This window comes from Myceligenerans pegani, from assembly GCF_014892515.1.
Classification (GTDB): Bacteria; Actinomycetota; Actinomycetes; order Actinomycetales; family Cellulomonadaceae; genus Myceligenerans; species Myceligenerans pegani.
Window position 1 is genome coordinate 113,964 of record NZ_JADBGR010000105.1, and the last position, 93,901, is coordinate 207,864.

General features: G+C 72.4%; 81 protein-coding genes (1 of these 81 running past the window's edge). 43 read left to right on the forward strand and 38 right to left on the reverse strand.

The window, feature by feature from the left end; genetic code table 11:
- The 5 genes from IIE03_RS19755 to rplI form a co-directional block, all read left to right on the forward strand.
- Positions 1-192, forward strand: the final stretch of a protein-coding gene (locus IIE03_RS19755) for a transglycosylase domain-containing protein (RefSeq protein WP_192864478.1). It extends 2,448 nt beyond the left edge of the window; only the last 192 of its 2,640 coding nucleotides appear in the window; the start codon falls outside the window, past its left edge; the stop codon is at positions 190-192.
- A gap of 185 nt (positions 193-377) precedes the next feature.
- Positions 378-668 carry a 30S ribosomal protein S6 gene (rpsF, locus tag IIE03_RS19760; RefSeq protein ID WP_192864479.1) on the forward strand — a complete coding sequence of 97 codons (291 nt, stop codon included), beginning with the start codon at positions 378-380 and terminating at the stop codon, positions 666-668.
- Between the two features lie 115 nt (positions 669-783).
- On the forward strand, positions 784-1,332 hold the full coding sequence (locus tag IIE03_RS19765; RefSeq protein ID WP_192864480.1) for a single-stranded DNA-binding protein: 549 nt from the start codon (positions 784-786) through the stop codon (positions 1,330-1,332).
- A gap of 107 nt (positions 1,333-1,439) precedes the next feature.
- Positions 1,440-1,676: a 30S ribosomal protein S18 gene (rpsR, locus tag IIE03_RS19770; protein WP_123816122.1), complete on the forward strand. Its 237-nt coding sequence runs from the start codon at positions 1,440-1,442 to the stop codon at positions 1,674-1,676.
- A 17-nt stretch (positions 1,677-1,693) separates the two neighbouring features.
- Positions 1,694-2,143 (forward strand): 50S ribosomal protein L9, encoded by a 450-nt coding sequence (gene rplI, locus IIE03_RS19775; protein ID WP_192864481.1) that lies wholly within the window; start codon positions 1,694-1,696, stop codon positions 2,141-2,143.
- A 161-nt stretch (positions 2,144-2,304) separates the two neighbouring features.
- Here the strand turns inward: rplI and IIE03_RS19780 are convergent, their stop codons facing one another.
- The 5 genes from IIE03_RS19780 to IIE03_RS19800 form a co-directional block, all read right to left on the reverse strand.
- On the reverse strand, positions 2,305-3,111 hold the full coding sequence (locus IIE03_RS19780; RefSeq protein ID WP_192864482.1) for a response regulator transcription factor: 807 nt from the start codon (positions 3,109-3,111) through the stop codon (positions 2,305-2,307).
- On the reverse strand, positions 3,108-4,640 hold the full coding sequence (locus tag IIE03_RS19785) for a sensor histidine kinase (RefSeq protein WP_318843084.1): 1,533 nt from the start codon (positions 4,638-4,640) through the stop codon (positions 3,108-3,110). Before IIE03_RS19785 ends, IIE03_RS19780 begins: the two co-directional genes overlap by 4 nt.
- A 141-nt stretch (positions 4,641-4,781) precedes the next feature.
- Positions 4,782-5,945, reverse strand: coding sequence for an ArsA family ATPase (locus tag IIE03_RS19790; protein ID WP_192864484.1), 1,164 nt, complete (start codon positions 5,943-5,945; stop codon positions 4,782-4,784).
- Positions 5,946-5,958: 13 nt separating this feature from the next.
- Entirely contained in the window at positions 5,959-6,225 is a 267-nt protein-coding gene (locus IIE03_RS19795; protein WP_192864485.1) for a cory-CC-star protein, read from the reverse strand.
- A gap of 4 nt (positions 6,226-6,229) precedes the next feature.
- Positions 6,230-7,936, reverse strand: a complete 1,707-nt coding sequence (locus IIE03_RS19800; protein ID WP_192864486.1) for a carbon starvation CstA family protein — start codon at positions 7,934-7,936, stop codon at positions 6,230-6,232.
- A 184-nt stretch (positions 7,937-8,120) separates the two neighbouring features.
- On the opposite strand from IIE03_RS19800, the gene IIE03_RS19805 reads away from it, so the two are divergent.
- Positions 8,121-8,948, forward strand: coding sequence for a CPBP family intramembrane glutamic endopeptidase (locus IIE03_RS19805; RefSeq protein WP_318843085.1), 828 nt, complete (start codon positions 8,121-8,123; stop codon positions 8,946-8,948).
- A gap of 81 nt (positions 8,949-9,029) precedes the next feature.
- The gene (locus IIE03_RS19810; protein ID WP_192864488.1) at positions 9,030-9,779 is read left to right on the forward strand and encodes a hypothetical protein; all 750 of its coding nucleotides are present in this window, start codon (positions 9,030-9,032) and stop codon (positions 9,777-9,779) included.
- A 145-nt stretch (positions 9,780-9,924) separates the two neighbouring features.
- Here the strand turns inward: IIE03_RS19810 and IIE03_RS19815 are convergent, their stop codons facing one another.
- Together IIE03_RS19815 and IIE03_RS26890 are read right to left on the reverse strand one after the other, a co-directional pair.
- Positions 9,925-10,602, reverse strand: coding sequence for an RDD family protein (locus IIE03_RS19815; protein ID WP_192864489.1), 678 nt, complete (start codon positions 10,600-10,602; stop codon positions 9,925-9,927).
- Entirely contained in the window at positions 10,599-11,369 is a 771-nt protein-coding gene (locus tag IIE03_RS26890; RefSeq protein ID WP_192864490.1) for a DUF305 domain-containing protein, read from the reverse strand. Before IIE03_RS26890 ends, IIE03_RS19815 begins: the two co-directional genes overlap by 4 nt.
- Before the next feature lie 116 nt (positions 11,370-11,485).
- On the opposite strand from IIE03_RS26890, the gene IIE03_RS19825 reads away from it, so the two are divergent.
- Positions 11,486-12,967, forward strand: coding sequence for an LVIVD repeat-containing protein (locus IIE03_RS19825; RefSeq protein ID WP_318843086.1), 1,482 nt, complete (start codon positions 11,486-11,488; stop codon positions 12,965-12,967).
- A 76-nt stretch (positions 12,968-13,043) separates the two neighbouring features.
- Positions 13,044-13,805 carry a DUF305 domain-containing protein gene (locus tag IIE03_RS19830; protein WP_192864491.1) on the forward strand — a complete coding sequence of 254 codons (762 nt, stop codon included), beginning with the start codon at positions 13,044-13,046 and terminating at the stop codon, positions 13,803-13,805.
- A 156-nt stretch (positions 13,806-13,961) separates the two neighbouring features.
- Here IIE03_RS19830 and IIE03_RS19835 read toward each other — a convergent pair whose 3' ends face one another.
- Positions 13,962-14,777, reverse strand: coding sequence for an MBL fold metallo-hydrolase (locus IIE03_RS19835; protein WP_192864492.1), 816 nt, complete (start codon positions 14,775-14,777; stop codon positions 13,962-13,964).
- 164 nt (positions 14,778-14,941) lie between these two features.
- On the opposite strand from IIE03_RS19835, the gene IIE03_RS19840 reads away from it, so the two are divergent.
- From IIE03_RS19840 to IIE03_RS19865, 6 genes are all read left to right on the forward strand, one after another.
- Positions 14,942-15,859 (forward strand): ABC transporter ATP-binding protein, encoded by a 918-nt coding sequence (locus tag IIE03_RS19840; RefSeq protein WP_192864493.1) that lies wholly within the window; start codon positions 14,942-14,944, stop codon positions 15,857-15,859.
- Positions 15,859-17,037 carry an ABC transporter permease gene (locus IIE03_RS19845; protein ID WP_193107593.1) on the forward strand — a complete coding sequence of 393 codons (1,179 nt, stop codon included), beginning with the start codon at positions 15,859-15,861 and terminating at the stop codon, positions 17,035-17,037. The genes IIE03_RS19840 and IIE03_RS19845 overlap by 1 nt, the downstream gene beginning before the upstream one ends.
- Positions 17,038-17,159: 122 nt before the next feature.
- On the forward strand, positions 17,160-17,366 hold the full coding sequence (locus IIE03_RS19850) for a hypothetical protein (RefSeq protein WP_192864495.1): 207 nt from the start codon (positions 17,160-17,162) through the stop codon (positions 17,364-17,366).
- Between the two features lie 144 nt (positions 17,367-17,510).
- Positions 17,511-19,112: a PQQ-binding-like beta-propeller repeat protein gene (locus IIE03_RS19855; RefSeq protein WP_192864496.1), complete on the forward strand. Its 1,602-nt coding sequence runs from the start codon at positions 17,511-17,513 to the stop codon at positions 19,110-19,112.
- Positions 19,113-19,240: 128 nt separating this feature from the next.
- The gene (locus IIE03_RS19860) at positions 19,241-19,837 is read left to right on the forward strand and encodes a sigma-70 family RNA polymerase sigma factor (protein ID WP_192864497.1); all 597 of its coding nucleotides are present in this window, start codon (positions 19,241-19,243) and stop codon (positions 19,835-19,837) included.
- Entirely contained in the window at positions 19,834-21,144 is a 1,311-nt protein-coding gene (locus tag IIE03_RS19865) for a hypothetical protein (protein WP_192864498.1), read from the forward strand. Before IIE03_RS19860 ends, IIE03_RS19865 begins: the two co-directional genes overlap by 4 nt.
- 133 nt (positions 21,145-21,277) lie before the next feature.
- Here the strand turns inward: IIE03_RS19865 and IIE03_RS26895 are convergent, their stop codons facing one another.
- The 3 genes from IIE03_RS26895 to IIE03_RS19880 all read right to left on the reverse strand — a co-directional run bounded on the left by IIE03_RS26895 (position 21,278) and on the right by IIE03_RS19880 (position 25,411).
- Positions 21,278-22,987, reverse strand: a complete 1,710-nt coding sequence (locus IIE03_RS26895) for a PQQ-binding-like beta-propeller repeat protein (protein ID WP_192864499.1) — start codon at positions 22,985-22,987, stop codon at positions 21,278-21,280.
- Positions 22,988-23,116: 129 nt separating this feature from the next.
- Positions 23,117-24,580, reverse strand: coding sequence for a hypothetical protein (locus IIE03_RS19875; RefSeq protein ID WP_192864500.1), 1,464 nt, complete (start codon positions 24,578-24,580; stop codon positions 23,117-23,119).
- A gap of 42 nt (positions 24,581-24,622) precedes the next feature.
- Positions 24,623-25,411: a deoxyribonuclease IV gene (locus IIE03_RS19880; RefSeq protein WP_192864501.1), complete on the reverse strand. Its 789-nt coding sequence runs from the start codon at positions 25,409-25,411 to the stop codon at positions 24,623-24,625.
- Positions 25,412-25,492: 81 nt separating this feature from the next.
- Here IIE03_RS19880 and IIE03_RS19885 point away from each other — a divergent pair, with 81 nt between their 5' ends.
- From IIE03_RS19885 to IIE03_RS19895, 3 genes are read left to right on the forward strand one after another with little or no spacing between them, the layout of a single operon-like run.
- Positions 25,493-26,401, forward strand: a complete 909-nt coding sequence (locus IIE03_RS19885; protein ID WP_192864502.1) for a DNA/RNA non-specific endonuclease — start codon at positions 25,493-25,495, stop codon at positions 26,399-26,401.
- A 59-nt stretch (positions 26,402-26,460) separates the two neighbouring features.
- Entirely contained in the window at positions 26,461-29,157 is a 2,697-nt protein-coding gene (locus IIE03_RS19890; protein ID WP_192864503.1) for a phosphoenolpyruvate carboxylase, read from the forward strand.
- Between the two features lie 60 nt (positions 29,158-29,217).
- A complete protein-coding gene (locus IIE03_RS19895) occupies positions 29,218-30,024 on the forward strand; it encodes a sirohydrochlorin chelatase (protein WP_192864562.1) in 807 nt (268 codons plus the stop codon).
- A gap of 169 nt (positions 30,025-30,193) precedes the next feature.
- On the opposite strand, the gene IIE03_RS19900 is transcribed toward IIE03_RS19895, so the two are convergent.
- Positions 30,194-31,171, reverse strand: coding sequence for a 5'-3' exonuclease (locus tag IIE03_RS19900; protein WP_192864504.1), 978 nt, complete (start codon positions 31,169-31,171; stop codon positions 30,194-30,196).
- A 210-nt stretch (positions 31,172-31,381) separates the two neighbouring features.
- Here IIE03_RS19900 and IIE03_RS27155 point away from each other — a divergent pair, with 210 nt between their 5' ends.
- Complete coding sequence (locus IIE03_RS27155) at positions 31,382-32,494, forward strand: glycoside hydrolase family 11 protein (protein ID WP_192864505.1); 1,113 nt, start codon at positions 31,382-31,384, stop codon at positions 32,492-32,494.
- Positions 32,495-32,574: 80 nt separating this feature from the next.
- On the opposite strand, the gene IIE03_RS19910 is transcribed toward IIE03_RS27155, so the two are convergent.
- From IIE03_RS19910 to IIE03_RS19930, 5 genes are read right to left on the reverse strand one after another with little or no spacing between them, the layout of a single operon-like run.
- Positions 32,575-32,961: a fluoride efflux transporter FluC gene (locus IIE03_RS19910; protein ID WP_192864506.1), complete on the reverse strand. Its 387-nt coding sequence runs from the start codon at positions 32,959-32,961 to the stop codon at positions 32,575-32,577.
- Positions 32,958-33,521: a fluoride efflux transporter FluC gene (locus IIE03_RS19915; RefSeq protein WP_318843088.1), complete on the reverse strand. Its 564-nt coding sequence runs from the start codon at positions 33,519-33,521 to the stop codon at positions 32,958-32,960. Before IIE03_RS19915 ends, IIE03_RS19910 begins: the two co-directional genes overlap by 4 nt.
- Positions 33,518-33,985, reverse strand: a complete 468-nt coding sequence (locus IIE03_RS19920) for a universal stress protein (RefSeq protein WP_225998078.1) — start codon at positions 33,983-33,985, stop codon at positions 33,518-33,520. Before IIE03_RS19920 ends, IIE03_RS19915 begins: the two co-directional genes overlap by 4 nt.
- 48 nt (positions 33,986-34,033) lie before the next feature.
- Positions 34,034-35,050 (reverse strand): sigma-70 family RNA polymerase sigma factor, encoded by a 1,017-nt coding sequence (locus tag IIE03_RS19925; protein ID WP_192864508.1) that lies wholly within the window; start codon positions 35,048-35,050, stop codon positions 34,034-34,036.
- 51 nt (positions 35,051-35,101) lie between these two features.
- Positions 35,102-37,360, reverse strand: coding sequence for a SpoIIE family protein phosphatase (locus tag IIE03_RS19930; RefSeq protein ID WP_192864509.1), 2,259 nt, complete (start codon positions 37,358-37,360; stop codon positions 35,102-35,104).
- A 208-nt stretch (positions 37,361-37,568) separates the two neighbouring features.
- On the opposite strand from IIE03_RS19930, the gene IIE03_RS19935 reads away from it, so the two are divergent.
- Positions 37,569-38,237: a hypothetical protein gene (locus IIE03_RS19935; RefSeq protein ID WP_225998046.1), complete on the forward strand. Its 669-nt coding sequence runs from the start codon at positions 37,569-37,571 to the stop codon at positions 38,235-38,237.
- 75 nt (positions 38,238-38,312) lie between these two features.
- Complete coding sequence (locus IIE03_RS19940; RefSeq protein ID WP_192864510.1) at positions 38,313-40,352, forward strand: penicillin-binding transpeptidase domain-containing protein; 2,040 nt, start codon at positions 38,313-38,315, stop codon at positions 40,350-40,352.
- Between the two features lie 96 nt (positions 40,353-40,448).
- Here the strand turns inward: IIE03_RS19940 and IIE03_RS19945 are convergent, their stop codons facing one another.
- From IIE03_RS19945 to IIE03_RS19965, 5 genes are all read right to left on the reverse strand, one after another.
- Complete coding sequence (locus IIE03_RS19945) at positions 40,449-40,934, reverse strand: hypothetical protein (RefSeq protein WP_192864511.1); 486 nt, start codon at positions 40,932-40,934, stop codon at positions 40,449-40,451.
- Positions 40,935-41,032: 98 nt separating this feature from the next.
- A complete protein-coding gene (locus IIE03_RS19950) occupies positions 41,033-41,332 on the reverse strand; it encodes an SHOCT domain-containing protein (RefSeq protein WP_192864512.1) in 300 nt (99 codons plus the stop codon).
- A 168-nt stretch (positions 41,333-41,500) separates the two neighbouring features.
- Positions 41,501-42,172: a response regulator gene (locus IIE03_RS19955; RefSeq protein WP_192864513.1), complete on the reverse strand. Its 672-nt coding sequence runs from the start codon at positions 42,170-42,172 to the stop codon at positions 41,501-41,503.
- Complete coding sequence (locus tag IIE03_RS19960; protein ID WP_192864514.1) at positions 42,169-43,695, reverse strand: sensor histidine kinase; 1,527 nt, start codon at positions 43,693-43,695, stop codon at positions 42,169-42,171. Before IIE03_RS19960 ends, IIE03_RS19955 begins: the two co-directional genes overlap by 4 nt.
- Before the next feature lie 199 nt (positions 43,696-43,894).
- Positions 43,895-45,130 carry an amidohydrolase gene (locus IIE03_RS19965; protein WP_192864515.1) on the reverse strand — a complete coding sequence of 412 codons (1,236 nt, stop codon included), beginning with the start codon at positions 45,128-45,130 and terminating at the stop codon, positions 43,895-43,897.
- A 134-nt stretch (positions 45,131-45,264) separates the two neighbouring features.
- On the opposite strand from IIE03_RS19965, the gene IIE03_RS19970 reads away from it, so the two are divergent.
- Positions 45,265-45,831 carry a hypothetical protein gene (locus IIE03_RS19970; RefSeq protein ID WP_192864516.1) on the forward strand — a complete coding sequence of 189 codons (567 nt, stop codon included), beginning with the start codon at positions 45,265-45,267 and terminating at the stop codon, positions 45,829-45,831.
- A 3-nt stretch (positions 45,832-45,834) separates the two neighbouring features.
- Here IIE03_RS19970 and IIE03_RS19975 read toward each other — a convergent pair whose 3' ends face one another.
- Both IIE03_RS19975 and IIE03_RS19980 read right to left on the reverse strand, forming a co-directional pair.
- Positions 45,835-47,961 (reverse strand): NAD(+) synthase, encoded by a 2,127-nt coding sequence (locus tag IIE03_RS19975; protein ID WP_192864517.1) that lies wholly within the window; start codon positions 47,959-47,961, stop codon positions 45,835-45,837.
- 31 nt (positions 47,962-47,992) lie between these two features.
- Complete coding sequence (locus IIE03_RS19980) at positions 47,993-49,486, reverse strand: MFS transporter (RefSeq protein WP_192864518.1); 1,494 nt, start codon at positions 49,484-49,486, stop codon at positions 47,993-47,995.
- A gap of 229 nt (positions 49,487-49,715) precedes the next feature.
- Between IIE03_RS19980 and IIE03_RS19985 the strand changes: the two genes are divergently transcribed.
- Together IIE03_RS19985 and IIE03_RS19990 are read left to right on the forward strand one after the other, a co-directional pair.
- A complete protein-coding gene (locus tag IIE03_RS19985) occupies positions 49,716-50,534 on the forward strand; it encodes a copper resistance CopC family protein (protein ID WP_192864519.1) in 819 nt (272 codons plus the stop codon).
- A 227-nt stretch (positions 50,535-50,761) separates the two neighbouring features.
- Positions 50,762-51,043 (forward strand): HU family DNA-binding protein, encoded by a 282-nt coding sequence (locus tag IIE03_RS19990; protein WP_123816084.1) that lies wholly within the window; start codon positions 50,762-50,764, stop codon positions 51,041-51,043.
- Between the two features lie 104 nt (positions 51,044-51,147).
- On the opposite strand, the gene IIE03_RS19995 is transcribed toward IIE03_RS19990, so the two are convergent.
- From IIE03_RS19995 to IIE03_RS20005, 3 genes are read right to left on the reverse strand one after another with little or no spacing between them, the layout of a single operon-like run.
- Positions 51,148-53,781 (reverse strand): lysylphosphatidylglycerol synthase transmembrane domain-containing protein, encoded by a 2,634-nt coding sequence (locus IIE03_RS19995; protein ID WP_192864520.1) that lies wholly within the window; start codon positions 53,779-53,781, stop codon positions 51,148-51,150.
- Between the two features lie 46 nt (positions 53,782-53,827).
- Positions 53,828-54,616 (reverse strand): CPBP family intramembrane glutamic endopeptidase, encoded by a 789-nt coding sequence (locus IIE03_RS20000; RefSeq protein WP_318843089.1) that lies wholly within the window; start codon positions 54,614-54,616, stop codon positions 53,828-53,830.
- A 48-nt stretch (positions 54,617-54,664) separates the two neighbouring features.
- A complete protein-coding gene (locus IIE03_RS20005) occupies positions 54,665-56,188 on the reverse strand; it encodes a S10 family peptidase (protein ID WP_192864521.1) in 1,524 nt (507 codons plus the stop codon).
- A gap of 142 nt (positions 56,189-56,330) precedes the next feature.
- On the opposite strand from IIE03_RS20005, the gene IIE03_RS20010 reads away from it, so the two are divergent.
- The 4 genes from IIE03_RS20010 to IIE03_RS20025 are packed head-to-tail and all read left to right on the forward strand — an operon-like array spanning position 56,331 to position 58,987.
- On the forward strand, positions 56,331-57,005 hold the full coding sequence (locus IIE03_RS20010; protein ID WP_192864522.1) for a hypothetical protein: 675 nt from the start codon (positions 56,331-56,333) through the stop codon (positions 57,003-57,005).
- Positions 56,998-57,303, forward strand: a complete 306-nt coding sequence (locus tag IIE03_RS20015) for a transcriptional regulator (protein ID WP_192864523.1) — start codon at positions 56,998-57,000, stop codon at positions 57,301-57,303. The genes IIE03_RS20010 and IIE03_RS20015 overlap by 8 nt, the downstream gene beginning before the upstream one ends.
- Positions 57,300-58,187, forward strand: coding sequence for an ABC transporter ATP-binding protein (locus IIE03_RS20020; RefSeq protein ID WP_192864524.1), 888 nt, complete (start codon positions 57,300-57,302; stop codon positions 58,185-58,187). The genes IIE03_RS20015 and IIE03_RS20020 overlap by 4 nt, the downstream gene beginning before the upstream one ends.
- Positions 58,184-58,987, forward strand: coding sequence for an ABC transporter permease (locus tag IIE03_RS20025; RefSeq protein ID WP_192864525.1), 804 nt, complete (start codon positions 58,184-58,186; stop codon positions 58,985-58,987). The genes IIE03_RS20020 and IIE03_RS20025 overlap by 4 nt, the downstream gene beginning before the upstream one ends.
- 147 nt (positions 58,988-59,134) lie before the next feature.
- On the opposite strand, the gene IIE03_RS20030 is transcribed toward IIE03_RS20025, so the two are convergent.
- On the reverse strand, positions 59,135-59,923 hold the full coding sequence (locus IIE03_RS20030; protein ID WP_192864526.1) for a TetR/AcrR family transcriptional regulator: 789 nt from the start codon (positions 59,921-59,923) through the stop codon (positions 59,135-59,137).
- Between the two features lie 84 nt (positions 59,924-60,007).
- Here IIE03_RS20030 and IIE03_RS20035 point away from each other — a divergent pair, with 84 nt between their 5' ends.
- On the forward strand, positions 60,008-61,132 hold the full coding sequence (locus IIE03_RS20035) for a PQQ-dependent sugar dehydrogenase (RefSeq protein ID WP_192864527.1): 1,125 nt from the start codon (positions 60,008-60,010) through the stop codon (positions 61,130-61,132).
- A 145-nt stretch (positions 61,133-61,277) separates the two neighbouring features.
- Positions 61,278-62,024, forward strand: a complete 747-nt coding sequence (locus IIE03_RS20040; protein ID WP_192864528.1) for an SDR family oxidoreductase — start codon at positions 61,278-61,280, stop codon at positions 62,022-62,024.
- Between the two features lie 125 nt (positions 62,025-62,149).
- Here the strand turns inward: IIE03_RS20040 and IIE03_RS20045 are convergent, their stop codons facing one another.
- The 3 genes from IIE03_RS20045 to IIE03_RS20055 all read right to left on the reverse strand — a co-directional run bounded on the left by IIE03_RS20045 (position 62,150) and on the right by IIE03_RS20055 (position 65,850).
- Positions 62,150-64,915 carry a heavy metal translocating P-type ATPase gene (locus IIE03_RS20045; protein WP_318843090.1) on the reverse strand — a complete coding sequence of 922 codons (2,766 nt, stop codon included), beginning with the start codon at positions 64,913-64,915 and terminating at the stop codon, positions 62,150-62,152.
- A gap of 114 nt (positions 64,916-65,029) precedes the next feature.
- On the reverse strand, positions 65,030-65,338 hold the full coding sequence (locus IIE03_RS20050) for a heavy-metal-associated domain-containing protein (RefSeq protein WP_192864529.1): 309 nt from the start codon (positions 65,336-65,338) through the stop codon (positions 65,030-65,032).
- Positions 65,339-65,475: 137 nt separating this feature from the next.
- Positions 65,476-65,850 (reverse strand): metal-sensitive transcriptional regulator, encoded by a 375-nt coding sequence (locus IIE03_RS20055; protein WP_192864530.1) that lies wholly within the window; start codon positions 65,848-65,850, stop codon positions 65,476-65,478.
- A 210-nt stretch (positions 65,851-66,060) separates the two neighbouring features.
- Between IIE03_RS20055 and IIE03_RS20060 the strand changes: the two genes are divergently transcribed.
- Positions 66,061-69,144 (forward strand): pectate lyase family protein, encoded by a 3,084-nt coding sequence (locus IIE03_RS20060; protein ID WP_192864531.1) that lies wholly within the window; start codon positions 66,061-66,063, stop codon positions 69,142-69,144.
- A 66-nt stretch (positions 69,145-69,210) separates the two neighbouring features.
- On the opposite strand, the gene hemL is transcribed toward IIE03_RS20060, so the two are convergent.
- From hemL to IIE03_RS20085, 5 genes are all read right to left on the reverse strand, one after another.
- Positions 69,211-70,572, reverse strand: coding sequence for a glutamate-1-semialdehyde 2,1-aminomutase (hemL, locus tag IIE03_RS20065; RefSeq protein WP_318843091.1), 1,362 nt, complete (start codon positions 70,570-70,572; stop codon positions 69,211-69,213).
- 39 nt (positions 70,573-70,611) lie between these two features.
- A complete protein-coding gene (hemB, locus tag IIE03_RS20070) occupies positions 70,612-71,616 on the reverse strand; it encodes a porphobilinogen synthase (RefSeq protein WP_318843092.1) in 1,005 nt (334 codons plus the stop codon).
- 49 nt (positions 71,617-71,665) lie between these two features.
- Positions 71,666-72,667, reverse strand: coding sequence for a uroporphyrinogen-III synthase (locus IIE03_RS20075; protein ID WP_192864533.1), 1,002 nt, complete (start codon positions 72,665-72,667; stop codon positions 71,666-71,668).
- Positions 72,664-73,809, reverse strand: a complete 1,146-nt coding sequence (gene hemC / locus IIE03_RS20080; protein WP_192864534.1) for a hydroxymethylbilane synthase — start codon at positions 73,807-73,809, stop codon at positions 72,664-72,666. The genes IIE03_RS20075 and hemC overlap by 4 nt, the downstream gene beginning before the upstream one ends.
- A 194-nt stretch (positions 73,810-74,003) precedes the next feature.
- Complete coding sequence (locus tag IIE03_RS20085; RefSeq protein WP_192864535.1) at positions 74,004-75,542, reverse strand: glutamyl-tRNA reductase; 1,539 nt, start codon at positions 75,540-75,542, stop codon at positions 74,004-74,006.
- A gap of 49 nt (positions 75,543-75,591) precedes the next feature.
- On the opposite strand from IIE03_RS20085, the gene hemE reads away from it, so the two are divergent.
- The 7 genes from hemE to IIE03_RS20120 all read left to right on the forward strand — a co-directional run bounded on the left by hemE (position 75,592) and on the right by IIE03_RS20120 (position 84,720).
- Positions 75,592-76,701: a uroporphyrinogen decarboxylase gene (gene hemE, locus IIE03_RS20090; RefSeq protein ID WP_318843093.1), complete on the forward strand. Its 1,110-nt coding sequence runs from the start codon at positions 75,592-75,594 to the stop codon at positions 76,699-76,701.
- Positions 76,702-76,764: 63 nt separating this feature from the next.
- The gene (locus IIE03_RS20095) at positions 76,765-78,246 is read left to right on the forward strand and encodes a protoporphyrinogen/coproporphyrinogen oxidase (RefSeq protein ID WP_318843094.1); all 1,482 of its coding nucleotides are present in this window, start codon (positions 76,765-76,767) and stop codon (positions 78,244-78,246) included.
- Positions 78,247-78,428: 182 nt separating this feature from the next.
- Complete coding sequence (locus IIE03_RS20100) at positions 78,429-79,334, forward strand: hypothetical protein (RefSeq protein ID WP_192864537.1); 906 nt, start codon at positions 78,429-78,431, stop codon at positions 79,332-79,334.
- 345 nt (positions 79,335-79,679) lie between these two features.
- Positions 79,680-80,990, forward strand: a complete 1,311-nt coding sequence (locus IIE03_RS20105; protein ID WP_192864538.1) for a hypothetical protein — start codon at positions 79,680-79,682, stop codon at positions 80,988-80,990.
- A 242-nt stretch (positions 80,991-81,232) separates the two neighbouring features.
- Entirely contained in the window at positions 81,233-82,861 is a 1,629-nt protein-coding gene (locus IIE03_RS20110; protein ID WP_192864539.1) for a hypothetical protein, read from the forward strand.
- A gap of 102 nt (positions 82,862-82,963) precedes the next feature.
- A complete protein-coding gene (locus tag IIE03_RS20115) occupies positions 82,964-83,782 on the forward strand; it encodes a DUF5926 family protein (protein WP_192864540.1) in 819 nt (272 codons plus the stop codon).
- Positions 83,783-83,922: 140 nt separating this feature from the next.
- Positions 83,923-84,720, forward strand: a complete 798-nt coding sequence (locus IIE03_RS20120; protein ID WP_192864541.1) for a glycosyltransferase family 2 protein — start codon at positions 83,923-83,925, stop codon at positions 84,718-84,720.
- A 54-nt stretch (positions 84,721-84,774) separates the two neighbouring features.
- Here the strand turns inward: IIE03_RS20120 and serS are convergent, their stop codons facing one another.
- Positions 84,775-86,049: a serine--tRNA ligase gene (gene serS / locus IIE03_RS20125; protein WP_192864542.1), complete on the reverse strand. Its 1,275-nt coding sequence runs from the start codon at positions 86,047-86,049 to the stop codon at positions 84,775-84,777.
- Positions 86,050-86,100: 51 nt separating this feature from the next.
- Here serS and IIE03_RS20130 point away from each other — a divergent pair, with 51 nt between their 5' ends.
- The 4 genes from IIE03_RS20130 to IIE03_RS20145 all read left to right on the forward strand — a co-directional run bounded on the left by IIE03_RS20130 (position 86,101) and on the right by IIE03_RS20145 (position 91,378).
- Positions 86,101-87,213: a diacylglycerol/lipid kinase family protein gene (locus IIE03_RS20130; protein ID WP_192864543.1), complete on the forward strand. Its 1,113-nt coding sequence runs from the start codon at positions 86,101-86,103 to the stop codon at positions 87,211-87,213.
- A gap of 74 nt (positions 87,214-87,287) precedes the next feature.
- On the forward strand, positions 87,288-89,525 hold the full coding sequence (locus tag IIE03_RS20135) for a hypothetical protein (protein WP_192864544.1): 2,238 nt from the start codon (positions 87,288-87,290) through the stop codon (positions 89,523-89,525).
- The gene (locus IIE03_RS20140) at positions 89,522-90,370 is read left to right on the forward strand and encodes an HAD family hydrolase (protein WP_318843095.1); all 849 of its coding nucleotides are present in this window, start codon (positions 89,522-89,524) and stop codon (positions 90,368-90,370) included. The genes IIE03_RS20135 and IIE03_RS20140 overlap by 4 nt, the downstream gene beginning before the upstream one ends.
- A 168-nt stretch (positions 90,371-90,538) precedes the next feature.
- On the forward strand, positions 90,539-91,378 hold the full coding sequence (locus IIE03_RS20145) for an HAD family hydrolase (protein WP_318843096.1): 840 nt from the start codon (positions 90,539-90,541) through the stop codon (positions 91,376-91,378).
- Positions 91,379-91,403: 25 nt separating this feature from the next.
- Here IIE03_RS20145 and map read toward each other — a convergent pair whose 3' ends face one another.
- Positions 91,404-92,183 carry a type I methionyl aminopeptidase gene (map, locus tag IIE03_RS20150; RefSeq protein WP_192864546.1) on the reverse strand — a complete coding sequence of 260 codons (780 nt, stop codon included), beginning with the start codon at positions 92,181-92,183 and terminating at the stop codon, positions 91,404-91,406.
- Between the two features lie 308 nt (positions 92,184-92,491).
- Here map and IIE03_RS20155 point away from each other — a divergent pair, with 308 nt between their 5' ends.
- Positions 92,492-93,883 (forward strand): ABC transporter substrate-binding protein, encoded by a 1,392-nt coding sequence (locus IIE03_RS20155; RefSeq protein ID WP_192864547.1) that lies wholly within the window; start codon positions 92,492-92,494, stop codon positions 93,881-93,883.
- Positions 93,884-93,901: the final 18 nt, after the last annotated feature.

The window sequence follows — 93,901 nt, forward strand, 5'->3', positions numbered from 1 at the left end:
CAGGCGCAACGGGGATCGACGGTGACGATCTGGGTCTCCGACGGCTCGCTGTCCGATCCGTCCGACGGTGCGACATGCGGCGTCTTCCAGAACCAGCCGTGTGACGACCCCACCGGCGAGCCCACCGGCGGAGCGACCGAGGAACCAGGACCGGGCGGCGGCAACAGGAACGGGAACGGATCCGAAGGCTGAGGGCGCGCCGGACTCGGCCGGCCGCTGCCGGTGATCCGCGCCACCCCGTCCCGGCTTCGGCCGAGGCGGGGTGGCGCGGTAGACTCGGCCCTTGCTGTGCTCGGTGTTGCCGGGCACGGCGACGTGAGAACCCTCCTGTCACGGAACGACCGTGACCGCTGAGACCAGAGGAGGTGGGTATCGACATGCGTCAGTACGAACTGATGGTGATCCTGGACCCGGAGGTCGAGGAGCGCACCGTTCAGCCGTCGCTCGAGAAGCTGCTCACGGTCGTGAAGACCGATGGCGGCACCGTCGACAAGATGGACATCTGGGGTCGTCGCCGCCTGGCGTTCGACATCTCGAAGAAGTCCGAGGGCATCTACGCCGTCATCGATTTCACGTCGACGCCGGACACCGCGAAGGAGCTGGACCGCCAGCTCGGTCTGAACGAGGCCGTGCTGCGCACCAAGATCCTGCGCACGGACGCCCGCTGAACCAACTGCTGAGCTGAGGTCCCCTCGTGGCACTGTCGCCGGATGCGCGAATGTCAGTGTCTCGTGATGGGATGCGGCATGAGAACGGCGTCGAGACGAATCGAGGAACTTGGTAATGGCTGGCGAGACCGTCATCACAGTGGTGGGGAACCTGACCGGTGACCCGGAGCTGCGCTTCACCCCGTCGGGTGCGGCAGTGGCCAACTTCACGATCGCTTCCACGCCGCGCATCTTCGACCGCCAGAGCAACGAGTGGAAGGACGGGGAGACCCTGTTCATGCGCTGCTCGCTGTGGCGGGAAGCCGCGGAGAACGTCGCCGAGTCGCTGACCAAGGGCGTGCGCGTCATCGCGCAGGGCCGGCTGGTGCAGCGCTCGTACGAGACCCGCGAGGGGGAGAAGCGCACCGTCGTCGAGCTGCAGGTGGACGAGATCGGTCCGTCCCTGCGGCGCGCCACGGCCAAGGTCACCCGGGCCCAGCGGTCCGGTGGCGGCGGCTTCGGAGGCGGCGGGGACTTCGGCGGGGGCGGCCAGAACTCTGGCGGCTTCGGCGGAGGTTCCGGCGGAGGCTTCAGCTCGTCCGGTGGTGGTCAGCAGTCGGACCCGTGGGCCACGGCAGGCCCCGCGTCGTCCGGCGGCGGGTTCTCGGAGGACCCGCCCTTCTGACCGGCACCCAACCCAGACAACATCTTGTCGTGCCCGGTGGCACGGCCAGTGCGCGGCGCGCACCGGTCGGCCGGGGCGCGGCCCGCACCTGAAGAAGGAGCAACACCATGGCGAAGCCTGTGGTGCGCAAGCCCAAGAAGAAGGCCAATCCGCTCAAGTCCGCGAAGATCGACAACATCGACTACAAGGACACCGCTCTGCTGCGTAAGTTCATCTCGGACCGCGGCAAGATCCGTGCCCGTCGCGTCACCGGCGTGACCGTGCAGGAGCAGCGTCAGATCGCGAAGGCCGTGAAGAACGCCCGCGAGATGGCCCTGCTGCCGTACACGTCGACGGCTCGCTGAGGAAGGGATCGAGAATCATGGCAAAGCTGATCCTGACCCACGAGGTGACCGGCCTGGGTGAGCCCGGCGACGTGGTCGAGGTGAAGGACGGGTACGCCCGGAACTTCCTCATCCCGCGTTCGCTGGCCACGCCGTGGACCAAGGGCGCCGAGAAGGACGTGACCGCGATCCGCCGCGCCCGCAAGGCGCGCGAGATCGCCACGCTCGACGAGGCGAAGGCCCTGGCCGACTCGATCGCCGCGAAGCCGGTGACGGTTTCGGCGAAGGCCGGCCCGGGTGGTCGCCTGTTCGGCGCCGTCACGACCGCGGAGATCGCGTCCGCCGTGGCCGCCGAGGGCGGCAAGGCCGTGGACAAGCGCAAGATCGAGATCGGTCAGCCGATCAAGTCCACGGGCGACTACACCGTGTCGATCCGCCTGCACCCTGAGGTGTCCGCCAAGATCAACGTCAAGGTCGTCGCGGGCTGACCTAGCCCACAACAACGCCGAAGGGCTCCGGATCCGCAGAGGATCCGGGGCCCTTTCGCGTGTGCGACACCGCCGGTCGGCTACCGCACCCGTCGCCAGACCCCCGATGTCAGCGATCATTGACATCCTGGACCGTGTCAACGATCGGTGACACCTGGCTCTCAGACCAGCCCGTGCCGATGTGCCAGCACCACCGCCTGGACACGGTCCCGCAGGTGGAGCTTGGACAGCAGGTTGGAGACGTGGGTCTTCACCGTCGCCTCGCCCAGCCAGAGGTGCTCGGCGATCTCGCTGTTCGACAGGCCCGTGCCGACCAGCTCGAGGACCTCCCGCTCGCGCGGGGTGAGCGTGGCCAGCGCCCCGTCCGCGGCGGCGTCCGACGGGGGCGTCCCCTCCGACGCCACCGGTCCGTCCGGGATCGCCGCCCCGCCGGGCGTCGTCCCGGGAGCGGACGTGCCACCCGGCGCGGACGTCCCGCTCCTCGCCGATGCCCCGGTCCGCGTCGCCACCCCGTTCGACGACGGCAGCGCGCCGGCACCCGTACCACCTCCGCCGTCGACCATCTGCCGGATCACCCGCCGGGTGATCTCCGGCGCGAGGAGCGCGTGACCCGCCGCGACGGTGCGGACGGCCTCGACCATGCGCTCCGCGTCGGAGTTCTTCAGGAGGAACCCGCTCGCGCCGGCCGACAGGGCCTGGAAGACGTACTCGTCGTTGTCGAAGGTGGTCAGGACGAGCACCTTCGCGAGGTCGTCCGCCACGAAGCGGCGTGTGGCCTCGATCCCGTCCATGACGGGCATCTGCACGTCCATGAGGGCGACGTCGGGCCGCAGTTCCCGGGCGAGGCGCACGGCCTCGGCGCCGTCGGCGGCCTCGCCGACCACCTCGATGTCGTCCTCCACCGAGAGGATGAGTGCGAAGCCGGACCGGACGAGTTGCTGATCGTCCACGAGCAGGACGCGGATCATGGACGGCCTCCTTCGGCCTCGACGGTGGGGCCTTCCTCGGCCTGGACGGCGGAGGGCACGGCGCGTCCGGCGCGCCGGGTGCGTCCGGCCGAAACGGCGCCGGACCGGCCGGCGTCGGCGTGCTCGGGCTGTCCCGCTCGTCCGAGGTCCTCCGAGTGCTCGCCCAGCGGTCCGCCGTCGGGCAGCGGGAGCCGGACCCGGACGCGGAATCCCACGGTCGCGCGCGGGCCCGCTTCGACCTTGCCGTCGTGCGCCGCGGCACGTTCGCGGATTCCTACGAGCCCGAGGCCGCTCCCCGACGTGCCGGGGAGCGGGTGGCCGTCGTCGAGCACCTCGACCTCGGCCCAGCCGTGTGCCATCGCGGAGTCCCCGCGCCCGTCGACGCGGAGCGTGACCGACGCGCCGCGCGCGGTGGAGTGCTTCCGTACGTTGTTCAGCGCCTCCTGAGTGGTGCGGTACAGCGCCGCGCCGATCGGTCCGGGGACGCTCGCGGATGCCCCGGGCGGCTCCTCGACCAGCCAGTAGCTGCAGGTCAGGCCGTCGGTGGCGTCCTCGGCGAGACCGGCGATGCCCGCAAGGTTCGCGGTGCTGGCGGAATCCACCGGCGCCGTGTCGCCGGGCCGCGTCCCGTCCACCTGCCGCAGCGTCCCGACGAGCCCGCGCATCTGCTCGACGCCCTCCCGGGACGATCTCTCGATCACGCTCAGGGCCTCGGTGGCCTTCGCCGGATTCTTGGTGAGCACCCGCCGGGCCGCGGCGGCCTGGACGCCGATCACGGAGACGTGGTGCGCGACGACGTCGTGCAGCTCGCGCGCGATCCGCAGCCGCTCCTCCAGGACCGCGTGATCCCGGAGCTCCTGTGCCTGTCGTTCGATCGTGGCAGTCTGCTCGGCGACCTGGCGGCGCCGCGCGGCGCCGTGCCACGACAGCTGGCCCAGGACGATCGCGCCGCCGAAGTACGCGACGTTCACGAGGAGCTGGTAGAGCGTGAGCGCGACCCACGGGGGCATCAGGCCGGGACTCTCGCCCCCCAGCTCCGCCAGGAACTCGTCGCGCACGGCCGCGTCGGAGAGCTGTACCGCGATCCAGCCGAACATCGTCAGCAGCACGACACCGACCGCGATCAGCATCCCCCGGCGGTCCCGGGCCCACGCCACGCCCGAGTACAGCGCCATGAAGTAGGTGACCTGAAGCGTTGCGACCTGGGTCACCGCGCCGTTGAACAGCCCCGTGCCGAGGAACAGCGCGTAGACGGCGAGCATCGTGGCGATCGGGAACCGGCGCCGCCACGCCAGCGGGACCGCCGTCACCCCGGCGAGGAGGTGGGGGAGCCACTCGGGGGTGTCGGGTTTGTCGCCCATCGCGAACATCCCGGCGCTGCGCCCCAGCTCGGTCGCCGCGACGGTGAGCACGACGATGCACGCGCCGACGACGAGGTCGTTCCGGTAGGCGCGCCGCGGGTCCTCGGGTACGTGCTCCCAGTCGGCGTCGACGCCGAACCATCGTGCGAGTCGGGCGAGGGTGTTCACGGATCCCACCCTAGATGTCCGACGACGGCCGCGGCCTCCCCCTGCCGACGGAGCGTGGCCGCGTGGTCGGTCGGTTGTGGGATGGTCGGCCGCCCGAGGGGCCGACCATCCCCCTGCCGACCGACCACGCACTCCGCCCGCCTACCCGAGCCCGGCGAAGCGCGCCAGGGCCGCCTCGCCGACGACGTCGTCCGGGAGGAGGTCTGCCTCCGTGCGAGGGACGCCCGGGAGGGCGTCGTCCAGCGTCCGCAGGTGCTCCCCCTCCCGCGTGCGCCGGGCGTCCAGCAGGCCGCCCGCGCCCGCCGGCGAGCGCTTGTTCACCACCAGCGCGCCGACGTCGACCCCGAGCTTCACCAGCTGCTCGTGCAGCTCGATCGTCTCCAGCACGGGAAGCCGCTCGGCCGCCAGGACCAGGACGAACGACGTCGTCGCCGGGTCGGTCAGCACCTCGCGCAACCGTTCGAACCGGGTCCGGCGGCGCAGCAGCACCCGCCGGATCTCGCCGTCCCGCTCGGCGCGTGGGTCCCGCCGGCCGACGAGCTCGCCCGCTCCGTCGTCGTCCCGCGTCAGGCCGCGGAGCGCGGCCCCGAACCGCGCGGATCGCTCCTGCCTGCGCAGCAGGCCCTCGGTCCAGGCGGACATCGTCTCGGGCAGCGCCATGAGGCGGGCCGTGTGGCCGGAGGGCGCGGTGTCGAAGACGACGAGGTCGTACTCGGCGAGACCGGTCTCGACGGCGTCGGCGATGCGCTCCAGGACGGCGGCCTCGTGCGTGCCGGGCGCATCGCGGGCCAGCTCCAGGTGCCGCGCGACCTCCCCGGACAGCCGCTCCGGCATCAGGCGCCGGAGCGTGTCCCCGACCTGTCGCAGGTGCTCGTCGATCGTCCGCGCAGGATCGATCTCGACCCCGTCGACACACCCGGCCCCGCCACCGTGGCCGCCCCGGGCATCGTTGCCCGCGCCACCAGCGGCGGCATGGCCGGGGGCGGTGGCCGTCAGGCGGGTGGGGTTGTCCGACATGGGACGGCCCCACAGGTGGCCCAGGTTGTGGGCCGGGTCGGTCGACACCAGCAGCACCCGCCTCCCCGCGCGGGCCTGGGCAAGCGCAAGTGCCGACGCCACCGTCGTCTTCCCGACACCGCCCTTGCCGCCCGCGAACAGCACGCGCACCCGCGAGGCGACCTCCCGCAGGGCGTCCCCGCCCGGCCCGCTGAGCAGACCGCCAGCACTGCCGCCATCTGGCCACCGATCCCTGCTCGTGCCACGGCCGACGGGCGACCCGTGACCGTCGTCGGCCCGTCCCGTCATGCCCGGTCTCCCCTCAGCAGCACGACACGTTCTCCAGCGGCGAGCGGTCCATCCCCATGCGCGTGTGCCACTCGTGGACCCGCTCGTGGACGAGCGGCAGCAGCTCGATCGTGTAGTACGACGCCGGGTTGGGCACCCCGAGTGCCTCCGACAGCACGATGAGGGTGAACAGGTCGTCCTCCTCGCGCCGGGCCCGCGCGAAGGTGCGGCGGTAGGGCGCGACGTAGAACTCCCGGAGGCCGTCCGAGACGCCGCGCCACCACCGCCGCACCGCGCTCATCGCGTCAGTCCTCCACGCCGCTTGCGGACGACGACGGCGCTGCCGCGGTCTCGGCCTCCTCGGTGATCTCGGGCCCGCGCCAGGCCTTCACCATGGCGATCGCGGCCTCGAAGGCGACCCACAGGGATGCGACGAGGATGATCACGTCGAGCACGAGCTGCAGCCACTGACCGTTCGTGGCGAACGTGCCGAGCTGCACGATCAGCGCGTACACGGACATGATCAGCACGAACACCAGCGGCACCAGTGCCGGGAGCGCGTTCCGCTTGCGCCGCAGCAGGATCACGGCCACCACCGCGAGGGTGAGCGACGCGAGCAGCTGGTTCGTCGTGCCGAACAGCGGCCAGATGACCTGCAGGCCGCCCTCGCCTCCGGCGCCCATGCTGAACGTGATGCCCATCGCGACGCCGACGGCGACGAGCGTGCCGACGATCTTGTTGACGCGCAGGCCCATGAGGTCGCCCGCCTCCTGCACCACGAAGCGGGAGAGGCGCACGCCGGTGTCCATGGTGGTCGCGGCGAACAGGATCGCGGTGGTCGCGAGGATCGTGGCCGAGAGGCCGTCGGGGATGCCGAGACCCGCGTTGACAATGGTGGCGCCGCCCGAGACGAAGGCGCCCACGCCGCCGTTGCCGAACGCCGAGTACACCTCCTCCCAGTTGGCGATGGTCGCGAAGCCCGCGGTGGCGGCGATGATCGAGCCGAGCGCGAGCAGGCCCTCGCCGACGGCGCCGAAGTAGCCGACGAAGCGCGCGTCCGTCTCCTTGTCCAGCTGCTTGGCGGACGTGCCGGACGACACCATGCCGTGGAAGCCGGAGATCGCGCCGCAGGCGATGGTGACGAACAGCAGCGGGACGAGGCTCGGGGTGCCCTCGGGCAGGTTCTGGTTGAACGCCGGCGCGACGACGGCGGGGCTCGCGAGGAGGACCGCGCCGTACAGGATGCCGAGGGCGATGAAGAGCTGGACGCCGTTGATGTAGTCCCGCGGCTGCAGCAGCACGTGCACCGGCAGGAGCGAGGCCACTCCGGCGTACAGGAACAGCAGCGTCAGCCAGAACGGCGCCGCGGAGTCCTCCGGCAGCACGACCGGGACGGCGTCGCCCAGCAGGATCAGCGCGTACAGCGCGACGACGCCGAGCACGGTGGTCAGCGCGAGGTTCATGCGCCAGCGGTAGATCATCTGGCCCACCACGATCGCGACCAGAATCGCGCCCCAGGTCGGGATGACCGCTGTGGGGGTGGCGATGAGGAGGTTCTTGATGACGGTCGCGAACGCGGCGTTCACCATGAGCAGCAGCAGGAAGATGACCACCAGGAACAGCGATCGACCGCGGGCGCCGATGTAGCGGCCCGACAGCATGCCCATCGACTGGCCGCGGTTGCGGGCCGAGGCCCACAGGGCCCCCATGTCGTGCATGCCGGCGAAGAAGACGGTCCCGATCGTGACCCACAGGAACGCCGGCAGCCAGCCCCAGATCACCGCCACGGCGGGGCCGACGATCGGCGCGGCGCCGGCGACGGATGTGAAGTGGTGGCCCCACAGCACGAACTTGTTGGTCGGGACGTAGTCCACGCCGTCGTTCATCGTGTGGGCGGGAGTGGCGTACTCGGGGTCCAGCCGGTAGACGCGGCTCGCGAGGTACTTCGAGTAGAGGAAGTAGCCTCCGAGCACCATGGCGATCCCGATCACCGCCAGGAGGAGGGAGTTCACTGTTGCTCCGATCTGTCGTCGTTGACATCCGACGCCCGGCCGCGACGCTGCACCCGAGCTTGGATCAAACGTTACCGATCACGAACTGTACGACGGCACGGCATGTTCCGGGTTCATGGTTTTCCACACAGTGGATTCCGGCTGGTCGTCGGACATCGCCGAGTCACGCGGTAGTTTGCTCACCGTGACGACCGACGCCGCTCCCACCCGGACCGTGACCCCTACCGTGCTGCGTTATGCCGCGGCGTTGCTGGTCTGTTCGTCCGCGATCCTGCTCTTCGCCGTGCACATCCGGCCAATCGCGTACGTACCGCTCGTGCTGGGCGTCGCCCTGGGCCTGTGGATCGACCGGGCGCTCGGGAAAGACCTGGCTCTGATCGCCGTCGGGCTCGGGATCATCTCGACGATCTCTCTGGCCGCGGAGCTGTCGAACTACAGGATGCTGCAGTTCACCCTGGCGCTGGGCGGCGCGGTGCTCGTGCCGTGGCTGCTCGCCCGGTACGTGGTGGGCCACGACGCCGTGAAATTCCCCGTGGCGACCGGGCAGCGCTGGAGCCGCGGGCAGTGGGCATACCTCGCGATCGTCGTCGTGGTGGGGTACCTGATCCTGCCGCCCTACTTCCTGGGGTCGGGGGCCTACCTCAACTGGCCGGACCTCGAGGGAGACCAGGACATCTGGCGCCTGTTCATCGGGGTGAACGCCGTCGGGATCTGGGACGAGCTGTTCTTCATCTGCATCTGCTTCGCCCTGCTGTGCCGGCACTTCCCCGTGTGGCACGCGAACGTGCTGCAGTCGATGATCTTCGTGTCGTTCCTGTGGGAACTCGGCTACCGGGAGTGGGGTCCGCTGCTGACCATCCCGTTCGCGCTGGTCCAGGGCTGGATCTTCGCGAAGTTCAAGTCGCTGCCGTACGTCGTGACGGTCCATCTGCTGTTCGACGCCGTCGTCTTCGCGGTCCTGGTCCACGGCCACCACCCGGAGCTGTTCGACATCTTTGTCACGGCGCCGTAGAACCGGCCCGCAGCCGACGCCGTCCGCCCCGAGCACACGAAGCCGCCGAGCCCCGTCCATCGATCCCGTCAAGGAGCGCCCGTGGGCCCACGCCCCCTCGCCGTTGCCGCTGCCGTCGCCCTGGCCGTTGCCGTCGTCGGCGGGTGCACCGTCCACGGCCTGTCCGAGCGGGCCGAGCCCATGCCGCGGGTGACGCCGTCGCCCTCTCCGCCGGATCCGTGCTGGGTGATGGCCGAAGCTCCCGGCCTCGCCGCATGGGAGGTGAACGAGGCGCTGCCGATCGATGGGGTCGATGTCACGCACCGGCAGCTCGAGGTTCTCATCGAGGCCGGGAGCGGGAGCTGCGATGCGGAGCCGGCAGAAGCGGTCGTCGAACCGTGCCGGCCGGTGTCCGGCCCCTATGACGACGTCGAGGGGATCCATCTCTGGCGCGACTCCGAGGCGTTCTTCGAGCAGGAGATCGCCTCGGGCGCACGGCGCATTCTCTCGGAGAGCTTCGACGGTTACACCGAGGGCGGTGCGACCTTCCACTGGCGAGCGATCGCGGTCGAGTACGAGTACCCGTCGGAATCCTGGGCCTCACCTGCTTGGGCGGCGATCGTGGGCTGCGCCGACATGAGGCGGGACGAGCTCGGGACGGGGATCGTCTCCCTCGGCCAGGGCGACGAGCCGTTCCTTGCCGCGACCACCGAGGGGTCGACGGTGTACATCGTCGAGACCTGGCTCGCGTCGGACGCCGACTCCCTGCCTGACACCGAGACCGGCCTCCCGTCGGCCGACGCGGTGCGCATGCTCTTGGCGTGGCTGCAGGACCAGATGCGCCATGTCTGATCGCGGCGTGATCGCCAAAATGATGTGGTCGTGGCCGGCATCACGCCGCGCTCTGTCGCCCGGCTCCATGAGGCCGCCGCGACTCGTCACCCGCGGCCGTAGCTCACTGAGGTTTCGCACTCCGCGACGGGCTCTCCGTCGGCGATCAGCCGCACGTGGACCAGAAGGCGAGTCCCCAGTCCGGCGACCGCGGCGTCGGGCTCCGTGACCTCGACCACGGCGTCGTGGACGTCGCCGGCCGGCGAGATCTGCCGGGTGTGGTACGCCTCGGGGGCCGACGAACCCTCTGCCCCGCCCGTGCCGATGTCCCACGACCGGGACACCGCGTCCCCGTCCGCCGCGGCAGGTCGGGAATCGCCGGAACCACCACCGTGCGCACGATGCTGTCCGCGAACGTCTGCCGCATCGGGTGCCACACCGGCCGCAGGTATCCGATGAGCAGGACGGCGTCGAGCAGGTGCAGGGCACAGCGCGCGAACACGGTCCAGACGCCGGCCGGACGTGAGGACCGCTCGCTCACCAGCCGGATGCCGACCACCAGTTTGCCGGGTGTCCACCCGGTCGCGCCCTGCATCACCAGGAGGAGCACGAGGACGCCGATCGGCACCAGGACCAGCGGACTCCCCGGCCAGCCGTCGCCGTCCGGCATGAAAGACGGCGTGAGGGTGGGCTGGACGAATCCCGTACCGAGCGCCAGCCACGTGGCCCCGGCCAGGATCGCGTCGTCGAGAACCGCGGCGATGACGCGCTGCGGCCATACCGCATAGCCGGACCCGGCGACGTCGGACCGCGCGAGGTCACCGTCCGGGTAGGGCCCGCTCACAGTTCCGCCAGCATGTCCTCCATGCGGTCGATCTCCGCCGCCTGGTCGACGCCGATGTTGGCCGCCAGTTGCTGGATCGACTGGTCGATGCCCGCTCCGGCGACGTCCGAGCACATCGAGATCGCGCCCTTGTGGTGCTTGATCATGCCCTCGAGGAAGAGGCGGTCGAACTCTTCGCCGGACGCGGCCTCCAGCTCGGCCATCTCGGCGTCGGTCAGCATGCCGGGCTGGAGCACCGTCTCGTGATCGTGCGAGCCCTCCGGGGCGCGCGGACCCGTGCCGTCCTCGTTCTCCGCGACCACCGGCACGGGCTGCTTGCGCTCGGTCAGCCAGTCCGTCATCAGCCCGATCTCGGCCCTCTGGGTGTGGTACATCCGGTCGGCGAACTTCTTGAGCTGCTCCGACGCCGCCTGCTCCGGGACCCACGAGGTCATCACGACCGCCTGGTCGTGGTGGTAGATCATCCCGGTCATGAACTCGGCGTCCGCCTCGTTCCACTGGTCCTCGGTCGGGACGCCGTCGAAGTCCTCGGGTGCGACCGTCTCGGCGGGCTCACCCGGCTTGCCGGGCTTCAGGACGACCGACGACGGCGTCGACACCGCTTCCGGGTCATCGGTCTCGGGGGTGCAGGCGGCGGGCAGCGTCAGCGCCACCACGAGGAGGCCCGCCCCGCCGGCCCGGCGCCACCACGACCGCCGTCGTCCGCGAATCTCGGGCGCGGACGCGGCATCCTGAACCGGGGAACTGTTCACGCTGCTTCGAGTCACCGGAAGATCATCTCGCGATCGTGTCACCGACAAGTAAAAAATGTCCGAAAATGCTGGACGAAACCTTGGGAGAGCGTAAGACTCGCAAACGACCCTAACAAGGAGGTGTGGCGCACGTGCGTCGATCAACCCTGAAGAGATCCCACCTGAGGGGCGCCGCCGGAGCCGCTCTGTCGCTCACCCTGGCGGCCACGGCCGTGGCGACGGTGGCACCGATGGCCTCGGCCGAACCCGGCGACGGAGCCGGCTCGGCCGTGACGTCCACGACGTCTCAGGCGGTCGCCGACCCCGACGTCCAGCCGGGCGAGGTGGCGAGCTTCAACATGGAGCACACCAGCAACGTCCCGAAGAACGGTTCGATCCAGAGCACCGGCTCCGACATCGCGTTCCAGGGCAAGTACGCGTTCGCCGGCAACTACGACGGCTTCACCGTCTACGACCTGTCGAACCCCGCCGAGCCGGTGCAGGCCCTCCAGGTGTACTGCCCGGGCGGCCAGAACGACGTCTCGGTGTACAAGGACATCCTGGTGCTGTCCACCGACTCGCGTCGCACCGACGACTCGTGCAACAGTCAGGCGACGTCCGACCCGGAGAACTACTGGGAGGGCATCAAGATCTGGGACATCTCGGATCCGCTGAACCCCGAGTACGTGAAGTCGGTGGCGACGGACTGCGGTTCGCACACCCACTCCCTGGCGCCGACGAAGCGCGGCAAGGACCTGTACGTCTACGTCTCGTCGTACTTCCCGAGCGACCAGCTCGCCAACTGCCAGCCGCCGCACGACCTGATCTCGGTCATCAAGATCCCGACCCGCAACCTGGAGGCGGCCGAGGTCGTGGCGGAGCCGGTGCTGTTCCCGGACGGTGGCTACGAGTCCCCGTCAGGCCCGGACAGCTACTACTCGACGTCGGGATGCCACGACATCACCACCTACGTGCAGCTCGACCTCGCGGCCGGCGCCTGCATGGGTGACGGCATCCTCCTGGACATCTCCGACCGCGAGGAGCCCAAGGTCATCAGCAGCGTGCGGGACACCGAGAACTTCGCGTTCTGGCACTCTGCAACGTTCAACAACGACGGCACCAAGGTCGTCTTCACGGACGAGCTCGGTGGTGGCGGTCTCGCGACCTGCACCGACGAGTTCCGGCCCGAGCAGGGCGCGAACGGCATCTACGACATCGAGCGCACCTGGCACCACGGCGAGGGCAAGGGCAAGAAGTGGCGCTGGGGCAAGGAGCTCGTCTTCAAGTCGTACTACAAGATCCCGCGCGTCAACACCGAGGACGAGAACTGCGTGGCGCACAACGGGTCGCTGATCCCTGTCCGGGGCAAGGACCTCATGGTCCAGTCCTGGTACCAGGGCGGCACCTCGGTGTTCGACTTCACGGACTCCGAGAACCCTAAGGAGCTCGCGTGGTTCGACCGCGGCGCGGGCCTCAGCGGCGGCGGCACGTGGTCGTCGTACTACTACAACGGCTACGTCTACTCGAACGACCTGTCGGTCGGCTTCGACACGTTCAAGCTGGACCGGTCGATCGACTGGAGGGCGAAGAAGCACCTGAAGTCGCTCAACCCGCAGGCACAGCAGAGGTTCTGACCTGTAGCCGCCGAGCAGGGCCGTCATCACCTCGCGGTGATGGCGGCCCTGCCGCGTTGTATGGGATTCTCCCGGTATGAGTCCGGTGCCGCCCTCCGATGTCCTGTCCGACGACGGCGCACCGGGTGGCGATGCGCCCCCCGCTCCGCCGTCGGGCAGCTACGGCCTGCGCAAACGCCTCCGCGTGATGGGCGCGATCCTGGCGGGCGGCATCGCCGCCGCCCTGGCCCTCACGTACTGGCTCGGTGTCGCGGTCCGCGCGCAGCAGGCCGCGGAGGGCTACAACGACGCGGATCGCGTGTACGCGCAGGTGATGGCCGAGCACAACGCCCAGGCCGTGGAGCTGGCGTCGCTGGCGCCGAACCGCAGCGAGAACCCGCGGGTCCTGGAGTTCGCGCACGAGATCGGGACGACGTCGGCCGCGCAGACCGGCGCCCTGGCCGGTTGGCTCCGCGACCGGATGGTGCCCGTGCCCGGCTCTGCGACGACCGCGCTCGCGCTGGTCGAGGCCGGCGGCCTGGAGGGAGCCGGGGACGACGGCGGGGGCGACGGGTCCGGCCCTCGGGCGCCGGCCGGGCTGAACCACGTGCACGGCACGGAGACTGACCACGGCATGCTGACGCCGGAGCAGATCACGCAGTTGGCGCGGCTGAACGGCGCGGAGTTCGACGCCGCCCTGCTGGGCGCGCTGGTCGAGCACCACTACGGAGGTCTCCAGCCGGCGGACGAGGTGATCGCCGACGGCATGGACCGGGACGCGAGAGCGCTCGCGAAGGCAGAACGCCAGCGCATCCGCGCCGAGGTGGAGGACCTGGTGGAACTGCTCGGGGAGCTGTGACATCGCTCCGGTGAAGCACTAGACCAGAGCGGCCGCCGCGGCGGCCGCTCCCGGGCGATGCGCGCGAACCTCGTGCCAGAGACGCCAACCTCATCTCTCTCCCGGCGAAACCCTCAAAGCAACCCCTGCTCGGCAGCCGTGGAGGTCGTTCATCACTCACGTCAGGTGGTCGTAGTCCCCCCGCGTCCAGGCCGCGTGCCGCTCCGCCGAGCGCTGCACGACGGCGCGGGCATCAGCGTCGATGACGGCGTCGAAGTTGTTGTAGAGCCGGTCGAAGTCGAACCGGCTGACATTGTCGGCGATCCGGAGCACCACGTTCCCCGACAACGGGAGCCGGTTCGGGTAGCTGCGCATGAACGAGACCGTCTTCCGGTCCGGGTTGGCGAAGATCGTGTCGCCGGTCAGCAGCACGCCGCGCCCCTCCGCGCCGGCCGCCCAGTACGCCACCGCGTTGCCGGGGAAGTGCCCGCCGGGCTGCGTGAGGGTCACGCCGGGCAGGATCTCCCGGTCTTCCTTCCACGTCTCGATCGCTGGGTCCGGGCGGGCCACCCATTCGGCGTCGGCCTCGCTGACGAGCACCGGGACGCCGCCGAAGCGCCGGCTCCACTCGACCTGCACGCCGTACATGTGCGGGTGGCTCGCCACGATGAACGCCAGCCCGCCGAGCTCTTCGACCCTTGCGACGGCGTCGTCGTCGATGTAACCGGGGACGTCGAACATGAGGTTGCCGCCCGGCGTGCGGACGATCTTCGGGGTGGGGCCGATGCCGACGCCGGGGACGGTGTGCAGGCCGTACAGGTCCGGCTCGAACTCGAAGACCTCGATGCGCTCGCCCGCGGCGGCCAGCTCGTCGAGGGTGGTCCAGTGCTGCCCGTCGGCGGGCACCCACTGTCGTTCGTCGTCGCAGATCGCGCAGACGGCGGGGCGCTCGGCGTGCTCGACGCCGCAGGTGCTGCAGATCCAGAAGGTCATGCTCGCCACGCTACGACCTCGACACGGCTTGCGGTCAACAAGGTCGGCCGGCTGTCGCTCGACACCCGGCCGACCGCACCCGCGCCGGAACCCGTCGGCAGGGGGAGGCGACTCCACCTCGCGGACGATCCCCGGAACCGCGCCGTCGTCCTAGCGTGAGGCCCATGAGCACAGCACACCAGGGGGGCGACCTCGAGGTCAGGTCCCTCGTCCGGATCTTCGGGACGGGTGACGGCGCGGTCCGCGCGGTCGACGACGTCTCGTTCCGCGCGCCGGCCGGCCGGCTGACGGGGTTCGTGGGCGGCAACGGAGCCGGCAAGACGTCGACCATGCGGATGATGATGGGAGTCCTCGCGCCGACGTCGGGCGAGACGCTGTTCGAGGGCCGGCCGATCACTGCGGCGGACCGCCGCGCCTTCGGCTACATGCCCGAGGAGCGTGGTCTCTACCCGAAGCAGCCCGTGCTCGACCAGCTCGTCTACCTCGGCCGGCTGCGCGGCGTCCCGGCACCGGCCGCACGCGCCGAGATCCTCGGCCACCTGGAGCGCCTCGGCCTCGCCGACCGGGCGAAGGACCACGTGGAGAAGCTGTCGCTCGGCAACCAGCAGCGCGTCCAGATCATCGCGGCGCTCATGGGGTCGCCCCGCGCGCTCATCCTGGACGAGCCGTTCAGCGGCCTCGACCCGGCCGCCGTCGACGGCATGGCCGACCTGCTGCGGGAGCACACCGCGCGCGGCGTGCCGGTGCTGTTCTCCTCGCACCAGCTCGACCTGGTGGAGCGGCTGTGCGAGCGGCTCGTCATCCTGCGGCGGGGCGAGGTCGTCGCCGACGGCACGCCCGCCGAACTCGCCACGCGCGGCACCGTGCGGCACCGTCTCGTGCTGTCGGGCGACGCCGGGTGGGTGCGGAGCGTGCCCGGCGTCCGCGCGATCGACGTCGACGGTCCCGTCGCGCTCCTCGAGATGTCCGACGACGGCGCCGGCCGCCGGCTGCTGCACTCCGCCCTGGAGCGCGGCGACGTCCGCGAGTTCTGCCCCGTGCGCCCGAGCCTGACCGAGATCTACCGAGAGGTGGCCGCATGATGCCCGGCACGAACGACTCACCCGCCTGGCTGATCGTCATGCAGCGCGAGATCGTCGCGCGCGTGATGAACAAGGCCTACCTCTTCGGCCTGCTCGTCACGGTGCTGCTCATCGCCGGCATCGCCGGGTTCTTCGCGTGGCAGAGCCAGCAGGTCGACACCTACGACGTGGCCGTCACCGCGGGCGACGACGCGGCGGCGACCGCCGTCGAACAGGCCGCCGCCGAACTGGGGGAGGACGGTGGCGAGCTCACCGTGCGCGAGGTCGCGAACGCGGACGCCGCCCGCGCCGCGCTCGAGGACGAGACCGCCGACGTGTGGCTCAGCAGCGGGCCGGACGGCTGGACCCTGGCCGGCTGGCGCGAACCGGACGGAAGCCTGACGCGGCTGCTCACGCCCGTCGTCGAGCGGGTCACCGTGACGGAGCGCGCGGAGGCCCTGGGGACGAGCTTCGACGAACTCGCCGCGGGCGGTGACCTGGTCACGGAGCGGCTCGACGGCGGGGCCGTGGATCCGGGTGTCGTGCAGTTCGCGAGCTTCGCGCTGGCGTTCCTGTTCTTCATGAGCGCCATCGGCTCGGGGCAGATGATCGCCGCCAGCGTCGTGGAGGAGAAGCAGTCGCGGCTGGTGGAGATCATCGCGTCGGCCGTGCCGCTGCGGGACGTGCTCGCGGGCAAGGTGCTCGGCAACTCGGTGATCGCGCTGGCGCAGAACCTCCTGTTCGCGACGGTGGGAGTGGTCGGGCTCGCGCTGACGGACTTCAAGGCGGCGGTGCCGGCGATGACGGCGTCGCTCGGCTGGTTCGTGGTCTTCTTCACCGTGGGGTTCGTGGCCGTCGCGGCCATGTACGCGATGGCGGGTGCGCTCGCGTCGCGCCTGGAGGACCTGCAGGGCACCACCGCACCCATGGGCGTGGTGCTCATGGCCGTCTACCTGACCACCTTCGGCGCCGACGGGACGCTCGAGCGGGTGCTGTCGTTCGTCCCGGTGACGTCGATCGTCTCCATGCCGGTGCGCGTGCTGTCCGGGGACGCCGGCTGGTGGGAGCCGGTCGTGGCGCTCGTGCTGCTCGCGGCCTTCGCCGCCGGGGTCGTGCTGGTCTCGGAGAGGGCGTACCGCCGGGCACTGCTGCAGACCGGAGGACGCGTCGGCTGGCGGCAGGCGCTGCGGGCGGGGTGAGCGGTCGGGGTGAAGGCTGGTCACCAGACCGTGCCGTGGCGGCAACACGAGTGAAACTCATGGACCCCAGCATGGGGAGGCGTGGGTGGACAACCCGACGCCGTCGCCTGAGGAGGCCGACCATGGATGCCGCAACCCGGATGCAGTCAATCGTCTCAGCAGCCGAGCGTTCCCGGACACGGAGGCCGGAGCGCGACCCCGAGCCCGGCGGGCAGGACCGGCGAAGCGCCGGCGACGCCCTGACGTGCGACCCGCAGGACCGCAAGCGCCGCGCGAACGCCGCCCTGCTGGACCTGGTCGTGGAGACGGCGGCGAAGCGGGGGATCTGAGCGGAGCCTCCGGCCGACCCGCGCCGTCGTGGCTGGTGGGAGTGCAGTCACCGAGCACGACGGCGTGGTCGCGCGGTGCGCCCGGGATGGTTGGGAAGTGCAGCCCATGGCCTGGGAGCCCGGCCTTGTGGAAAACTCCGGGCCATGCCCAAGCAGGAGGACTCCCCGCGCGATGGTGACGGCGTGCTGCTCGACAGCGTGCCCGAGCACATCAAGAACCCGTCCGAGCCGGATCCGGGCGAGCCGGGCGGGTCCGCACCGGAGGAGGCGGCCGGTGGCCCGCTGAGCAGGGCGCGGCAACGCGCCGGCGTGGGTGCGGCGCGTGCGGGTGCGGCGATCCGCCGCGGCGCGTCTCGTGGCGCCGGGGCGCTCGGCTCCGCCGGCCGGGCGATGCGCTCGGCCGTCCCCGCGAGCAGGAGGGGCCGGGCGATCCTGCTCGGCGGTACGGCCGTGGTGGTGGCGGGTGCCGTCGTGGGCGGGCTCGCCCTGCAGGCCCACCTGCGCGACGACCGGCTGCGCGCCGCGCCCGGCGGCGTCCTGACCCTGGCGGGGGCGCCGAGCGAGGCGTGGCAGGTCGATCTCGGCGACGCCGTCCAGCCGAGGATCGTCCCGCTGGGCCACGTCGCGGCGATCACGGTCGATGGCCAGGTGCTCGGGCTCGATCCCGCCACCGGCGAGGAGCTGTGGACCGTCGAGGTCCTGGAGCCCGACGCCGTGGCCGACGGCGCCGGCCTGCGGTGCGGCCCGTCGCGGCTCACGGTGGGCTCGGTCGCGGTGCGCACGGCGACGCCGTCGGACCCGCTGGTCTGCGTGACCGAGGGGACCGCGCCCGAGGTCGTCGTGATCGATGCCGGAGGCGACGCCGAACGCCGCACGCTCGAGCCGGGCGACGGCGACGCCCCCGCCGGCGCCGGTGCCGCTCCCGTCCATGCCCCGCTGCCCGACGGCGGCCTGGCGGTGCTCGCGCGCGACCAGACGCCTCTCGACGTCGGCGACGCACGCGTGGTCGAGGACGACGACGGGATCGCCGTGCTGAAGGGCCGCGTCGAGTCCGCTCCCGGCCTGACGGTGCGCGTGGAGGACGCGGCGACGGGCGAGGTCCGCTGGGGGCCTCGCACGGTGGCGTTCGACCCGGACCTGGAGGGCACCTCGTGCCTGGTGTGGGGTGACGACGGACCGGAACTGGACGTGCTCGGCGAGCTCACCTGGTCCGCCGACGAGCGCCGGATCAGTGCCGCGGCCTGCGGGATCTCGGCGAGTCTCGGGACGGCGGACGGCACGCCCGCACCCGGCGCGGACCAGCGGGACGGCGCACTCGTGCCGTGGGCGACCGACGATCCGGAGCTCGACGGCGCGTTCGTTCCCGAGTGGGAGGACACCCGCGACGTGCTGGTGCGAACGGCGGACATGACCGTGACGCTCACGGAGAAGGGGCAGGTCACGGCCTACGACACCGAGACGGGTGACCGCCGCTGGACCTCCGGCGTGCTCGGGAAGGACGCCGCCGCCGTCGCCGGGAGTGCGGTATTCGGCGCGTACACCGACGGCCGATCGGCGATGCTGGTCATCGACGGCCCGTCCACCGGCGGGGAGGGACAGCTCCGGCTCGTGGGGCTCGACCTGGACACGGGCGAGACCGTCTGGGACGTGGCTCAGGACGAACCGTACGCGCAGATCGCGAGCGTGAGTGGGCACCTCGTGCAGGTGAACGGCACCGGCGTCGCGGGGCTCGCGACGGGCGAGTAGCCCGGTCGCGGCCCGCCGGCCGGCGTCCTCGTCCCGGACGGCCTCGTCCGCGCTCCCGCCCGGACCGCACAACCCTTTCGGGGCGAGGTTCGTCGAGAGGGTCATGAAGCCAGGGATGGGAGCCCGCGATGGGTTGGCATGAAGAACTGGAGACGCTCGCGCGAGAGCGTGGCAGCGCGCTGACCGGATACGCGTACACGCTCTGCGGCGACGTGCGACAGGCCGAGGATCTCGTCCAGGAGGCGCTCGTGCGGTACTGCTCGCGGCTGGTGAAGCCGCGGGCGGTGCGTGGCGGCCAGGGATCCGGCGACCCGCGCATGCGGACGGTGCCGCTGGATGGTTCCGGCCTGTCGGAGCCACCGGCGCGGGTCGAGCGGATCGAGGCGTTCGTGCGTCGCACGATCCTGAACCTCTACCTCGACGGATGGCGGCGGAAGAAGCGCTGGACCGCCCTGGAGCCGCGGATCGCGGATCCCGTGGACGTGCGCTTCCCCGACTCGGGCATCACGGCCCGTGCCGACGTGGTGCAGGCCCTGAACGAGCTCACGCCCCGGCAGCGTTCCGCCGTCGTGCTCCGCTACTTCGAGGACATGACCATCTCGCAGGTCGCGGAGACACTCGGCACCGCGCCGGGCACGGTGAAGCGCTATCTGCACGACAGCATGCGCGTCCTGCGGGGCGTACTGGAACCGACGACGAGCGCGGCCGAAGGAGGCCACCGATGAGCCACCAGAGCGACCGGACCCCCGACCACGGCTGGATCGACCCGGACGGCAGCCGCGTCCTGGCCGAGACCCTCACCGCCATGGCGGCCGGCGTCGACCCCTACTCCCCGACCGGCCCCGCCGCGACGCTGGGGCACATGGCGGGCCGCGTGCGGCGGCGCAGGACGGCGAAGCTGGGCGCCGCCGGCGGCAGCGCGCTGGCCGTCGCCGGTGTGCTGGCCTTCGGCGCGACGCAGTTCACGCCGCCGCACGACGCCTCGCCGGTGCTGCCGGGAGATCCGTCGGTCTCGGTGTCGGTCAGCGCAGAGCCGACCACGGAACCGAGCGTCCCGCGCGACGAGTGGCGGATCGTCGACGGCTACCAGCCCGAGCTGCTCGAGGGAACGGACCTGGCTTGCGGTGTGCCGTGGTCCGAGGTGGTCGTGGCCGACGACGAGCGGCTGGCCTACGGCGACGACATCCGGACCTCGGCCGCGCTCGACGAGAACGGCGAGTGGAGACACACCCAGTCGGTGCCCGTCGCGGTGTACGACCCCGAGGGCAACGAGGTTCCGGCGGACGACCTGAACTGGCCGACACTCGTCTGGACGGACGCCGAGGGCCGTGTGGTCGACGTCGGGGGCTGGGACCTGTTCCCGTTCACCAACACGGAGAACGCCTCGGGCATCACCGAGGCCGGCTACGTCGGTGCCAACCAGTGCGCGCCGGAGGGCGCGAGCCGCGGCCTCCCGGACGGCGAGTACGAGGTGCGGGCCGCGACGATCCGGTACTCCGACGACGAACTGCTCGTCGGGCCCGCCGAGGAGGTGGTGGTCCTCGACGGCGTGCCGATGCTCGCCGGCCGCGCGGGCGGGGCCGAGGTGGCCGAGCCGATCGTCCTCCCGGAGGGACCGGACGAGGAGATCGTCGAGCAGCGTGGTGTCAACAGCGTCGTCCTGGACCGCACCGGTGAGCGTGAACGCTGGGTCTCGTACACCGGCGACCTCGCCGCGGCGGAGCGGCTGGCACTCGACGGAACGCCCTTCGAGGTGCGGAGCCGCTGCACCACGACCGGGACCGAGGAGGGCGGGAGCTTCCAGAGCGGGAACTACCTCGCCCTCGCCACGCTGCGCGGAACGTGGGCGGCACCCCCCGACACCGAGTCGGTGGCCCTCACCTGCGACGGTGAGGAGCACGTGCTCCTCTCGAGCCTCGAGTACACCGGCGACGGGTTCTCCGTGGACGGTGAGGTGGGCGTCGTGCTGGAGGCCGTCGACGCCGAGGTGGCTCAGGTCGAGCTCCGGATGGTCCCGATGACCGAGCGATGATCCGGAGCCGCCGACTCCCGGACCGCGTGGGCGGAGCACCGTCCGCGCGGTCCGGGTCGTGGCGGCACGCCTGGAGCCGCCGGTGCGCGCCAGGGCGGCACGACGCCGGCCCCGGCGGCGTGGCACGCCCGCGTCAGCCGCGGTAGCCCACCAGGGAGCCGTCGGCCGCGACGGACAGGAGCCGGCCGTCGACGGCGAACCAGATCGTGTCCTCGCTCTCCACGGTCCAGCGTGTCCGGCCCGTTCCGACGTCGACCGCGATCAGGTGAGACCGGCCTGCGTCCTGCGGCAGGACGTCTCCGTCGTCGCCGTAGATGATCTGGTACGCGTCCGGCGTACTGGCCAGCAGCAGCGACCGTCCGTCCGTGAACGCCGTCGGGGGCCGGACGGCGCCGTCGACGATCACCTCGTCGGCGCTCTGCTCCCACAGCACGTCGCCGGAGTCGAGGTCGATCCCCGTCGATCGTCCGTCGTGCCGACGGAAGATCCCGACCTGACCCACCCGGCCGACCATCGCCTCGGCTACATTCTCCAGTTCCCAGGCCGGCGATCCGTCGAGGCGATAGCCGTGCAGGGAGCTCCCCAGTTCGGTCATCAGGACGAACATGTCCGACGTCGTGCCGTCGGTCGCGTCGACGTCCGGCAGCCAACCGTTCGTCGTCAGGACCTCGGCTCCGTCGGCGGTGCGCACCGTCGCGGTCGTCTCGTTGCTCTCGTAGTCGTAGTCCTGCACGAAGAACAGGTCACCGGATTCGGACAGCCTGACGTCGTCGCCCGTGGTCGCCTTGCCGTCGGCACGGAACGATGCCTCGACGCCGCAGCCACGAACATGGATCAACCCGCCCCACACCGAGAGCGACAACGCGGTCGGGTCGATCACGGGTTCGCCCGCGTTGACCGTGGTCTCGAGGCACGAGCTGAGATCATCGTTCCAGGGCACGGTCTCCCGCCACACCTCGTCGCCGGTCCGAGCATCCTCCGCGTGGACGACGACGCGCCAGGTCGGATCGTCGTCCGACAGGGTGCATCCTCTCGGGAACATCGCCGCGTCCGAACAGTCGACGTCCGGCGCTTCTCCCCGGGAGTGGGCTCTGACGACCAGACCGTTCCAGGCGGGGGTCAGCTCGGCGCGCAGGTCCTCGGGCGCCAGGCGCCGTGGTTCCGACGCCTCGCCCGCCGCGTCGACGGCGATCACGCTGCGCTCGTCGGGGCGGCCCACCAGGCACACGATCTCGTCGAGGACGCGGGCCGCCCCACCGGCCTCCGGCGGAGTGCACTCGGGATCGTCACCGAGCGGGACACGCCAGGATTCCTCGCCGGAGCGGACGTCGATCGCGACGAGCTCGGCGTCGTCCCACCGCAACCGCTCGTCGAGATCGTGGAGTCCGGAGCGGTTCACCGCACTCTGTTCTCCCTCGAGGAAGACGACGTTCCGGCCGATCGCGACCGCGCCCGTGCCGAACCCGTACCACCCGGCAAGGTTCGTCGCGCCGGCCGGGACGTGGCGCCACGCCTCCTCGGGCGGTCCGGCCAGCGACTCGACGCCGCCGGGCGCCGTCCGCAACAGGTCCACACGGTGCTGCTCCCGCACGGTCCCGAACCCCGCCGCCGTGAGGACGACGGCGGCCGCGACGCCCGTGGCGATCAGGCTGGCCGCGCGATGGCGGGACACCCAGCCACGCGCCCCCACCATGCGGGCGAGAAACGCCGACCCGAGATCGCGCAGCAACTCGCCGCCACCCGACCGGGACGGGCCTCCCTGCCCGCCGCGACCGTCGTCGGCCTCGTTGATCTCGTGCTCGCCCTCGACCAGGTCGAAGACGATCCGGTCCTGTCTCCCCACGTGATCTCCTCGCCGCGAACGTTTCACGTGAACCATCGCTGCACAGAAAATCTATCGGGCGAACACGACAGTTCGCTGGGAAAGCCGGGCGCGCGGCGCAGACGCGACCACCGCCGAGAACGGACCCGACTACCCGAGGCCGACCAGATCGCCGTTCGCCTCGGCGACCAGGCGGCCGTTCACCGCCCGGACCACCCACCCGTCCGGCACGTCCCAGGACCACCGTCCGTCGCCGGAACGCAGGTCGAGCGTCACGGCACGCCGAGCTCCGCCCTCGCCCTCGACCAGGATCGTCACCCGCCGCCCATCGGTGAACGCCACCTCGTCCTCGTAGCCGTTCCATGCGCCGTCGGCCGGCATGCCGACCTGGGTCCGCCACACCGTCTCACCCGAGGCCAGGTCGATCCCGATCGCCACGCCCTCGCGGTCGAGCAGCACACCCTCTCGTTGCGTGCGCGCCAGGAACAGCTCCGCGGTCTGGTCGACGTTCCAGAGGATCCGGCCGTCCTCCCCGACGTGCAGCAACTGCGCGCCCCGCTGGACGAGGGTGACCGCGCCGGGGGACCCGTCCGTGGCGACCGGGTCCAGCACCACGCCGGACGCGTCGCGTTCCCCTTCCCCGTCCGGGCCGAACATCAACGTCAGACCCGTGCCGATGGCGCCCGCCCGGGCCCAGGCGCGGTAGCCGCCGTCGGGCCGGGCCAGGACCTCGACGTCCCCGCGTATCGACCGCGCGCGCTCCAGCACCCGCCCGTTCGCCGCCACCCAGGCGTCGATCCCGCACCCCTCCACCAGCACCGTGTGCGCGGTCGTGGCCAGCGTGACCGACTCGAGGTCGAGCTCGGCGCCGTCGGCGCAGCGCTCCGCGCGACCCACCGTGCGGAACTCGATGGTGCGACGCCACCGCACGGCGCCCGTCGCGGCGTCCGTGGCCTCCACGCGCACGTCGCGCGCGTCCGTGATCGCACCGAACCACTGACACACGCCGCCCTCGCACGACGAGCTGACCGGCGAGTCCCCCGGCTCCGGCCCGATCCGCTCCGCCGTCAGGAACGTGCCGTCGGGCCCCGGGACCCGCGGCGGATCGCCGTCCGGGGGCACGCACACCGGGTACTCCGGACGGCCCACCTCCGGACCGCAGAGCGTGGTCGCCGCCGGCCCGAAGTCCGCGACCACCTCACCCGAGCGAGGGTCCAGGCCGACGACGTCGCCGCGCACCGTCGCCACCACCAGTTCCGCCGAGGGCCACGGGCCGGCGACGTCCGGGACACGCCAGCGCTCGCGCGGCGGGCCCTCCAGGGACAGCACGCCGCCGGGGGCACCCATCAGACGCTCGGTCCGTTCCCGGTACTCGCCCACCTCGTCCACGACGACGGCGACGACCAGCCCGAGCACGAAGACCGCCAGGAACCACCATCGCCGGCGCCGCCACCACGGCCGGGCCGGCACTGAGAGCCGCACCGGGCCGTCCCCGTCCCAGACACCGGGCTCCGCGTCGGTACCCGGTTCGCCACCGGGACCGGCGGTAGGCGTGGCCGAATCGTCGTCCTCGAGCTCGAAGACGACGCGGTCCGCGCTCTCTGGCCGGCCCATCCCTCCATCATCGCGGGTCAGGACCGGAGAAACTAGAGGTCGTCAGGCGGGCAGGCGCTCGCGGAGCCAGGCGATGTCCGGCGCCATGTCACCCTTCGTCTCGCAGATCACCGGCGCCCCGGCGGCCGCGATCACCGCCACGAGCTGCTCCTCGGGGATGGTGCCGCGCCCGAAGTTGGTGTGCCGGTCCGCGCCGGAGCCCGCCTCGTCCCGGGAGTCGTTGGCGTGCACCAGGTCGATCCGGCCCGTGATCGCCCGGATCCGATCGGCCGCCTCGGTCAGGTCGATCCCGCCCGCCCAGGCGTGACAGGTGTCGAGACAGAAGCCGACGACATCGGCGCCGTCGGCCCGCTGGATCGCCTCCCAGAGCTGCTCGATGCGCTCCAGGGTGCGGGCCATGGAGTGATCGCCGCCGGCGGTGTTCTCGACGAGCACGGGGACGTCGGTCTCCAACGCGTCGATGGCCTTGCGCCAGTTGTCGAAGCCCTTGGCCGGGTCGTCGTTCACGGTGACGTTCCCGCCGTGCACGACGACGCCGCGGGCGCCCATCTCGGCGGCGCGGTCCATCGTGGTCTGCAGCAGCTTGCGGCTCGGTATCCGGATGCGGTTGTTCGTGGAGGCCACGTTGACGATGTACGGGGCGTGCACGAACACGTCCAGCCCGGCCGCCGCGGCGTCGGCCCGGAACGCCTCGGCACCGCCCTCGTACGCGAGATCCGGGATCTTCCACTGCTGCGGGTCGTTCACGAACACCTGCACCTGGTCGGCCCCGAGCGCCCGCGCCTCGGACACGGCGTCGGCAAGAGCCACGTGCGCACCGATCTTCACCATGGGCCCCACCCTAGGAGGTCTGTCTGACAAGCGCCGCCGTCGCGGGCGTCGTCGGCCCGTGCGACCTCCTACGATGTCGCCGTGACCGGATACGACGCCGAGTTCATCGGCCCCGGCGGCCTCGCCGTCCCGCTCCCCGTACCCGCCCAGAGGACCCGCCGTCTCGACTACACGCACTTCAGCGTGCTGCTGGACCCGGCGCGCCGCCTCGCGTCGGTGACCGCCTGCACCATCGACGGGGGCAAGCTCGTCGACCTGCCCCGCACCGGGAGCTGGCGGCTCGACCCCCGCGTCCCGGCACGGGAGCAGGCGGGCAAGAGCCTGTACGAGAACAATCCGCTCGACCGGGGTCACCTCGTACGCCGGCTCGACCCTGTCTGGGGTGACATGGCGTCGGCGGAGCAGGCGAACGCCGACACGTTCACCTTCACGAACGCGGCCCCTCAGGTGGACGCGTTCAACCAGTCGAAGGAGCTGTGGAACGGGCTCGAGGACCACGTCCTGGAGTACGCGAACTCCCACGACCACCGGATCGTCGTGTTCACCGGCCCTGTCCTGGACGAGGACGACCCGGTCTACCGGGGCGTGGCGATCCCCCGGATGTTCTGGAAGGTGGTCGCGTGGGCCTCGGCCGGTGACGGTCCGACGGGCGACGAAGGGGACTCACGTCTCTACGCCGCGGGTTTCGTGCTCGATCAGACCCCGCAGCTCGACGACGCCGACCTCGACGCGATCACCGCCCAGGCGCTCGCCCGCGACCAGGTGCCGCCGCTCGGGCCGTTCCGCACCTATCAGGTACCGGTGGTCGACGTGGGATCCCTCACATCGATCGATCTCGGCCCCCTGCTCACCGCGGACGTCCTCGGCATGGAACCGCAGCCGCCGTCGGGCAACGAACCCGCCGAGATCCTCATACAACGGGTACCGCAGGCGCGGCGCTGGGCAGAACTGACCGTGCGGGAGCAGATCCGCCTGCGGGCCGGTTCGTGACCGTTCGGGGTTCGGACGCAAAGTTCGTCTCAACGCCGGTTACCAATAGTCTCTAGATCGTGAGTGACACAACCACTGCCCGCGGCTCGGCACGTCACGAGATTCCCGACCCGCTGCGAGACGACGTCCGACTGCTCGGCGGCCTTCTCGGCGATATCCTTCGCGAGGCCGGCGGGCAGGAACTGCTCGACGACGTCGAGCGGCTGCGTGAACTGACCATCGAGGCCTACGGCAACGGCCACGACGGGGCGCTGGCCGCGGCGGCGGAGCTCGTCGACGGCTTCACGCTGGAGCGTGCCGAACAGGTCGCCCGAGCCTTCACCTGCTACTTCCACCTGGCGAACCTCGCCGAGGAGTTCCACCGGGTGCGCGTGCTGCGTACCCGGGAGGCGGGGACCGCCAGCGGTCCCGCCGTCCTGGAGGGGACTCTTCCCGAGGCGTTCGCTCAGCTCACCGAGGAGGTCGGGCGGAACGAGGCGCTGCGCCGTCTCGACGAGCTCGAGTTCCGCCCGGTTCTGACCGCCCACCCGACCGAGGCCCGTCGTCGCGCCATCAGCGGCACGATCCGGCGCATCGGCAACCTTCTCGCCGAGCGGGACGAGCAGCGCCTCGGGGGAGTGTCCCGCGCCGAGAACGAGCGCAGGCTGCTCGCCGAGATCGACACCATGTGGCGCACCTCCCCGATCCGGCAGTCCAAGCCGTCCGTGCTCGACGAGGTCAAGACCATCATGGGCGTGTTCGACGCCGTCATGGTCGACGTCTTCCCCGACGTGTACCGCCGTCTCGACGACTGGCTGCTCGCCGGCGACGCCGGCAAGGTGCCCCCGGTGGCCAAGCCGTTCGTGCGCCTCGGCTCCTGGATCGGCGGTGACCGAGACGGGAACCCGAACGTCACCGCCGACGTCACCCGCAGGGCGGCCACGCTCGCGTCGGAGCACGCCCTCACGGCGCTGGAGCGCGTCGCGGTCGAGGCGGGCCGCCGGCTCACGCTCGACGAGGGCGACACCCCGCCGTCGTCCGAGCTGAACGGCCTGCTGCTCCGCCAGAAGCAGATGTCGGGCGAGCTCGCCGACAAGGCCGCGGCCGCCTCCCCGCGGGAACCGCACCGGGCCGCGATGCTCGCCATCGCCGACCGGATCGCCGCCACGCGCACCCGCGACGCCGACCTCGCCTACGCGGATGCCGAGGAACTGGAGCAGGATCTCCGGGTCGTCCAGGACTCGCTCGTCGCGGCCGGCGCGCCCCGCGCCGCCTACGGCGACCTGCAGCGCCTCATGTGGCAGGTGCAGACCTTCGGCTTCCACCTCGCGGAGCTCGAGATCCGGCAGCACTCCCAGGTGCACGCCGCGGCGCTCGAGGAGATCCGCGCGAAGGGGGTGCACGGCGACCTGAGCGAGCGCACCACCGAGGTGCTCGACACCTTCCGTGCGCTCGGCGCCGTCCAGCGGCGGTACGGCAAGCGAGCGGCCCGGCGGTACATCGTCTCCTTCACGCAGGAGCCGGCACACCTGGCCGCCGTGTACGAACTCGCCGCGCTCGCCTTCGAGGGCTCGGACGACGCCCCGGTCATCGACGCGATCCCGCTGTTCGAGACGTTCGCCGACCTGCGCAACTCCGTGGACATCCTGGAATCGATGCTCACACTGCCGGCCGTGCAGAAGCGGCTCGCGGACAACGGGCGCCGGGTCGAGGTCATGCTCGGCTACTCCGACTCGTCGAAGGACGTCGGGCCGGTCTCGGCCACCCTCGCGACCGACCAGGCCCAGTCGCGGATCGCGGAGTGGGCCCGGCGGCACGACATCACGCTCACGCTGTTCCACGGCCGCGGGGGCGCGCTCGGCCGCGGCGGCGGCCCCGCGAACCGCGCGGTGCTCGCGCAGCCGCCGCACTCGGTGGACGGCCGGTTCAAGCTGACGGAGCAGGGCGAGGTCATCCTGGCGCGTTACGGCGACCCGATGATCGCCGCCCGGCACATCGAGCAGGTCGCCGCGGCGACGCTGCTCGCGTCGGCCCCGTCCGTCGAGAAGCGCAACGCGGACGCGGCTGCGGACTTCACCGGGCTCGCCGAGCGCCTCGACACCGCGTCGCGGGGCCGGTTCCACGAGCTCGTGCGGTCCGAGGGGTTCCCGCAGTGGTTCGCGCAGGTCACGCCGCTGGAGGAGGTCGGCATGCTGCCGATCGGCTCCCGGCCGGCGAAGCGCGGCCTGTCGGTGAACAGCCTCGACGACCTGCGCGCCATCCCGTGGGTGTTCTCCTGGTCGCAGGCGCGCATCAACCTGGCCGGCTGGTTCGGGCTGGGCACCGCCCTGAAGGAGTTCGGCGAGGCGGCCGACGGCGGCCTGGACCGCCTCCGGGAGGCCCGCGACCGGTGGCCGCTGTTCGCGACGCTGCTGGACAACGTCGAGATGTCGCTCGCCAAGACGGACGAGCGGATCGCCGAGATGTACCTGGCGCTCGGCGACCGGGACGACCTCGCGCGCATGGTGCTCGACGAACTCCGGCTCACCCGTGAGTGGGTGCTGAGGATCTCGGGCAACGCGTACCCGCTGGCCGGCCGCCGCGTGCTGGGTCGCGCCGTGCAGGTGCGCTCGCCCTACGTCGACGCGCTCTCGCTGCTGCAGGTCCGCGCGCTGCGGGGCCTGCGGACGGGGGCCGACGGCGAGGCGGAGGTCGACGAGGCCTACCGCGGACGCCTGCAGCACCTGCTGCTCCTGACGGTCAACGGCGTCTCGGCGGGCCTGCAGAACACCGGCTGAGCGACCGCGGGACGAGGTCGCGGCGATCGACGGGTTCGGCGAGGAGAGGGGACGATGGACATGGCGCCAGTACTGGTGGGAACCTCGCACGGGACGGACGACGCCGCGGGGCAGGCCGCCGTGCGCGCGCTGCTGGACGGCGTCCGTGCCGCGCGGCCCGACCTCGACGTGCGCGAGGCGTTCGTCGACGTGCAGACCCCCGAGGTCGACGACGTGCTGGCGGGGGCCGTGGCCGACGCGGGCTCCGCCGTCGTCGTCCCCCTGCTGCTGTCGACGGGTTATCACGTGCGGCACGACATCGCCCGCGCGGTCGCCGCGCACGATGACGCGGCGGTCTCCGCAGAGCCGCTCGGCCCGGACCCACGGCTCGTCGACCTGCTGACCGACCGGCTCGCGGAGATCGACGAGAGTTCGGGCCTCCGGCCGGACGACGCCGTGGTGCTGGCCGCCGCCGGGTCGTCGGTCGCGGCGGCGGCCGTCGCGGTCGAGGAGGTCGCGGCCGGCCTCGCGGAGCGGCTGGGCCGTCCGGTGACGCCGTCGTACGGCGCCGGCGCCGAGCCGCGCGTCCCGGCAGCGGTCGCGGCGGTGCGGGCGGGATCGACCGGCGACGGCGGTGGCGGCGAGGGCGAAGCCGTCGTGGCGGGCACGACCCCTGCGGAGGGCGACGCCGGCGTGCCCGGCCGGGTCGTGGTCGCCTCCTACCTGCTGGCCCCGGGGTACTTCCACGACCGCGTCCTGGAAGCGGGGGCGGACGTCGTGACCGCCCCGCTGGCGCCGTCGGGCACCCCGGACGACCGCCTGGTCCGGATCGTCCTCGATCGCTACGAGGCAGCGGCGGATCGGCTCGCGCTGAGGCGCAGCTCGTAGCGTCCTGCGCCCGGAACCTGTCCCAGGGATTCCGCGCGCCGATCGCCGCCCACCCGGTGGCCCGCCGACCATGAGGTTGCCGACGCGATCATGAGGTTGTCTGCTCGTCCTTCTCGGGCGACGCGCGACAACCTCACGCCCATGTCGGCCTCAGACCATGCCGGCAACCTCATGCCTGGTGCTCTGCGCGGGTGGACGCCGTGCGCTCCGCGAGGGCGTCGCGGACCCGCTTCACGCTGGACCGGATGCCCCAGCGCTCGGCGAGGGCTTCGAGGGCGTCGTCGTCCGCCGGTGCGGCGGGCAGGGCGTCGTCGAACGCCGGCAGCGGGGCGTCGCGTGCCACCCGCACCACGCGGGGCGCGACGGCGAGGTAGTCCGCGGCCTCGACGAGGCGCTTGCGCTGGGTGGCGGTGAGGCCCCTGTCGGACTCGTCGTCGCGGGCGCGCAGGATACCGGCCAGGTCGCCGTAGCGTTCGAGCAGCTTGGCGGCGGTCTTCTCGCCGATACCGGGGACGCCGGGCAGGCCGTCCGACGGGTCGCCGCGCAGCGTCGCCATGTCCGCGTACGCCTGGCCGGTGGGCACCCCGTACCTCGCGGCGAGAGCCGCCTGGTCGACGACGTCGGGGTCGCGCACCCCGCGCGCGGGGTACAGCACGCGGACCCCCGCGGAGTCGTCGACGAGCTGGAACAGGTCGCGATCACCCGTGACGATGTCGACGCCCGACGACGGCGCACCGGGCGCGGTGCCGGACCGGCGCACCTCGCGCTCGGTGAGAGTGCCGATCACGTCGTCGGCCTCGTGACCGGGGATCCCGACGCGGGCGATCCCGAACGCGGCGAGCACCTCGACGATGACGGGGATCTGCGGGGCCAGCCCTTCGGGCACCACCTCGGTCCCCGCCGCCTCGTCCGCGACGCGGTGCGCCTTGTACGACGCGATGGCGTCGACCCGGAACGCCGGGCGCCAGTCGTCGTCCCAGCAGGCCACCACGCGGTCCGGTCGGTGCTCGGTGATCAGCCACGCGACCGTGTCCAGCAGGCCGCGGATCGCGTTGACGGGTTCGCCCTGGGGCGACCGCAGGGAATCGGGCACGCCGAAGAAGGCTCGGAAGTACAGGGACGCCGTGTCGAGCAGCATCAAGCTCATGGGGGTCAGCCTGCCACCCGTCACTGACATCGGCGCCGGCGATCGCGGATCCACCCGCCGAGCTCCCGTCACGAAAGTGGGCGAAAGTATCGAATGTTTCTACTTAAACGTTTGAAACGTTGACACCGACATCAACTGCCCCGAAGACTGCCGACCACGGCGCCACCTGCGCGCCTGATCCATCGATGACCGCACGAGGGAGTGCATTCCATGTCGAAATCGTTTACCAAGACTCGATCCGGGCCGAGTCGACGTCGTCGTCTGGCCCAGGTACTCGCGAGCGCGGGCGCCGCGCTCGCCCTGGTCGTGACAGCCGGCAACCCCGCCGCCGCGGTCGACCGCAACGAGGAGGGCAACCACGGCGGGTACTTCTACTCCTTCTGGACCGACACCCAGGGCAGCGTCACGATGAACCTGGGCTCCGGAGGCAACTACTCCACGCAGTGGAACGGCACGAACAACTTCGTGGCCGGCAAGGGCTGGAACCCCGGCAGCAACAGCCGCGTGGTGAACTACTCGGCGCAGTACAACCCCAACGGGAACTCCTACCTCACCCTGTACGGCTGGACGCGGAGCCCGCTGATCGAGTACTACGTCATCGAGTCCTGGGGCTCCTGGCGTCCGCCGGGCAGCGCCGACTACTACGGCACCGTCAACAGCGACGGCGGCACCTACGACATCTACCGCACCCAGCGGGTCAACCAGCCCTCCATCGACGGGACCGCGACCTTCTACCAGTACTGGAGCGTGCGGACCTCCAAGCGCACCAGCGGCACCATCACCTTCCAGAACCACGTGAACGCCTGGGCGCAGAACGGCCTGAACCTGGGCAACCACTACTACCAGATCATGGCGACCGAGGGTTACCAGTCCTCCGGCTCCTCCAACGTCACCGTCAGCGAGGGCTCCGGAGGCAACCCCGGTGACCCCGGTGACCCCGGCGGCGGTGGTGACGTCACCCGCCTGCAGAACGCCGAGACCGGCCAGTGCCTCGATCTCCCGGGAGGCAACACGGCGGACGGTACGCAGATGCAGACCTACTCCTGCTACCAGGGCGAGAACCAACGTTTCACCTTCACCTCCGCCGGGGAGATCACGGTGCGCGGGAAGTGCCTGGACGCCCCGTCGGGATCGAATGGTACGCGTTTGCAGATCTATTCGTGCAGCGGGAGCAACAACCAGAAGTGGACCCGCGAGTCCAACGGAGTGATCCGGAATCGGCAGCACAACGTGTGCCTCGACGTATGGAGCGGCGAGAACGGCTCGCCCGTGCAGCTCTACAGCTGCCACGGTGGGGCCAACCAGCGTTGGAACCGCATCTGACCCTCCGACGGCCGACTGACCGCGCGCCGGAGCGCGCCCGATGAGAGGCGGGGTGCCCGACGGGCATCCCGCCTCTCGCGTCAGACGATCACGCCGACGACGGCGATCCCGGCTGCCACCGCCGCCACCGTGGTGACGAGCGTGCCGATCGTGCTGACCAGTGCCAGCCGGACCCGGTTCGACCGGGCCAGGCGTACCACCTCCACCATGGCGGTGGAGAAGGTGGTGAATCCGCCGCACAATCCCGTGGCGAGGGCGAGCCGCGACGGCTCGACGGCGTCCGCCGTATGCCCGCCGAACAGCACGAATCCCGCGACGAAGCCGATGATCAGCGAGCCCAGCACGTTCACCACGAACGTGCCCCAGGGGAAGGCGCCGTGGTGCCGGGAGCGGATCACGCCGTCGAGCACGAAGCGCGCGGCGGCCCCGGCGGCGCCACCCGCGGCCACGAGGAGCAGCCCGGTCACCTGTCCGCCCCCGTCCCCACGGCACGGGACCGCCTCAGATACGCGGCACCGGCTCGCTCTCCGAGCACGACGCCGGCGAGGCAGCACAGTGCGCCGAGGACGAGCGACACCAGCACGTACGCGACCGCCACGCCCGCCTGTCCGCCGGACAGCAGGCGTTCGGTCTCCAGCGCGAGGGCCGAGTACGTCGTGAACCCGCCGAGGAAGCCCGTGCCCCCCGCAAGGCGCACGTTGCGCCGGACCGGAGTCTCCCTGCCGAGACGCGCCAGCGCCTCCAGGCCGAACCCGAGGGCGAACGCGCCGAGGAGGTTGACCGCGAGGGTGGCCAGCGGCCAGCCACCCGTCGTCCCGGCAGGCGGCAGGACGATCTCCGTGCCGTGTCGCGCGGCGGAACCGAGCGCGCCGCCGAGCGCGACCAGGCCGATGAGCGCCGGGCGCAGATGGGCGGGCAGCCTCCGGCGACCGCCCGGACCGGGTGGCGTCGGGGAAGGCTCGGAGGCCGGCGCACTCATCGAGGACCACGATGCCGCATGCGCCCCCACGCGCGCAGCGGTGTTCACGCCGGTTCCTCGCCGCCGAGCGGATGCTCGGGCAGGACGACCACCGGGCGGCGCTGGTCGTGGACCAGGTGGCCCGCCACCGTTCCGCCCACCATGCTCGTCGCCCAGCCGCGCAGGCCGGCCCGGCGGGCGCCGATCACGATCATCGCGGCGCTCACCTCGTCGGCGACCCGGGCAAGTTCCCGCGCCGGGTCGCCCGCACCGCGCACCGCCGACCAGGGCAGCCCGACGTCGGCCATCGAACGGTTCAGGCCGTCCAGCACGTCGGCGGCGTACCGGTCGTCGGACACCACGATGTCGGGATCCACCGACACCGCGAAGCCGTTCGGCTCGGTCACCGCGGTCTCGTCCACCCACAGGCAGACGATCTCGACGAGCGATCCCCCCAGGCTCTGCACGAGCGACGCGGCCCGGCGAGGGAGGTCCGGTTGCCTGTGGTCCACGCCGACCACGACGGATCTCATCGTCACGCCCTGAGGCTATCGGTCCGTTGTGATCCGCGTCACGACCGGTCAATCCAGGTGGTCCGCCAGGCCGAACAAGGGGAACAGGCGTTCGGGAGACCGGAACGTCGTGATGCCCGTGATCCTGTCCCCGTCGTTCTCCAGGACCGCCAGTCCCCAGGGGAACCAGCCGCCGTCCGGATCCGGCCGGTACTGCCCGTAGGCGAGCGAGCCGTTCGCACGCACCGGCACCAGACGGGAGCCGCGGCAGCCCGATCCGACGCCGAGCATCCACGCCCGGATGTCCTCCACGCCCTGGAGCCACATGGCGTACGGCGGCATGTTCATGATCGCGTCCTCACGCAGCAGCGCGCTGAGGCCGTCCATGTCATACCGCTCGAACGCGTCGATGTAGCGCTCCAGGAGCGCGCTCTCCTTCTCGGACGATTCGCTCCGCGGGGTGGAGGACGCGGCGTCCAGGTCGAGCGCACGGTCCGCCAGGGTGGCGCGGGCCCGCTGCAGCGCGCTGTTCACCGAGGCGACCGAGGTCTCCAGCAGTTCCGCAACCTCCTGGGCCGGCCAGCGCAGCACCTCCCGCAGCACCAGCACGGCGCGCTGCTTGGCGGGCAGCGTCTGCAACGCCGCGACGAACGCCAGCCGGACCGACTCCCGCGCGATCGCGGTGTCCGCGGGGTCGCCCGGTCCGGGCAGCACGCGGTCGTCGGGGACCGGCTCGATCCACCGCTCCTCCGGCAGCTCGGCGGCGAGGCTCTCCACCACCGGCGCCGACGGCGCCCCCAGGCCCATGGGGCGCTCACGCTTGGCGCGGCTCGAACCGAGCATGTCGAGGCAGACGTTGCCCGCGATGCGGTAGAGCCAGGTGCGGAGGGACGAGCGCCCCTCGAAGCGGTCGTAGGAGCGCCACGCGCGGAGCAGCGTCTCCTGAACCGCGTCCTCGGCGTCGAACGCGCCGCCGAGCATGCGATAGCAGTATCCGGTCAGCTCACGGCGGTGCTTCTCGAGTCCCGCGATGAGTTCCGGATCGATCTTCTCGGCGCCGGGCGCGACGCCTGTCGACTGTGCCATGGCTCACACGCTACGCCGAGGGTCTGACACTGACGAGGGTGCGGCGTCTTCTCACGGCTCCCGGTCGATCTCGAACCAGACGGTCTTGCCCCGCCGACGGGCCCGAGGGCTGCCCCTCGTCGCCTCGTCGATCCCCGTGCCGTCGTCGTCCACGTGGCGCTCCACGCCCCACCGGGACGCCAGCCGTTCCAGGAGCTGGATCCCCCGGCCGCCGAACTCCCGCACGTCCGGGTCCTTGAGCCGCGGCTGCACGGACGACCCGTCGCGGACGCCGACCCGGACCCGCGTGGGATCGATGTCGAGTTCCGCGCCGATCGGCGCCCGGCCGTGATCCAGCGCGTTCGTCAGGACCTCCGACGCGAGCAGCGTGATGGTGCGGCGCTGGGCCAGGGGGACCCCGCACGTCTCGAGCATGTCGTCGATCCAGAGCCGCGCGGGGGCGAGATCCGACAGGTCGTCCGCCACCTTGCGCTCCACGCGGGCGGTCCCCGGCTCGGAGCGGTTGCTCGGCATGGCCGCCATCCGTACCCGCACGGCGAGCACGGCGACGTCGTCGTGCTGGTCCTGGCCGATCAGCCGGCGCACGAGGGTGATCGGGAGGGCGGCCGTCGCCGTGTCGGCGAGGCCCGCCAGGGTCTTCTCCAGGCCGGAGAGCGCCTCGTCGTCCGAGGCCGAGTGCTGCTCCGTGAGCCCGTCGGTGTACAGCAGCAGGGTCTCGCCCGGCCGGAGCAGCGTCGCGTGATCGGTGCGGCGGATGCCCGGCACCACGCCGAGCATCATGTCGCTGCGCGCATCGAGCCGCTCCACGCTGCCGTCCCGGCGGAGCACGAGGGGCGGCGGGTGTCCCGCGCTCGACCAGGTGACCTCGTAGACGCCACCGCCGCGCTTGACACGGTCCAGGCGCACCAGCACGGCCGTGCCGGAGGCGTGCAGGCCCAGGCCGTGGTTCGCCTTGTCCAGCAGGCGCAGCAGTTCGGACGGCGCGGCGTCGTGGCTCCATGCGAGGGCGCGGAGCAGGGACCGGAGCTGGCCCATCGTGGCGGCGGCCTGCATGTCGTGCCCGGTGACGTCGCCCACCATGAAGATCGACGCCTCGTCGTCCAGCTTGACGGCGTCGTACCAGTCGCCGCCCACCTGATCGGACCGGGTGGCCGGGGAGTAGGTGCAGGCGAGGTCGAGGTGGGCGATCTGCGGCAGCCTGCTGAGCATGGACCGTTGCAGGGTGGTCGCCGCCCGGCGGCGCTCGTCGAGCAGCCACGCGCGCTCCAGCGCGTCCCCCGCGTACTGCGCGAGGGCCGCGCCGAGCGCGAACATGTCCTGGTCGCTGCGCGCCTCCCGCTCCCAGACGAAGATCACGACCCCGACGACGCCGCCCGGGTGGATGCCGAACGCGGTGCCGCTCGGCGAGAGCACGGGGAGGAACGCCCGCGCCCCCAGCCCGTGGTTGCTGTACGGCGCGACCTCGGGGAACGCGCTGATCAACGCGTCGTCCGACGCGAAGTAGAGAGGCTTCCCGGTGCGGACCACCTCGCAGACCGGGCGGGCGTCGGTGAGCCGTGCGTGCCGGAACGACGCCGGGAACCCGGGTTCGACATGGGCCAGCGAGGTGTAGGTGATCCCGCGGCGATCGGTGTCGACGAGCGCGAGGCCGCAGTAGCGGGCGCCGATGCCGGTGGTGCCGATGTCGGCGATGACGGCGTCGATGTCGTTCACGGACTGCGCGCCGGCGAACGCCTCGCTGAGGGAGAGGAGGAAGCGGCTGCGCCGGTTCGCGCGGACCGCGGCGTGCTGCACCCGCCGGGCGCGCTCCCGCTCGGCCTGGAGACGGGACTCCGCGCTGCAGGCGGCCGCGAGATCCTCGAGCGTGGCGAGCGCCTCCGGCGTCCAGCGCCGTGGCTGCTCGTCGACGGCGACGAGGGCGCCGATGGGCCGCCCCCGCAGATCGTGGACGGGAAAGCCCGCGTACGCGACGACGCCCAGGTCCCGCACGACGTGGCCCTCGCCGAACGTCCTGTCGACCCGGACGTCCTCGATCACCAGCGGCTTGTCCGCGTCGATCACCGGCAGGGCCAGGCCGGTACGGAGCCGGAGCGACTCGTCGTCCCGTGGCGCGTCCGGGCCGTGCGGATGCTTGCGATCGTGCTCGCCCCCGGCCGTGGCGCCGTCGTCGGCCAGGATCACGACGGCCGCGGCGGGCACGGCGAGATGACGGCGCACCAGTCGGGCGAACCGCTCGAAGGCTTCGTCGGCGGCCTGGGTCCCGAGGCCGACGTGCGCCAGGTCGTTCAGGGCCTGGAGGTCCGTCGGCATCTTCCCAGTATCACGGGAAACGTCCGGCCACGCCTGTCGGTGGGGGATATCGGCGGGATGACGCGCCGGAGCGACCCCGCCCGAGCCCGCCGCCTCGGCCGAACGCAGGTGTAGGTATTGCGATCCGCGTCACACCGCGCGCACACTGGACGAAGCATCGAACCCACAGTGGGGGTGGATCGTGACCGCAAGCGCTGGAACTTTCGACATGTTGCCGATGCTCGGACGCGGCAAGCACCGGAACCCCAAGAAGGGCGCGTGCTTCATGGAGCTCGCGTCGTTTCTCGCGGGTGAGCGATGGAGCGACCACCCATCGTGCACGCACCCGTTGGTGGCCATGCTCGCCCGCGCCGTCAACGACCTGACCTCGGATCACGCGCGCCCGCAGCTCGCGCCGCTGATCCCGTCCGTGATCGGGCTGACCAGCGACGACCAGCGCTGGGACGTCCGGATCGCGCTGCGCGCGGCCCAGGCCGCGCTGCCCATCTCGCCGGCCGACCGCCAGCAGACCCTCGCCGTGGCGATCTACGGCGCGGAGCGCATGCTCGACGTGCTGGACGAGAGGCCGTCGGGGACCCTCGCACCGGAATCGGTCGAGGCGCTCGCGTCGGTTCCCAAGACCGCCGCCTGGGCCGAGCGGTTCTGCGCGGGCACCACGGTTCGTCCGAAGCGGTTCGTCCGGGACGCCGCCCCGAGCGTCGTGTCGACGGCCGTCCAGGGCATCTCCGAGGCGTTCGTGCCCGACGTCGACGCCCGGCTGCGCAGCCTGCTCGCCGACACCATCGAGGACGCACGCCGGTGGGCCGGCAAGGCGGACAGCGCGGCGCTCGATCCCACCGAGTGGCGTCAGGTGGTCAAGGAGGCGCCCGTCGGGTGAGGCCACACGGTTTCACCCGGGAATCTGCGGCAATAGTGCATGACCTGAGCGAGGGGCTCCGTTAGCCTCGCAGGGGTGCAGCCCGAACCCGGACCGAACTTCCCGCCGCAGACCGAGCAGGTTCCGCCCGCCGCCGTACCCCCTGCCGCCGGCGCTCCGAGACGTCGCCGCACGGGAGCCGTGCTCGGCATCGTGGCCGTCGTGGCAGTGGCCGTGGCAGGCGCCGCGCTGGGCTGGTTCCTGCTGCGCGAACCGCCGATCCCGCCGCACGAGCCCGTCGCCGAGGAACTCGGCACCGCCCTCGGGTCGGGCGATCTGGCCGATTTCCCGGTGACGACCGAGACCTCGGTGGTTCCGGAGGAGCAGTACGAGGCCGTCTTCGCAGGCCTCGTCGAGTCCGTCGACGAGTACCAGGTCTCGCTGGCGGAGACGACGCCGGTCGAGGAGGCCGACGACGGCACGGCCTCGTTCACTGCCACCTATGCCTGGTCCTGGCCGTTCTCCGAGGACGACGTCTGGGAGTACACCACGGACGTCGAGTTCACCTACTCGGGCCCCGACGGGCGGGAGCCCGGCGAGTGGCGGGCGGCGTGGACCCCCGCGATCCTCGCACCCGAGCTGGAGTCCGGTGAGCGGCTGGCGGTCGAACGGATCGAGCCGCGGCGCGCCGACATCGTCGGTGCGGGCGGCGAGACCATCGTGACGGAGCGCGACGTCCTGACGGTGGGCGTGGACAAGTCACGGGTCGCCGCCTCCGAGTGGACCGCGACCGCGCAGACCCTGGCCGACCTGCTCGACTTCGGCGACGAGGCGCGAGCCGACCTCGTGGCGCGCACCGAGTCCTCCGGCGACAAGGCGTTCGTGCAGGCGATCGTCATCCGGGTGAGCGACCCGGACTACGACCGGCAGGCTCTCGAGGAGACCCCGGGCGTGCTGCTCATCCCGGGCACGCGCGCGCTCGCACCGACCGCCGAGTTCGCGCGCCCGATCCTCGGTACGACCGGCGAGGCCACCGCGGAGATCATCGAGGAGTCCGAAGGACGCGTCGAGGCGGGCGACATCGTGGGCGTCTCCGGGCTTCAGGCCGTCTACGACGAGCAGCTCGCCGGCACCCCGGGAATCCACGTCACCGCCGCGAAGGCGGACAGCGACGACGAGCCGCGCGAGCTGTGGGCGAACGAGGGGAAGGACGGCGAGCCGCTCGAGCTGACCCTCGACGTGGCGATGCAGCAGCACGCCGAGCAGGTGCTCGCCGAGGCCGGCGAGGACTCACCGAGTGCGATCGTGGCGGTCGACGCCACGACCGGCGGTGTCCTGGCGGCGGCCTCCGGCGAGGGGAGCCAGGGGTACAACACGGCGATGCTCGGGCAGTACCCGCCGGGGTCCACGTTCAAGATCGCCTCCGCCCTGGGCATGCTCCGCAACGGGCTCACACCGGACAGCACCGTTTCGTGCCCCGAGCAGATCGTGGTGGGCAAGGAGTTCGACAACGTCGACGGCTACCCGGCGAGCGCGCTCGGCGACGTGCCCTTCCGCACCGCGTTCGCCCACTCGTGCAACACCGCGATGGTGGGCCAGCACGAGCTGGTGTCGCAGCAGGACCTGCACGACGCCGCCGCGTCGCTCGGCCTCGGGCTGGAGGCGTCCCGTCTCGGGGCAGCCGGCTACCTGGGCGAGGTCCCCGCCGACGACATCAGCGAGGCCGACCACGCGGCGTCGTTCATCGGGCAGGCGCGCGTCCTCGCGTCGCCGCTCGCCATGGCGACGGTCGCCGCGAGCGTCGCGGCCGGTCACACCGTGAGCCCGATGCTCGTGGTCAGCGACGAGACCGAGGGCGCCGAGGTGCCGTCGAGCACGCTGCGGGAGAACGAGGCCGCCACGCTCCGCGAGCTCATGGGCGGTGTGGTCCAGGAGGGGTCGGCGAGGGAGGCTCTCGCGGGCGTCTCGGGGGTGGTCGGCGCGAAGACCGGCAGCGCCGAGGGCAACGACGGCAGGACGAACGTCTGGATGGTCGCGATCAAGGGCGACATCGGCGTGGCCGTGTTCGTCGAGGACGGGGACTTCGGGTCCACCACGGCCGGCCCGATCATGCGCGCCTTCCTGACGGGAAGCTGACGCCTGACGGGAAGCTGACGCGGTCGGGCCGGCCGGGAACGCCGATCTGGTCCGGCTCGGCCCGACCGGCCCGGCCGGCCCGAGCCGCCCGGTCTGTCAGGCCGTCTTGATCCAGCCTTCCTGGGCGCAGGTGGCCTTGAACGACTCGATGCCGGTCACCACGTCCTGCGGCCGGGCGGGGCTGCCCTGCTTGGCCTGGTCGAACGGTGCGCGGATGCGCTCGAGGTGCGTGGTGAGCTTCTTCGGCGAGAGGCCGACCAGCGACGAGATCTGGTTGCTCATCTTGGAGACCTGTCCCTGGGTGGTGGACGGGTCGAGCGGCCGGGCGATCACGGGTGCGAGCGACCGCACCTTGCCGGCGAGCGGGGAGCGCCCGCCGAAGAAGGCGTCACAAGCTCCGATGACGTCATAGACCTGGCTGAGTCCGACCTGCGTGTCCGGCGCCGTCAGATCGATCCGGCTGTCCCCGGAGGGGGTCGCCTCGGGTGTGCTCGTGGACTCGCCGGCCTGGGCGCCGGCCACGGAACAGCCGCTCAGCAGGAGTACGCCTGCGACGGCGGCAGCGGTGATGGGGGTACGCATGTGAAGGATCTTTGTCGGTCCGCGTAACGTTTCCAAACCTGTGATATGGCGGGTTTATGCCATCTGTATGGCATAAACCCGCCATGGTGAGGGTGTGTTCAGCTCCTGCCGCCGCCCGGGTCCGCCGCGCTGCGGAGAACGGCGAGGCGGCTGCGGTACTCGGACTCGTCGATCTCGCCGCGGGCGTAGCGCTCGCCGAGGATCGCGACCGGGTCCGTCCCGGCCTGCCGCGCCCACGGCGGGCCCTGCCGGAACCCGCGCCGGGCCGACCGTGCGATGAGCACGACGATCGCCACGACGAGCAGGAACCACAGGATCGGGAAGATGATGAACCAGCCGGGGCCACCGCCCCAGCCGTCGTACGGCATGTGCGCAGCGACCTGCGCGAGGGTGTTCATATCGGGCTCCTCCAGTGTGCGACTCCGGTGCGCGGCCCGAGATCGGGCCGCGGACGTCGGCGCGGTCCGCGCCGGCGGCCGGATCTCCGGCCACATCGCCAGTCTTCTCCGGAGGCACCCGGCCGTCGTCGGCCCCACGTACCGTCGCGGCTACCCCGTCCGTACCGGTCAGAGCTCCCCGTCCCAGCCGGGCCGGACGAGGCCCGACTCGTACGCGACGACGACGAGCTGGGCGCGGTCGCGCGCGGCGAGCTTCGTGAGCACCCGTGACACATGGGTCTTCACCGTGGACTCCGACAGGTAGAGCTTGCGGGCGATCTCGTCGTTGGCCAGCCCGCCCGCGACCTCCACGAGCACCTCGCGCTCCCGCGGCGTCAGCTCGTCCAGGCCGGGCGGCGCCGGCACGTCCCGCGCGGCCCCGGCGACCCGGGCGAGGAGTCGGCGCGTCACGCTGGGTGACAGGAGCGCCTCGCCCGACGCCGCCACCCGCACCGCCCGTACGAGGTCGGCCGGCTCGGTGTCCTTCACGAGGAAGCCCGTGGCGCCCGCACGGATGGCCTCGGTGACGTACTCGTCGAGCTCGAACGTCGTCACGACGACCACGTGCACGCCCGCCGCGCGTGGGTCCGCGGCGATCCGGCGGGTCGCCGCCAGGCCGTCCGCGCCGGGCATCCGGATGTCCATGAGGACGACGTCGGGCAGGTGCTTCAGCGCCAGGGAGACGGCGTCGTCGCCGGTCGCGGCCTCGGCCACGACACGCATGTCCGGCTCGGAATCCACGAGGGCGCGGAACCCGCCGCGGACCAGGGCCTGGTCGTCGGCGAGCAGGACGTCGATCATGCGGGGTCTCCTCGGTGCTGGTGGGTCGTGTCGCGGCCGGGCGCTGGGCCGATGTCGCGATCGGGTGCGGGATCGGTGTCGCGGCCGGATGCGGCATCGTGGTCCGATGTGGCGTCGTGGTCCAGTGCCGCGTCGTGGTCCGGCGCGGCGTCGTGCCCGGGAGCGGCGTCCGGCAGGGGGAACGAGGCTCGTACGAGCCAGCCGACGTCGTCCGGCCCGGCCTCCAGCGTGCCGCCGAGCGCCTCGACCCGTTCCCGCATTCCCCGCAGCCCGTATCCCCCACCGCCGGTGCCGGGTGCGCCGCGGCCGTCGTCGGACACGGCGACGAGGCACGACGTGCCGCTCCGTCGCACCGATACGGCGACCCGGCTGGCGCCCGCGGCGTGCCGCCGGATGTTGGTCAGGGCCTCCTGCACCACGCGGTGCACCGCGCCGGCGATGCGGTCCGGCAGTCCCGGTGCGTCGACCTCGAGCGTCACCGAGAGCCCTTCCGCACGGGTCTGTGCGGCCAGCCGTTCCAGCCCTGACAGGTCCCAGGTCGGGGCGAGTGGCGCGGCGGCCATGTCCGCGGACGACGGCGGTCCGGGGTTCCCGGGCGGTCGGGTGCGGTCGGCGTCCGCGACCACCGGCACGTCGCCCGCCTCCATGCGGACGATCCCGAGGACCGTGCGGACCTCGGCGAGGGCGTCGCGGCTCGTGTCGCGGATCGAGGTGAGGGCCGTGCGGGCCTGGCCGGGGTCGCGGTCGAGCAGGTGCAGGCCGACACCGGCCTGCACGTTGATGCCGGACAGGGAGTGGGCGAGGACGTCGTGCAGTTCGCGGGCGATGCGCAGCCGCTCGGCCGTGACGGCGGTGCGCTCGCGCTCGGCGGCGCTCGCCCGGGCCGCTGCCCGGGCGGCGGCCCGCCGAGCGACGCGGTCCCGGATCGCGCCTGCCACCAGGAGGGCGACGACGAGCCAGGCGGTGCCCGCGACGAGGCCGGCCGACGAGAGGCCCACGACGGGCTCCAGGGGCCCGCCCTCGCCCGGGCCGCCGTGGGGACCCCACATGCCGGAGCGCCCCGGTGGCCCGTCCCACGACGCACCCCGGAAGACGGGCGGGCTGAGCGTCGCGACCGTGACGATCGTGCCGAGAAGCAACGCGGAACCCGCCCAGGCGATCAGCCGCCCGCGGCGGGCCGGACCGCACAGGATGATCGCGGCCAGCAGGACCACCGGCGCGGCGATCGCCGGCCCCCAGGGATAGCCCGCGAGGAGATAGGCACCGGTGACGCCGATCGAGGAGGCCGCCGCGGTAGCGGGGCGCCGGGGCAGGAGGAAGACGATCGCGAGGGGCGTGGCGAGGAGCAGGGCCAGTGCGCCGACGTCGAACGGGCGGGCGTCGGGCTGGCCGAACCCGGCTCCCAGGCTCCCGAGGGCGGTCACGCCGACGACGGCGACCGCGACGAAGATCCGCGCGCGCCGCCGTTCCAGCGGCCCGCGGTCCGCGGTGGCCGGAAGCGGGCGGCCCCCCTCGAGCGACATGCTCGCCACGCTAGCCGGACGCGCCGCCGACCGCGTCACCCTGGAGTGCCATCCGGCCCGGCACCGCGGAGGGCGGGCCGGCGTGCGGTCGGCCAGTTGTCGAGTGGTCGGCCCGATGTCGTTGCGGTCGGCACCTCAAGGGACCGACCGCACGGACAACGGACCGACTGCTCGACGACGGACCGACCGCTGCCGCGCGTCAGGCGAAGCGGGTCGTGCGTTCCGTGACCTGGCGGGCGCCCCGGCCGCCGTCGGCCTCGTAGTCCCAGCGGTAGACCTCCGTGCCCGTGATGAAGACACGCTCGGCGCGCTGCACGGAATCGAACGGGTCGCCGGACCACAGGACGACGTCGCCGTCGAGACCCGGCGCGATGGCGCCGACCCGGTCGTCGAGCCCGAGGAACGACGCCGGGTTGGTGGTGATCGCCGCGAGCGCGGTCTCGCGCGGGAGGCCGTCGCGGGCGGCGAACGAGGCCTGGTGCACCAGGAAGTCGATGGGAATGACGGGGTGGTCCGTGGTGATCGCGACGCGCACGCCGGCGGCGGCCATCTTCGCGATGTTCACGTTGGCGCGCCGGCGCACCTCGACCTTGGAGCGGGACACGAACATCGGGCCGTAGATGACGGGGATGTCCTTCTCGGCGAGGACGTCCGCGATCAGGTGTCCCTCCGTACCGTGGTTGACCACGAGGCGGTAGCCGAACTCCTCCGACAGCCGGATGGCGGTGGCGATGTCGTCCGCGCGGTGGGTGTGCTGGTCCCAGGCGAGCTCACCCGCGAGCACGCGCGCGAGAGTCTCCTTGCCGAGGTCGCGCTCGAACGGTTCGCCCTTGGCCTCGGCGGCGTCCCGCTTCGCCACGTAGTTCTGCGCGTCGACGAACGCCTTGCGGATCACGTGTGCGGTGCCGAGACGGGTGGACGGCAGCTTGTTCTGGTCGCCGTAGACGCGCTTGGGGTTCTCGCCGAGTGCCGACTTCACGGACACGGAGTCGCTGATCACCTGCTCGTCGATGACGCGGCCGCCCCAGGTCTTGATCGCGACGGTCTGGCCGCCGATCGGGTTGCCCGAGCCCGGTTTCAGGACCGCGCTGGTCACGCCGCCGGCGAGGGCGTCGCGGAAGCCGTCGTCCTCGATGTTCACCGCGTCGAGCGCGCGGAGCGCGGACCCGTCCGGGTCGGTCATCTCGTTCGTGTCGTTCCCGGCCCAGCCCTCACCCTCCTCGTGGGTGCCGATGTGGCCGTGGGCCTCGACGAAGCCGGGGAGGAGCCACTTGCCCGACCCGTCGACGACGGGCGTGCCCTCGGGGATCGTGACGTCCCGGCCGACGGCGGTGATCGCGCCGTTCTCGATCAGGACGGTGCCGTTCTCGACGGGGGCCGAGGCGACGGGGACGACGTAGGCGCCGGTGATGGCGACGCTGGAGCGAGTTGTCATGGGCAACATCATGGCGTGGCCAGGGCCGTGGTCCGCAAGGAATTCCCGCCGTGATCCCGGGGCCGGATTTCACCCTGTGAGTTCGGAAGACGCAGTAGGCTCCGGGCGGACGTTCAACGTGAAGGAGACTCGACGTGGCATCCCGAACCCTCGGCAGGTTCCTGGGCGACACCTGGGGAACGCGCATCATCCGGTTGCTGTTCACGATCGGGGCGGTGCTGACCGTGGCGTCGCTCGCGCTCATCCCCGCCGCGCTGGGCCAGGCGGGTGCCGCGGAGGACCTGCTGTCCGATGGCGCCCGCGCCACCGCGACCGGTGCGGAGGGCCGCGCCGAGGTGCGGGAGAGGCTCCGCGACGGCATGGACCGGCGCGAGGTCATGGACCCGGAGGTGCGGGCGACGGTCGCCCTCCCCGACGGGTCGCAGCAGCTCACCCTCAACGATCCCGAGGGCGCGCCGGAAACCGCGTACCAGGAGAACTGGGCCCCGGCGCCCGCGCCCTACGAGGGTTCGTTCGAGGTGGCCTACGACCCGTCCGACCCGGCCGGCACCGTCATGGCCGTGACCGACGCCGAGGAGAAGGCCGGTTACACGCCCGTCGGGAACGTCGTCCTCGCGGTGTTCTTCCTGGTGTGGACGCTGGCGTTCGCATACCCCTTCTACCGCACCTTCAAGAAGCAGACGGAACCGGCGCAGGCGTAGACGTCACCCCGCCGGAACGTTCTGTTCCAGCTCGGCCAGCCACGTCGTCGCCCGGGCGTCCGACGGCATCCGCCAGTCGCCGCGCGGCGAGAGGGTGCCGCCGGCCAGGACCTTCGGCCCGTTCGGGATCGCGGACCGCTTGAACTGGTTCGCGAAGAACCGGCGCAGGAAGACCTCCAGCCAGCGCCGGATCGTCGCCAGGTCGTACGCCGTCCGGTCGGCGTCGCGGTAGCCCGGCGGCCAGGCTCCGCCGTCCGGGTCACGCCACGCGTGCCAGGCGAGGAACGCGATCCGGCTCGGCCGCATCCCGTAGCGCAGGGTCCAGAACAGGGAGAAGTCCTGCAGCGCGTACGGCCCCACCGACGCCTCCGTGGACTGCGGTGCCTCGCCCTCGTGGGCCGGGATGAGTTCCGGCGTGATCTCCTGGTCGAGGATCTCGGCGAGCACCGCGTTCGTCCCCGAGCCCGCCTCCCCGAGCTGCTCCGTGTCGATCGCCCAGCGGATCAGGTGCTGGATCAGCGTCTTCGGCACACCGGTGTTGACCGCGTAGTGCGACATCTGGTCGCCCACACCGTACGTCGCCCAGCCGAGCGCCAGCTCCGACAGGTCGCCCGTGCCGAGCACGATGCCGCCGCGGTGGTTCGCCAGCCGGAACAGGTAGTCGGTGCGCAGGCCGGCCTGCACGTTCTCGAAGGTGACGTCGTACTGCCGCGCACCGGCCGAGTACGGGTGGTCGAGGTCCTTGAGCAGCTGCTCGGCGGCGGGCTTGATGTCGATCTCCTCGAAGGTCACGCCCAGCGCCCGGGACAGCCGGGTGGCGCGCTCCTTCGTCTCCGGCGACGTGGCGAAGCCCGGCAGCGTGAAGGCGTGGATGTCGCCGCGGGGACGGCCGAGCCGGTCCATCGCCTTCGCGGCCACGACCAGCGCGTGCGTGGAGTCGAGGCCCCCGGACACCCCGATGATCACCTTGGGCGAGCCGATCGCCGTCAGCCGCCGCTCCAGCCCGCTGACCTGGATGTTGTACGCCTCGTAGCAGTCCTGCGCGAGCCGATCGGCGTCGTCGGGCACGAACGGGAAGCGGTCGACGGCGCGCCGCAGGCCGATGTCGCCCGACGGCGGCGCGGCCGTGAACGTGATCTCGCGGAAGATGTCCGACGACGCGGCGCTCCGCGCCGTGGTCGCCCAGCCTGCCGCGCCGCCCGCTCCCGCCGCGCCACGACCGCCGTCGTACGTGATGCCGAGCGATCTGGCGTTGTCGTCGAAGCTGCCCTGCCGCTGCCGCTCCTGGCGGATGCGGTCGAGGTCGACGTCGACGACCGTGCGGCGCGCACCGTCCGGGAAACGTTCCGTCTCGCCGAGCAGGTCACCGCACTCGTAGACCATCGTCTGGCCGTCCCAGGACAGGTCAGTCGTCGACTCCCCCTGGCCGGCCGCCGTGTAGGCGTAGGCGGCGCTGCAGCGCGAGCTCGCGCTGCGCACCAGGAGCCGACGGTCCTCGGCGCGCGCCACGGTGATCGGGCTGGCACTGAGGTTGAGCAGCACGGTCGCCCCGGCGAGGGCGGCGCGGGCCGACGGCGGCACCGGGACCCACAGGTCCTCGCAGACCTCGACGTGGACCGCGAGCCCGGGCACGTCGTCGGCGCGGAAGATGAGATCGGTGCCGAGGGGTACCTCCTCACCGAGGAGGCGCGTCGTGGCGTGCTCGATGCCGGCGCCGGAGGCGAAGTGCCGCTTCTCGTAGAACTCGCGGTAGTTCGGCAGGAAGGACTTCGGCGCAACGCCGAGAATGCGCCCGCGATGCAGGACGACGGCGCAGTTCAGCAGCCGGTTCCCATGCCGCAGCGGTGCGCCGACGACGAGCACCGGAGCCAGCCCCGCCCCCTCGGTGAGGAGGTGGCGCAGGGCATCCAGCACGCCGTCGAGGAGGGAGTCCTGCAGGAGCAGGTCGTCGATCGCGTAGCCGGACAGGCACAGCTCCGGGAAGACGGCGACCGCCACGCCCTCGTCGTGGCAGGCGCGAGCCTGCTCCAGGACCGCCGCGGCGTTCGCGGCCGGGTCGGCGGGCGTGACCGGGACGGTGCACGCCGCGACGCGGGCGAAGCCCTGGGCGTACGCGTTGTAGAAGTCCACGCCTCCGAGTCTAGGTTCGTCGGATCGACGGTCAGCGGACCGCCGGCGCGTTGCTTCGGACACGGCTTCGGGCGATCAGCGCGACAACGGCCGGGAGCAGCAGGATCGCTCCCGCGATGTTGACGGCCTGGAACCCGCCGAGCGCCAGGACCGGTCCGGCCAGCGCGGCGGCGCCCGCACCCGCGTAGTTCATCAGGGCGTCGCAGGCGCCCTGGAGCGGGACCCTGACACGTGCCTCGCCGACGCTCGCCAGCATGGCCGACGTCGCGATGACGGAGGCCGACCAGCCGAGCCCCAGCAGTACGAGGGCGAACGCGGTCACGACGCTCGCTGCCGGGTCCGGCCCCGCGGCCGCGTGGCCGGCGGCGGTCGAGTGGTCGGCAGCGGCGCCGTCGGCCATGACCGCGGCGACGAACCCCATCACCACGGACACCGCCTGCACCACCAGGCCGACGACGGCGGTCCGCACGGCGCCCCAACGGTCCGCGAGCCAGCCGAACACCGGGCTGAGCGCGAACATGCCCAGCACGTGCAGGCTGATCACGATCCCGACGAGTTCCAGCGACATCCCGCCGTGCTGCATGTGCAGCGGCGTCATCACCATCACCATGATCATCACGGCATGGGCGACCGCCATCGTCACCACCGCGAACCGGGGGCGGCCGTGACCCCACGCCCAGGCGAGTGCGCGGAGCGCGGTGGCGGGAGGACCGCCCGGAGCGGTCTTGTCCGGCGCCGTCGACGCCACGGGTGGTGGCGTGCCGGTGGTCGTGGTCGCCGCGGAGGCCCTCGCACCGGCAGCCGGCGCGCTCGTGGGGTTCGCGCCCGCGGTTGTCTTGTCCGCGGCCGGCCTGTCCGCCGTCGTGGCCGTTGCCGACGAGTCGGCGGCTGTCGGGCCGGTGGTGCCCGGCGGTGGCCCCGGATCCCGGTAGAGCATCCCGACGACGAGCCCGGCCAGCACGTACCCGGCGATGGCGAAGAGGTACGGCCCGGACAGCTCGGGCACGCCGGAAGCCCGGCCCAGCACCGCTCCCGGCGCGGCGAGGTTCGGGCCGGCCACCGACCCGACCGTTGTCGCCCAGACGACGATCGCCATGGTCCGCGCCCGGGTCGCCGTGCTCGCGTTGTCCGCGGCGGCGTACCGGGACTGCAGGTTGGCGGCGTTGGCCACGCCGTACAGCGCCATCGCGGCCAGGAAGAGCAGCGCCAGATGCAGCACCGCGGCCACGACGATGAGCACCCCGCCGATTGTCGCGAGACCGTATCCCCAGGTCAGGGCGAACCTCCGGCCGCGCCGGGCGGCGGTTCCGGCGAGCGGGACGGCGGCCACCGCGGCGCCGAGAACGCTCGCCGCCTGGGCCAGACCGCCCATGGAGGTACCGCCCAGCTGCTCGGCCAGCAGCGCCCCGACCGCGGCCCCGGAGGCGACGCCGATCCCGCCCAGCAGGTTGCTCACGACGAGGACGGCCGTGTTGCGGCGGCCGTGGGGTGGTACTGCTGCTGCTGCTGGGGCCAGGTCGGTCATCTGCTCGCTCTCGCTGCGTTGTTCTCGACACACCGTAGACGCAGACACCGACATCGCCGGGCGCTCGCCGGCAAGCCGATGCGGCCGGGTACGTGGCGATGAACGGCCGCGCGGGGTTCGAACCGCCGTGCCGGGGCCGACGGCCGCGTCCGGCACGTGCGGGGACGTGGCGAAGCGCACGGCCGCAAAGGCTGTGGAAGTGTCCGGGTCCCGGAGTAGGGTGCGGAACATGCCTGAAGTTGTCACCCCGGCCGACTCGCGCGCCGCCACCGGCCCGCGCGCAGGCGTCCGGATCGCCGTCCTGCTCGTCGCGGCGTGCGTTGCGTGCCTGAGCGTCGCCGGGATCTTCCTGATCGCGTCGCCGCCCGCGTCCGCGCACGATCAGCTGCTGTCGAGCGACCCCGCCGACGGTGACGAGCTCGACGCCATGCCCGAGGCCATCGCGCTGACGTTCTCCGGTGAGCCCTTGGCGACCGGTGCCGAGGTGGTTCTCACCGGGGAGGACGGCACCCCCGTCGCCCTCCACGACCTCACCGTGGACGGAGTCGTGCTCACGGCCTCGACGCCGTCCACACTGCCCGGCGGCGAGTACGACGTGGCCTGGCACATCGTGTCCGGGGACGGGCACCCGCTGGAGGGGGCGTTCTCCTTCACCGTCGATGCGCCGGGGCCGTCGGGGGAACCCACGGAAGAACCGGCCCAGGAGGAACCCTCCGAGGGCGCGGCCGGCGGAACCGAGCCGGCGGAGGACGCCGAACAGCCGGCGGGAGCAGCTGACGACGCGGCGGTCGCGCCCGGCACCCCGGCCGGCATCCCGAGCGGGGTCGCGGCGCTCGCGGTCTTCGGTGGCCTCGCCGTGGTCGTCGTCGTGCTCGTGGTGAGGTGGCGCAGGATGGAGAACGACGCGATGACGCGCAAGCGCGGCCGCGGCGGCGATTCTGCAGGTGGCGGCTCTGCGGACGGCAGCTCGGACGGTGACGGGAAGTCCTCCTCCGCCGGCGGCGACAGCGGCTCGGGAGGCGACGGCGGTTCGGGCGGCGGCGACTGACCTGCACCCGGCGGCGTCGGCCGGACCGCTCCGGGAGAGCGTCACGAACGCCTGTTCGGAGTTTCATGTCCGGGCCGTGGGCCCGTCAGTGAAGCGTTGGTGAGGTCTTCGTCACGTGACGACTCGCGGCAGAAATGCGGTTCTTCGCGATTTTCTGCCGATCTGCTGGCATGATCGGACATCGACGTCGGCGTGACGGCCGACTCGTGTCCGAAGAAGGGAACCGCATGTCGCTCAACAAGACCGAGCTCGTCTCGGCCATCGCGTCCAAGTCCGGCCTCACGAAGGCTGACGCTGACAAGGCGCTCGACGCCTTCCAGGAGGTGCTGATCGAGTCGCTCGGCAAGGGCGAGGCCGTCAAGGTGACGGGCCTGTTCTCGGCCGAGCGTGTCGAGCGCGCTGCCCGGACCGGCCGCAACCCGCGGACGGGCGAGGAGATCCAGATCCCCGCCAACTTCGGTGTGAAGATCAGCGCGGGCTCGCTCCTGAAGAAGGCTGTCGCGAAGTGACGCGACGCTGACCCGCTCAGCGACCGCTGAGCTGATCGGCACAAGGAGGCCCGGCACACCTCGAGGGTGCCGGGCCTCCGGTCTGTCCGGACCCCGTCCGACGGTTACAGGTCTCCCTTGCGCTCCAGGTACCGCATCGCGACCCAGCCCAGCGGGATCCGCCCCCAGTAGGTGACCACCCGGTACAGCAGCGCACCCGACACGGCCAGCGCCGGCGAGAGCCCCGCCGCGGCGAGTCCGGCCGTCATCGCGCCCTCGACGCCGCCGAGGCCGCCCGGCGTGGGCAGGAGCGCCCCGAGCGCGTTGCCGACCAGGTACACCAGCGCGACGTCGACGAGCGGCAGCGACTCCCCGAGGGCGCGCAGGCAGGCGTCGAACGTCAGCGCGTAGCCCAGCGTCATCACGAGGTTCCCGGCGACGCCCACGGCCAGCCTTCCGGGGTGCGACAGCATGGAGGCGAGACGCGGCCACACCTGCCGGATGCGTGGCCGGACGAACTCCAGCGCCCACCGCCGGACGCGGGGCACGAGCAGCACCGCCACCACCGCCGCGGCCACGGCGCCCAGGGCGATGAGGACCGACGCCGAGGGCAGCTCGACCAGCACGCCCTCCCCCGTGAACACCGACATCACGATCAGCAGCAGCACCGTCACGACGAACTGCGACACCTGCACGAGCGCCACCGTCGCGACCGCCATCGACATCGGCACGGCCCGCTGGGTCAGCAGCCGCAGGTTCAGGGCGGCGGGTCCTATCCCGGCCGGGGCCGCCAGCGCCACGAAGGAGCCGGCGGCCTGCGTGAGCGTGGCGCGGAACAGCGACACACGGGTGGGGGAGAACGCCACGAGCGTCAGGGCGGCGCCGAACCACGTGATGAGCCCGAACGCGTAGGCGACGGCCACCCACCAGGGGTTCGCCCCCCGGACGGCGTCGGCGATCTGCTCGAAGCTGATCGTGCCGACCACCACCGCCACGGCCACGATCGTGAGCGTGAGCATGACGACGGTGCGCGCGCCGAACCGGGTGATCCGCTGCGGCTGGATGTCCGCCTCGGGGAGGTGCTCCACGATGGCGTCCCGCAGCTCACCGATCAGCCCCTTCTGTGCGCGCAGTGCCTCGCGGGTGGGCCGCGGCAGCGCGATCGACTGGATGAGGGGACCGATGGCGGCGATGTCCTCGTCGGGCAGCGCGCGCACCGCCGACGCGACCGCGCGTCGCGCGCCCACCTTGACCGACAGCAGCGCGAGCATCTGCACCAGGTCGAGGCGGCGGGAGAGCGGGCTCGAGGCGATGTCGCCCTGTTCCCAGCCGGTGAGCCACACGTGCGGGTGCCCGTCGTCGTCCCGGTGCACGAGCAGTACGTCCGGGGCCAGGGCGCGATGGGTCAGGCCGGCGCCGTGCGCGCGGCCGAGCTGGTCCCACGCCTCGGCGAGCACCTCCGCGTCGACGTCGTCCACGGGCACCTCCGCCAGCGGCGTCGCCCCCTGGGGATGCTCCAGCACGAGGGCCACGGAATCGCCGGCCTCGCCGATGCCGTGCAGCCGTGGCGTGCGCACCCCGGCGGCCATCGCGGCGTACGACAGGAGTGCGTGACGCTCGGCCACCGCCTTGAGCGAGATCGCCGCGCGGCCCTCGATCCCGCGCAGTCGCAGCGCCCGCCACAGGCGTGTCACCGTGCCGACCACCTGACGGTCGCCGTCGAGCACGACGACGTCGCGGCGCACGCCGTCGTCGGTGAACAGCGCGTACACGCGCGTGTCGCGGGTCCTGGCAAGGGCCAGCGTGGCGGGGTCCGACGGCGGTTCGGGCCGGGCCGACCGCACGTCGTCCCCACGCGGTGCGCTCAGGACGCTCACCGGGACGCGCGTGGTGGCGCCGCCGGTCCCGTCCACCTCCATGACCGATTCCGTCGTGAGGGGGCCGCCGTCGTCCTCGGATTCACGCGTGCCCTCGGGCTGGCGCGCGTCGTCGGACCTGCGCTCGGCGTCGTCCGACAGCGCGCGCACGCGGACCAGGGCCTGGGGCCGGAACCCCGCACGCCGGACCGCCGTGACGAGGTCGGGTCCGTAGGCCCGCTCGCTGCGGACACCCGAGACGTACTGCACGGCCTGGCCGACGGTCCGCCCGAGGAGCAGCGCGACGAGCACCCCGGGCAGCGACACCTGTCCCGTGATGAGGACGATGAGCAGCGCGGCGAACAGCAGGTTCCACGACCACCGGACGGTCCGGCGGCGGGTCGCCGGCCCGGCCACCGTGAGCAGCGCGGTGAGCGCCACGGCGTAGGTCGGGATGATGAGCTGATAGCCCTCGCCCAGCACCCAGACCGACATGCCGCGGACCAGGTCGTCGCTGCCCAGGTAGCGCACGGCGAGACCGAACAGGATCCCGATGACGAGGCCGCTGATGCCGGCCACGATCGACTCCACGACCTGGCGGCCGAGCCGGCGCAGGCCGAGCTCCGCGAGAACCGCCACGGGGCCGAGGATGGCCACCACGCCCTGCAGCACCACCACGGGGATGAACAAGATGTCTGCCACGAGGTCGTTGAAGTTCCGCACGTCCTCGGTGACGCCCTCGGTGGTGCCGTGCGCCGCGACCGACATCACGAGGACGAGGACGACGCCGAGCGCGCTGACCACCAGGCCGAGCAGGTCACGCGGGTGCCGGACGCGGACCTCCGGCGTGTCCACGACGCGGACCACACTCACGGGATCGGCCCGCTCGGTCGCGTGGGACATACTCGCGAGTCTATGGCGGTGGCCTCCGGATGGAGGGACAACCGGGCTACGCCGCCCCCAGGGCAGCCCGCCATTCCGCGGGAACCAGCGCATAGCCGACGAACGCGACCACGTCGAGAAGGGTGTGCGCGACGACGAGCGGGACGATCCGGTGCCGGCCGCCGTGCTGGAACCTGGGGGACGTGTAGAACCACGAGAACACGACACCCATCACGACGTTCCCCAGGAACGGCCCGATCCCCTGGTACAGGTGGTACGAGCCGCGCAGCAGCGAGCTCGCCACGATGAACCGGACGCGTCCCCACCCCAGGTCGTGCGTGCGCTCGTACAGGTAGGCGACCGCGATGATCTCCTCCAGGAGCCCGTTGTACAGCGCGGCCAGCAACAGCACCGGCACCGTCCACCAGTGCTCGTTCAGCGCGCTGGCCTGCACCTCGACGGTGATGCCCAGCACGCGCCCGAGTCCGTAGAACGCGAGGCCGGGGATCCCGATCAGGGCCGCCAGGCCCACGCCCCACACGAGATCGCGGCCCGGGCGGGCCCGATCCAGCCCGATGCGGGCGAGCGCGTCCCGGCCACGGGCGCTCAGCAGGTAGAGCGCCAGCGCGACCGGGACCAGGCCGAACCCGATACCGAGCAGCTGGTACGTCAGGTCCAGCCAGGCCCGCTCCGACTGGCTGGCGTTGAGGGTCGCCGTCTGCTCGGCGAGCGGAGTGCCGTCGGTCAGGCGCGCCGTGATGTTGACGATCGCGTAGATCGCCGCCTTGCCCAGGCTCAGCCCCAGCACGATCCATATCTCGGCCCCGATCCGGCGTCGGCTCTCCACAGTGCTCACACGCAGATCCTTACCCGATCGGCTGAGTGCGCCCTGGGACGCGGCGGATCACCGGTTGGACGCCCGCTCGACGAACGCCGCCAGATCCGCGGACTGCCGGATCCGGGCCTCCGGGTGCACGTACATCATGTGCCCGGCCGGGTACGTCCTGGTCTCGATGCGCTCGCGGGCGTCCCGCGGGACGGGCATCTGGTCCAGGCTGTACTCGATCGCCTCGACCGGGACGCCGCCGTCGTACCGGCCCATGGCGACATGCACCCTCAGGTGCGGGTTCACGATCATGGCCTCGGCGAGCTTGCCGGCCACGTCGACGGCCCGGCCCTCGAACTCCTTGTACGACCACGGGTGGACCGCGCCGGTCATCACCTCGTACACCGCGTCGTGGGTGTACTCGAGCTCACCGCGCAGGTAGTGGTGCAGCGCCGCGGCGTACGGCCCGAGGAACGCGGTGAGGAAGGGGTCGTTCGGCATCGTCTCGTGCACGTAGTGGTCCGCCGGGCCGGTGAACCTCGTGTCGAGGCGGCCGGTCACGAGACGCCGGGACCGCAGCAGCTCCGCGTAGGCCCGCAGGTGCTCCGGCCGGAGGTTGGCGCGGTCGACGTAGTCCTCGCTCAGGCCGGTGATCGCGGCGATGCGCGCGACCGCCGCCGCACGGGCGTCCTCGTCCAGTGCCTGGCCGCGGGCGAGCACGGCGCGGTACTCGTCGGCATAGGCGCGGGCTTCGGCCACCACCTCGTCGAGCGACCGGCCCGGGTGCAGCCCGTGATAGTGCGCCGTGGCGGCGTAGACCGGGAGGAAGAGCGGGTTCGGCAGGTCGGAGCCGTCCGCGTGGTAGAGCGTCTCCAGGTTCAGCGCGGGCGCGATCAGCATGACGCCGTTGAGGAACATGCCGAATCGGCGCTGGAGGTACTCCGCCAGCGAGGCGCCGCGGGTACCGCCGTACGACTCGCCGATGAGGAACTTCGGGCTCATCCACCGGTCGTGACGCGACGTCCACAGGCGGATGACCTCGCCGACCGATTCCAGGTCGCCCGTGAAGCCGTGGTACGGCTTGGCCTGCTCGCCCTCGGCCGCGCGGGAGTAGCCCGTGGAGACCGGGTCGATGAACACCAGGTCGCTGACGCGCAGCAAGGTCTCGTGGTTGTCGAGGAGCCCGTAGGGCGGGGGCGTCAGGTTCCCGACGTCCCCCGCGTCCACCCGGCGCGGCCCCAGCAGCCCCAGGTGGAGCCACACCGACGACGATCCCGGCCCACCGTTGAACGCGAACGTCACCGGGCGTCGCGTCACGTCCGCGCCGTCCAGCGTGTAGTAGGTGAGGGACATCTCGGCCTTGGGCTTGCGGCCGTCGTACCTGTCGTCCTTCGTGACCTCCTCGCGCAGCACGATCCGGCCGGTCGTGGCCGTGTAGGTGAGATCGCCGTCCGGGGTGTGCAGCGTGTGGTGGGTGGTGACGAGGTCGTCCCGGGGCTCGGCCCGGCGGGGCGAGGCGTCGCTGCTCGACGGCGGTCCGTCCGCGCCCTTGGTCTCGGGTGCGGAATGGCTGGTGGACTCGGGGGAGGGAGTGTCGCTCACGCCTGGGAAAGTACCGCACCCAGCCACGACGATCGGTCATGCGGCACGCGCCATGGGACGTGTTTGCCCCTTGCGCCAGGGCGCCAGGTTGGGCAAACTGGTTTGCGACGCAAACCGGTTGGGGCTCAGGAGGGCACAGATCATGTCAGCGGACCACGGCACGCCGTCGGGCACCTCGTCGGGCGCGGAACCGGGCGGCGACGCGTTCGACGCGGCCGCACGCCTGAGGATGATCGACGACCAGCAGGCGCGGACCCGCAGCGGTCTCGAGCCCGACTCGCGGCTGCTGTACCTCGCCTGGGGCGCCGCCTGGCTGGTCGGCTACCTCGCGATGTGGCTCACGTCACGTGACGGTGGACAGCCCGCTGCCTGGGCAGGCTGGACGCTCGCCGCGGCCATCGTCGCGGCGATGGTCTTCACGATGGTGCATTCGATCCGGCGCACCGCCGGGATGCGCGGCACCTCGGCACGGGCCGGGGCGATGTACGGCTGGGGATGGATGCTCGGCTTCCTGACGATGTGGGCGATCCTGAACGGGCTCATCCGCGCCGGTGCCGGGGACGAGATGATCGCCGTCGCCGCCAACGGCATCGCCTGCCTCATCGTGGGGCTCATGTACCTCGGCGGCGGCATGGTCTTCCAGGACAACGGCCTGTACGCCCTCGGGGTGTGGATGCTGGTCACGGCGGCCGTCGCGACGCTCGTCGGGCTGCCCGGCACGAATCTGGTCATGGCCCTGCTGGGCGGCGGCGGGTTTCTCGCCATGGGGGCGGTGACCGCCGTCGTCCAGGCACGACGACAGGTGGGCCATGACTGAGAACGATCTCGACGGCATCATCCACGCACCCGCGCGTCTTCGGATCGTCGCCACACTCGCCACGCTCGGCCCGGGCGACGAGATCGCGTTCCCCAAGCTGCGCAAGCTGCTCGACATGACCGCAGGAAACCTGTCCACCCACCTCCGCAAGCTCGAGGACGCGGAGTACGTCGAGGTCACCAAGACCCACGAGGGACGCACCCCGGCGACCTATCTCAAGCTCACCGAACATGGCCGCGCCGCGTTTCGCGAGTACCGAACCGCCCTGGCCGGCCTCCTGAAGGGAACTGGAGCATGAACCTGAACCACGACGGCGAGCCCGTCGTCTCGGTCGACGACGTGACCCGTACCTTCGGCGACGTCGTCGCCCTCGATCACGTCTCGCTGGACGTCGGGCCGGGCGAGCTCGTCGGCCTGCTCGGACCGAACGGCGCCGGGAAGTCCACGCTGCTCTCACTGGTCAGCGGTCTACGGCGGCCCGACGCCGGCACCGTCCGACTGCTCGGCCAGGACCCCACCGACCCGGCGGCGCGCGCCACCCTCGGCATGACCCCGCAGGAGACCGGACTCCCCGCCACGCTGCGCGTCGCCGAGGTCGTGGACTTCGTGGCCGGCCACTACCCCGACCCCGTGCCGACCCCGGAACTGCTGGAGCAGTTCGGCATCGCCGAGCTGGCGCGGCGGCAGACCGGATCGCTGTCGGGCGGGCAGAAGCGACGGCTCGCGGTGGCGCTCGCGATGACCGGGCGCCCCCGGGTCGTGCTGCTCGACGAGCCCACCACCGGGCTCGACGTCGCGGGCCGCACCGCCCTGTGGGACACGATCCGCGCGTGCCACCAGGCCGGGGTGACCATCCTGCTCACCTCGCACTACCTGGAGGAGATCCAGGCCCTCGCGGAGCGCGTCGTCGTCATCGATCACGGCCGCGTCCTCGCCGACGACAGCCTGCCGGCGATTCTCGAACGCGTCGGCGCCAGCCGGGTCTCGTACGCCGGGCCGGGCGGCGTGCGAGAGGAGCACGTCGTCTCCGACTCCGACGAGTTCGTGCGCGACCTGGTGCGCTCCGGCGCGGAGTTCACCGGCCTGGAGATCCGGCACGCCTCGCTGGAGGAGGCGTTCACGGCGCTGACGGGCGGCGCCGCGGAGAACGCCGATCTCACGACCGAAGGAGTGGAGCGATGACCACGTCGACCTCGACGGCGCGGCCCGGATCCGCCGCGCAGCGGCCGCGGCCCTTCTGGACCCTGTCCTGGCTGCACCTCAAGTACCAGTTCCTCGAGACCGTGCGGATTCCCATCGCGGTGATCGGCAACATGGTCTTCCCGGCGCTCGCGATGGCGTTCTTCGTGGTGCCGCAGGAAGAGGTCGCCGGGAATCCGGAGTGGGCCACGATGTCGGTGGCCGGGCTCGGGCTCTTCGCGGTCTGCTCCGCGAGTCTGTTCACCCACGGCGTCGGCGTCGCCGAGGACCGGCAGCTGCCGTTCTACCCGTACCTGCGTTCCCTGCCCACGGGCCCCGGGCCGCAGATGGTGGGGCGTGTGCTCAACGGCGCGATCTTCGCGCTCTTCGGGCTGATCCCGCTGATCCTCGTCGCCGTGCTGTTCACCGCGGCCACCGCGACGCTTGCGCAGGTGGTGGCGGGTATCGGCGCGATCCTCGCCGTGGCGGTGCCGTTCGTCCTGCTCGGACTCGGTGTGGGCTACGCCCTGCCGACGAAGGCAGCGCTCCCCGTGGTGCAGGTCGTCCTGTTCCCGCTCGCGTTCATCGGTGGCCTGTTCATGCCGCCCGAGATCTTCCCCGGCTGGCTGGACGGCATCTCCATGGCGACCCCGACCCGTGCCGGTCGCGACCTCCTGGTTCAGGCCCTCACGGGCAACGACGCCTACGCCCTGGCGCTGCCCGTCCTGGTGGGCTGGACGGTCCTGTTCGCGGCTCTGGCGGCGTGGTCGTATCGCAGGGACGAGGGACGCAGGTTCCGCTGACGGTTCCTGACGTCCCCCGGTGCGGCGGCCGTGGCGCGGGCCGCCGCACCGACGCGTCCCGTGGGCACAGACGGGGCGGTCGGTCTCCTTCTCGAGGAAGCCCGCCGCCCCGTCGCGCCCTGGGCACAGACGCCGGCCGCGGTCGGTTCAGCCGGTCGGTTCAGCCAGGGGGATCGCGGTCGGTTCAGTCAGGCGGTTCAGCCGGGCGGATCGCGGTCGGTTCAGTCCGTCGATTCGGCCAGGGGAATCGCTGTCGGCAAGGCGGTCGAGCAGCTCGTCGAGGAGCGCGCGCTCGCCGGGGCTGAGCACGCCGTCGGAGTCGTCCAGTACCGCCTTCAGGCCGATCGCGAGGCGGGCGAGGTCCGGTGTTTCGACGGGAGGCCGTCCCGTGACGGCGCCGATGGTGGCCTCGCGGAGGCGCCGGGACCGTTCGAGATCGCGTTCGGTGGGAGGTGAGGCGATGAGGCTGAGCGTGATCCCGACGCACGCGGCGTGGACCATGGTGATGACGGTGTCGACGCCGGCCGTGAGCTGCCCGGCCGCGGCGATGCGCTCCACGAGCATACGCAGCCGCGCCATGGCCTCCTGCACCGCGGGCGGGCGGTGGCCGGCGTCCGCCTGGCCGTACATGAGCAGGTAGTGAGCGGGGTAGTCGAGGCCGAAGCGGACATGGAGATCCCAGCCCGCGTGGAGGTCCGCCACCGGGTCGTCGGTCAGGCGCTGCTCGTGCTTGCGCCGCAGGTAGTCGTCGAAGCCGCTCTCGGCGACGGCGTCCAGCAGCCCGCGCATGTCGGTGAACAGGCGGTAGATGGTGGGGGGCTGGACGCCGGCCGCAGCGCTCACGGCCCGGGTGGTCACCGCGTCGCGGCCCTCGGACTCCAGCAGCCGGGTCGCGGCATCGACGATGCGCTGCCGCACTTCCTCTCGCTCACCCATGAATCGATGATAACAGGAAAGTGCTACCGTCTTGACTACCGATGAGAACGGTGTAGCGTTATCGACGATAACGAGGAGGGTGACATGCGAATCACCGAACGGACAGCCACCGTCGTGGCGCTCGTGGCCGCGCTCGTTCTGAGCGGCTGCACCGCATCCGAGGACCCGGTGCCGGTCCGCGGTCCCAGCAGCACGGCCGGTGTCGGGTCGGTCGCGGAGCCCGGCGAGCCGGTCGAGCTGGTGACCGGTCTGGACTCGCCCTGGGGTCTGGCGTTTCTGCCGGACGGCTCGGCGCTGGTCTCGTCCCGGCTGACGGCCGAGATCCGGCGCGTTCCGGCCGATGGTGGTGACGCCGAGCTGGTGGGTGTCGTGCCCGGCGTGGAGACCAGCAGCGAGGGCGGTCTGCTCGGCCTGGCGACCTCGCCGGACTTCGCGGCCGACCGGACCGTGTTCGCGTACGTCTCGGGTTCTCCCACGAACCGGGTCACGGCCCTGCGCATCGGCGAGGACTTCGACTCGGTCACCGAGGAGCGGGTACTGCTCGAAGGTATCGAGACCGCCGATCGGCACCACGGCGGCAGGCTGCGCATCGGCCCGGACGGCAACCTGTGGATCGGCACCGGAGACGCCTTCGATCCCGAGAACGCGGCCGACGACGACTCCCTCAACGGCAAGATCCTGCGCATCGGCCTCGACGGCTCGATCCCCGCGGGCAACCCGTCCGGCACCGCGATCTACTCCAGCGGCCACCGCAACGTCCAGGGCATCACGTTCGGGCCCGACGGCACCGCCTACGCCTCGGAGCTGGGTCACCGCACCTGGGACGAGGTGAACGTCCTGAACGCCGGCCTCGACTACGGCTGGCCGGAGACGGAGGGCATCGCAGGCGACACCGGCGAGCCGCCGATCTTCACCATCCATCCCGACGACGCCTCACCGTCGGGCATCGCCTACGCCGCCGGCTCGCTGTGGATGGGCGCCCTGGGCGGCCAGCGACTGTGGCAGCTCCCGGTCGACGGCCCCGCGCCGGCCGGGGACCCCATCGAGCACCTCGCCGGCGAGTACGGACGCATCCGCACCGTCGAGGTGGCCCCCGACGGCGCCCTGTGGATCGTCACCTCCAACACCGACCGTGCCACCTGGGGCGGCACGGACCCGCGGCCCGGTGACGACCGCATCCTGCGCGTCGAGCTGACCCCACCCGAGTGAGCCCGACCGGGCGAGCCCGGCCGGACGAATCCGACCGGGTAGGTCCACCGAGTGAGCACACCCGAGGATCCACCGACCGCACGAACACGAACCCACCAGAAATCCGGACGGACGTCCGCACGAACATCCGAAGGAGCAGGACACCATGAAGATCACCGGAAACACCATCCTCATGGCCGGGGGTACCTCCGGCATCGGGCTCGAACTCGCCCTCCGGTTCCACCGTGCCGGGAACAAGGTCATCGTGGCCGGCAGGCGTCGCGAGACGCTCGAGGCGATCGCCGCCGAACACGACGGGATCGAGTACGAGGTCTTCGACGTCACCGACAACGCCTCGATCCGGCGACTGTTCGAGACGGTTACGGCCAAGCACCCAGAGCTCGACACGCTCGTCGCGATGGCCGGGATCATGCGGCCGGAGCGGATCCTCGACCCCGAGTCCCTGACCACCGCGGAAGAGACCGTCGCGACCAACCTGCTGGGCCCGATCCGCCTCGTCCACGCCTTCACCCCGTTCCTTGCCCGGCAGCCGGCCGCCACGATCCTGACCGTCACCTCCGGACTGGCCTACGTGCCACTGACGGCCACGCCTACCTATTCGGCGACCAAGGCCGCGATCCACTCCTACACCGAGACGCTGCGCGAGCAGCTACGGGACACCCCGGTGCAGGTCATCGAGATCGCCCCGCCGCTGACACGCACCCGGCTGATGGGCGACGGCACAGACAACGACCGTGCCATGCCCCTCGACGAGTTCGCCTCGGAGGTCATGGAACTGCTGGAGACCGAGCCGGACGCGAACCAGATCCTCGTCGAACGCGTCAAGCGCCAACGCTGGGCCGAGGCCAACGGCAACTACGACGAAGTCTTCACCCTGCAGGCAGGACGCTGACGACGCGTCCCGGCAACGGCCCACCGCCCTCGGCCTCGACGCGACGAGGCGGCGGGCCGTTGACCGGCCCGCCGCACGGTCGAGCTGCTCAGCGCCCCGGCGATCTGCCCTCCCTGTCGAGCTGCTCAGCCTGCCCGTCGCAGCCGGAGGCTGTTGGTGACGACGAGCACCGAGCTCGCTGCCATCGCGGCGCCCGCGATCATGGGGTTCAGCAGGCCCGACGCCGCCAGCGGGATCGCCGCGACGTTGTACGCGAAGGCCCAGAACAGGTTCTGCTTGATGATCCGCAGCGTCTGGCGCGACAGCCGCACCGCGGACCCCGCGGCGCGGAGGTCGCCGCGTACCAGCGTGATGTCGCTCGCCTCCATCGCGACGTCGGTCCCGGTGCCCATGGCGAGCCCCAGGTCCGCCGTCGCCAGTGCGGCGGCATCGTTCACGCCGTCGCCGACCATCGCCACGGTCCGTCCCTCCGACCGCAGCCGGGAGATGACCGCCGCCTTCTCGTCGGGCAGCACCCGCGCGATCACGTCGTCGTCGGCGATTCCGACCTCGCGGGCTGCGTGGCGAGCCGCTCCCTCGTTGTCGCCGGTCAGCAGGACCGGCCGGAGGCCGAGGCCCCGGAGCTCGTCGATCGCGGCCGACGACGTCGGCTTGGCGGGGTCCCGCAGCACGAGGACTCCCCGCGCGGTGCCGTCGATCGCGGCCACGACCGCCGTCGCCCCGGACGACTCCGCCCGTTCGACGGCGCTCGCCACCTCGGCGGGGACGGCGACTCCCTGGCCCTCGAGCCAGCCGGCGCGCCCGACCGCGACCCGGCGCGTGTTCAGGCCTGTGCCGATCGAGCCGGCGGATCCCGGTCCGTCGCCGAGACCCGCGTGCGACCTCCGCACCAGTCCTTCGACCCCGCCCCCGGGATGGGCCACGAAGCCACTGACCTCGAGGCCGCCGTCGTTCGAGGAAGCCTCCGCGACCAGGGAGTTCGACGACCCGTCCGTCACCGAGACGGCATGGCCCGAGTCGCCCTGCCCAGCCTGCCCCCGCCCGGTCTCCTTTTGCCCGGTCTCCTCCTGCTCGGCCTGCTCCCATGTACCGGCCCGCGCGACCGCCTGGGCGATCGGGTGCTCGCTGAGCGCCTCGACGGCGGCCGCGTAGCGAAGCACCTCCCGCGCCTGCCCGTTGCCGGACCCGGTTGACGCGTCCGGTCCGGTCGATTCCGGCCGCTCGGGGGTTCCGGACAGCGCGGAGGCGCCCGGCACCACGACGTTCTCCAGCGTCATGCGGCCCTCTGTCACCGTGCCGGTCTTGTCGAGCACGATCGTGTCGACGCGCCGCGTCTGCTCCAGCACCTCCGGGCCGCGGATCAGGACGCCGAGCTGAGCGCCGCGACCGGTGCCGACGAGGATCGCCGTCGGGGTGGCCAGGCCCAGCGCGCAGGGGCACGCGATGATCAGCACCGCCACGGCGGCGGTGAACGCGGCGTCGGAATCACCCGTCGCGAGCAGCCAGCCCGCCAGCGTCAGCGTCGCGATGACCAGCACCACCGGCACGAACACCGCCGAGATCCGATCGGCCAGCCGCGCCACCGGGGCCTTGCCCGTCTGCGCCTGGCTCACCAGCCGTCCGATCCGTGCGAGCGTCGTCTCCTCCCCCACGCGCGTGGCCCGGACGAGCAGGTGACCCGAGGTGTTGACGGTGCCACCGACGACGGCGTCGTCCACGGCGACGTCCACCGGCACCGGCTCGCCGGTCACCAGCGACGTGTCGACCGCGGACACCCCGTCCACCACGACGCCGTCGGTGGCGACCGTCGTGCCCGGCCGGACGGTGAACACGTCGCCGACGCGAAGATCGGACACCGGCACGGAGGTGGTGCGCCAGCGGCCGTCGTCGGATCGGAGCGGCGCGCCGTCCGGGCCGAGCGTGACACGCTCCGCGTCCTTGGCGCCGAGGGCGAGCAGTGCCCGCAGCGCGTCACCGGCGCGCCGCTTGCTCCGCCACTCCGCGTACCGGCCGGCGAGGAGGAAGGTCGTCACCACGGCGGCGACCTCGAAGTACACGTGCGGCTCGGCGCCCGGCATCGGCGAGAGCGCCTCCGCGACCAGTTCCCACAGGGACCAGACCGTCGCCGCGATCACGCCCAGCGAGACGAGCGTGTCCATGGTGGACGAGCCGTGCCGTGCCGCGCGTGCGGCCGCGGAGTGGAACGGCCAGGCCGCCCAGGTCGCGACCGGTAGGGCGAGTGCCGCGACCAGCCACAGCTTCCCCGGGAACTGGATCGCCGGGACCATCGACAGCACCAGCACCGGGACGGTGAGGATCGCCGCGACGCGCAGGCGCCGCAGCAGGTCCTGGCCGCGGTACTCGGTGTGCTGGTGCCCGGCGTGCTCGCTTCCGTGCTCGCCGTGCGCGGCCCCGCCGGGGGCGTGCGCGCCCACGTGCCCACCGTGCGCGCCCCCGCCCGGGGCGTGCGTGTCCTCGTGAGCACCGCGGCCGCCGCCCTCATGCGGGGCGACCTCCGCACGATCGGAGACATGCTCGCCCGGCCCCGCGGAGATCTCCTGGCCGGCCCGGGCAACGGCTTCGGCACCCGACGCGTCCGCCCCGCCCTCGCTCGCGGCGCGCGGAGCCGAGCGGCGAGAACGTGTCACCCGCGCCCGGTACCCCGCCGATTCGACGGCCTTGAGCAGTGCCGCGTCGTCGACGTCGTCGGACAGCACCACGTGCGCCGACTCCAGCGGCAGGTTCACCGTCGCCCTCACGCCCTCGACCTTGTTGAGCTTGCGCTCGACCCGCGCCACGCACGACGCGCAGGTCATGCCTTCCACGGCGAGCTCGACCTCGCCCGTCCGGGCGGGCTGCTGCCCGGCCTCGTGCTCAGCGTGCACGGTCACGGTCCGTCCTCCTCAGCCTGTGTCCTGTAGTCGGTGGGGCCACTGCCGGATGGTCGATCCGTCATCGGCCGGTTGATCCGTCATCGAATGCTCGGCCCGTCCGACGACGGTCGATCACTGCCCGACGATCGGCAGCATGCGGTTGGCCTGGCGCGCCGGCGCCTGCGCGCTCGACTCGGCGGCCACCGCGTCCTCCAGCACCTCGACGCTCTCGACCGTGTATCCGGCCTCGTCGACGGCGTCGCGCAGCGGCGCCTCCGTCAGCGGCAGCTTCGAGACGACGGCGACGCGGGAGGTGCCGCCGGCGTGCAACTCGATGGACACGTCCTGCACGTCGGCGAGGGCCTTGAGCTCGTTCGTCACGGCGGACGCGCAGTGCCCGCAGGTCATGCCGGTCACGTTCAGGGTGGTCACGGTGGTCATGTCGGTCTCCTTCTGGTGGTCGGTCATTTGTCGAGCGGTCGGTCGGATGTCCTTGCGGTCGGTCCCCTCGGCGGCCGACCGCAAAGACGTCCGGCCGACCGCATGAGGGACCGCATGAGACGGGGCGGCCGCGGGCCTCACATCCGGACCAAGCGGCCGATGGCGTCTGCTGCCTCACGGACCTTGGCGTTCGCCGCGTCGTCGTCCCCCGACCGGGCCGCGTCGACGACGCAGTGCCCGATGTGGTCCTCGACGAGCGCCAGGCTGACGGCCTGGAGCGCCTTGGTCACGGCCGAGACCTGGGTGAGAACATCGATGCAGTAGGCGTCCTTGTCGATCATCTTGGCGATGCCCCGCACCTGACCCTCGATGCGGCGCATGCGCTTGAGGTACGCCTCCTTGTCGGAGGCGTAGCCGTGCGGTCCGTCGTGCGGACCGGATCCGTGCTCCTCGTGCTGCCCGACGACGGCGGCCGTGGTGGCGTGGCTGCCTTGTGTCTCATGGTCGCTCATACCGCCACTATACCCCCAGGGGGTAGCTACGCCGCAAGGGGCAGCGGCATCGTGCGCCTGTCGGCACGCAGAGAGCGGCGGAGTTCCGGTGTTTCTGCCCGATTTGACCGGGCCCTGGACGCCAACCTGAGAAACCGGTATCTTGCGTGGAAAGCGATATCCGAGGGATGTCGTGGAGCCCCACCTTCAACGACGAACGTGAGGAAGACCATGAGACGACCAGGAGCACGACTCATCGCCGGGGTCGCCACGGTGACGCTGGCGGCCACCATCGGGGTGGCGACACAGTTCATGCCGGAGGCGCAGGCCGTCGGGAACGCCACCGGCTACGCAACCCAGAACGGCGGCACCACCGGTGGCGCGGGCGGCGCGACGGTGCGGGCCACCACGGGGACCCAGATCCACCAGGCCCTGTGCTCGCGGGCCAGCAGCAGCACGCCGATCATCATCGAGGTCGAGGGCACCATCAACCACGGCAACACCAGCAAGGTGTCCGGCGACAGCTGCAACACCGCCGACGACGTGATCGAGCTCAAGCAGATCAGCAACGTCACCCTGATCGGCGTCGGCCGCGGCGCGGTCTTCGACCAGCTCGGCATCCACGTGCGCGAGGCGAGCAACATCATCATCCAGAACGTCACCGTGCAGAACGTCAAGAAGTCCGGATCGCCGACCTCCAACGGCGGCGACGCCATCGGCATGGAGTCCGGCGTCCGCAACGTCTGGGTCGACCACGTGGACCTGCGCGCCTCGGGCGGCGAGTCGGAGGGCTACGACGGGCTCTTCGACCTGAAGAACAACACGCAGTACGTGACGCTGTCCTACAGCACGCTGCGTAACTCCGGCCGTGGCGGACTCGTCGGATCCAGCGACAGCGACACGAGCAACTCGTACATCACGTACCACCACAACATCTACGAGAACATCGACTCGCGCACCCCACTGCTGCGCGCCGGGACGGCACACACGTACAACAACCACTTCGTGGGCCTGAACGAGTCCGGCATCAACTCGCGGCTCGGCGCGCGGGTGAAGGTCGAGAACAACTACTTCCAGGACTCGTTCAACCCGCTGGGCACGTTCTACACGGATGCCATGGGCTACTGGCAGGTCAGCGGCAACATCTGGGACAACATCACCTGGAACAGCGGCGACCACCCGGCCGGCCCGAACCCGACATCGACCACGTCGGTGAGCATCCCGTACTCCTACTCCATGGACCGGGCCGAGTGCGTGCCCAACCTGCTCCGCGCGACGGCCGGCTCGCACACCAACATGGCCGTGTCGGACGGCAGCTGCTCGCCGACGCAGCCCGACCCGGACCCGACCGACCCGACCGACCCGGGTGACCCGGGTGACCCCAGCGGCGACAACCTGAGCATCGGCGCTGGCGCGGACGGCTCGAGCAAGGCCAGCGGCACCAGCTACGGCAACGTGATCGACGGCGACATGGGCACCCGCTGGTCGCCCACCGGTTCCACCGGCCGGATCTCGGTCAAGTGGGGCTCCGACGTGACGGTGTCCTCCATCGTGATCCGCGAGGCCGCCGGTTCCGAGGGGAACATCGGCTCGTACGACGTCGTGAACCACGACAACGGCGATGTCCTGACCAGCGGCAGCGGTGCGGGAGTCATCACCTTCTCCCCGACGACGCTCAGCAAGATCAACTTCGTCGTGAAGAGTTCGTCCGGCACTCCGGCGGTCGCCGAGTTCGAGACCTACGCCGGCACGCCGTCCGGCGGCGGCACGCCTACCGACTCGCCGGACGACGGCACGGGCGAGCCGACGCGCATCGAGGCCGAGTCGTCGTCGGCGACCTGCGACGGCACGATCGACGCGAACAACGCCGGATTCTCGGGCACCGGGTTCTGCAACACCCCGAACACCACCGGCACCGCCGCCGGATTCAGCATCGGTGGCGCCACCGCCGGCTCGGCGACCCTGGCGTTCGGCTACGCCAACGGCTCGACGGCGGCCCGCAGCGCGAACCTCGTGGTCAACGGCATGACGGTGGGATCGCTCTCATTCGGCCCCACCGGATCCTGGACGAGCTGGTCCACCGAGTCGGCGACCGTGAACCTCGACGCGGGCGCCAACACGGTCGAACTGGTCGCCACCAACTCGGCGGGGCTGGCGAACATCGACTACCTCGACAGCTCCACGGGCACCGATCCGGGCAACGGCGGCGGTGACCCCACCGATCCGCCGGTCGGGGACGCGCTGTACGCCGCTCCGAACGGCTCGGACAGCGCCGCCGGCACCGAGAGCGATCCGACGACGCTCACCGCGGCCATCGCGGGCATCGAGGCCGGCGGCACGATCTACCTGCGCGGCGGAACCTACTCGCTGTCCGAGACCGTCCACATCGAGCCGGACAACGACGGCCTCTCCGGGAACCGCACGGAACTGTTCGCCTATCCCGGCGAGACGCCGGTGCTGAACTTCTCGGCGCAGAGCGAGAACTCGTCCAACCGCGGGGTCGCCATCGGCGGCGACTGGTGGCACCTGCGCGGCATCATCGTCGAGCACGCGGGCGACAACGGGATCCTGCTGGGCGGTAACAACAACGTCATCGAGCGGGTCGTGACCCGGTTCAACGCGGACACGGGCCTCCAGCTGTCCCGGTACACCGCCGGGGCGCCCAGGAGCGAGTGGCCCTCGAACAACCTCATCGTGTCGTCGGAGTCGCACGACAACGTCGACTCCGACGGCGAGGACGCCGACGGCTTCGCGCCAAAGCTCACGGTCGGCCCCGGGAACGTCTTCCGGTACACGGTGGCCCACAACAACATCGACGACGGCTGGGACCTCTACACGAAGTCGGACACCGGCCCGATCGGTGAGGTGCTCGTCGAGGACTCGCTCTCCTACGAGAACGGGACCCTGTCCAACGGCGGCCAGGCCGGCAACGGTGACCGCAACGGCTTCAAGCTCGGCGGCGAGGACATCGGCGTCGACCACACCGTGCGGCGCAGCATCGCCTTCGACAACGGCAAGCACGGGTTCACCTACAACCGGAACCTCGGGTCGATGACCATCAGCAACAACCTGAGCATCGGCAACGAGGAGCGCAACTTCAACTTCGACGGCGGCTCGTCGACGTTCCGCGACAACACGTCCTGCAACAGCGGGTCGACCGACCGGATCATCGGCAACGACGCCGGAGGGAACCAGTGGTGGTCCGGTTCCAACGGCTCCCGCTGCTCGCAGTACAGCGGCGACCTGGACTGGAGCTTCGACTCCTCGGGCCGCCTCGTGGTGACGATCGGCGGCACGGTCGTCAACCTGTCCTGACCCACCCCCGACCCGCCGTCGTCGGCCGTGAGGCCTCTCCGGCCGACGGCGGCGCCTCCATGTGCCCTACGCCTCCGCCACGGCCGCCGCCCGGGCCGCGGCCGGCAGCGCCTCCAGGACGCGGTTCACCGCGGCGTCGTCGTGCGCCGCGGACACGAACCACGCCTCGAACACCGACGGCGGCAGCGCGACCCCCGCATCGAGCATCGCGTGGAAGAACGCCGTGTAGCGGAACGACTCCTGCGCCTGGGCCTGCCGGTAGTCGCGGACGCCGGACACGGCCGCCAGAGGGCCGAAGAACACGCTGAACAGCGATCCCGCCCGCTGCACCACGTGCTCGACGCCCGCCGCGGACAGGGCCTCGCCCGCCGCGTCGGCGATCGTCGCGGCCGCCCGGTTGACGTGCGCGTACACGGCGTGGTCGGCGAGCCGCAGCGTCGTCAGGCCGGCGGCCACCGCGACCGGGTTCCCCGACAGCGTGCCCGCCTGGTACACGGGCCCGAGCGGCGCCAGGTGATCCATGATCGACACCGGCCCGCCGAGCGCGGCCACCGGCATGCCGCCGCCGATCACCTTGCCGAACGTGAACAGGTCGGGCGTGTAGCCGGCCCCGCCGGCCTCCCGGACGGCGGCGTCCTCCAGGCCCCACCAGCCGGACGGCCCCACGCGGAAGCCGGTGAGCACCTCGTCCATGACGAACAGGGCGCCGTGTCGGCTCGTGATGCGGCGCAGTCCTTCGTTGAAGCCCTCGTGCGGTGGCACCACACCCATGTTCGCCGGGCTCGCCTCCGTGATCACCGCCGCGATCCGGGAGCCGTGCTGGGCGAACGCCGCCTCCACGGCGGCGAGGTCGTTGTACGGAAGCACGAGCGTCTCCGCCGCCGCGGCCTCGGTGACCCCCGCGGACCCCGGCATCGCGAGCGTCGCGACCCCCGACCCGGCCTCCGCGAGCAGCGCGTCCACGTGCCCGTGGTAGCACCCGGCGAACTTGACGATCATCGGGCGGCCCGTGACCCCGCGCGCGAGCCGCACCGCCGTCATGGTGGCCTCGGTCCCCGTGGAGACGAGGCGGACGTGCTCGGCGGCCGGGACCCGCCGTCGTACCTCCTCGGCGAGGTCGACCTCGGCGAGAGTCGGCGCCCCGAACGACAGCCCGCGCGCCGCGGCCTCCCGGACCGCCGCCACGACCTCCGGGTGCGCGTGGCCCAGCAGCGCCGGGCCCCACGAACACACCAGGTCCACGTACTCACGCCCCGCCACGTCCGTGACGTACGGGCCACGGGCCGACTCCAGGAACCGCGGGTCGCCGCCCACGCTCCCGTACGCCCGCACCGGCGAGCTCACTCCGCCGGGAATAGCGGCCTGCGCCCGCAGGAACGCGGCATGGTTCGGGTCCTTGCGCAGCGCCTGGGTCTCGATCTCGCTCACGTCAGAAGTCTCTCTCCGGTCGTTCCTGCCGGGCCCGGCTCAGCCGAGCCAGCCGGCGATGTCCAGGGCGAAGTAGGTGAGGACCAGGTCCGCGCCCGCGCGCTTGATGCTCGTCACCGATTCCAGAGCCGCCGCCCGCCGGTCGATCCAGCCGTTCGCGGCGGCCGCCTCGATCATCGAGTACTCGCCCGACACCTGGTACGCCGCCACCGGCACGTCGCTCCGGTCCGCGACCGCGCGCAGCACGTCGAGGTACGAGCCCGCCGGCTTGACGAGCACGATGTCCGCGCCCTCGGCGAGGTCGAGGTCCGCCTCGCGCAGCCCCTCCCGGGCGTTGCCCGGATCCATCTGGTAGGCACGGCGGTCGCCCTCGAGCTGGGAGTCCACGGCGTCGCGGAACGGCCCGAAGAACGCGCTCGCGTACTTCGCGCTGTACGCGAGGATCGCGGTGTCCTCGAACCCGGCCTCGTCCAGCGCCTCGCGAATCATCGCGACCTGCCCGTCCATCATCCCGCTCGGCGAGACGACGTCGACGCCCGCGCGGGCCTGCGCCACCGCCATGCGCGCGTAGCGGTCCAGTGTGGCGTCGTTGTCCACGCGCCCGTCGCTCGTCACGATGCCGCAGTGGCCGTGGTCCGTGAACTCGTCGAGGCAGGTGTCCGCCATGATGACCGGCTCCGGACGGTCGTCGGTCCCGTCGACTCCCGCCACCGCGTGCCGCGCGATCCGGATCGCGCGCTGCAGGATGCCGTTCTCGGCGTCGCCCTGCGATCCCGTGGCGTCCCGGCGCTCCGGGATGCCGAACAGCATGACGCCACCCAGCCCGGCCTCGGCGGCCTGCGCCACGGCCTTGCCGAGCGACTCCTCGGTGTGCTGCACCTGGCCGGGCATGGACGGGATCGGCTGGGGCTCGAGCAGCCCCTCCTTGACGAAGAGGGGCAGGATCAGGTCCGCCGGGTGCAGGCGGGTCTCGCTGACGAGGCGGCGCATGCCCGGCGTCGCGCGCAGGCGGCGCGGCCGGTACACGATCCCGGAGGTGCTCACGGGTGACTCCTTCGTGCTGGTCGGGCGTGGTGGTCGGGTCGGACGGAAATCATGGCAGGTCCAGGGCATGGACGACGGCGGTCGCGAGCGCGTCGTCGGTCGGCGCGGCCGCGACGGCGACGACGTCGTGCCCCGCCTCCCGGGCTGCCCGGGCGGACGGTTCGCCGATCGCGACCACCCGCTGCGGCCCGAGCTGTGCGGCGAGCTGCCGCGCGGCGGACCCGGACGCGACGACGACGGCGTCGTACCCCGCGGTCCTCGCGTGCCCGACGACGTCGCGTGGCAGGTCCCGCGCGACCGTGCGGTACGCGGTGACGACGTGCGGATCCCACCCCTTGGCCCGCAGCCCTTCGGCCAGGGTGGGTGCGGCGAGATCCCCGAGCGGGACCAGCACCCGGCTCCCCGGCTGCCGGCTCCCCGGCGGGTCGTCCGGGCCGCCGCCCCGGCCCTCGCCGACCACGCCGTTCTGCGTGCCGGGAGCGCGGTCATGACTCGGCATGGCCTGGTCGTGCTCCGGGGCAGGCGGCGTGGGGGCGGCGTTCGCGGCCGGTGCGTGGGGGAACGCGGTCGCCAGGCCGGCCGCCGTCATGGCGCCTGCGGGAACGAGGGCGACGGCGTGGCCGCGGGCCTCGATCGCCCCCCGTGTGGCCGGCCCGACGCAGGCCCACCGCGTCTCCCCGGCGCCGCTCGGGTCCGGCGCGTTCGCCGCGGACCCGTCGAACGGCGGTGATGCATCGCGGGAGGGCGCCTCGGACCGGGAACCGTCGTGGTCGGTCGACGGACCCAGCAGGGCGTCCACCGCGTTCACGCTGGTCACCGCTACCCAGGCATACTCCCCGCGGGCAAGGGCGGCGCGCGCTTCGTCCAGGCCGGCCGGATCGTCCACGGGCGCCCGCTCGATCACGGGCGCCGCGACGGCGTCGACACCGGCCTCGCGGAGCAGGTCCAGCAGCGGTGCGGCGCGCCCGTGCGAGCGTGCGACGAGGACGCGCGGCCGGGTGGTTCCCCGGCGATCGTCGTCGGGCCTGTCCACGGGGACCGTCGAGGTCACTCGCCCTCCGTAGCGGCGCCTCCGCCAAGGCCCGGTCCCGACGAACGTGGGCCCGAGGAGCCCGGGCCCGAGGAACTCGTGCCGGCGGCCACCGTGACCGGCGTCCCCAGCGGGGCCAGCTCGTCGGCGCCGGCCTGCAGGAGCGTCTCGGCCAGGCGAACGCCCAGCTCCTCGGCGATCTCGTCCAGGCCGGGGTCCGCGCACGCACGGTCGCCGACGGCGTACGGCCCGAGGTCCGCGCTCAGGTTCCGCACGATCCGGCCCGCCCCGCTGACGGCGGCGACGACCGACCGGAGGCGCAGCTCGCCGTCGGCCAGCACCGCGTACGCGCCGACCGGCGCCGCGCAGCCGGCCTCGAGCCGCGCGAGCACCGAGCGCTCCGCCAGCACGGCCAGGCGGGTGGCGGGATGGTCGAGATCGGCCAGCGCGTCGGCCAGGCCGGGATCCGGGACGGTCCCGGCCGGACCGCGGACGACGTCGGCGGTCCGGACCTCCACGGCCAGCGCGCCCTGCCCCGGGGCGGGCGTCATGGTCTCGATCGGGATGTACTGGCTGATCACGTCCGTCCTGCCGACACGCTTCAGACCCGCCGTGGCGAGCACGACGGCGTCCAGGTCCGCCTCCGGCCCCAGCGCCCGGTCGAGCCGGGTACCCACGTTGCCGCGGATGTCGACGACCTCCAGGTCGGGTCGCGCGGCGCGGACCTGCGCGGCGCGGCGCGGCGAGCCCGTGCCGACGCGCGCGCCGGTCGGCAGTGTGGCCAGCGTCAGGCCGTCGCGGGCGCAGAGCGCGTCGCGCGCGTCCTCGCGCTCGGGCGTGACGTACGTGAGCTCGGGGTGCGGCGCCGTCGGCAGGTCCTTCAGGGAGTGCACGGCGACGTCGCAGCGGCCGTCGAGCAGTGCCTCGCGCAGGGCCGTGACGAAGACGCCGGTGCCGCCGAGGCTCGCGAGCGACCCCGTCTTCACGTCACCCTCGGTCCTGATCCGGACCAGCTCCACCGGACGCCCGGTCAGCTCCTCGATCCGGCGGGCGACCGTGCCGCTCTGCGTCATCGCGAGGGCGCTGCCGCGGGTGCCGAGGCGAATGGGGGCACCGGGTGCGCCGCCGGGAGGTGTGCTGACGGAAGTAGGGGTCGAGGTCACCAACCCAGTCTCCACCCTGGAGGGCGTACAGACGAAACGGACCCTGTTCCACCGGTGAATGTCACACCGGGGCGTCACCTCCCGCGACCGCGAGATCTCCGCCGGGACCACGCGGGCGGTGCCATGCTCCTGCGGGAACGCGGCCGACGTCGCGCTGGCCGCGCTCGCCCCGGACCCGTGCGGCCGACCTCGTGTCAGCTGGTCCGGTGGGCCGGCGTGCCGGCCGCGCGGGTGATCGACTCCGCACCCTCGATCACCGCGGCCTCCTGCGCCCTCGCCCGGGCGCGGGCCTCCGCACGCACGGCGACGATCCGCGGGTGGAGGTCGGCGTGGATGCGCCGGCGGACCCCGCGCGCGACGCCGTCGACGTCCTCCGGCGTCGGCGGCGGGTCCCCGGCGGCCGCGCGTTCCTCCGCGAGCCGGGCGACGGCGTCGTCCACCTCCGCCCGGACGCGCACCTCAGCCTCGTCCAGCAGCGCGACCACCGCCGCGTCCGCCTCGCGGCCGAGCCGCGTCTCCTCGAACGCGCGGGCGGCGTCGTCCACGATGTCGCGCGCCTGCCCGACGACGTCCAGCGCCACCGCCGGGGCATGCGCCTTCAGGCTGGCGAGATCGTAGAGCAGCACGCCCTCGACGTCGGCCACCTGCGGGTCGACGTCCCGGTGCAGCGCGAGGTCCAGGACGACCAGGGCGGTGGGCTCCGGCTCGTCGCCCGCCCGGTCGGCGGCCCGCTCGCGAGCGCGCACGACGGCGGCCGCGTCCAGCACGTGGCCCAGACTGGCCTCCGGCGCGGGCCGGTCCTGCGACGACACCGGTCCGGGAGTGCCCGCCTCCTGGGCTGAGGCGCCGACCTGTGCCCCATCGCCGTGTGCGGCCCCCGGCGCCGTGACATGCGGGCTCGTGTCCGGCTCGGCCCTGGGCACGTCGCGCGCACCCACGACCGCCGTCGTCCCCGGATGCGAGCCGCGGCCCCGGGCACCGCTGCACGAGACCACGACGTCCGCGTCCGCCAGGGCCGCGATCAGGTCGTCGACGGCGTCGACACCGTGCGATTCCGCGAACAGCGCCGCGCGGCCCGACTGCGAGTACACGCCGATGTCCGTGCACCCGCGCGCCCGCAGCGCCGCGACGGACGCGCCCGCGTATGACCCGGTCCCGATCAGGACGGCGCGCGAGGTGTCCCAGCGGGACACCTCGCTCTCGGCGAGGTCGAGGGCGAGCGAGACGACGGACCGGCCCGCGGCGCCCAGCTCCGTGTCGGTGCCGACCCGCTTGGACGTGCGGGACGCCGTCTGGAAGAGGAGCTCGAGCGTCTTGGAGGTGGTCTCCTGCTCACGTGCGACGGCGAGCGACCGCTTCACCTGCCCGGCGATCTCACGTTCACCGACGACCATCGAGTCGAGGCCCGCGGCGACGGCGAACAGGTGCTCGGTGACCTCGGGGCCGGTGCGCACGGTGAAGGAGCCGACGGCGGTCTGCGTGCTGACCCCCGACTCGCCCGCGACGAGCTCGGCGACGTGCCGGGTGGCGTGGCCCACGGTGTGGCCGTCCAGCGGCGCGTCCACGTCGAGGTAGAGCTCGAACCGGTTGCAGGTGGAGATCACCACCGCCCCGACGACCGGCCGGCACGTGCCCACGACGGTACGCCCCACGGACGCGGATCCCATGGACAGGCGTTCCAGCGCGTCCAGGTCGAGCTCGCGGTGGGAGGCGGTGAGGGAGAGGAGAACCACAGTGCTCCGACTTTATGGGGTGGCATGCCGCAAGGCACAATCGGTAAGCGTGAACCTCGCCACCCTCGCCCCCTCCGCGGGCGCCGCCCTCCCGGCCGATCATCCGCTCGTCGACGGGCGGACAGCCACGGCGCCGCTGATCCGTGCGCTGCGGGGCGACCGGCCGGAGCGCCTGCCCGTCTGGTTCATGCGGCAGGCGGGCCGGTCGCTGCCGGAGTACCGCGAGGTGCGGCAGGGGATCGGGATGCTCGACTCCTGCCTGCGGCCGGATCTCGCGTCGGAGATCACGCTGCAGCCCGTGCGGCGGCACGGCGTGGATGCCGGGATCTTCTTCAGCGACATCATGGTGCCCCTCAAGCTGGCGGGTGTCGGCGTGGACATCGCCCCCGGTGTCGGTCCGGTGATGGACCAGCCGTACCGGACCGCCGACGACGTCGAGCGCCTGGTGGCGGCCACCCTGGACGACGACGCGCTGGCGCCGGTCCGGGAGGCCGTGGCGCTCACGGTGGCCGAACTGGGCACCACGCCGCTGATCGGGTTCGGCGGCGCGCCCTTCACCCTGGCCGCCTACCTCGTCGAGGGGCGCCCGTCGCGGGACCACCTCGCGGCGCGGACGATGATGCACGGCGCTCCGGAGACGTGGAGCCGGCTGGTGTCGTGGACGGCGGACATCACGGGCGCCTTTCTCCGGGCGCAGGTGGAGGCCGGGGCGTCGGCGGTGCAGCTCTTCGACTCGTGGGCCGGGTCACTCTCCCAGGCGGACTACACGGGCCGGGTCGCCGGGGCGTCGGCGCGGGCGCTGGCGCACGTGGCCGGCCTGGGCGTGCCCGCGATCCACTTCGGGACCGGGACCGGGCACCTGCTGGGCGCGATGCGCGACGTGCTCGCCTCCGCCGGGGTGGCGAAGCACGCCGTCGGGGTGGACTACCGCACGCCGCTGGACGAGGCCGCCGAGGCGCTGCCCGGCGTGCCGCTGCAGGGCAACGTCGACCCGGCGCTCCTCGCGGCGCCCTGGCCGGTGCTGGAGGCGCACGTGCGCGACGTCGTGGCGCGGGGCGCCGCCGCTCCGGCCCACGTGCTGAACCTCGGTCACGGCGTCCCGCCGGAGACGGACCCGGCCGTGCTGACCCGCGTGGTGGAACTGGCGCACTCGCTGTGAGCCGGAGCCGGACGGCAGGAGCGGAGACCGGGCGGCGTCGCCGGCCGCGGAGATGAGGCAGGGGTGACCGAGGCAGGGGTGACGAGCGTGGCGGTCGAGGCGGACGCCGTCGTCGTCGGCGGAGGGATCGGGGGGCTGGTCGCCGCCTGGGAGCTGAGCCGGCGCGGGGCGCGGGTCGTCGTGCTGGAGGCGAGCGAGCGTGCCGGCGGGCCGATCCACGGCGGGGTGTTCGGCTCGCTGCCCGGCGTGCCGGTCGACCTGGGCGCCGAGTCGTTCGCGGTGCGTGGCGGCGCCGTCGAAGGGCTCGCGGAGGAGCTCGGGCTGCGGGTGGAGGCGCCCGCCGCGCTCGGCGCCTGGGGGTTCGCCGCCGGGAGGGCGTTCCCCCTGCCTGCGGCCGGTCTGCTCGGGATCCCGTCGCGGCCGTGGGCCGCGGACGTACGCCGCGCCGTGGGATGGCCCGGCGTGATCCGAGGGTCGCTGGATCGCGTGCTGCCGCGCCGCTTCGCCGCGTTCGACGACCTCGGGGCACTCGTGCGCTCCCGTATGGGCAGGCGGATCACCGACCGGCTGGTCTCGGCCGTGGCGGCCGGGGTGCACTCGGCGCCGCTGGACCGGCTCGACGTCGACGCCGTGGCTCCCGGGCTGCGGCGGGCGTTCGAGGAGGCCGGCTCGCTGTCGCGGGCGGTGGCACGGATCCGGGCGGCGGCGCCGCCCGGATCGGCCGTCCGAGGGATCGACGGTGGCGTGCACACGCTGGTGGACGCTCTGGTCGACCGCCTGGACGTGCGGACCGGGCACCGGGTCACCGAGATCGACGGGGATTGGACGATCGCCGCGGACACCCCGGACGGGCCCGCCACGTTCCGCACGGGTCGGCTCGTGGTCGCGACAGCGGGGGTGGCGCCGCTGCTGACCAGCCGGTGGCAGGGCCTCTCTGCACCGGGCTCGGGAGTCGAACCGGGCCCGGGCGCGGGTTCCATGACGGAACCAGGGACGCCGACCGGCTCGCCCGCGAAGCCGCCCGTCCCCGAGCGTGGCGCCGACATCTGGCTGGCCACGCTGCTGCTCGACGCGCCCGAGCTGGACTCCGCGCCCCGCGGGACGGGGATGCTGGTGGCGGGCGGTGCCGCCCGGCCGGGCGACCGCCGTCGGACACCGGTGCGGGCGAAGGCACTCACCCATGCGACCGCCAAGTGGCCCTGGCTCGCGCGGCGCGTGCGCGACGCGGCGGGGCCCGGCGTGCACGTGGTCCGGCTGAGCTACGGCCGGATCGGTGAGCCGACACCCGAGCCCACGCCCGAGGAAGCCGCACGCGACGCGTCCGCCCTGCTCGGCGTGGACCTCGCCGGGCGCGTGCGGGACGTCGTGACCCAGCGCTGGGACGGCGCGCTCCCGCCGCCCACACCGGCCTACCGTGCGCGGGTCCGCGAGTTCCTGGACGCCGCCGAGCGCGTTCCCGGGCTCGCCGTCACGGGCGGCTGGGTGGCCGGTACAGGGCTGGCGGCGACCGTCGCCCACGCGCGTGCGGCGGCCGCAAGAATGTGACCCTCGTCACGGAACCTCGGGGCGGCCGAGATCGTGCAGGACCCCGAACTGCCGGGTTGGTGTGTCTTGGCGTGTGGCGAACCACAAGTGCGATGTCGCACTTTTGCTCCCATTGCTTAATTTCGGCGGCACGCAAGGGGATCCGAATTCGCGCACCGCGCCTGATCCAGGGGGTTAGTTCCTTGAAGCACGCAGCACCGAAGAAGAAGGCCGGGTCCGTCCCGGTCTCGCGCACCATCGCGACCGTCGCCATCGCGACCGCGGCGGCCGGCGCGGCCACCCCGGCCATGGCGGCCGAGCTCCCGCAGCCGGACCTGGGCCTCGGTGACCTGCCCACCACCGACCTCGTCGACCTGCCCGACCACGACGCCCTGGTCTCCGACCTCTCGGGCGTCGTCGCCGACCGGGGCGTCGACTTCCCGGGCGTCGAGGTTCCGGAGATCGTTCCGGCCGCGCCCGCCGAGCTGGCGGACCTGGCCGAGGCCGGAGCCCTCGTCGACAAGGCCGGGGCGACCGCCCAGGACGCCGAGGCGATCGCCGGGAGCGTGATGCCCGCGTCGATCCCGCCGGTCGAGCAGGTCGCCCCGGACTACACCCTGCCCGGTTTCTCGGGCCAGGGTGACGTCGTGCCGGGCGTTCTCGCCGCGGCCGAGGTGGTCAAGGGCTCCGCCGAGAGCGCGGCGCACGGCGCCCCGCACGTGGCCGCCGATGCCGTGGACCCGGCGGTGCGGGGCGTCATGGCCGAGGCCGGCGGCGTCACCGACGTCGTCGACGGCGCGTCCGCGGCGACGGACGTCGTCGACGGCGCCGCCGGGGCGACCGATGTCGTGGACGGCGTGGCGGGGGCCACGGACGTCGTGGACGGCGTGGCGGGCGCGGCCGACGTCGTGGACGGCGTGACCGGCGGGGCGGACGTCGTGGACGGCGCGACCGGCACGGTCGACGAGGTGGCCGGGAAGGTCGCCGGTGTTCCGGGCGACGACATCGTCGGTGGCGCGACCCGGCCGGTCGAGGACGTCGTGGACGGCGCGGCCGGCCCGGCCGTCGCGGGCGGCGTGCTGGACACGGCCACCGGCCTGGTCGGCTGACGCATCGAGCGCTCATCGAGTGGCCCGCGCCAGGGTCACCGCCGCCCGGCCCCGCGAGCGCGGGGCCGGGCGTCTCGCTCCCGTGCCGTCGCCCTGCGAGTTCCCGTGGTCGTTGCCCGGCAAAACGGCTGATGAGCACTTCCTCGCGGACGAAAGTGTGATCTTCGTCACGGAACCTCGGAACGGGCGATTTCGTGCCCCAGTGCGAACTGTCGCGTTGATGTCGTTTGGTGAACTCGCCGCCCGAGAGGGGGACTTTTTTCACCTCCTCTCCGCCGCTAACTTCGGCGGCACGCAAGGGGAATTTCGAATTCGCGCAACGCGCCTGAGCATGGGGGTAGCTCCTTGAAGCACGCAGCACCGAAGAAGAAGACCGGCGTCTCGCGCACCGTCGCGACCGTCGCCATCGCGACCGCCGCAGCCGGTGCGGCCACCCCGGCGATCGCCGCCGAACTGCCTCAGCCGGACGTCGACCTCGGCGACCTCCCCACCACCGACCTCGTCCCGCTGCCCGACCACGACGAGCTCGTCTCCAACCTCCCGGCGGCCGAGCTGCCGGTCGGAGAACTGCCCGTCGGGGAGCTGCCGGCCGCCGAGCTGCCGGGCGCCGACCTCGCCTCCGTCGGTGTGCCGGGTGTCGCCGATGTCGCGGACCTCGGCAAGGCCGGGGCTGTCGCCAACAAGGCCGGCGCCGCCGTCAACAAGGCGGAGGCGGCCACCCACCAGGTCGAGGCGGTCGCCGGGAAGGCCATGCCCGCGGTGATCGCTCCGGCCTCCTACCTGGCCCCGAACTACTCGCTGCCGGAGTTCTCGGGCGAGGACGTGACCGAGACCGTCGGTTCGGCCGCGGACACGGCCCTCGGCACCGCCGGTACGGCCGGGCCGGGTGCCGTCGCGGCGGTGCCGGCCGTGCTCGCCGAGGGCACGACGCCCGCGGCGAACATCGTGTCGAACATCCCGGGTGCCACGTCCGGCGTGTCGCGCCTCGCCGCAAGCCTGCTGCGCGGCCTGCCGGCGACCGTCGCCCCGGCGACGGGCGCCGCCGCGGGCGTGGTGTCCACGGCGCTGAACGGTGTCGTGCCCGGCGTGGCCGGTCCGGTCACCGACGAGGTCGTGCCGAACACGGTGAGCGCCGTGACCGACGAGGTCGTGCCCGCCGCCACCGGCCCGGTGACCGACGAGGTCGTTCCGGGCACGGTCGGCCACGTCAAGGGCGACATCGCTCCGGGTGCGCTGGCCGCGGCCGACAGCCTCAAGAGCACCGCCGAGAACACCGCGAAGGGTGCTCCGGGTGCCGCCACCGACGCCGTGGACCCGGCCGTCAAGGGCACGGTGGGCGAGGTCGACGGCCTCGGCGTCGTCGGCGGTGTCACCGGCATCGTCACGGACGTGACCGGCACGGGGGACGTCGTGGACGGCGTGACCGAGAAGGTCGACGGCGTGACGGGCACGGTCGACGGCCTGACCGGCGGCGTCGACGGCGTGACCGGCACGGTCCAGGGCGTGACCGGCAAGGTCGCCGGCGTCACCGGCGCCGTCACCGAGACGGCCGGCGCGGGTGACGTGGTGGACGGCGTGACCGAGAAGGTCGACGGCGTGACCGGCACGGCCGGCCTGGACGGCGTGCTGGGCACGGCCACCGGCCTGCTCCAGTGACACGCTGAGCACCACGGCCCGGCCCTGCGCCAGCGGGGCCGGGCCGCTGTGTTCGAGGCGGTAACTTCCCTGCATGCGTCGCATTTCGGCGTTCACGTGCCTGACTTGACCCCTCGTTACACCATCGTTATGGTGCGCCGCATAGATCGCCCGTTCCGGGGTATAACAAGCCATCCCGGAGCGGTACCGTCCTGAAGGACGCACCGCAGGACGCACGGACCGTCTCCCAGGGGATGCAGCTGATGAAGCAGGCAACGAAGTCGACTCGCAAGAACGCGGCCACGAAGCAGGTCAGGCGCGTCGTCGCGACCATCGCGCTGGCGACGGCCGCCGGTACCGCGGCGACGCCCGCCTTCGCGGCCGAGAGCGAGAACGACCGCGGCGGCGAGGGCATCGGCCGTGCGTTCGGGTCCGACCGTCCTGGTGCCAAGTTCGGTGGTGCCGAGCGCGGCGTCGAGGTCAAGGACGACGGCACGGTCGAGGTGAAGCGCGGCGGGGTACTGAGCGGCGTCGAGGACCTCGTGGCGCGGGTCGTCGGCGGAGCCGGTTCCGTGGTCGAGAAGGCCACGAAGGACACGAAGGACGTCGTCGAGGATGTCGTCGACGAGCCGGCCGATGTCGTGGAGGATGTCGTCGACGAGCCGACCCGTGTCGTGGAGAAGGCGACCGAGGTCGTCGGCGGGGCCACCGACCCGGTCGAGGACGTCGTGGAGGGCGTGACCGGCGAGGCGCCGGACGGTGAGCAGGAGCGGCCGGAGAAGGCCGCGGAAGGCGACGCGACGGCGGACTCCGAGGACGAGGGGCGCGGTTCCGGCAAGGAGGCTGGCGGCCAGCGCGACGGCGCCGGGAAGGTTGGCTCCGACGACAAGAAGTCCGAGGGCGAGTCGGACGCGGGTGTCGACTACTTCGCGTCGGCCGACATCGACTACAGCGCCGACGCCGAGGACCGGGCGCCCGAGGCTCCGGTCGCCGGGCCGGCCGACGACATCCCGGTGAGCGGTGAGCTGCTCGCCTTCGAGGCGACCGCGAAGGCGCTCGGGTTCGGTCCGGACGCGCTGTTCGGCGACAAGCACCAGGCAGACGGCGACCAGCGGTTCGACGACCACCGGCAGTCCGGCGACTACGAGCCGCGCCACATGAAGTCGCCGTCGGCGTCACGGGGTGGCGAACGGAGCGCGCTCGACACGCACCAGGGCATGGAAGGGTCCGTCTCCCTCTCCTCGGACCTGCTGGCCGGCATCGGCGTCGGCAACGTCGACCTCAAGCTGCTGGCCTCCGACGAGGGCGTCGACGTCCGCGTCGGCGCGGGTGACGTCAAGGCGGAGGTCAAGGCCGAACGGAAGGGCCTCGCGGTCGAGGCCGAGGTCCAGGACGTCGCCGACGTCGAGGTCGGCGCGAACGCCCAGGGCGTGGAGGCGTCGGCCGACGCCGCCGGCGTGGCGAAGGTGGCCGCGGGCGTCGCGGCAACGGGCGACACCGCCGATGACACGGACGCCACGCCCGACGCCGCCGCGAGCGGTGTGGAGCAGGACGTGTCGGGGTTCGCCGACCGGGGGGCGCGGCCGCTCCAGGGCGGCGCGCACGGCCATCCGGGGCAGGAGCCCCGCGGCGCGATCGCCCCGGCGGGCGCCGAGTTCCTCTCGTACCAGCCGACGACGGTCGACCGCGTGGCCGAGGAGGCGGACGCGGCCACCAGGGAGGCCACGATCGACGCCCCGCTGCGGGTGGCGACGACCGGCACCGAGGCGGCTGCGCTGACGGGGCTGGCCGGCGCGCTGGTCGTGGGAGGTGCGGGTGCGCTCCTCGTGGCCAACCGCTCGGGCCGGAACGGCGAGGCGGCGCCCGTGCGGGTGCCGAACAGCACTTCCTGACCCCCACGAGCTCTGTGCGCTGCGAAAAGCTGTCATCGCGCAGCCACTGTTGCATATCGGTACCAGATGTGACGGGCGCTCCGCACGGATAGACTCGCCTGCATGGCTCAGAACGACTTCGTGCTCCGCCCCTTCGAAGGGCTTCCCGGCGAACCTGACTGGGTCGCGTTCCGCGAGGCGGTGCCGTCGGCGACGGGGACGGCGCGCACCACCGCGGAGTACGGCTCGCGTGACGTCACGGTCGTCACCAACCTCCCGGCGGGCTGGGTCGCGTTGCACCGGGCCGATGGCGCGATCCTGCTCGCGGTGCAGGGCATCGTCGGCTCCGGCGACGTCAGCCGGGACCTCGCCGCCGCTCTGCTGACCGCGCTCGATGCCGAGCCGGGCACGCCCGTCGAGCCGGCGGGCGTGCCCGCCCCGGACGCGCCGCGTCTGCAGGACGTGCTCGACATGGCGGTGCCGTTCGAGGTCACCGTGCACGAAGGCTTCGACTACTGGCTGGCCCCGGACGCCGAGGCCACTCCCGATGTCCAGGCGTCGCTGGAGGAGGCGTCGGCGAGCGCGATCCCGACGGTGAAGCTCGACGGGGTCGAGGCTGCCTACTGGTGCCGGATGACCCGTGAGTTCGTGCGCTGGGCGCGTCCCGAGCCCGAGGACGAGGTCATCGATGCGCTTTCCCGCCTGCACGCCAAGCGCGAGTCAGGACTCGCCGGTGGGCGCTTCGTCGGTGCGTTCCGTGCGTCGGGGCTGATCGTGCCCGTCTGGGAACTGCCGCGGGGCACGGAGGCGCAGGACGTGGCCGAGCCGATCGCGGAGCTCTCGGAGCGGCTCACGAAAGCCCTTGCCACGGAAGGGCCGCTGGATGCGAACGAGCGACGTGCGAGAGCGGGTATCGTCTCGCGGCAGGTCACATTGCGGTGAGAAGCGCGACGCTCAATATCACCGGGTGTTCACGGTAATTCCGCAACTCGTGGAGTAGGATCCCGAGGGTAAACCTTTGCACTCTGTTGTGCGGGGCTTGCCCCGATTTCACGCAGACCAACGCTCTAGGCAGGACAGGTGTGAACGCTCTTCCGGTCGCGAAGACACGGCGTCCAGGCAGCACACGACAAGGGAAGAACGTCCAGCGGGTCGCCGTGATCATTCCCGCCAAGGACGAGGCCGAGCGCATCGCGTCGACGGTGCGTTCGGCCCGCGCCATCCCGCACGTCGATCTCGTGCTCGTGGTAGACGACGGGTCCGACGACGACACGTCGAACGTGGCCCGCGGCGCGGGCGCCGTCGTCGTGCGGCATTCGCACAACCGGGGCAAGGCCGCTGCGATGGAGACCGGTGCCGCCGTCGTGGCGATGCGTGACGCCGACGGGCGCCCGCCGCGCCTCCTGCTGTTCATCGACGGCGACCTGGGCGACACGGCCGTCAACACCGCCCCGCTCGTGCGTCCGGTGCTGGAGGGCGTGGCCGACGTCGCGATCGCCCTCCTGCCCAAGCAGCCCGGGGCCGGTGGGCGTGGGATCGTCGTGGGAACCGCCCGGAAGGCGATCCAGGCGATGACGGGGTGGAGCCCCAAGCAGCCGCTGTCGGGCATGCGGTGCATCACGCGTGAGGCGTTCGAGGCCGCCACGCCCCTGGCCAAGGGCTGGGGCGTGGAGACGGGGATGACGATCGACCTGCTGCGCGGCGGCTACGTCGCCGTGGAGGTGCCGTGCGATCTCCGGCACCGCGCGTCCGCCAACGATCTCAAGGGCCAGATGCACCGCGCCGCCCAGTACCGCGACGTGCTCGTGGCGATCAACTTCCGCAAGGTGCGGGGCGCCATGGACTCGGTCCGTCACACCACGAACCAGGTCCGGCACTGATACCGGTCCGAACCGATCCCCGGCCGGGCACGCTCCCGCACGCCCCGGCTCCCCTCAGCTCTTGACCGGCTCGAGGATCTCCGCGCCGCCCAGGTAGGGCCGCAGCGCCTCGGGAACGCGCACCGAGCCGTCCTCCCGCTGGTGGTTCTCCAGGATCGCCACGATCCACCGCGTCGTCCCCAGCGTGCCGTTCAGGGTGGCCACCGTGCGCGTCGTGCCGTCCTCGGTGCGCTCCCGCACACCCAGCCGACGCGCCTGGAACGTGGTGCAGTTCGACGTCGACGTCAGCTCCAGGTAGCGCTCCTGGGTGGGCAGCCACGCCTCGCAGTCGAACTTGCGGGCCGCGCTCGAGCCCAGGTCGCCCGCGGCCGTGTCGATCACCCGGTACGGCAGCTCGACCTTGGCCAGCATGGCCTCTTCCCAGGCCAGCAGGCGCTCGTGCTCGGCCGCCGCGTCCTCCGGGCGGCAGTAGCTGAACATCTCGACCTTGTGGAACTGGTGCACGCGGATGATGCCGCGCACGTCCTTGCCGTGCGATCCGGCCTCGCGGCGGTAGCAGGCGCTCCAGCCGGCGTACCGCAGCGGACCGTCCGCCAGGTCGACGATCTCGTCGGCGTGGTAACCCGCGAGAGCCACCTCCGAGGTGCCGACCAGGTACAGGTCGTCCTTCTCGAGGCGGTAGATCTCGTCGGCATGCTTGCCGAGGAACCCGGTGCCGCGCATGGTCTCCGGCTTCACCAGCGTCGGCGTGATGACCGGCGTGAAGCCCTCGGCGACGGCCTGGTCCATCGCCATGTTGAGCAGCGCCAGCTCGAGCCGCGCGCCGACCCCGGTCAGGTAGTAGAACCGCGAGCCCGACACCTTCGCGCCACGCTGGGTGTCGATCGCGCCGAGGCCCTCGCCCAGGTCGAGGTGGTCGCGCGGCGCGAAGCCCTCGGCGGCGAAGTCGCGCGGCGTGCCCTCGGTGCGGAGCACCACGAAGTCCTCCTCGCCGCCGGCCGGAGCGCCCTCTGCGATGTTCGGGATCTCCCAGAGGATGCCGTCGAGGCGCTCCTGCGCGGCGTTCGCCGTGGCCTGGTGATCTTTGACCTCCTGCGCGAGCCGCTTGGTGCGGGCCAGCAGCTCCACCTTCTCGTCGCCCGAAGCCCTCGCGACCTCCTTGCCCAGCGCCTTCTGCTCGGCGCGCAGGGCCTCGAACGTCGTCAGGGACGACCGCCGCGTGGCGTCGGCCTCCAGGGCCGCGTCGACGAGGGCGGGGTCGTCGCCGCGGGCCGTCTGGCTCGCGCGCACGACGTCGGGGTTCTCGCGCAGCTGCTTCAGATCGATCACGCGCCCAGCCTACTGGCGTGGGCCCCGAGAGCTCCCGGGGATAATCACCCCATGGAGTGGCAGGTGTGGCTCGGAGTCGCGGCGATCGTGATCGCCCTGACCGCGCTGGGGGTCGCGCTGCGGATCTACGCGCGTGTCGCGACGATGCGCCGCCGTCTCGGGCCGGTCGTGCCGCAGGCGCTCGCCGGCCAGGGGCCGCGCCGGATCGCCGTCGTCGTCAACCCCTCCAAGGCCGGCACCGTCGGCCTGCGGAACCGGGTGCGGGCGGCGTGCGTGGAGCGCGGCCTGCCGCCGCCCGTCTTCTACGAGACCACGGTCGAGGACCCGGGCCAGGGCCACGCCCGCCGGGCCGTCGAGGAGGGGGCCGACGTCGTCGTCGCCGCGGGGGGCGACGGCACCGTGCGGGCGGTCGCCGAGGCTCTCGTCGGCGGCGAGGTGCCGATGGGCGTGATCCCCGTCGGCACGGGCAACCTGCTGGCCCGCAACCTCGAGGTCTCGGTCACGGACGCGGAGCGGGCGATCGCCGTCGTGCTCGACGGCCGGACCCGCGCGATCGACGTCGGCTGGCTGCGCGTGGAGGAGTTCGCGCCCGACGACGACCCGACCGACCCTGCCGAGCCTCCGCACGACACCACGATCGAGCACATCTTCCTCGTCATCGCCGGCCTCGGGTTCGACGCCGCGATGGTGGCCGGCGCCGATCCCGCGCTGAAGAAGCGGGTCGGCTGGATGGCGTACTTCGTCGCCGGCCTGCCCCACCTGCGAGCGCGCCGTCTCCGGGCCCGGATCTGGCTGGACGACGAACCTCCCGCCGACGCCCGCCTGCGCAGCATCATGATCGGCAACTGCGGGATGCTGCCCGGCGGCATCACGCTGCTGCCGGACGCCGTCCTGGACGACGGCGTGCTCGACGTCGCCGCCGCCGACGTGCGCGGCGGGGTGCTCGGCTGGGCCCAGCTCACCGTGGAGGTCGCGATGCAGGGCTTCGGGGTGCGGTCCGACCTGCCGGAGAAACTGGGCCGGATCGACCATGCCACCTGCCGGCGGGCACGGGTCCGGGTGAGCGGTGGCGACGAGGTGCAGGTCGACGGCGACCCGCTCGGCCGCGCGGTCCAGATCTCGGCGCGTGTCGAACCCGCCGCGCTCCAGGTGCGGGCGCCGTGAACCGTGGCCGTGCCCGGGGCGGACCAGTCCTCGTCCAGAGGCCGCGCCACCCGCACGACCTCTAAGCTGACGCGATGATCCGACGACCGGCCGCCGCGGCGGTGATGCTCGTGGCTCTGGCCGCGATCCTCGTGGTGCCCGGGGCCTCCGGGTTCGGCGCGGCGGGCGGGAGCGTGACGGGCGTCGGCTCGAAGGACCGAGCGGTCCCGGAGGGGCCGGTCGTCCTCGTCGGGACGACGGGGGTCCGATGGGCGGACCTGAAGGCCCCGGTGGACGGCGTCGGGCAGGAACTCGTCGGCGGCGAGCCCAGCGCGCCGCCACCCGCCCCCTACCTGGCCGGCCTGCTCGAGGAGGACGGGCTCGCCGCACATCTCGGGGCGGACGCGGCGGGGCTCGCGCTCACCACGGGCGCGGCGGCGCGTTGCCCGGTCGGGGGCTGGCTGGCGCTGTCGGCCGGCGGCCTCGCGGAGTCCGCCGCGTCCTCGCACGCCGACTGCGAGGAACCCGCGGTCCGGCCCGCGTACGGTCCGGGCGCGGAGGCCGTCGTCGCCGGCTGGGCCGACTGGCAGGCGATGCAGCGCGGGTCCGCCTACGGCGCGCGGCTCGGCAGCCTCGGCGACGCCCTGGAGGGCGGGTGCGTGACGGCGGTCGGGGCGGGCGCGGCCGTCGCCGTGGCCCGGGGGGACGGCTCGGTCGACCGATACGTGGACGACGTCGGTCCGGACGCGTTCGACTGCCCGCTCACCGTGGTCGACGCCGGCAGCGTTCTCCTCACGCCCGGCGAGCTGGAGCGGGCCGACGCCGAGGAACTGCGTGCCGAGCGGGTCGCCGCGGTCGATGCCACGGTCCGGCGGGTGCTGGAGCGGGTTCCGGAGAATGCGACCGTCGTCGTCGCGGACCTGGCGAACCAGCGCGGCGAGGAGCCGGAGCTCGGGATCGGGCTGGTCCTGCGACCCACCGGGCCGGGCGATCCCGGGCCGCGCTATCTCACGTCGTCGGCCACCCGGACGACGGGGGTGGCGCGGGCGAGCGACCTGCCCGCGACGCTGCTCGCCGCGGCCGGGTCGGCGCCGAGCGGCGCCATCGAGGACACACCCCTGGTCGGGAGCGCCGACCGGCCCGCGGCCGGCGCGGAGACGATCGACGCCCTCGCGGACCTCACCGAGCGTGACCACGGACGCCGGGCCGCGTACACGGTGCTGGTGACGGGCGGGTTCTGGGTCGCGCTCGCGCTCGCGGCGGCGTGCTGGTGGGTGAGTGCGCGCGGGCGGGCGACGAGCCGGGCGCGGGCCGTCGCCGTCGGCGCCGCCCTGTTCCTGGCCGCCGTGCCCGTGGCGGGCTTCCTCGCGTCGCTGACGGGATGGTGGCGGTTTCCCCTGCCCGGCCCCGCGCTGGGCGGCGCCGTGGTCGCGATCGCCGGGCTGCTCGCGGGCCTCGCCGCGCTCGTCCCGTCACGGCGGCCGTGGGTTCGGCCCGGGTTCCTCGCCGGGGTGACGTTCGCCGTGCTCACGGCCGACGGGCTGGCGTCCACGGTGCTCAACCGCGCCGCGCCGCTGGGCGCGGCGCCCACCTACGGGGCACGCTTCTACGGTTTCGGGAACCCGACGTTCTGCGTGTATGCGGTGACCGCGGTCGTCTTCGCCGCGGCCCTGGCGCAGTGGCTCGTGTCCCGCGGGCAACGGCGGCTCGCTGCCGTGGCCGTGGCCGGTGTCGGGATCGTGGCGATGGTCGTGGACGTGCTACCGGGCTTCGGCGCGGACCTCGGGGGCGGACCGGCGCTCGTGCCGGCCTTCGCCGTGCTCGGCATCGCGGCCTACGGCGGACAGCTCCGGGCTCGGCGGATCGTCGCGACCACGGTGGCCGGGGCCGTGCTGGTCGCGGCGATCGGCGTCGCGGACTGGCTGCGGCCGGCCGCCCAGCGGTCGCACCTGGGCAGGTTCGTGGCCGACGTGATCGAGGGCGAGGCGTGGTCGGTCCTCGCGCGCAAGGCCGCCTACGCCGCGCGGTCCGTGCTGGCGGGGCCCTCGGTGTGGGTGACGGTGCTCCTGCTTCTGGCGGTGGCTCTGGTCGTGTTCACGCCCGTGCTCGGGCGGAAGCTGGAACCGTCGTGGTCCGTCGCGGCCCGTGAGTCCTGGCCGCTGCTCCGCCCCGCGGTGGTCGCGGTCTGGCTCCTGGCGGTGATCGGGTCGCTCATCAACGACTTCGGCCTGCGCATCGGCATGATCTGCCTGCTCGTCGTGGTTCCCCTGGTGACACTCGCCGTGCTCGGCGTGGGCAACGGGAAGTCGGGAGCCGTACAGTGCAGAACGTGACTACTCCGGATCTCGAGGCCACTGCGACACCTCCGGCCGGCACGGGTGCCTGGCTGGTGGCCCTGGACATCGACGGGACGCTCGTCACCTACGACGAGGAGCTCTCGGACGCGGCGCGCGACGCCGTCACGGCCGTCCGCGCCGCGGGGCATCACGTGGTCCTGGCGTCCGGCCGGTCGCTGATCGCGATGACACCGCTGGCCGCGGAGCTGAAGATCGACGAGGGCTGGATCGTCGCCTCCAACGGCGCCGTCGTCGCCCGGCTGGACCCGAATGCACCGGAGGGCTACGAGCTCGTGCACGTCGAGACGTTCGACCCCGGTCCGGCACTCCGGCTCCTGCGCCAGGAACTGCCCCATGCCCGCTACGCGGTGGAGGACGTCGGCATCGGCTTCCGGCTGACCGAGCACTTCCCCGACGGGGAACTGCAGGGCCAGCACGAGATCGTGGACTTCGAGGAGCTGTGGTCGGCGGACGTGACCCGTGTCGTCGTGCGTGCGCCGGGCAGTTCGAGCGACGAGTTCCACCGGCTGGCCGAGGCGGTCGGGCTCGAGGACGTCACGTACGCGGTCGGCTGGTCGGCGTGGATGGACATCGCGCCGATGGGGGTCACGAAGGCGTCCGGCCTGGAGCGGGTGCGCCAGGAACTCGGCGTGCCGGAGGAACGCACCGTGGCGGTGGGCGACGGCGCGAACGACATCGACATGCTGCGGTGGGCGGCACGCGGAGTCGCGATGGGACACGCCTCGGAACGGGTTCGTGACGCGGCCGACGAGATAACCGACGGAATCGAGGAGGACGGTGTGGTTCCAGTACTGCGTTCACTCTTGGACGGGCGTCCTTGAAGTGAACGGTATTCCCGCTTTCGCCTGAATCACGGATGCGCCTATGTGCAGTCGCATCAATCCGGTACCTTGTGACCAGTCTCACTGGTGGGTGAGATTTCTCGTGCGACGCTGGAGGTCTGCGGCATGCCACTGGAGCCACTGTCCGCCACGCGGTCTACCCGTGCCGTGACGACAGGTACCGCGACCACCCGCACCGCGACCACTCGCGCCGCTGTCGGACCTCTCGCGGAGCCGGCGCTCGTCGCCCTCGACATCGACGGAACGATCGCCACCTCGGGGACGCTCGAGATCACCGAACCCGTGCGCGAGGCCGTGGCCCGTGTGCGGGCCGCCGGGCACCACGTCGTCCTCGCCTCCGGGCGCTCCCTCGTCGGCATCCTGCCGATCGCGGACCAGCTCGGGATCCAGACCGGCTGGGTGGTGGCCTCCAACGGCGCCGTCACCGCGCGGCTGACCCTGGGCGCCGCGGGCGGCTACACGCTCGAAGACGTGCGGACCTTCGACCCCGAGCCCGTGCTGCAGCGCGCGCTGGCCCTCGTGCCGGAGGTCAACCTGGCGGTCGAGGAGATCGGCTGGGGCTATCGCGTGCTCGACCGCTTCGCGCAAGGGACGGTGAACGGTCAGCAGGAGATGGTGCCGCTCGCCGACCTGTGGTCGGTCCCCGTGACACGCGCGATCGTCAAGGGCCCCGACGTGGTGGAGCGACTGCTCGAGCCGCTGCGGTCCCTCGACGTCACGGCGGTGCCCACCGCCCCCGACTGGATCGACGTCACGCCCACCCGCCTCAGCAAGGCGACGTCGCTGGAGATCATCCGCCGTACGCTGCGTGTCGCGGAGCACCGCACGATCGCGGTCGGCGACGGCGTGAACGACCTCGAGATGATGGCGTGGGCCTCGCGAAGCGTCGCGATGGGGCACTCCCCGGACAAGGTCAAGGCCGGCGCGGACGAGGTCACCGGAACCCTGGACGACGACGGCCTGGTTCCGGTGCTGCTGTCCGTGTGACGTACGTCAGTTCCGGGAGTGACTGCTAGTCGCGCGCGGTGAGGACGATCGGGCCGTCCCCTGTGATCGCGATCGTGTGCTCGCTGTGGGCGCCGCGGGAGCCGTCCTTCGAGCGCAGGGTCCAGCCGTCGGGGTCCGTCCAGATCTCGTCGGTGGTCTCCAGGAACCACGGCTCGACCGCGATGACCAGGCCCGGCTTCAGCGGGAAACCGCGCCCGGCGCGCCCGTCGTTCGGCACGTGCGGGTCCCCGTGCATGGTGCGACCCACGCCGTGGCCGCCGAAGTCCGTGTTGATCGAGTACCCGGCGTCGTGCCCCACCTTCGCGATGGCAGCGGAGATGTCACCGATCTTGTTGCCCACGACGGCGGCGGCGATACCGGCCTCCAGGGCGATCTCGGTGGTCCGGATGAGCTTCGTGTCGGCCTCGCCACGACCCGGGGCGGGAGTGCCCACCACGAAGGAGAGCGCCGAGTCCGACACCCAGCCGTCCACCGCGACCGCGAAGTCGATCGACAGCAGATCGCCGTCGCGCAGCGCGTAGTCGTACGGGAGGCCGTGGAGGACGGCGTCGTTCACGGACGTGCAGATCACCTTGCCGAACGGCATCGCGCCGAAGGACGGGTGGTAGTCGATGTAGCAGGACTCGGCGCCACGGTCGCGGATCATCTTGTGGGCGAGCTCGTCGAGCTCGAGCAGGTTCACTCCCGGCTTCGCGGCCGCCCGGACCGTGGTGAGCACCTCGGCCACGAAACGCCCGGCGGGCCGCATCTCGTCGATCTCGCGGGGGGTCCTCAGCTCGATCATGTCCGTCCTTCTGTGGCGGCGGGATGGTTGGCAGGCGACTCACCGCGGTGGGAGACGCGCGGGGACAAGCCTACGTCGCCGACGTCGCGCGGGGCACCGAGCCGCGTCCGTCGTCCGTGCCTATGCTCGGTACGAGGAGTGGCCAGGAGATGCCGAACCGATCGCAACGGTTTCGTAATCTTGCAACAACGTTGAAATGGTTGCGTCCAGCCTCGAACCGGGGTTCCGTTGGTCTCGGGTGTCCCTGGCTATGGGCAAGGGCGTCCCTGCACGTCAGAATCGTTTACCACATGGCAGTGGAGGAACCGATGAGGATCCAGAAGTTCGGCGGCCGCCGCCGGGGCATCGCCCTGGCAGCCGGCGTCGCAAGCACCGCGCTCGTGCTCGGCGCCTGTGCCGACACAGGAGACGGATCCGGAGGCGACGGCGGCGAGGCTGCCGAGGACTTCGCGATCGACTGCGCCGCCTACGAGGAGTTCGGCGACCTCGAGGGCACGACGGTTTCCGTCTACACCACGATCGTCGAGCCCGAGGCCGAGACGCAGCAGGCGTCGTACGAGCCGTTCGAGGAATGCACCGGCGTCGAGATCGAGTACGAGGGCTCGCGTGAGATGGAGGCGCAGCTGCCCGTCCGCGTCCAGGCCGGGAACCCGCCGGACATCGCGATCCTGCCGCAGCCGGGTCTGCTGAACACGCTCGTCACCGAGTACGACGCGGTACTCCCTGCCCCGGCGTCGGTCGAGGCGAACGTGGACGAGTTCTGGGAGCCCGTGTGGAAGGAGTACGGGACGGTCGACGGCACGTTCTACGCCGCCCCGCTCGGCTCCAACGTCAAGTCGTTCGTCTGGTACTCCCCGAGCATGTTCGCCGACGCGGGCTACGAGATCCCGGAGACCTGGGACGATCTGCTCACGCTCACGGAGACCATCGCCGGGGAGACCGAAGGAGCTGCCAAGCCGTGGTGTGCAGGCGTCGAGTCGGGTGACGCCACCGGCTGGCCGGCCACGGACTGGATCGAGGACATGGTGCTGCGCAGCGCCGGCCCGGACGTCTACGACCAGTGGGTCTCCCACGAGATCGCGTTCGACGACCCGCAGATCGTCGAGGCCTTCGACATGGCGGGCGAGATCCTCAAGAACCCGGACTACGTGAACGGCGGTCTCGGCGGCGTCGACTCCATCGCCACCGCCTCGTGGACGGACGCGGGTTACCCCATCCTCGAGGGCAACTGCTGGATGCACCGCGCCGCGAACTTCTACGCGACGCAGTGGCCGGAGGGCACCGAGGTGGGGCCCGAGGGTGACGTCTACGCGTTCTACCTGCCGTCCGTGACGACCGACGAGAAGCCGGTCCTGGTGGCCGGCGAGTTCATCGCCGCGTTCGAGAGCCGCCCCGAGGTGGAGGCGTTCCAGACGTTCCTCTCGAGCCCCGACTGGGCCAACTCCAAGGCCGTGCACACGCCCGCCGGCGGCTGGGTCAGCGCGAACCTCGGGCTGGACCCGGAGAACCTCGCCACCGACTTCGACCAGCTGACGGTCGAGACGCTCCAGGACCCGGCGACGGTGTCCCGCTTCGACGGGTCCGACCTGATGCCGGCCGCCGTGGGTACCGACTCGTTCTGGTCGGGCATGACCGAGTGGTTCGCGAGCGACCGGTCGACCGAGCAGGTCACCAGCGACATCGAGCAGTCCTGGCCGTAGGACTGATCGCACCGAGGT

What these genes read in the sequence shown, in the direction of transcription:
- IIE03_RS20020 (WP_192864524.1), top strand. Translation starts at nt 57,300, where the DNA reads ATGAACCTGAACCACGACGGCGAGCCCGTCGTCTCGGTCGACGACGTG.
- IIE03_RS19765 (WP_192864480.1), top strand. Translation starts at nt 784, where the DNA reads ATGGCTGGCGAGACCGTCATCACAGTGGTGGGGAACCTGACCGGTGAC.
- IIE03_RS19880 (WP_192864501.1), bottom strand. Translation starts at nt 25,411, where the DNA reads ATGGTGAAGATCGGTGCGCACGTGGCTCTTGCCGACGCCGTGTCCGAG.
- rpsR (WP_123816122.1), top strand. Translation starts at nt 1,440, where the DNA reads ATGGCGAAGCCTGTGGTGCGCAAGCCCAAGAAGAAGGCCAATCCGCTC.
- IIE03_RS20060 (WP_192864531.1), top strand. Translation starts at nt 66,061, where the DNA reads ATGAGACGACCAGGAGCACGACTCATCGCCGGGGTCGCCACGGTGACG.
- IIE03_RS19795 (WP_192864485.1), bottom strand. Translation starts at nt 6,225, where the DNA reads ATGAGCGCGGTGCGGCGGTGGTGGCGCGGCGTCTCGGACGGCCTCCGG.
- IIE03_RS19950 (WP_192864512.1), bottom strand. Translation starts at nt 41,332, where the DNA reads ATGAACACCCTCGCGCAGGTCGCTGCGCACATGCCGTACGACGGCTGG.
- IIE03_RS20130 (WP_192864543.1), top strand. Translation starts at nt 86,101, where the DNA reads ATGGAGTGGCAGGTGTGGCTCGGAGTCGCGGCGATCGTGATCGCCCTG.
- IIE03_RS19860 (WP_192864497.1), top strand. Translation starts at nt 19,241, where the DNA reads ATGGGTTGGCATGAAGAACTGGAGACGCTCGCGCGAGAGCGTGGCAGC.
- IIE03_RS19780 (WP_192864482.1), bottom strand. Translation starts at nt 3,111, where the DNA reads ATGATCCGCGTCCTGCTCGTGGACGATCAGCAACTCGTCCGGTCCGGC.
- IIE03_RS19895 (WP_192864562.1), top strand. Translation starts at nt 29,218, where the DNA reads ATGGCGCCAGTACTGGTGGGAACCTCGCACGGGACGGACGACGCCGCG.
- IIE03_RS19875 (WP_192864500.1), bottom strand. Translation starts at nt 24,580, where the DNA reads ATGGGCCGGCCAGAGAGCGCGGACCGCGTCGTCTTCGAGCTCGAGGAC.
- IIE03_RS19930 (WP_192864509.1), bottom strand. Translation starts at nt 37,360, where the DNA reads ATGCCGACGGACCTCCAGGCCCTGAACGACCTGGCGCACGTCGGCCTC.
- IIE03_RS19850 (WP_192864495.1), top strand. Translation starts at nt 17,160, where the DNA reads ATGGATGCCGCAACCCGGATGCAGTCAATCGTCTCAGCAGCCGAGCGT.
- IIE03_RS27155 (WP_192864505.1), top strand. Translation starts at nt 31,382, where the DNA reads ATGTCGAAATCGTTTACCAAGACTCGATCCGGGCCGAGTCGACGTCGT.
- IIE03_RS20035 (WP_192864527.1), top strand. Translation starts at nt 60,008, where the DNA reads ATGCGAATCACCGAACGGACAGCCACCGTCGTGGCGCTCGTGGCCGCG.
- IIE03_RS19990 (WP_123816084.1), top strand. Translation starts at nt 50,762, where the DNA reads ATGTCGCTCAACAAGACCGAGCTCGTCTCGGCCATCGCGTCCAAGTCC.
- IIE03_RS20040 (WP_192864528.1), top strand. Translation starts at nt 61,278, where the DNA reads ATGAAGATCACCGGAAACACCATCCTCATGGCCGGGGGTACCTCCGGC.
- IIE03_RS19835 (WP_192864492.1), bottom strand. Translation starts at nt 14,777, where the DNA reads ATGACCTTCTGGATCTGCAGCACCTGCGGCGTCGAGCACGCCGAGCGC.
- IIE03_RS20015 (WP_192864523.1), top strand. Translation starts at nt 56,998, where the DNA reads ATGACTGAGAACGATCTCGACGGCATCATCCACGCACCCGCGCGTCTT.
- IIE03_RS20055 (WP_192864530.1), bottom strand. Translation starts at nt 65,850, where the DNA reads ATGAGCGACCATGAGACACAAGGCAGCCACGCCACCACGGCCGCCGTC.
- IIE03_RS19945 (WP_192864511.1), bottom strand. Translation starts at nt 40,934, where the DNA reads ATGCGTACCCCCATCACCGCTGCCGCCGTCGCAGGCGTACTCCTGCTG.
- IIE03_RS19900 (WP_192864504.1), bottom strand. Translation starts at nt 31,171, where the DNA reads ATGAGCTTGATGCTGCTCGACACGGCGTCCCTGTACTTCCGAGCCTTC.
- IIE03_RS19985 (WP_192864519.1), top strand. Translation starts at nt 49,716, where the DNA reads ATGCCTGAAGTTGTCACCCCGGCCGACTCGCGCGCCGCCACCGGCCCG.
- IIE03_RS19920 (WP_225998078.1), bottom strand. Translation starts at nt 33,985, where the DNA reads ATGAGATCCGTCGTGGTCGGCGTGGACCACAGGCAACCGGACCTCCCT.
- IIE03_RS19980 (WP_192864518.1), bottom strand. Translation starts at nt 49,486, where the DNA reads ATGACCGACCTGGCCCCAGCAGCAGCAGCAGTACCACCCCACGGCCGC.
- IIE03_RS19845 (WP_193107593.1), top strand. Translation starts at nt 15,859, where the DNA reads ATGCCCGGCACGAACGACTCACCCGCCTGGCTGATCGTCATGCAGCGC.
- IIE03_RS19855 (WP_192864496.1), top strand. Translation starts at nt 17,511, where the DNA reads ATGCCCAAGCAGGAGGACTCCCCGCGCGATGGTGACGGCGTGCTGCTC.
- IIE03_RS19965 (WP_192864515.1), bottom strand. Translation starts at nt 45,130, where the DNA reads ATGACAACTCGCTCCAGCGTCGCCATCACCGGCGCCTACGTCGTCCCC.
- IIE03_RS20155 (WP_192864547.1), top strand. Translation starts at nt 92,492, where the DNA reads ATGAGGATCCAGAAGTTCGGCGGCCGCCGCCGGGGCATCGCCCTGGCA.
- IIE03_RS20010 (WP_192864522.1), top strand. Translation starts at nt 56,331, where the DNA reads ATGTCAGCGGACCACGGCACGCCGTCGGGCACCTCGTCGGGCGCGGAA.
- IIE03_RS20030 (WP_192864526.1), bottom strand. Translation starts at nt 59,923, where the DNA reads ATGGGTGAGCGAGAGGAAGTGCGGCAGCGCATCGTCGATGCCGCGACC.
- IIE03_RS19925 (WP_192864508.1), bottom strand. Translation starts at nt 35,050, where the DNA reads ATGGCACAGTCGACAGGCGTCGCGCCCGGCGCCGAGAAGATCGATCCG.
- IIE03_RS20115 (WP_192864540.1), top strand. Translation starts at nt 82,964, where the DNA reads ATGGCTCAGAACGACTTCGTGCTCCGCCCCTTCGAAGGGCTTCCCGGC.
- rplI (WP_192864481.1), top strand. Translation starts at nt 1,694, where the DNA reads ATGGCAAAGCTGATCCTGACCCACGAGGTGACCGGCCTGGGTGAGCCC.
- IIE03_RS19865 (WP_192864498.1), top strand. Translation starts at nt 19,834, where the DNA reads ATGAGCCACCAGAGCGACCGGACCCCCGACCACGGCTGGATCGACCCG.
- IIE03_RS19790 (WP_192864484.1), bottom strand. Translation starts at nt 5,945, where the DNA reads ATGACGGGACGGGCCGACGACGGTCACGGGTCGCCCGTCGGCCGTGGC.
- IIE03_RS19955 (WP_192864513.1), bottom strand. Translation starts at nt 42,172, where the DNA reads ATGATCGACGTCCTGCTCGCCGACGACCAGGCCCTGGTCCGCGGCGGG.
- IIE03_RS19995 (WP_192864520.1), bottom strand. Translation starts at nt 53,781, where the DNA reads ATGTCCCACGCGACCGAGCGGGCCGATCCCGTGAGTGTGGTCCGCGTC.
- IIE03_RS20050 (WP_192864529.1), bottom strand. Translation starts at nt 65,338, where the DNA reads ATGACCACCGTGACCACCCTGAACGTGACCGGCATGACCTGCGGGCAC.
- IIE03_RS19960 (WP_192864514.1), bottom strand. Translation starts at nt 43,695, where the DNA reads ATGTCGCTCGAGGGGGGCCGCCCGCTTCCGGCCACCGCGGACCGCGGG.
- map (WP_192864546.1), bottom strand. Translation starts at nt 92,183, where the DNA reads ATGATCGAGCTGAGGACCCCCCGCGAGATCGACGAGATGCGGCCCGCC.
- rpsF (WP_192864479.1), top strand. Translation starts at nt 378, where the DNA reads ATGCGTCAGTACGAACTGATGGTGATCCTGGACCCGGAGGTCGAGGAG.
- IIE03_RS20135 (WP_192864544.1), top strand. Translation starts at nt 87,288, where the DNA reads ATGATCCGACGACCGGCCGCCGCGGCGGTGATGCTCGTGGCTCTGGCC.
- IIE03_RS19840 (WP_192864493.1), top strand. Translation starts at nt 14,942, where the DNA reads ATGAGCACAGCACACCAGGGGGGCGACCTCGAGGTCAGGTCCCTCGTC.
- IIE03_RS19830 (WP_192864491.1), top strand. Translation starts at nt 13,044, where the DNA reads ATGAGTCCGGTGCCGCCCTCCGATGTCCTGTCCGACGACGGCGCACCG.
- IIE03_RS20025 (WP_192864525.1), top strand. Translation starts at nt 58,184, where the DNA reads ATGACCACGTCGACCTCGACGGCGCGGCCCGGATCCGCCGCGCAGCGG.
- IIE03_RS20110 (WP_192864539.1), top strand. Translation starts at nt 81,233, where the DNA reads ATGAAGCAGGCAACGAAGTCGACTCGCAAGAACGCGGCCACGAAGCAG.
- IIE03_RS19935 (WP_225998046.1), top strand. Translation starts at nt 37,569, where the DNA reads ATGTTGCCGATGCTCGGACGCGGCAAGCACCGGAACCCCAAGAAGGGC.